106 protein-coding genes (2 of these 106 running past the window's edge) are annotated in these 112,358 nt (G+C 65.5%); 37 read left to right on the forward strand and 69 right to left on the reverse strand.

The features are described from left to right. The 7 genes from ACQR1L_RS16445 to ACQR1L_RS16475 form a co-directional block, all read left to right on the forward strand. Positions 1-1,395, forward strand: partial view of an autotransporter strand-loop-strand O-heptosyltransferase gene (locus tag ACQR1L_RS16445; RefSeq protein WP_434858979.1) — the 3' portion only. 720 nt of this gene lie to the left of the window's left edge; only the last 1,395 of its 2,115 coding nucleotides appear in the window; the start codon falls outside the window, past its left edge; its stop codon occupies positions 1,393-1,395. 539 nt (positions 1,396-1,934) lie between these two features. After that, the gene (locus ACQR1L_RS16450; RefSeq protein ID WP_434858980.1) at positions 1,935-5,228 is read left to right on the forward strand and encodes a beta strand repeat-containing protein; all 3,294 of its coding nucleotides are present in this window, start codon (positions 1,935-1,937) and stop codon (positions 5,226-5,228) included. Positions 5,229-5,687: 459 nt separating this feature from the next. Then, positions 5,688-7,436 (forward strand): hypothetical protein, encoded by a 1,749-nt coding sequence (locus ACQR1L_RS16455; protein ID WP_434858981.1) that lies wholly within the window; start codon positions 5,688-5,690, stop codon positions 7,434-7,436. A gap of 206 nt (positions 7,437-7,642) precedes the next feature. Next, the gene (locus tag ACQR1L_RS16460) at positions 7,643-11,875 is read left to right on the forward strand and encodes a sulfotransferase (protein WP_434858982.1); all 4,233 of its coding nucleotides are present in this window, start codon (positions 7,643-7,645) and stop codon (positions 11,873-11,875) included. Positions 11,876-12,550: 675 nt separating this feature from the next. Beyond that, entirely contained in the window at positions 12,551-13,144 is a 594-nt protein-coding gene (locus ACQR1L_RS16465) for a formyltransferase family protein (protein WP_434858983.1), read from the forward strand. A 312-nt stretch (positions 13,145-13,456) separates the two neighbouring features. Continuing rightward, a complete protein-coding gene (locus ACQR1L_RS16470) occupies positions 13,457-13,807 on the forward strand; it encodes a hypothetical protein (protein WP_434858984.1) in 351 nt (116 codons plus the stop codon). Positions 13,808-13,829: 22 nt separating this feature from the next. Continuing rightward, positions 13,830-14,297: a hypothetical protein gene (locus ACQR1L_RS16475; RefSeq protein ID WP_434858985.1), complete on the forward strand. Its 468-nt coding sequence runs from the start codon at positions 13,830-13,832 to the stop codon at positions 14,295-14,297. 8 nt (positions 14,298-14,305) lie between these two features. Here ACQR1L_RS16475 and ACQR1L_RS16480 read toward each other — a convergent pair whose 3' ends face one another. After that, on the reverse strand, positions 14,306-14,521 hold the full coding sequence (locus tag ACQR1L_RS16480; RefSeq protein WP_434858986.1) for a hypothetical protein: 216 nt from the start codon (positions 14,519-14,521) through the stop codon (positions 14,306-14,308). 195 nt (positions 14,522-14,716) lie between these two features. Between ACQR1L_RS16480 and ACQR1L_RS16485 the strand changes: the two genes are divergently transcribed. Beyond that, positions 14,717-15,607 (forward strand): DMT family transporter, encoded by an 891-nt coding sequence (locus ACQR1L_RS16485; protein WP_434858987.1) that lies wholly within the window; start codon positions 14,717-14,719, stop codon positions 15,605-15,607. Positions 15,608-15,805: 198 nt separating this feature from the next. Then, positions 15,806-17,266 carry a caspase family protein gene (locus ACQR1L_RS16490; protein WP_434858988.1) on the forward strand — a complete coding sequence of 487 codons (1,461 nt, stop codon included), beginning with the start codon at positions 15,806-15,808 and terminating at the stop codon, positions 17,264-17,266. Between the two features lie 165 nt (positions 17,267-17,431). On the opposite strand, the gene ACQR1L_RS16495 is transcribed toward ACQR1L_RS16490, so the two are convergent. The 4 genes from ACQR1L_RS16495 to ACQR1L_RS16510 all read right to left on the reverse strand — a co-directional run bounded on the left by ACQR1L_RS16495 (position 17,432) and on the right by ACQR1L_RS16510 (position 21,967). Beyond that, a complete protein-coding gene (locus ACQR1L_RS16495; RefSeq protein ID WP_434859247.1) occupies positions 17,432-19,174 on the reverse strand; it encodes an ATP-binding protein in 1,743 nt (580 codons plus the stop codon). Positions 19,175-19,291: 117 nt separating this feature from the next. Continuing rightward, on the reverse strand, positions 19,292-20,821 hold the full coding sequence (gene kaiC, locus ACQR1L_RS16500) for a circadian clock protein KaiC (protein WP_434858989.1): 1,530 nt from the start codon (positions 20,819-20,821) through the stop codon (positions 19,292-19,294). Then, entirely contained in the window at positions 20,808-21,131 is a 324-nt protein-coding gene (locus ACQR1L_RS16505; RefSeq protein ID WP_434858990.1) for a circadian clock KaiB family protein, read from the reverse strand. The genes kaiC and ACQR1L_RS16505 overlap by 14 nt, the downstream gene beginning before the upstream one ends. Continuing rightward, positions 21,128-21,967: a response regulator gene (locus ACQR1L_RS16510; RefSeq protein WP_434858991.1), complete on the reverse strand. Its 840-nt coding sequence runs from the start codon at positions 21,965-21,967 to the stop codon at positions 21,128-21,130. Before ACQR1L_RS16510 ends, ACQR1L_RS16505 begins: the two co-directional genes overlap by 4 nt. A gap of 25 nt (positions 21,968-21,992) precedes the next feature. Between ACQR1L_RS16510 and ACQR1L_RS16515 the strand changes: the two genes are divergently transcribed. After that, on the forward strand, positions 21,993-22,310 hold the full coding sequence (locus ACQR1L_RS16515; protein ID WP_434858992.1) for a hypothetical protein: 318 nt from the start codon (positions 21,993-21,995) through the stop codon (positions 22,308-22,310). A 68-nt stretch (positions 22,311-22,378) separates the two neighbouring features. Here ACQR1L_RS16515 and ACQR1L_RS16520 read toward each other — a convergent pair whose 3' ends face one another. Together ACQR1L_RS16520 and cysK are read right to left on the reverse strand one after the other, a co-directional pair. Further along, the gene (locus ACQR1L_RS16520; RefSeq protein ID WP_434858993.1) at positions 22,379-22,618 is read right to left on the reverse strand and encodes a BrnA antitoxin family protein; all 240 of its coding nucleotides are present in this window, start codon (positions 22,616-22,618) and stop codon (positions 22,379-22,381) included. A gap of 2 nt (positions 22,619-22,620) precedes the next feature. Then, the gene (gene cysK, locus ACQR1L_RS16525) at positions 22,621-23,589 is read right to left on the reverse strand and encodes a cysteine synthase A (protein ID WP_434858994.1); all 969 of its coding nucleotides are present in this window, start codon (positions 23,587-23,589) and stop codon (positions 22,621-22,623) included. 514 nt (positions 23,590-24,103) lie between these two features. On the opposite strand from cysK, the gene ACQR1L_RS16530 reads away from it, so the two are divergent. Further along, complete coding sequence (locus ACQR1L_RS16530; protein ID WP_434858995.1) at positions 24,104-24,322, forward strand: hypothetical protein; 219 nt, start codon at positions 24,104-24,106, stop codon at positions 24,320-24,322. Positions 24,323-24,447: 125 nt separating this feature from the next. Here the strand turns inward: ACQR1L_RS16530 and tgt are convergent, their stop codons facing one another. Next, positions 24,448-25,602 carry a tRNA guanosine(34) transglycosylase Tgt gene (tgt, locus tag ACQR1L_RS16535; protein ID WP_434858996.1) on the reverse strand — a complete coding sequence of 385 codons (1,155 nt, stop codon included), beginning with the start codon at positions 25,600-25,602 and terminating at the stop codon, positions 24,448-24,450. 32 nt (positions 25,603-25,634) lie between these two features. Next, on the reverse strand, positions 25,635-25,799 hold the full coding sequence (locus tag ACQR1L_RS16540; protein ID WP_434858997.1) for a hypothetical protein: 165 nt from the start codon (positions 25,797-25,799) through the stop codon (positions 25,635-25,637). Positions 25,800-25,843: 44 nt separating this feature from the next. Here ACQR1L_RS16540 and ACQR1L_RS16545 point away from each other — a divergent pair, with 44 nt between their 5' ends. Next, positions 25,844-26,899, forward strand: coding sequence for an aspartate-semialdehyde dehydrogenase (locus ACQR1L_RS16545; protein ID WP_434858998.1), 1,056 nt, complete (start codon positions 25,844-25,846; stop codon positions 26,897-26,899). 346 nt (positions 26,900-27,245) lie between these two features. Here ACQR1L_RS16545 and queA read toward each other — a convergent pair whose 3' ends face one another. From queA to coaD, 4 genes are all read right to left on the reverse strand, one after another. After that, the gene (gene queA / locus ACQR1L_RS16550; RefSeq protein ID WP_434858999.1) at positions 27,246-28,340 is read right to left on the reverse strand and encodes a tRNA preQ1(34) S-adenosylmethionine ribosyltransferase-isomerase QueA; all 1,095 of its coding nucleotides are present in this window, start codon (positions 28,338-28,340) and stop codon (positions 27,246-27,248) included. 201 nt (positions 28,341-28,541) lie between these two features. Next, entirely contained in the window at positions 28,542-29,006 is a 465-nt protein-coding gene (locus ACQR1L_RS16555; RefSeq protein ID WP_434859000.1) for a peptidylprolyl isomerase, read from the reverse strand. A 292-nt stretch (positions 29,007-29,298) separates the two neighbouring features. Beyond that, a complete protein-coding gene (locus ACQR1L_RS16560) occupies positions 29,299-29,862 on the reverse strand; it encodes a peptidylprolyl isomerase (protein ID WP_434859001.1) in 564 nt (187 codons plus the stop codon). A 74-nt stretch (positions 29,863-29,936) separates the two neighbouring features. Then, a complete protein-coding gene (gene coaD / locus ACQR1L_RS16565) occupies positions 29,937-30,431 on the reverse strand; it encodes a pantetheine-phosphate adenylyltransferase (RefSeq protein ID WP_434859002.1) in 495 nt (164 codons plus the stop codon). A 280-nt stretch (positions 30,432-30,711) separates the two neighbouring features. Here coaD and ACQR1L_RS16570 point away from each other — a divergent pair, with 280 nt between their 5' ends. Beyond that, positions 30,712-30,969: a hypothetical protein gene (locus ACQR1L_RS16570; RefSeq protein WP_434859003.1), complete on the forward strand. Its 258-nt coding sequence runs from the start codon at positions 30,712-30,714 to the stop codon at positions 30,967-30,969. A gap of 83 nt (positions 30,970-31,052) precedes the next feature. Here the strand turns inward: ACQR1L_RS16570 and gyrA are convergent, their stop codons facing one another. Together gyrA and ACQR1L_RS16580 are read right to left on the reverse strand one after the other, a co-directional pair. Next, positions 31,053-33,797: a DNA gyrase subunit A gene (gene gyrA / locus ACQR1L_RS16575; RefSeq protein WP_434859004.1), complete on the reverse strand. Its 2,745-nt coding sequence runs from the start codon at positions 33,795-33,797 to the stop codon at positions 31,053-31,055. Between the two features lie 209 nt (positions 33,798-34,006). After that, positions 34,007-34,501: a single-stranded DNA-binding protein gene (locus ACQR1L_RS16580; protein ID WP_434859005.1), complete on the reverse strand. Its 495-nt coding sequence runs from the start codon at positions 34,499-34,501 to the stop codon at positions 34,007-34,009. Between the two features lie 474 nt (positions 34,502-34,975). Between ACQR1L_RS16580 and ACQR1L_RS16585 the strand changes: the two genes are divergently transcribed. The 6 genes from ACQR1L_RS16585 to uvrA all read left to right on the forward strand — a co-directional run bounded on the left by ACQR1L_RS16585 (position 34,976) and on the right by uvrA (position 42,872). Beyond that, a complete protein-coding gene (locus ACQR1L_RS16585) occupies positions 34,976-35,734 on the forward strand; it encodes an outer membrane protein (RefSeq protein ID WP_434859006.1) in 759 nt (252 codons plus the stop codon). Positions 35,735-35,927: 193 nt separating this feature from the next. Beyond that, on the forward strand, positions 35,928-36,683 hold the full coding sequence (locus ACQR1L_RS16590; protein ID WP_434859007.1) for an outer membrane protein: 756 nt from the start codon (positions 35,928-35,930) through the stop codon (positions 36,681-36,683). A 250-nt stretch (positions 36,684-36,933) separates the two neighbouring features. Beyond that, the gene (locus ACQR1L_RS16595; protein ID WP_434859008.1) at positions 36,934-37,719 is read left to right on the forward strand and encodes an outer membrane protein; all 786 of its coding nucleotides are present in this window, start codon (positions 36,934-36,936) and stop codon (positions 37,717-37,719) included. 214 nt (positions 37,720-37,933) lie between these two features. Beyond that, the gene (locus tag ACQR1L_RS16600) at positions 37,934-38,662 is read left to right on the forward strand and encodes an outer membrane protein (RefSeq protein WP_434859009.1); all 729 of its coding nucleotides are present in this window, start codon (positions 37,934-37,936) and stop codon (positions 38,660-38,662) included. A 292-nt stretch (positions 38,663-38,954) separates the two neighbouring features. After that, positions 38,955-39,608, forward strand: coding sequence for an outer membrane protein (locus ACQR1L_RS16605; RefSeq protein ID WP_434859010.1), 654 nt, complete (start codon positions 38,955-38,957; stop codon positions 39,606-39,608). Positions 39,609-39,878: 270 nt separating this feature from the next. Next, complete coding sequence (gene uvrA, locus ACQR1L_RS16610; protein ID WP_434859011.1) at positions 39,879-42,872, forward strand: excinuclease ABC subunit UvrA; 2,994 nt, start codon at positions 39,879-39,881, stop codon at positions 42,870-42,872. 186 nt (positions 42,873-43,058) lie between these two features. Here the strand turns inward: uvrA and ACQR1L_RS16615 are convergent, their stop codons facing one another. The 3 genes from ACQR1L_RS16615 to ACQR1L_RS16625 form a co-directional block, all read right to left on the reverse strand. Further along, positions 43,059-43,385: a hypothetical protein gene (locus ACQR1L_RS16615; protein WP_434859012.1), complete on the reverse strand. Its 327-nt coding sequence runs from the start codon at positions 43,383-43,385 to the stop codon at positions 43,059-43,061. A 243-nt stretch (positions 43,386-43,628) separates the two neighbouring features. Then, positions 43,629-43,931 (reverse strand): hypothetical protein, encoded by a 303-nt coding sequence (locus ACQR1L_RS16620; protein WP_434859013.1) that lies wholly within the window; start codon positions 43,929-43,931, stop codon positions 43,629-43,631. 187 nt (positions 43,932-44,118) lie between these two features. Further along, on the reverse strand, positions 44,119-45,117 hold the full coding sequence (locus ACQR1L_RS16625) for a lipase family protein (protein WP_434859014.1): 999 nt from the start codon (positions 45,115-45,117) through the stop codon (positions 44,119-44,121). 265 nt (positions 45,118-45,382) lie between these two features. Here ACQR1L_RS16625 and ACQR1L_RS16630 point away from each other — a divergent pair, with 265 nt between their 5' ends. Beyond that, on the forward strand, positions 45,383-46,030 hold the full coding sequence (locus ACQR1L_RS16630) for an HAD hydrolase-like protein (RefSeq protein ID WP_434859015.1): 648 nt from the start codon (positions 45,383-45,385) through the stop codon (positions 46,028-46,030). A gap of 56 nt (positions 46,031-46,086) precedes the next feature. Here the strand turns inward: ACQR1L_RS16630 and ACQR1L_RS16635 are convergent, their stop codons facing one another. The 3 genes from ACQR1L_RS16635 to ACQR1L_RS16645 form a co-directional block, all read right to left on the reverse strand. Then, complete coding sequence (locus tag ACQR1L_RS16635; RefSeq protein ID WP_434859016.1) at positions 46,087-46,998, reverse strand: cytochrome D1 domain-containing protein; 912 nt, start codon at positions 46,996-46,998, stop codon at positions 46,087-46,089. Between the two features lie 309 nt (positions 46,999-47,307). Continuing rightward, entirely contained in the window at positions 47,308-47,877 is a 570-nt protein-coding gene (locus tag ACQR1L_RS16640; RefSeq protein WP_434859017.1) for an SRPBCC family protein, read from the reverse strand. Between the two features lie 114 nt (positions 47,878-47,991). Then, complete coding sequence (locus ACQR1L_RS16645; protein ID WP_434859018.1) at positions 47,992-48,678, reverse strand: UPF0149 family protein; 687 nt, start codon at positions 48,676-48,678, stop codon at positions 47,992-47,994. A 36-nt stretch (positions 48,679-48,714) separates the two neighbouring features. Here ACQR1L_RS16645 and ACQR1L_RS16650 point away from each other — a divergent pair, with 36 nt between their 5' ends. Then, positions 48,715-49,146: a hypothetical protein gene (locus tag ACQR1L_RS16650; RefSeq protein ID WP_434859019.1), complete on the forward strand. Its 432-nt coding sequence runs from the start codon at positions 48,715-48,717 to the stop codon at positions 49,144-49,146. A 262-nt stretch (positions 49,147-49,408) separates the two neighbouring features. On the opposite strand, the gene ACQR1L_RS16655 is transcribed toward ACQR1L_RS16650, so the two are convergent. The 3 genes from ACQR1L_RS16655 to ACQR1L_RS16665 all read right to left on the reverse strand — a co-directional run bounded on the left by ACQR1L_RS16655 (position 49,409) and on the right by ACQR1L_RS16665 (position 52,714). After that, positions 49,409-50,179 carry an AAA family ATPase gene (locus ACQR1L_RS16655; RefSeq protein WP_434859020.1) on the reverse strand — a complete coding sequence of 257 codons (771 nt, stop codon included), beginning with the start codon at positions 50,177-50,179 and terminating at the stop codon, positions 49,409-49,411. A 75-nt stretch (positions 50,180-50,254) separates the two neighbouring features. Then, a complete protein-coding gene (locus ACQR1L_RS16660) occupies positions 50,255-51,112 on the reverse strand; it encodes a PCC domain-containing protein (RefSeq protein WP_434859021.1) in 858 nt (285 codons plus the stop codon). A gap of 6 nt (positions 51,113-51,118) precedes the next feature. Then, positions 51,119-52,714, reverse strand: a complete 1,596-nt coding sequence (locus ACQR1L_RS16665; RefSeq protein WP_434859022.1) for an acyl-CoA synthetase — start codon at positions 52,712-52,714, stop codon at positions 51,119-51,121. A gap of 268 nt (positions 52,715-52,982) precedes the next feature. Between ACQR1L_RS16665 and ACQR1L_RS16670 the strand changes: the two genes are divergently transcribed. From ACQR1L_RS16670 to ACQR1L_RS16680, 3 genes are all read left to right on the forward strand, one after another. After that, on the forward strand, positions 52,983-53,525 hold the full coding sequence (locus ACQR1L_RS16670) for a DUF3828 domain-containing protein (protein WP_434859023.1): 543 nt from the start codon (positions 52,983-52,985) through the stop codon (positions 53,523-53,525). Positions 53,526-53,531: 6 nt separating this feature from the next. Beyond that, positions 53,532-53,804, forward strand: a complete 273-nt coding sequence (locus tag ACQR1L_RS16675; RefSeq protein WP_434859024.1) for a GNAT family N-acetyltransferase — start codon at positions 53,532-53,534, stop codon at positions 53,802-53,804. A gap of 115 nt (positions 53,805-53,919) precedes the next feature. Further along, positions 53,920-54,084, forward strand: a complete 165-nt coding sequence (locus ACQR1L_RS16680) for a DUF1127 domain-containing protein (RefSeq protein ID WP_434859025.1) — start codon at positions 53,920-53,922, stop codon at positions 54,082-54,084. Positions 54,085-54,178: 94 nt separating this feature from the next. Here ACQR1L_RS16680 and ACQR1L_RS16685 read toward each other — a convergent pair whose 3' ends face one another. After that, on the reverse strand, positions 54,179-54,589 hold the full coding sequence (locus tag ACQR1L_RS16685) for a DUF3597 domain-containing protein (RefSeq protein ID WP_434859026.1): 411 nt from the start codon (positions 54,587-54,589) through the stop codon (positions 54,179-54,181). Positions 54,590-54,989: 400 nt separating this feature from the next. Between ACQR1L_RS16685 and ACQR1L_RS16690 the strand changes: the two genes are divergently transcribed. Both ACQR1L_RS16690 and ACQR1L_RS16695 read left to right on the forward strand, forming a co-directional pair. Then, positions 54,990-55,901, forward strand: coding sequence for a DUF2189 domain-containing protein (locus tag ACQR1L_RS16690; protein ID WP_434859027.1), 912 nt, complete (start codon positions 54,990-54,992; stop codon positions 55,899-55,901). Positions 55,902-56,124: 223 nt separating this feature from the next. Further along, entirely contained in the window at positions 56,125-56,946 is an 822-nt protein-coding gene (locus ACQR1L_RS16695) for a lytic murein transglycosylase (RefSeq protein WP_434859028.1), read from the forward strand. 69 nt (positions 56,947-57,015) lie between these two features. Here the strand turns inward: ACQR1L_RS16695 and ACQR1L_RS16700 are convergent, their stop codons facing one another. Beyond that, positions 57,016-57,282 carry a hypothetical protein gene (locus tag ACQR1L_RS16700; RefSeq protein ID WP_434859248.1) on the reverse strand — a complete coding sequence of 89 codons (267 nt, stop codon included), beginning with the start codon at positions 57,280-57,282 and terminating at the stop codon, positions 57,016-57,018. A gap of 464 nt (positions 57,283-57,746) precedes the next feature. Between ACQR1L_RS16700 and ACQR1L_RS16705 the strand changes: the two genes are divergently transcribed. The 3 genes from ACQR1L_RS16705 to ACQR1L_RS16715 all read left to right on the forward strand — a co-directional run bounded on the left by ACQR1L_RS16705 (position 57,747) and on the right by ACQR1L_RS16715 (position 60,598). Then, positions 57,747-57,899: a DUF1127 domain-containing protein gene (locus ACQR1L_RS16705; protein ID WP_006614327.1), complete on the forward strand. Its 153-nt coding sequence runs from the start codon at positions 57,747-57,749 to the stop codon at positions 57,897-57,899. 157 nt (positions 57,900-58,056) lie between these two features. Continuing rightward, positions 58,057-59,490, forward strand: a complete 1,434-nt coding sequence (gene trmFO, locus ACQR1L_RS16710) for a methylenetetrahydrofolate--tRNA-(uracil(54)-C(5))-methyltransferase (FADH(2)-oxidizing) TrmFO (RefSeq protein ID WP_434859029.1) — start codon at positions 58,057-58,059, stop codon at positions 59,488-59,490. 7 nt (positions 59,491-59,497) lie between these two features. After that, entirely contained in the window at positions 59,498-60,598 is a 1,101-nt protein-coding gene (locus ACQR1L_RS16715; RefSeq protein WP_434859030.1) for an AMP-binding enzyme, read from the forward strand. A 6-nt stretch (positions 60,599-60,604) separates the two neighbouring features. Here ACQR1L_RS16715 and ACQR1L_RS16720 read toward each other — a convergent pair whose 3' ends face one another. After that, positions 60,605-60,808 carry a hypothetical protein gene (locus ACQR1L_RS16720; protein ID WP_434859031.1) on the reverse strand — a complete coding sequence of 68 codons (204 nt, stop codon included), beginning with the start codon at positions 60,806-60,808 and terminating at the stop codon, positions 60,605-60,607. Positions 60,809-60,903: 95 nt separating this feature from the next. Between ACQR1L_RS16720 and ACQR1L_RS16725 the strand changes: the two genes are divergently transcribed. Continuing rightward, the gene (locus ACQR1L_RS16725; RefSeq protein ID WP_434859032.1) at positions 60,904-61,791 is read left to right on the forward strand and encodes a TauD/TfdA dioxygenase family protein; all 888 of its coding nucleotides are present in this window, start codon (positions 60,904-60,906) and stop codon (positions 61,789-61,791) included. A 240-nt stretch (positions 61,792-62,031) separates the two neighbouring features. Next, a complete protein-coding gene (locus ACQR1L_RS16730) occupies positions 62,032-62,724 on the forward strand; it encodes a TauD/TfdA dioxygenase family protein (protein ID WP_434859033.1) in 693 nt (230 codons plus the stop codon). A gap of 12 nt (positions 62,725-62,736) precedes the next feature. On the opposite strand, the gene ACQR1L_RS16735 is transcribed toward ACQR1L_RS16730, so the two are convergent. The 5 genes from ACQR1L_RS16735 to yajC all read right to left on the reverse strand — a co-directional run bounded on the left by ACQR1L_RS16735 (position 62,737) and on the right by yajC (position 67,085). Beyond that, a complete protein-coding gene (locus tag ACQR1L_RS16735) occupies positions 62,737-63,600 on the reverse strand; it encodes a phytoene/squalene synthase family protein (protein WP_434859034.1) in 864 nt (287 codons plus the stop codon). Continuing rightward, a complete protein-coding gene (locus ACQR1L_RS16740; RefSeq protein WP_434859035.1) occupies positions 63,597-63,974 on the reverse strand; it encodes an Mth938-like domain-containing protein in 378 nt (125 codons plus the stop codon). The genes ACQR1L_RS16735 and ACQR1L_RS16740 overlap by 4 nt, the downstream gene beginning before the upstream one ends. Before the next feature lie 48 nt (positions 63,975-64,022). Further along, on the reverse strand, positions 64,023-65,030 hold the full coding sequence (gene secF, locus ACQR1L_RS16745; protein WP_434859036.1) for a protein translocase subunit SecF: 1,008 nt from the start codon (positions 65,028-65,030) through the stop codon (positions 64,023-64,025). 8 nt (positions 65,031-65,038) lie between these two features. Beyond that, a complete protein-coding gene (gene secD / locus ACQR1L_RS16750; RefSeq protein WP_434859037.1) occupies positions 65,039-66,640 on the reverse strand; it encodes a protein translocase subunit SecD in 1,602 nt (533 codons plus the stop codon). An 88-nt stretch (positions 66,641-66,728) separates the two neighbouring features. Next, entirely contained in the window at positions 66,729-67,085 is a 357-nt protein-coding gene (yajC, locus tag ACQR1L_RS16755) for a preprotein translocase subunit YajC (RefSeq protein ID WP_434859038.1), read from the reverse strand. Between the two features lie 203 nt (positions 67,086-67,288). Here yajC and ACQR1L_RS16760 point away from each other — a divergent pair, with 203 nt between their 5' ends. Then, positions 67,289-68,308 (forward strand): ATP-binding protein, encoded by a 1,020-nt coding sequence (locus ACQR1L_RS16760; protein ID WP_434859039.1) that lies wholly within the window; start codon positions 67,289-67,291, stop codon positions 68,306-68,308. 113 nt (positions 68,309-68,421) lie between these two features. Here the strand turns inward: ACQR1L_RS16760 and ACQR1L_RS16765 are convergent, their stop codons facing one another. Together ACQR1L_RS16765 and ACQR1L_RS16770 are read right to left on the reverse strand one after the other, a co-directional pair. Next, entirely contained in the window at positions 68,422-69,876 is a 1,455-nt protein-coding gene (locus ACQR1L_RS16765) for a peptidoglycan DD-metalloendopeptidase family protein (RefSeq protein ID WP_434859040.1), read from the reverse strand. Between the two features lie 107 nt (positions 69,877-69,983). Next, entirely contained in the window at positions 69,984-70,631 is a 648-nt protein-coding gene (locus ACQR1L_RS16770) for a protein-L-isoaspartate(D-aspartate) O-methyltransferase (RefSeq protein WP_434859041.1), read from the reverse strand. A 274-nt stretch (positions 70,632-70,905) separates the two neighbouring features. Between ACQR1L_RS16770 and ACQR1L_RS16775 the strand changes: the two genes are divergently transcribed. Continuing rightward, the gene (locus ACQR1L_RS16775; RefSeq protein ID WP_434859249.1) at positions 70,906-71,289 is read left to right on the forward strand and encodes a response regulator; all 384 of its coding nucleotides are present in this window, start codon (positions 70,906-70,908) and stop codon (positions 71,287-71,289) included. 9 nt (positions 71,290-71,298) lie between these two features. Here ACQR1L_RS16775 and surE read toward each other — a convergent pair whose 3' ends face one another. From surE to ACQR1L_RS16835, 12 genes are all read right to left on the reverse strand, one after another. Then, the gene (surE, locus tag ACQR1L_RS16780; protein ID WP_434859250.1) at positions 71,299-72,066 is read right to left on the reverse strand and encodes a 5'/3'-nucleotidase SurE; all 768 of its coding nucleotides are present in this window, start codon (positions 72,064-72,066) and stop codon (positions 71,299-71,301) included. Positions 72,067-72,161: 95 nt separating this feature from the next. After that, entirely contained in the window at positions 72,162-72,518 is a 357-nt protein-coding gene (locus tag ACQR1L_RS16785; RefSeq protein WP_434859251.1) for a hypothetical protein, read from the reverse strand. 102 nt (positions 72,519-72,620) lie between these two features. Next, a complete protein-coding gene (serS, locus tag ACQR1L_RS16790) occupies positions 72,621-73,952 on the reverse strand; it encodes a serine--tRNA ligase (RefSeq protein WP_434859042.1) in 1,332 nt (443 codons plus the stop codon). Between the two features lie 128 nt (positions 73,953-74,080). Then, positions 74,081-74,914 (reverse strand): twin-arginine translocase subunit TatC, encoded by an 834-nt coding sequence (tatC, locus tag ACQR1L_RS16795; protein WP_434859043.1) that lies wholly within the window; start codon positions 74,912-74,914, stop codon positions 74,081-74,083. Continuing rightward, positions 74,911-75,429 (reverse strand): Sec-independent protein translocase protein TatB, encoded by a 519-nt coding sequence (gene tatB, locus ACQR1L_RS16800; protein ID WP_434859044.1) that lies wholly within the window; start codon positions 75,427-75,429, stop codon positions 74,911-74,913. The genes tatC and tatB overlap by 4 nt, the downstream gene beginning before the upstream one ends. Positions 75,430-75,538: 109 nt before the next feature. Next, positions 75,539-75,772: a twin-arginine translocase TatA/TatE family subunit gene (locus ACQR1L_RS16805; protein ID WP_006614346.1), complete on the reverse strand. Its 234-nt coding sequence runs from the start codon at positions 75,770-75,772 to the stop codon at positions 75,539-75,541. A gap of 281 nt (positions 75,773-76,053) precedes the next feature. Then, positions 76,054-77,208: an SMC-Scp complex subunit ScpB gene (scpB, locus tag ACQR1L_RS16810; RefSeq protein WP_434859045.1), complete on the reverse strand. Its 1,155-nt coding sequence runs from the start codon at positions 77,206-77,208 to the stop codon at positions 76,054-76,056. Between the two features lie 19 nt (positions 77,209-77,227). Beyond that, positions 77,228-78,067: a segregation and condensation protein A gene (locus tag ACQR1L_RS16815; protein WP_434859046.1), complete on the reverse strand. Its 840-nt coding sequence runs from the start codon at positions 78,065-78,067 to the stop codon at positions 77,228-77,230. After that, entirely contained in the window at positions 78,064-79,092 is a 1,029-nt protein-coding gene (gene nagZ / locus ACQR1L_RS16820; protein WP_434859047.1) for a beta-N-acetylhexosaminidase, read from the reverse strand. The genes ACQR1L_RS16815 and nagZ overlap by 4 nt, the downstream gene beginning before the upstream one ends. Before the next feature lie 42 nt (positions 79,093-79,134). Continuing rightward, complete coding sequence (locus tag ACQR1L_RS16825; protein ID WP_434859048.1) at positions 79,135-80,685, reverse strand: SPOR domain-containing protein; 1,551 nt, start codon at positions 80,683-80,685, stop codon at positions 79,135-79,137. Positions 80,686-80,780: 95 nt separating this feature from the next. Then, positions 80,781-82,577: an arginine--tRNA ligase gene (gene argS, locus ACQR1L_RS16830; RefSeq protein WP_434859049.1), complete on the reverse strand. Its 1,797-nt coding sequence runs from the start codon at positions 82,575-82,577 to the stop codon at positions 80,781-80,783. A gap of 8 nt (positions 82,578-82,585) precedes the next feature. Continuing rightward, complete coding sequence (locus tag ACQR1L_RS16835) at positions 82,586-83,752, reverse strand: deoxyguanosinetriphosphate triphosphohydrolase (RefSeq protein WP_434859050.1); 1,167 nt, start codon at positions 83,750-83,752, stop codon at positions 82,586-82,588. Positions 83,753-83,862: 110 nt separating this feature from the next. On the opposite strand from ACQR1L_RS16835, the gene erpA reads away from it, so the two are divergent. Beyond that, on the forward strand, positions 83,863-84,210 hold the full coding sequence (erpA, locus tag ACQR1L_RS16840) for an iron-sulfur cluster insertion protein ErpA (protein WP_434859051.1): 348 nt from the start codon (positions 83,863-83,865) through the stop codon (positions 84,208-84,210). A gap of 18 nt (positions 84,211-84,228) precedes the next feature. On the opposite strand, the gene ACQR1L_RS16845 is transcribed toward erpA, so the two are convergent. From ACQR1L_RS16845 to ACQR1L_RS16855, 3 genes are all read right to left on the reverse strand, one after another. After that, positions 84,229-86,544 carry an ATP-binding protein gene (locus tag ACQR1L_RS16845; RefSeq protein WP_434859052.1) on the reverse strand — a complete coding sequence of 772 codons (2,316 nt, stop codon included), beginning with the start codon at positions 86,542-86,544 and terminating at the stop codon, positions 84,229-84,231. 810 nt (positions 86,545-87,354) lie between these two features. Further along, positions 87,355-88,095: a metallophosphoesterase family protein gene (locus ACQR1L_RS16850; RefSeq protein WP_434859053.1), complete on the reverse strand. Its 741-nt coding sequence runs from the start codon at positions 88,093-88,095 to the stop codon at positions 87,355-87,357. A gap of 356 nt (positions 88,096-88,451) precedes the next feature. Next, the gene (locus ACQR1L_RS16855) at positions 88,452-89,357 is read right to left on the reverse strand and encodes a LysR substrate-binding domain-containing protein (RefSeq protein ID WP_434859054.1); all 906 of its coding nucleotides are present in this window, start codon (positions 89,355-89,357) and stop codon (positions 88,452-88,454) included. A gap of 98 nt (positions 89,358-89,455) precedes the next feature. Between ACQR1L_RS16855 and styA the strand changes: the two genes are divergently transcribed. Further along, positions 89,456-90,703, forward strand: coding sequence for a styrene monooxygenase subunit StyA (gene styA, locus ACQR1L_RS16860; RefSeq protein ID WP_434859055.1), 1,248 nt, complete (start codon positions 89,456-89,458; stop codon positions 90,701-90,703). A 22-nt stretch (positions 90,704-90,725) separates the two neighbouring features. Continuing rightward, positions 90,726-91,253: a flavin reductase family protein gene (locus ACQR1L_RS16865; RefSeq protein ID WP_434859056.1), complete on the forward strand. Its 528-nt coding sequence runs from the start codon at positions 90,726-90,728 to the stop codon at positions 91,251-91,253. Positions 91,254-91,717: 464 nt separating this feature from the next. On the opposite strand, the gene ACQR1L_RS16870 is transcribed toward ACQR1L_RS16865, so the two are convergent. Continuing rightward, the gene (locus tag ACQR1L_RS16870; RefSeq protein ID WP_434859057.1) at positions 91,718-92,740 is read right to left on the reverse strand and encodes an aldo/keto reductase; all 1,023 of its coding nucleotides are present in this window, start codon (positions 92,738-92,740) and stop codon (positions 91,718-91,720) included. A gap of 174 nt (positions 92,741-92,914) precedes the next feature. Here ACQR1L_RS16870 and xth point away from each other — a divergent pair, with 174 nt between their 5' ends. Next, positions 92,915-93,706, forward strand: a complete 792-nt coding sequence (xth, locus tag ACQR1L_RS16875; RefSeq protein WP_434859058.1) for an exodeoxyribonuclease III — start codon at positions 92,915-92,917, stop codon at positions 93,704-93,706. A gap of 7 nt (positions 93,707-93,713) precedes the next feature. On the opposite strand, the gene ACQR1L_RS16880 is transcribed toward xth, so the two are convergent. The 19 genes from ACQR1L_RS16880 to ACQR1L_RS16970 all read right to left on the reverse strand — a co-directional run. After that, entirely contained in the window at positions 93,714-94,559 is an 846-nt protein-coding gene (locus ACQR1L_RS16880) for an urease accessory protein UreD (protein WP_434859059.1), read from the reverse strand. Next, on the reverse strand, positions 94,556-95,200 hold the full coding sequence (ureG, locus tag ACQR1L_RS16885; RefSeq protein WP_434859060.1) for an urease accessory protein UreG: 645 nt from the start codon (positions 95,198-95,200) through the stop codon (positions 94,556-94,558). Before ureG ends, ACQR1L_RS16880 begins: the two co-directional genes overlap by 4 nt. After that, entirely contained in the window at positions 95,197-96,903 is a 1,707-nt protein-coding gene (gene ureC, locus ACQR1L_RS16890; RefSeq protein WP_434859061.1) for an urease subunit alpha, read from the reverse strand. The genes ureG and ureC overlap by 4 nt, the downstream gene beginning before the upstream one ends. 3 nt (positions 96,904-96,906) lie before the next feature. Next, positions 96,907-97,605: an urease subunit beta gene (ureB, locus tag ACQR1L_RS16895; RefSeq protein ID WP_434859062.1), complete on the reverse strand. Its 699-nt coding sequence runs from the start codon at positions 97,603-97,605 to the stop codon at positions 96,907-96,909. 12 nt (positions 97,606-97,617) lie between these two features. After that, positions 97,618-98,295, reverse strand: coding sequence for an urease accessory protein UreF (locus tag ACQR1L_RS16900; RefSeq protein WP_434859063.1), 678 nt, complete (start codon positions 98,293-98,295; stop codon positions 97,618-97,620). Continuing rightward, the gene (gene ureE / locus ACQR1L_RS16905; protein ID WP_434859064.1) at positions 98,288-98,737 is read right to left on the reverse strand and encodes an urease accessory protein UreE; all 450 of its coding nucleotides are present in this window, start codon (positions 98,735-98,737) and stop codon (positions 98,288-98,290) included. The genes ACQR1L_RS16900 and ureE overlap by 8 nt, the downstream gene beginning before the upstream one ends. Before the next feature lie 296 nt (positions 98,738-99,033). Continuing rightward, positions 99,034-99,336: a putative quinol monooxygenase gene (locus ACQR1L_RS16910; protein WP_006614371.1), complete on the reverse strand. Its 303-nt coding sequence runs from the start codon at positions 99,334-99,336 to the stop codon at positions 99,034-99,036. Beyond that, positions 99,336-100,850 (reverse strand): amidase, encoded by a 1,515-nt coding sequence (locus tag ACQR1L_RS16915; RefSeq protein ID WP_434859065.1) that lies wholly within the window; start codon positions 100,848-100,850, stop codon positions 99,336-99,338. Before ACQR1L_RS16915 ends, ACQR1L_RS16910 begins: the two co-directional genes overlap by 1 nt. An 86-nt stretch (positions 100,851-100,936) precedes the next feature. After that, complete coding sequence (locus tag ACQR1L_RS16920) at positions 100,937-101,638, reverse strand: ABC transporter ATP-binding protein (protein WP_315719933.1); 702 nt, start codon at positions 101,636-101,638, stop codon at positions 100,937-100,939. Further along, positions 101,635-102,363 carry an ATP-binding cassette domain-containing protein gene (locus ACQR1L_RS16925; protein ID WP_434859066.1) on the reverse strand — a complete coding sequence of 243 codons (729 nt, stop codon included), beginning with the start codon at positions 102,361-102,363 and terminating at the stop codon, positions 101,635-101,637. Before ACQR1L_RS16925 ends, ACQR1L_RS16920 begins: the two co-directional genes overlap by 4 nt. Before the next feature lies 1 nt (position 102,364). Beyond that, positions 102,365-103,417: a branched-chain amino acid ABC transporter permease gene (locus ACQR1L_RS16930; protein ID WP_434859067.1), complete on the reverse strand. Its 1,053-nt coding sequence runs from the start codon at positions 103,415-103,417 to the stop codon at positions 102,365-102,367. Continuing rightward, positions 103,417-104,283: a branched-chain amino acid ABC transporter permease gene (locus ACQR1L_RS16935; protein WP_434859068.1), complete on the reverse strand. Its 867-nt coding sequence runs from the start codon at positions 104,281-104,283 to the stop codon at positions 103,417-103,419. The genes ACQR1L_RS16930 and ACQR1L_RS16935 overlap by 1 nt, the downstream gene beginning before the upstream one ends. A 64-nt stretch (positions 104,284-104,347) precedes the next feature. Continuing rightward, complete coding sequence (locus ACQR1L_RS16940; protein ID WP_434859069.1) at positions 104,348-105,586, reverse strand: ABC transporter substrate-binding protein; 1,239 nt, start codon at positions 105,584-105,586, stop codon at positions 104,348-104,350. Between the two features lie 112 nt (positions 105,587-105,698). Beyond that, entirely contained in the window at positions 105,699-106,748 is a 1,050-nt protein-coding gene (locus tag ACQR1L_RS16945; RefSeq protein ID WP_434859070.1) for a substrate-binding domain-containing protein, read from the reverse strand. Positions 106,749-106,935: 187 nt separating this feature from the next. Beyond that, on the reverse strand, positions 106,936-107,412 hold the full coding sequence (locus tag ACQR1L_RS16950; protein ID WP_434859071.1) for a GNAT family N-acetyltransferase: 477 nt from the start codon (positions 107,410-107,412) through the stop codon (positions 106,936-106,938). Between the two features lie 49 nt (positions 107,413-107,461). After that, positions 107,462-108,295, reverse strand: a complete 834-nt coding sequence (locus tag ACQR1L_RS16955) for a tetratricopeptide repeat protein (RefSeq protein WP_434859072.1) — start codon at positions 108,293-108,295, stop codon at positions 107,462-107,464. After that, on the reverse strand, positions 108,282-110,006 hold the full coding sequence (gene ilvD / locus ACQR1L_RS16960; RefSeq protein ID WP_434859073.1) for a dihydroxy-acid dehydratase: 1,725 nt from the start codon (positions 110,004-110,006) through the stop codon (positions 108,282-108,284). Before ilvD ends, ACQR1L_RS16955 begins: the two co-directional genes overlap by 14 nt. Before the next feature lie 236 nt (positions 110,007-110,242). Further along, complete coding sequence (locus tag ACQR1L_RS16965; protein WP_434859074.1) at positions 110,243-111,214, reverse strand: tripartite tricarboxylate transporter substrate binding protein BugD; 972 nt, start codon at positions 111,212-111,214, stop codon at positions 110,243-110,245. An 88-nt stretch (positions 111,215-111,302) separates the two neighbouring features. Then, positions 111,303-112,358: the 3' portion of a threonine synthase gene (locus ACQR1L_RS16970; protein ID WP_434859075.1), read on the reverse strand. 186 nt of this gene lie beyond the right edge of the window; the window shows 1,056 of its 1,242 coding nt (coding positions 187-1,242); its start codon lies off the right edge, out of view; it ends in the stop codon at positions 111,303-111,305.

Raw genomic sequence — 112,358 nt, forward strand, 5'->3', positions numbered from 1 at the left:
CTCGACGACGACAGCCGGCCGATCGAAGCGCCCTATGTCTGTATCGCCGTGCAGGCCACGACCGGCTGCAAGCACTGGAACAATCCCGGCGGCTGGGACCGAATCGTCTCCTTCCTCAAACAGACCGGCTATCGCGTGGTTTGCATCGACCAGCACGCCAGCCGCCACCACGGTGCGTTCCGGACACAGATTCCCGCCGAGGCCGAGGATCAGACTGGCGACCGGCCGCTGCCCGAGCGCGCGCGCTGGCTCAAGCATGCCGCCTTCTTCGTCGGCCTCTCCTCCGGCCTGTCGTGGCTCGCCTGGGCGGTCGGCACGCCGGTGGCGCTGATCAGCGGCTTCACCCATCCGATCAACGAATTCGCAACGCCCTACCGCGTCATCAACCATCATGTTTGCAATGGCTGCTGGAATGACGGCCGTCATCGCTTCGACCATCAGGACTTCTTCTGGTGCCCGCGCTGGAAGGGCACGCCCCGACAGTTCGAATGCACCCGCCTGATCACCGCTGACCATGTCGAAGGCGTGCTGCGGCGGATTCCCGGCTTCGGAGAAGGACTGCCGCCCCAAACGGAAGCGTCTTCCCATCCGGCGGCCGCCGAGCCGCATCAGCCCCCTGAGTTTCCAGACGGGCGGCCGGAGCATGACCAGCCGATCGCCTTGTCGTCCCTGCTGGCGCGCCGGACCGGCGACGTGCCAAGCGGCGGCCTCGCCGTCGGCGTGACGGTCGCCGCCGGCCGATTGTTGGATCAGGCGACTGCTCGGATCGCGGCAGGAGACCAGGCAGCCACCGCCGGTGATCTCCCGACGGCGCTGCAGAACTACAAGGACAGCATCGCGATCGTCAGGCATCTGACCACAGCCGATCCTGACAATGCCGGCTTTCAACGCAACCTGTCGATTGCCTTGAACAGGATCGGCGCGGTCCTGTTCGTTCAGCGAAATCTCGAGGCTGCACATGCCGCCTACTCCGCGAGCCTGGCGATCATTCGGAAGCTCACGGCCGCGCATCGCGGCAATCTCATATTTCACCGCGATCTTGCCTGGGGCCATGCTCTGTTGGCCGACGTGCTCGCCGCCCAGGACCGCCATGCCGAGGCCTTCGAGCAGCGACGCGCCAACACCGCGCTGATGACACATCTCTCCAACATCGCAGCCAACGATCCGTCGCTGCCGCAGGCGCTGGCCACGTCCTACCAGAGCCTCGGAGATGCCTTCGTTCCTCTCGGCAATATCGATGGCGCGCTCGCCGTCTACCGCATCAGCCTCGGCCTCACCAAGCGCGGGCTCGACGCCAACACGCAGGATCCTGGCTGGAACCAGTTGTACACCAGCCTGCTCCAGAAGATCCGTGCCGCGCTGATTGCGCAGCGCCAGGCCGCTCCGCAGTCCTGAGCAGTCGGCCGGCGCGTTCTTCCGGGCGACTTCGGCCTTCCGTACCCGGACACGTTTCTTTCGGAGCGTGGGTCTAGTCTCTCGGAGAGCGGGTCGAACCGAACGTCAGCCAAATCTCCTGACGCGTTTTCGAACGCACGCCGCATCCCCTGCAACCCATTCGCAGGAAAGCCCCGGCGCTGGCGGGATCGCGGCGGCATGTTGACGAGAAGATGCAATTCGCGTCAGATGGCCGCACCTGCATTTGTTGCTTGCCACTGAAATTCAATCACTTGGCAGCTCGGATGGCGAAGCGTTCACAGCTTCGCGATGCCCGAACAACAACATAATTGCGGACTCCCCCACGCCAGTTTTGGCCCGATTGCTGCGACCAAATAGCGCAGCTGCGACAAATCAGCGCGCGACAGCTTGGCGCATTCGCGCAAGCGCGAGTCGACCGCGCGGCGTGCTGCGGCGGGGCCGATGCATCCGCATCGCCCGGCCAGTTTCGGTAACGGCCCCTCGGCGGGGCGCCGGATGAACTTGGGGAGAGATGATCGATGGCGAACAACACCTTCAATCCGACGGCGCTGGCCAACGGAACGTCGAACCTGCTGGTGCGCGCATCCGCGCTCAACATGTCGACGGACCTCGTCCAGGCCGGCGTGGTGTTCAACGATGCCGTCCGCGCCTCGCTCGGACTGTTCACCCAGGCGGGCAGCGGCAACTCCAATCCCTTCCTCGGCAGCTACACCACCGATCTGCACGCCGTGCAGAACGACATTGCCGCGATGCTCGCCAATGCCGGGCAGGTGACGCTGGGCGGCCAGACGTTCACGCTGAACGCGACCGACACGGCCGTGCTCACCAACGTGCAGGCGCAGCTCTCGACGCTGATCACGGCCGCCGGGCAGACCACCAACGCGGCGACGATCACGGCCGCGGACCAGACGCTGCACGCCGTGCAGCAGGAGATCCTTCAGGAGATCAATGGCGATGCGCATCTCTCGGGCGCGCTGAACGGAGTCAATTTCCTTGCCAACACCGGCGGCCAGGACGTCGCCTTCCAGAACGCGCCGGCCGGAGCTGATGATGCGGCCACGCTGGCGGCTGCGACGGCCGGCAACACGCTCAAGGACGTCGGCCTCGTCTTCAACAAGGTGGTCGATCTCGCCTCCGGCGGCATCCACACCGGCAATTTGCAGGAGATCACCACGGACCTCACCGCGATCTCGCAGGGGCTGACCAACATCCTGAACAACAAGACCCAGCTTGCGCAGATCGAGAATGGCGAGACCGCGAATGCGGCGGCGCTGACCACGATCCATCTGCAGACGGTGCTCGGACAGGTCAATCTCGAGCTCACCCAATATGCCAAGGCCGAGACCACCGGCAATCAGGCGGCGTTGCGCGGCACCGCGGACAATCTGCTGGACTCCATCGACATCATCCAGGGTGACACCAATCTGAACATGGCCGCGGGCGGCAACGGCACGCCGGGCCATGCCGGCGGCTTCGCCGAGGATCCGGGCGGGCTGACCGGGACGGTCACCAAGTTCCAGGACAACCAGGCGCAAACGAACTTCTGGGCAGCCTTCCTGGCGGAGGCCAACACCATCAATGCGACGCTGCAGAAGATCTCGACCGGCGGCGCGCAAGCCAGCGCGGCACTGGTCTCGCAGATCCAGAACTATCAGCAGTTCGGCGCCAATTTCGATGCGGCGCAGGGGGCCGTGTTCCGCGGCCGCTTCGACAATGAGTTGCTGAGCGGCACGCTCGAGGCCGACTCGGCGGCGGCGGTGAAGGGCCTGCAGGGCATCTTGAACGGCGACACGGGCGCGGCCCTCGCGGCCGACAAGGCGATGCTCGCAGCGGCTGGCCAAGGCTTTGCGGCCGACGCCATGGATGTCTCAGGCAACAACATCGCCATCGGCGGCGCGACCTATGTCGGCTCGGCAACGACGGTGTCGACCGCCACCTCCGTGCACGGCCTCGCCCAGGGTACGATCCCGGTGACGGCGACGCCCAACATCGCCAATGGCACGGGCGGAACCACAACGACGCCACCGAGCACGGGCGGCGGAGGGACGGGCACCGGCGGAATGCACACCACACCGGTGAACTTCAGCCCCACCGCGCTCGCCAACGGCACCTCGAACCTCTTGACCCGCGCGACCGCGATCCAGCATTCGACCGATCTGGTGCAGGCCGGCGTCGTTTTCAACGACGCGGTGCGCGCCTCGCTCGGTCTGTTCAGCCTCGCCAACAGCGGCAACTCACCCGCTTTCCTGACGAGCTATCAGGCCGACATCACGGCGGTGCAGACCGACATCGCGGCGATGCTCGCCAATCCGGGCCAGGTCACCCTCGGCGGCAAGACGTTTGCGCTGAATGCCACCGATACGGCAGTTCTCACCAATGTCGAGGGCCAGCTCGGCACCCTGCTCCAGGCCGCGGGTCAATTCGCCAACGCGACCACGCATTCCGCCGCAAGCCAGACGATCCATGCCCTGCAGCAGGAGATCCTGGGTGAGATCCATAACGACGCGCATCTGGCCAACGCACTCAACAACGTGCCCTTCCTCGCCAATACCGGCGGCCAGGACGTCGCGTTCCAGGCCTCGCCGGCGGGCGCAGACGATCCGGCAAGCCTTGCGGCCGCGACAGCCGGCAACAGCCTGAAGGATGTCGGGCTCGTGTTCAACAAGGCTGTCGAACTCGCGTCCGGCGGCATCAACACCGGAAATGTCCAGGAGGTTCACACCGACCTCACGGCGGTCGCAAGCGGCCTGACGGCCATCCTCAACAACCAGACTCAGCTCGCGCAGATCGAGGCCGGCGAAACCGCGAACGCAGCGGCGCTGACGACGATCCATCTGCAGACGGCGCTCGGACAGATCAACCTGCAGCTCAACAAGTATGATCAGGCGGCGACCACCGGAAATCAGGCCGCTCTCCGCGGCACCGCCGACAATCTGCTCGACATCATCGACATCGTTCAGGGCGACACCAACCTCAACGTGGCCGCAGGCGGCAACGGCAATGCGGGTCATGCCGGCGGTTTCGCCGAGGATCCCGGTGGATTGACCGGCACCGTGACCAGGTTCCAGGACAACCAGGCGCAGACGAACTTCTGGGCGGCCTTCCTGGCGGAGGCCAACACCATCAACGCCACGCTGCAGAAGATCTCGACCGGCGGGGCCCAGGCCAGTGCCGCGCTGATCACGCAGATCCAGAACTACCAGCAGTTCGGCGCCAATTTCGATGCCGCGCAGGGCGCCGTCTTCCAGGGCCGCTTCGACAATGAGCTGCTCAGCGGCACGCTCGAGGCCGACACGGCGGCGGCGGTGAAGGGTCTGCAAGGCATCCTCAACGGCGACACTGGCGCGGCGCTTGCCGCCGACAAGGCGATGATCGCGGCAGCCGGCCAAGGCTTCGCGGCCGACGCGATGGATGTGTCCGGCAACAACATCCCCGTCAATGGCGGCACCTATGTCGGCACCGCAACGACGGTCTCAACGGCGACGTCGATCAAGGGCACCGCGCAAGGCACGATCCCCGTCACGGCCACACCGAACCTCGCAAATGGCACCGGCGGCACCGCGGCAGCAGGCACCAGCACGGCTGGAAGCGCGGGAGGAGGTGCTGCGACCGGACATGGCGGCTCGGCTGCAGGTGGCACGGCTGGCGCGTCGTCGGGCGGCACCACCGCAGCAAACAACGGCAGCGCTGCCGCGCATTCCTGTGAGCATCAGCATCATCATGATCACAGCGCAGGAGCCCATACGAGCCAGGCCGCGGCCGCAGCGCCCGATATGTCGCAGCATCACGCGCTCTATCACATGTGGCACTGAGGGCCGTCACGGATGGCACGCCTCGCCCACATCCGCGGCTTCGGATGCACACATCATTCCGCACGAGCCCGAGTCGGCTCGTGTTGGAATAATTCCAAGGAGCGTCCGCGGAACCCTCGTCACATCGGGGCAACTTCTTGTCCGGACCGTGTGTCGTAACGTCGCGCGCAGCCAATGTTGCGGAGATGCCACGACTAAAATCAACGGGTTAGAACGCTTCTACGCGCTGCCGTGACCTCGGTGCGACAGCGGACGCATGCCCGAACAACATCATATTTGAGGACTCCGCGACGCTTCTTTTGGCCCCATTGGAGCAAATAATTCCCAGGTGCTTTGAGGCTGCGACATTTCGCCCGCTCTGCGAAGGAGTGAACGAGACGTCGCCGCCCGATCAACGCCCGCGTGCTGTGACGACGCCAAGCAGCTGACGCCGGGTTGAAACTTGGGGAGATAGTTCTGATGGCAGCCAATACATTCAACCCGACGGCGCTGGCGAATGGCACGTCCAATCTTCTGGTGCGCGCCTCGGCGCTCAACCTGTCGACCGACCTCGTCCAGGCCGGCGTCGTGTTCAACGACGCGGTTCGTATTTCGACCGGCCTGTGGTCGACGCCGCAGAACAGCGGCAACTCCAACCCGTTCCTCGGCAGCTACACCACCGACCTGCATGCCGTGCAGAACGACATCAACGCGATGTTGGCCAATCCCGGCGACGTCACGATCGGCGGCAAGTCGTTCACCCTGAACGCCACCGACACCGCGGTGCTCACCCAGGTCTCGAACGAGATCACGACGCTGATCAACGCGGCGCCGCTGACGACCAACCCGGCGACGCTGGCCGAGGCCGACCAGACCATTCACAACGTGCAGATGCAGATCCTGGCGCAGATCCAGGGTGATGCGCATCTGGCATCGGCGCTTAACAACGTTCAGTTCCTGGCCAACACCGGTGCCATGGACGTGGCGTTTCAGAGCCTTCCTGCCGGCAACGACAGCGCGACCAGTCTTGCCGCGGCCGCAGCCGGCGACCTGACCGCCATCGGCACGGTGTTCAATGCGGTCGCCGACCTCTCGCTGGGCGGCATGAGCGCCAACAACATCAACCAGGTGCAGGCCGACTTCACGGCGATCACGCAGGGCCTTCAGGCGATCCTGAACGATCCGGCGAAGCTCGCCGCGATCGAAGCCGGCCAGACCTCCGTTGCGGCGCAGACGACGACGCTTCATCTCATGACGCTGCTCAGCCAGGCAAACCTGCAGCTGAACAACTACAACGTCGCCGAGACGATGGCCAATCCGACGGCTCTGCGCGGCTCCGCTGACAATATCGTCGACATGATCGACGTGTTCCAGAACGACGAGGCGCTCAACAAAGCGGCGGGCGGCACCGGCGCACCGGGGCACATCGGCGGCTTCTCGGAAATGCCGGGCGGCCTGACCGGAACCGTCACGCGCTTCCAGGACAATCAGGCGCAGACCAATTTCTGGGCCAACTTCCTCGCCGAGGGTAACACGCTGGGTGCGAAGCTCGTCGCGGTCGCCAATGGAACAGGGACGGCATCGCAGGCCCTGATCGACCAGATCACGAACTACCAGAACTTCGGCGCCGCGTTCGACATGGCGCAGGGGGCGGTGTTCAAGGGCCGGTTCGACGACGAGCTCGTCGCCGGAGCTCTGCAGTCCGACACCATCATGGCCACGAAGGCCCTGATGGGCATCATGAACGGCGACACGGGTGCCGCCCTGGCGACCGATCAGGCGATGCTGAAGGCTGCCGCTGCGAACTACATCGGCAACGCCGGCGACATCGCCGGCAACAACATCGCGATCGGCGGATCGGACTATGTCACCTCGGCAACGAGCTTCGTGACGGCCACTGCGGTGAACGGCATTGCCCAGGGCACCGGTATGCCGGCGGGCGCCAACCCGAACATCGCCAACGGCACCGGCGGTGCGGCCGCTGCTCCGACCACCCCGGCGCCCACGACACCGACGCCGACCACCCCTGCTCCGACGACGCCTGCTCCGACGACTCCGGCCCCCACGACGCCACCGCCGACCACTGGCGGCAACACCAACAACATGCACCACCACCATTGCCATAGCAGCCACCACACGGCAGCGGCCGCAACGGCTAGTACGGCGGCGGCTGCAACGGCGGCGCCCGATATGTCGCATCATCATGCGATGCATCACATGTGGGCCTGACGTCCCAACCACGGCGACCTATCCAAGCCGGCGCAGACCCCCTCGGTCCGCGCCGGCTTCGGTGCGTCCCGCGAGATCCTGCGATTGTCCGCAAGATGCTTTCGCGAACTGCAAGTGACGCGGCCGCGATCGGCTCCGCCGAGCCTCCGTTTCGCTTCATTCCACCACGACAACTCCTTCTGTCGAACACTTCGTAAGTTGTGATCATGAACGAGCCAGCCCTCGCCTTCCGTCCTCGACTCGTGCCGGCATCGACCGACGCCAGCAGGCTACATCCGTCCCCGATCGACGATCGCGCCCTGCAGGTTGCCGAGGAGGCCTACCGCAAGGTGCTCGCGCTTCAGCCGACGCATTTCCGCACCCTGTGCGGTCTTGCCACTGTCCGTCTCCAACTCGGTGACGCCCGGGAGGCCCGAACGCTGCTGGACCGGGCCGCGGACGTGGCGGGCGAGTCGGCAGACCTGCAGTTGACCGTAGGAAAGGCGTTCGCGGCATTGGGCGACCTCGCCAAGGCGACATCGCATTTCGCGCGCGCCGCCGCGCTGGACGACTCGTCGGTCGAACCCCGCCTGCTGCTCGGCGGCGCGCTCTACGGCCTGGGGGATCCCGCGGCGGCCGTCCAGCATCTCGAAGGGGCGCTGTCCATCGACGATGCGAACCCGGATCTGCACCAGGCGCTCGGCCTTGCGCTGCAGCGGCTCGGCCAGTTCGAGAAGGCGGCGTCGCATCACGCCGCGGCGCTTGCGGCAAGGCCGCAATTCGCGGCGGCCGCCAGCAGTCTCGGTGATGCCTGCCGGCAGCTCGGCCGGCATGCGGACGCGATCACTCATTACACTCGCGCTCTCGCGATCGACTCCAACATGCCGACGGTCCTGCTCAATCTCGGCGGCTGTCATCAGGCGCTTGGCGAACGCGATGCCGCCATTCGCCACTTGCAGAGGGCGCTCGCATTGAGCCCGCAACTTGCCGAGGCGCATTACAATCTCGGCAATATTCACCTCGATACTAAGAGCTGGCCGGCGGCGATTTTCCACTACGAGCGCGCGATCGCTCTGCGACCGGACTTTCCCGAAGCGCATAACAATCTCGCCAATGCCCTGGAGTCGTCTGGCCGGCACGAGGGTGCCTTGTCCCACTATGACGAAGCGTTGCGGCTGCGACCGGACTATGCCGTGGCCCACCGCAATCGCGCCGACTCGCTGCGCAACGCGCAGCGGTACGACGAGGCCATCGCCGGATATCAGGCCGCTCTCGCGCACGATCCCCGCGACACCACGACGATGAACCATCTCGCGGGCGTCCTGACGATCGTCGGCCGGATCGAGGACGCAGCGCGTACCTACGAAACCGCCCTCGCCGTCAACCCGCGCAGCATCGGCACGCACCTCAACTACAGCGTGGTCAAGCCGTTCGCCGTCGACGATCCACGCTGGCCGGCGCTGCAGGACCTGGCATCGAGCGCGGAGACGCTCACCGAAGACGCCCGCATCGCGCTACACTTCACCCTTGGCCGCGCCTACGCCGACGTCAGGGACGGCGAACGATCCCTTCTGCACCTCAATGCCGGCAACGGCCTCGAGCGCCGCCGCATCAACTACGATGAGAACCAGGCGCTCCGCCAGATCGAGCGCATTCGGGCGGTGTTCTCCAAGGACGCGATAAGGGCGCGCGCCGGCCACGGCGATGCATCGCAGGCACCGGTCTTCGTGATCGGCATGCCGCGCTCGGGCACCAGCCTGATCGAGCAGATCCTCGCCAGCCATCCGGCGGTCCATGGCGCCGGCGAGATCAATTTCTTCGCGGCCGCCGCGGCGCTCTTTAGCGACCGCACCCGTGGCGACTTCCCGGAGATGCTCGCCAAGCTCGCAGATGCTGACATCTCGACGCTTGCGCGCGCCTATCTCGACCGGTTTCAAAACCTTCCGGCCGAGACGCAGCGCATCGTCGACAAAATGCCGTCGAACTTCCTGTTTGCCGGGCTGATCCATCTCGCGTTGCCGAACGCACGCATCATTCACGTCCGGCGCAATCCGATCGACACCTGCCTGTCCTGCTACACTCAGCTTTTCGCCGAACCGCAGCCCTTCGCCTATGACCTCGCCGAGCTCGGACGCTACTACCGGGCCTACGAGGCGCTGATGAAGCACTGGCGCGATGTCTTGCCGGACGGCGTCATGCTCGAAGTCACGTACGAGGATGTCGTGCGCGACTTCGAGCCGCACGCGCGCAAGATCGTGGCCCATAGCGGGCTCGAATGGAACGAGGCCTGCCTGTCGTTCCATCAGACCAAGCGTCCGGTCAACACCGCGAGCCTCGTCCAGGTCCGCAAACCGCTGTTCACCGGATCGGTGGGCCGCTGGCGGATGTATGGCGATGGACTGCGGCCTTTGCTCGACGCGCTCGGAACCGAGGCTCTGCGGCCAGCAATCGCGGAGGCCATTGCCGGGACGACGCAGTCTCAGCCGGCAAAGGCGGCCCCGCCCGTGGTGACGTCGCCTGCGGAGGCCCCGCCTCTGTCGTTCGAGACAACCGGAACGCAGCAATCGCTCGCAGATGACGCCGCTGTCGTCGCCAAGAAGCTCCAGGGCCGTGGCGACCACAAGGATGCCGAAGCAATCTTCCGGTTGATCCGCGCAGGCCAGCCGAACCATTTCGGCGCGTTGATAGGCCTCGGCATGATCTGCACCACTGCCAATCGCCTGGATGAGGCCAAGGAGCTTTTCGAGCGCGCGGTCGCGGTCAACGACAAGTCCGCCGAGGCCCATGGCAGCATCGGCGCCGTCGAGGCCTCCGCCGGCCGCTATGACGTTGCGGTGCAGCACTACGAGACGGCCCTCGCGCTGTCGCCGAGTCATCCCGGCATTCTCTATGCCTTTGCGATGGTCCGGCAGAGCCAGGGTCTCGTCGATGAAGCGATGGCCCTGCTCCGCCGCGCAATCGACAACAAGCCGCAGCACCTCGATGCGCATTTCGCGCTCGGCAACCTGCTCTACACGGCAGGTAAGGACATCGAGGCCGCGCGGCATTATCTCAAGGTTCTCGACGTCAGCCCCGAGCACGCCGAGACCCACAACAACATCGCCAACGTGCTGCTGCGCCAGGGCCATCGCGAGCGCGCGGTCGAGCACTACCAGCGCGCGATCGCGAGCCGGCCCGACTACGCCGACGCCTATGGCAATCTCGGCAACGCCTTCCTCGAGCTCAACCGGCTGGAGGAGTCGATCGAGCAGAACCTCCTGGCCATCAAGATCAAGCCGGAGCGGTTCGGCTCCTACAACAATCTCGGCGTCGCCTATCAGGCGCTCGGACGCTTCGAGGAGGCGACCGCGGCGTTCGCCAAGGCGCTCGAGCTGGCGCCCGACGACGCCTCGATCCATCTCAACCTGGCGAACATGAACAAGTTCAAGCCCGATGATCCCAGGCTGACCGGCTTGCGGGGACTGATCGAGCGCATCGACCAGCTCGACCAGGAGAAGCAGATTGCGGCGCACTTCGCGATGGGCAAGGCGCTGTCCGATCTGAAGGACTACGACGCCGCCTTTTCGCATCTGCAGCAGGCGAACACGCTCAAGCGCAAGAGCTTCGACTACGACTCCCATCAGCGGCTCGGCATGATGAAGAACGTCGCCGCGCGCTTCACCCCCGAGTTTTTCCGGTCCGTTGCCGGTCAGGGTGACGACTCCTGGGCGCCGATCTTCATCGTCGGCATGCCGCGCTCCGGAACCACGCTGATGGAACAGGTGCTGGCGAGCCATTCCAAGGTTTTCGGCGCGGGCGAGCTCGAGACCTTCAAGGAACTGGTCGGCGAATGCGCCGGCCGGCAGAAGGTGGCTCCGGAGTACCCCGATCTGATCGCACTCCTGCCGCCGGAGGAGATGACGCGACTGGGGCAGCAGTACACCGCCCGCGTGCGTCCGCTGGCGCCCGAGGCCCAGCATATCGTCGACAAGATGCCGCTGAACTTCCTGTTCGTCGGCCTGATCCATGCCGCGTTCCCGCGCGCCAGGATCATCAACACAAGGCGCGACCCGCTGGACAATTGCATCTCATGCTATCAGCTGCTGTTCACCGGCGCCCAGCCCTTCGCCTATGACCTCACCGAGCTCGGTCACTACTTCCGGGGCTATGAGGGCGTGATGGAGCACTGGCACAAGGTGCTGCCGCCGGGAATCCTGATGGACGTCCAGTACGAGGATCTCGTCGATGACCTCGAAGGCGTCTCCCGCCGCGTGCTCGCGCATTGCGGGCTCGACTGGGAGGAGTCCTGCTTGGATTTCCACCGGACCGAGCGGACCGTGCGCACCGCGAGCCTGATGCAGGTCCGTGAGCCGATCTATCGCCGCTCCATCGGCAGCTGGCGGCGATACGAGAAACATCTCGGACCGCTGCGCGAGGCGCTCGGACTCGATGCCTCTACGCCGGCGCCGGAGAGCGCATGACCGCCGGCAAATAACCGGGTGCTGTTGCCCAGGGATCGGTGACAGGCGCGGCACCCGGCTATCCGGCCGCGCGGCGGAGCGGCTCGATCATTGTGCGTCAGGCTCTTTAAGAAATTATCTTCGTCATATGGTCTCGCCTCGGTTTTACTACGCAGACGACAAACTAATTACACAATCATAGGTTGATTATATGGTGGGTCTGGTTTCTTTGGGCGATTCTCGTTCGCAGTTCGCCCAAACGCACATCGCGCTTCGAGCGAACCACCTCGCCTCCTTCTCATCAGGAGATAGTTCGTCCCGTTAGTTCGGCGTGAGCTGTCCGCGACTCCCGCCGACATGGCGCCTCACCGCACTCCATGCGATGCGCGTTCGCCTCCTGACCACCCGGCCAAACGATGCCATACGGAACCCGGGGATTGCGGCGCGCTCGGTCAATCTTCGACAACACCCTGGTTCGGACCGGGCCTTGTGTCGTCGCCCTCTCCATGCCTACCGCAGCGGGAACCGGCGATCGCGCGGCATCGAGGCGTTGCCATCGGGCCGGGAAAGCAGGGCTGTGATGAAGCGTCAGCAGGTGCTTGACCTGGACGCCAAGGCTTGGTTTGACCCGATTGTCGCCGATCTGGTGCCCCCAACCGGCACGACCCTGCCCCAAACCGTGGAAGATCCCTGGCCATGCGCATCACCCTCGTCGGCTCCCGCCATTTCGGTGTCGCCACACTGAACATGCTGCGCGAGAGAGACATCGAGATCGCCCGCGTGGTCGTGCATGACGGCGAGGACCGGCTTGCAGCCGCAGCGCGCGCGGCCGGGATCGAGGTGGTGGTCCAGGCCAATCCGAAGGTCGTCCCGGCCAGCGAGATCGCTCCCGGCACGGACCTGATCGTCACGGCGCACAGCCATGCCCGCGTGACCCAGGAGGCGGTTGCGGCCGCCCGGCTGGGCGGCATCGGCTACCATCCGTCGCTGCTGCCGCGCCACCGCGGCATCGCGGCGGTGGAGTGGACGATCAAGGAAGGCGACGCGATCGCCGGCGGCACGATCTACCATCTGGCCGACCGCATGGACGCCGGCGCCATCGCCGCCCAGGATTGGTGCTTCGTCAAGAAGGGCGAAACCGCGCGTGAGCTGTGGGAGCGCGCGCTGGCGCCGCTCGGCCTCAAGCTGCTCGGCGACGTCGTCGAATCAGCCAAGGCGACCGGGACGATTCCGGCCAAGCCGCAGGACGAGCAGTTCGCCACCAAGGCGCCCAGCCTGACGCCGCACTGAGCGGCCGATCGCGGCCTCGCATCACATCCTCGACGCCGCCGAGGCCCGCTTTTCGAACGGTCTCACAACGTATGCGCGGGCGAAATCGCGCCTGAGCGCTGTCGGCACAAGGCTGTGACAGCGGTATGTTCATGCGGCACGCGAAGGCACAAAACGTCCACACGGCCGCCCGAATGACTCAAGGCCGGGTTCCGCATTAATCCTTAACAAGCTGAAACTCCTCAATAAAAATCCATTGCGGCGACGCGGCAAATTTTCGTCACAATTCGTCCAAATAAGCTTTGCATCACAGACATTGAGGGACAAAGAGACATGGGTCTCGATCGCATTGGAATGGCCTTGGCCGCGTCGATCCTGGTGGGCAGCTCGGCCGCCCCCGCATTCGCTCAGTCACCCTATGACGGCCAGTGGCAAGTCACGATCGTGACGAATAGCGGCAGCTGCGAGCCGACGGCTAGCTCGACCCTGATCGTGGCAGACGGTAAGATCTCCGCGGCGGGGGCCAACGTGTCAGGATCGATCGGGCGCGAGGGCCTCGTGAAGGTCTCGATCAATGGCGCATATGCAAATGGGCAGCTCAACGGCAATTCTGGTTCGGGCAAGTGGAACGGCGCGTCGGCAGGCATCCCCTGCAGCGGCCGCTGGCAGGCGTCCCGGCTCTAAAGACAACTTCATTTCTTCGGGAATGGCGCGGCGGCTGATGGCCGCCGCCTTCGTTTTAACCGGCGTTTTCGCCGCGTCGCCTGGTCGGGCCGATCCCGGCCCGTTCACCGGCCTGGCCGGGACCTGGGGCGGCAGCGGCACCGTGGCGCTCGAGGATGGATCGACCGAGCGAATTCGCTGCCGGGCCACCTACGGCGTATCCGGCGCGCGCATGACCCTGGTCCTGACCTGCGCGAGCGACGCCTACAAGTTCGGGCTGCAGGCCGACGTTCTCGCCGAAGGGTCTGCCATCTCCGGCAGCTGGACCGAGACCAGCCGCGGCGTCAGCGGTGTGCTGCAGGGCCGCGGCGGCGGCGGCAATTTCCAGTTGCTCGCGACCACCGCGGGCTTCAACGCCAACATCGCGCTCAGCACCCGCGGCAACAAGCAGTCGGTCTCGATCCGGGCCGACAGCCAGTTCCGCGCCGCCAATATCTCGTTGTCGCGATAGCGGCCCGCTCAGGCGCGCTTGGCACCGGCGTTGGGCGCCGGCGCCAACTGCGCGGCGGTCCGCTTGATCGTCTTGGCGACCAGAAGCGCCTGTTCCCGGGTCATCGCAAAGTCCTGCACGCCCTTGTGAGTGGTCAGCGACAGCACCATGAGATGCGGTTCTCGCTCCGGCCAGCCGGTGGCGAAAGCGGTGACGAAGTCGGCTGAAGCGGCGCGTTCGGTCATGTCGGAAGCTCTGCCCTGGTTGTTTCGAGGCGGCGGCTTTAGGACGAAACGCGCCCACACTCCACGATTTTCTAAGCTGCGGACGGCCAAGTTCCGCTGCGCGCCTTGATGCAGCGCGGCATTCAATTCGTTTGCAATGTCGGACAGCCGAGGTGATACAGCCCGGCATTACCAGCCCTTCCTGACAGCGAGCTAATGCACCGTCCCGCTTCGAAACTGATGGCCGCGCTGTGGATGACGGGATGGCTCAGCCTCATGCTGGTGATGGCGGTGGCCGGCCGCGAAGCCATGCGCGAGATGAACGTCTTCGAGCTGATGGAGCTGCGCTGCCTCATCGGCCTCGTGATGCTCTCGCCCGTGATCGCGCTGAGCGGCGGTTTTGCGACCTTGCGCACGACCCGGCTGAAGCTGCATGCCGGCCGCAACCTCGTGCACTACGGCGCGCAGCTCGGCTGGTTCTTCGCGCTCACATTGATCCCGATCGGCCAGGTCGTCGCCATCGAGTTCACGATGCCGATCTGGACGGCGCTGCTCGCAGCCGCCTTTCTCGGCGAACGCCTGACGCTATTCAAGCTGCTGGCAATCGTGCTGGGCCTGGTCGGCGTCGTCGTCATCGTTCGTCCCGACACGGGCGCGATCAATCCGGGCCAGCTCATCGCGCTGGCTGCCGCCGTCGGCTTTGGCATCTCGATCGCGCTGGTCAAATACCTCACACGCACCGAGCCGACCGTCTCGATCATCTTCTGGATGCTCGCCGTGCAATCCGTCGCTGGCCTGGTTCCGACGCTGCTGCTGTGGACCTGGCCGTCCGCCACGGCGTGGGGCTGGATCGTCCTGGTCGCCCTGTGCGGCACGTTCTCGCACTTCTGCATGGCGCGCGCGCTGCTCTATGCCGACGCGACGATCGTGATCCCGATGGATTTCCTGCGCGTGCCGTTGACGGCGACCGTGGGCTGGCTGGTGTACTCGGAACGGCTGGACTCATTGACCCTGGTCGGGGCCGCCCTGATTCTGGCGGCAAACCTCGTCAACCTGCGGCCACCGCAGACGAGACCCGTCGCGGTCGGCAGTTCGGCGGGGCGCTGAGCGCCGATAGATACCGTTCGGGCGTGACCGAGGTCACGAACCACGAGGCCCTACACGCGATCGGCGTGGGTGAGGCGCAACACTCGCGAACTCGTTTGTGGCAGAACGGTGATTTTTTCTTTGGGAACAAGACTTTTCGCGCCATTGAGCGACAAATGCTGCAGTGAACGCTTCGCCTGATCGTTGGGGGATCTCCTGATGCGCTACTTCACCATCGCCCTGTCCCTGCTCTGCGTGGTGCTGACCGCCCAAGCCGCCAAGGCTGACCGCCGCGTTGCCTTCGTCGTCGGCAACGGCGCCTATAAGAGCGTGGCCCAGTTGCCGAACCCGCCGGTCGACGCCAAGGCCATGGCGGCAACGCTGCGAAACGTCGGCTTCGACGTCGTCGAAGGCACCAACCTCACGCGCGATAAGATGACCGAGAAGCTGCTGGATTTCGGTCGCAAGGCGCAAGGTGCCGACATCGCGGTGTTTTATTACGCCGGCCATGGCATCGCGATCGCCGGTACCAACTACCTGCTGCCGGTCGACGCCGACCTCAAGTCCGAAATGGACGTCAAGCTCGGCTCGGCGATCAACATCGATGTGACGCTCGACCAGACCATGGGTGATGCGAAGGTCAAGCTGGTGTTCCTCGACGCCTGCCGCGACAACCCGTTTGCCGCCAAGATCAAGTCGAACTCGCCGACGCGCAGCGTCTCCGTGCAGACAGGCCTGGCCGAAATGAAATCCGGCGAAGGCACGTTGATCGCGTTTGCGACCGGTCCCGGACAGACCGCGCTCGACGGCGACGCCGGCGGCAACAGCCCGTTCACCCGCGCGCTGATCTCGCACATCGCCCAGCCCGGCATCGAGATCCAGCAGGCGATGACGGCGGTCCGCGCCCAGGTCAATGAGGAGACCAGCAAGGGCCAGCTGCCCTGGGGTCACACCAACCTGATCGGCGCGGTCTATCTCAATCCAGCGGCCGCGCCTGCCGCGACGGCGGCTACCGCCGGCACCACGCCGGTGGCCGCGGCGGCCGGCCAGAGCTCTGGCGAGGCTGAGCTCGAGTTCTGGCGCTCGGTGAAGGACTCCAACAAGCCGGAGGAGCTCAACGCCTATCTCGCGACCTATCCGAACGGTCAGTTCAAGTCGCTGGCGATGGCCCGCATTGCCTCGATCGAAAGCGGCGCCGTGAACACCGCGACCCGCAATGTCGGCAAGGGCGTCGATCCCGCCACCTTTACCGAGGAAGGCACCCAGGTCAGCGAGGATCAGATCGGCCTCGACAAGACCAAGCGCCGCGACGTGCAGCGCCGCCTGACGGGCCTGGGCTTCGACACCAAGATGACGGGCGTGTTCGACGACGAGACCCGCAGCGTCATGAAGCGCTGGCAGGCCGCTCGCGGCTATCCGTCGACCGGCTTCCTCACCAAGCTGCAGCACAAGGCCCTGCTGGCCGAACCGCAGCCGGCGCCGGCCACCGCGGCCGTGGGCGATGAAGCCAAGCCCCGCCGCCAAAAGCCGGCTGGCAATGTCGCCGCCGGCAGCCCGCCGCCGCAGGGAGCGCCGGTCTATCGCAATCCTCCGCCCCAGGACAACGCCGGCAACGCCGCTGGCGCGGCCTTCATAGGCGGCATGATGGGCGGAGTTCTCGGCAGCGCACTGCGCCGCTGATCGCCCGACCTTGCATGTCAGCCCGTGCCGCGAGGCACGGGCTTTTTGCTGCCTGTGACAAGACACTGGTCGGCCGCGACAGCCGATCTGATCCACGCCGATCGGCGCGTCATCCAGCCGCGACATCATGGCGCCGGATGACACCCTGTTTGCTGAGAGCACCCGCTACGATGGAGCTCCCGCGGTCGGGGGCCCGTTGATCGGCCGGTCGAGGCGGCGGTCCTCGACGCGGCGCTTGCGTTCGATGGCGTCGCCGATGAACGCGAGCAGTTCCTCGCGCTTGAACGGCTTCATGATCGTCGGCCGGCCGCCGATCCGATTCTCGCCGGCATCGGCGATGATCGGATCGTTCGAGTAACCCGTCATGAAAACGACCGGCAGATCAGGATGAGACAGCGAGAGCTGCCGGGCGAGTTCCGGCCCGCTGAGCTGCGGCATGACCACGTCGCTCAGGACCAGGTCAACGGCATCAGCGTGATCGCGAAGAAAACGCAGTGCCTCTTCGCCATTGGCCATGGACTGTACCGAGTATCCGGCGCGCTGCAGCATCGAGGCCGTCGCGCGTTGGGCGAGAGAATTGTCCTCGACCAGCAGGATCCGCTCGCCGCCCCGGGTCTCCCGAACCAAGGGAGCCGGCGCGGCCTCGGTCTGGATCGTTCCGTTCGCGCGTGGCAACAGCACGACGAAGCTGGTCCCCTCGCCGACCACACTCCTGACGGCGATACTGCCGCCCGCCTGCTTGACGATGCCGTAGCAGGTCGCAAGCCCAAGGCCGGTGCCGCCGCCGCGCACCTTGGTCGTGAAGAACGGATCGAAGATGCGCTCGAGATCATCGGCAGGAATGCCGATGCCGGTGTCCCTCACCGTCATCATGACATAGTCACCAGGCTCGACACCCTCGTCGCTGCGCTGGATGGTCGTGTTGGCCACCGCGATCGTCAGTTGGCCGCCCGAGGGCATCGCATCGCGGGCATTGAGGGCAAGGTTCATGATGAGCTGCTCGATCTGCACGCGGTCCGCGATCACCGGCCAGCACTGCTGCTCGACCTCGGTGCTGATGTCGATGTTGCTCGGCAGCAGCCGGCTGAACATCTTCTGCAGATCCCACAGGGTGGCGCCGAGATCGACGAGCGCGAGCGTTGCCGGCTGCTTGCGCGAGAACGCGAGCAGTTGCCGCGTCAGATCGCGCCCGCGATCGACCGCCTTGATCAGCTCCATCACGTCGGGCAGGCGGGGGTCGTCGCCCTGACATTCCTCGCGCAGCATCTCCGCATAGACCATCATCACGACGAGCAGGTTGTTGAAGTCGTGCGCGATCCCCCCGGCCAGCACCCCGACAGCCTCCATCTTTTGAGACTGTCGAAGCTCTTCGTTGAGCCGCTTCTGCTCGGTCACGTCCTGAATGAGATGGAGCTGGGCCGGCGCCCCCTCCCATGTGCAACGCGACGCGCGCAGCTCGCAGCGCCGGACGACCTTGCCGCGATAGACCTCGATCTCCGAGATCTCACCTTCTCGGACCGCAAAGCTCACTCTCTCACCGATGAAGTCGTCACGCGCCTTGCCGAACAGCTCGCGGGCCGCCCGGTTGACGAACGCGACTTCGTTGTCCTGATTGGTGACGATCAGCGCGTCCGGCACGGCCTCCAACAACTGGCCGAAGTGGCGGTAGTCGCGCGGCAAGGCCTGCTTCGCCGACCCGATGAGTGGCAACCCGAGCTCCGCCGGGCCGCCGGCGCGCGCATCCGCGGGCTGATTGTAGAGCAGGACTGGGCTCGCGGAGGCCAGGGCTTGCAGATCGTCCGGGAGAGCATCGATCGCCTGCGCGAAGGCCAGGTTCATCAGGATGGTGTCGTAGGAGGCGGTCTCGAGCCTGCGACGCGCCTCCGCGATCGTCGCCACCCGGCTCATGTCGATCACGGATCCGTTCTCGCCATCACCTCCTGCCGACGGGGGTAAGGCTGGCGCGGACTCGCCACCAATCACCAGCACTCGGTAGTGTGATGCGTGCATGAGGAACGTCCCTGCCTAGGACTCACGTTGCGGGCTGGCAAACATCTCAGCAAGATGGTCGCGCTCCCGCGTGAACATGTAGGTGGGAGCCCCCGTCAGAATGCCATGCACATCGCGGAAGGTCGCGACCAGATGCATGCCGTGGCCGTCGATGACATATTCGCGGATGTCCTTGTCATGCTGCGTGCCGCGCATCTTCAAGATCGCCAGTCCCCTCCGCATCATGCCGTAGAGCTCGACGTAGCGCAGCAGCAAGATCATGTCGGTGATGGTCGAAATATGGGTCTCCGTGATCGACTCGCCGCCCATCAGCATCGATGTCGTGTTGGTGAAGAGACCGGTGATGCCGACCTTCTTGATATGGCTCGTCAGAGCGATGACGAATTCCCTGTAGGACTTCGGCGAGCCTGCACGTTCGAATGCCGACAGGCTGTCGACCGCCAGCCGGCTCGGCTGAAACTCGTTGATCTCCCGCTGGATGTAGAGCTGGTGATCCTCCAGCCCCATGGTCTCGGGATATCTTGCGATGATGCGGAGAAGGCCTTCCTTCTCGGCTGAATCGAAGTCGACGTTCCAGTTGGAGGCATTGCGCGTCAACTGCTCGCGGCTCTCCTCGGCCGCGATCAGCAATGCACGCTCGCCGCGTTCGATGGCGGCCTTGAGGTAGTGCGTGACCATCAATGTCTTGCCGGTGCCGGTGGCACCGCTCACCAGGATGATGGAATCGCGATAGAAGCCGCCGCCGCACATCTGATCCAGCTCGGGCACGCCGGAGGACACCCGGAGGTCGCTCGAACGCTGTTTCAACTCGATCGACGACAGCGGAATGATCGCGACTCCCTCGGCGTGGTCGACCGTGAACGGATATTCGCCCTTCTGATGGGTAGCGCCGCGGAATTTGAGGATCTCGATCGTCCGCCGGCGCTTCTCCTGCTCGAGCCGGTTGCGCAGCAGCAGAACGTTGTCGGCGACGAACTCCTCGACGCCAAAACGCCCCAGCCCGCCGTCCTCGTTGAGACGCTCCATGGTGATGATGGTGGTGACGCCAAGAAGTCGCAGCGCGCTGGCGATCCGGTGCAGTTCTCGACGCACGACGTTGGAGTCCGAGAACTGAGGAAACAGCGCCCCGACGGAATCGAACACGACCCGCTTGGCGTTGACCCTGCGGATCGCATTCTCGATCCGGGCCATCAGCGCCGACAGATCGTAGTTGCCGGCCTCAAGCACCTCCTCGCCCTGCTCCGGGGTGGCATCGACGATCGCGATCTGGCCGTCGCGGTTCATCTTCTCGAAATCCCAGCCGAACGACGCGACGTTGCGCATCAGGTCTTCCGGAGCCTCCTCGAAGGTGACACAGACGCCATGCTCGCCGCAGGTCCTCACGCCCATGACGAGAAACTGCAGCGCAAGCACGGTTTTTCCGCTGCCGGCCGTGCCGGCGATCAATGTGCTTCGATTGAGCGGTAGTCCACCGTTCGAAATCTGGTCGAATCCGGCAATTCCCGTCCGCAACTTCTCGAGTTCGACAGCCTTAACCCCGCTCATTCCTTGTCCCCTCCTCCTTTCCAAGCTGCACCGTCGACGAATTCTGGAGGATCCCGAGTCCCAGCAGGACCTTCCTGGTGTCGCTGAGATCGCCGATGATTTTTCGCACCGGACCCGGATGGCGCTTCACCAGCGTGGGTGTCGCAACGATCTTCTCGTCTTCGGCGATCTGCGGATGTTCCAGCACATCGATGATGTCGATCTCGCAAGGGATGTTCAGCTCCTGCTGAACGATTCTGCGCAGGTTCTCCATCGCCCGCAGCGAATTCGAGGTCTGGCCGGTCACGAACAATCCGAGCTGCAGGGTCATCCCCTATCTCCCGGTGCAATGCGACGTCGGTGTCCGAGCCGGTAGTAGTCGACGAGCAGCCCCATCATCTCGATGGCGAGCAACCGGCCTTCGAACACCAGCGTGCTCGTTCGCTCGACCGTCGTCCCGCCGATCGCCTTCTCGAGTGCGACGACGTGGAGGTCGAGCAGATCGCGCGGACCGCCGCCTTCATCGCCGATCCCTGTCGCAAGCCTCTCCATCGTGGGCAGCGGCCGGACATGGTGGTCGGCACGCGGGTCCAGATACTCCTTGAACAGCGCCAGATATTGCTCGACCAGGCTGTCGAAGGCTCGCGGGTTGCGCTCCCGGATCGAACCGTGTCCGGCGAACTGCGCCGTGACGCTGGTGGCGCGGCCGGCCGATGACATGCCTCGATCGTTGGCAAGCGAGCGCCGGTTGTCGTCGATGCGATCCTGGCGGCGCCGCCCGGTGGCATGGATCACTGCGCGCCGCAACGACGAAGGTCCGGCGTCCGCCGTCGGGAGGTAGTCGCGCGCGCCAGCCTGCACATAGGCTCTCATGGCCTCGATATCGGACGCTCCATTGACGACAATGATCGGGATGTCCTGACCGGCCGCTCTGAGATCCTGGACATCGCGGACGCCGTGCGCGTTGGATTCGCCCAGATCCAGCACGACCACATCGATCGGCTGCTGCGCCATCATGACCTGCGCTTCGGCAATTGTTGCAACGGACAACAATTCACAGCCATCCATCATCAAGTGGCCAGAGATCGCATCCCGCATCATCTGTCCGCTCGCCGGACCACTTTCGACGAGCAGCACACGAACTGGAAGCTCAGCCTCGGGACTCATGAGACGCTCCCGGAGAGGCGTCGAAATGGCTCAGTCGGGACAATTCCAGCATGTCAGACGACGCGCGGCAGAGGCCTGCTCTTCACGACATCGCCGCTTCGCCGGGTGGGAAACGCGAGAGAACTTTGAAAGACGATTTGCAGCGACGATAGATCAGGATGGGGACGATGAGAAGAAGAAGTTCCATCATCACGTGCACTGCGCCAATTTACCACTGCGCAACGGGAAAGGACGGTTCGCAAACACCGTCAGCGGCATCTCGACGTCAATGGTAATCAGGGATGACGACGCACGATTCCGCGCTTACAGCACGGTCGACCGCAACGAAAAATTCAAGCGATGAGTTCGGCAATGCCGAGCCCCGCGGACCGAGACTCGCTCCGCCGTCAGGCCCGGCACATCGTTGTCCAGCTACAGACCCGCCGCCTTGCGCAAAGCCGCGTTGATGCGGTCCTGCCAGCCAGGACCTTCGGATTGGAAATGCTCGAGCACGTCCTGATCGATCCGCAACGTCACCTGCTCCCGCACCCCCGGGACAGCCGCCTTCCTCGGCGGCGCCTCGACCGGCTTGGTGGTGACCTTCTTGAATGCCGCTTCCGCTTCGGTGCGGGCGTCGGCCAGGGTGCGGGGACGCCGCGGCTGATCGGCCATGATCAGATCCCCTCGAACAGCGCCGTGGACAGATAGCGCTCGGAGAATGACGGCACGATCGCCAGGATCGTCTTGCCCGCATTCTCCGGCCGCTTGCCGAGTTCGAGCGCGGCCGCAATCGCCGCGCCGGAGGAAATGCCCCCAGGGATCCCCTCGTTGCGCGCCAGCGCGCGCGAGGTCTCGATCGCCGTCGCGCTGTTGATCTTGACGATCTCGTCGATCACGGCGCGGTCGAGAATATCGGGCACGAAGCCGGCGCCGATGCCCTGGATCTTGTGCGGCGAATGCTGGCCGCCCGACAAGACCGGACTCTCCTCCGGCTCGACCGCAACCACCTTGAGGCCCGGCTTGCGCGACTTGAGCACCTGGCCCACGCCGGTGATGGTACCGCCGGTGCCGACGCCGGCGACAAAGATGTCGATATTGCCGGCCGTGTCGTTCCAGATCTCCTCCGCCGTGGTGCGGCGATGGATGTCGGGGTTGGCGAGGTTCTTGAACTGCTGCGGCATCACCGCGTTCGGCGTTGTCCGCAACAGCTCCTCCGCGGTCGCAATGGCGCCCTTCATGCCCTGCGCGGCCGGCGTCAGCACGATCTCCGCACCGAGGAAGGCGAGCATCTTGCGCCGCTCCACCGACATCGACTCCGGCATCACCAGCTTCAGCTTGTAGCCGCGGGCCGCCGCGACGAAGGCCAGCGCGATGCCGGTGTTGCCCGAGGTGGGCTCGACGAGCACGGAGTCCGGCTTGAGCACGCCGGCCTGCTCCATCGCCAGGATCATGCCGACGCCGATGCGGTCCTTCACGCTCGCTGCCGGATTGAAATATTCCAACTTGGCGAGGATGGTCGCCTTCACGCCATGCTGCTCAGGCAGCTTTCGCAACCGCACAATCGGCGTATTGCCAAAAGCCTCGATAATTGAATCGAAAACACGCCCGCGTCCGGGACGCTGTGTCGCAGCTTGCGAGTCCATGAAATCACTCCTTGCGCGCATCGGGCGCGCGATATCGACAATGACACTGACCATCTTCAGCGAGCCTGCTGCGCTGCGCAAGCACGTTTACGCGACCTCGCCATCGCGGCATTGCACAACAAGTCGTCGCAAAATTGCGCAAAACCAACGCATTTGTGTTGCGACAAGGTCAATGAACGCGGTGTAGGTTAGACTTCAGTAGGACGAAGATTTACGGTACTGATTCGGCGGTGGCAGAGGCTTGAGCGGAATCGGCGCGACGGCATCACAAGACCGCATCGATGGACGGCATCAGCAAGATGTCATCTTTGGAATGATACAAGCAGAACGTTCGCACCGAACGGCGCTGCAGTCATAGACAAAAACAACAGACCACCAGACAAACTCTTTGTGTGACGGACCTGATATCCGCGGACGTTCGACCTGTCGGACCTGACTCGTTCGAAGTTGCCACATGCAAAGCTGACGTCATTCAAACGCAGCTCATAACAAAGAGATCGCCCAGGAGGTCACTATGTCAGCACTCGCTGATCTCGTGTCGACCGCATCGCCCCGCCCAAATCCGCGCGGCTGCGATTTGCCGACATGCCCGGTCTGCGCCGATTCCATGATTGCCGCGGAGGCGTCCGCGTATCTGGCCGACAACGCGATCAGCTATCTCTGGACCTGCGACACCTGCGGCTACGGCTTCGTCACCAAGCATTCCGTCAAGAGCCGCTTCGTCTGCAACTGAGGCGGCGATGGACCGTTCCAGGGCGCGATGCCGCAGCCATCGCGCCGGAGCGCCGTCAGGTGTTTCCGCAAGGCCCACCCCTACCAGTTGTCCCGCGCCGTCATGGCTCCCGAACGACCACGCCATCAATTGACGCGCGGCGCGATGTCACCCCGCGCCCAATCCGCCTTGGTGCGGTCGTAGAACTCCGTGAACCGCCCTTGGGTAATGGCTTCGCGCATTCCGGCCATCAGTTGCTGGAAATAAGCGATGTTGATCTCCGACAGCAGTGTCGCCCCCAACGCCTCGCCGGCCTTGATCAGGTGATGCAGGTAGGCGCGCGCGTAGCCGCGCGCCGGCGGCCATGGGCTTTCCTCGTCCAGCGGACGCGGGTCATCGGCGTGACGGGCGTTGCGCAAATTGACCGGCCCGAAGCGCGTATAGGCGACGCCGTGGCGGCCGTTGCGGGTCGGCAGCACGCAGTCGAACATGTCGACGCCGCGCTTCACCGACTCCAACAGATCGTCGGGCGTTCCGACGCCCATCAGATAGCGCGGCCGGTCGGCCGGCAGCGCCGGCACGGTGGCCTCGATCATCTCCAGCATCACCGCCTGTGGCTCGCCCACCGCAAGTCCGCCGATCGCATAGCCATGGAAGCCGATGTCGACCAGCGCCTGCGCGCTCGCCTGGCGCAAAGCCGGGAGATCGCCGCCCTGGACGATGCCAAACAGCATGTAGCCGGGAGGCGCACTCTCGAAGGCGCGGCGGCAGCGCTCGGCCCAGCGCAGCGACAGCCGCATTGCCCGCTCGATGTCGGCGGGCTCCGCCGGCAGCCGCACGCATTCGTCGAGCTGCATCGCAATGTCGGAGTTGAGCAGGCGCTGCACCTCGATGGCCCGCTCCGGCGACAGCTCGATCTTGGCGCCGTCGATATGCGAGCGGAACGTCACGGCCTGCTCGGTGACCTTGCGCAGGGCCGACAGTGACATCACCTGGAAGCCGCCGGAATCGGTCAGCATCGGCCCGCCCCAGCCGGTGAAGCGCTGCAGGCCGCCCAGCGCCGCGATCCGCTCCGCCGTAGGACGCAGCATCAGATGATAGGTGTTGCCGAGCACGATATCGGCACCGGCCTCGCGCACGTCGCGCCAGTGAATGCCCTTCATCGCGCCGGCCGTGCCCACCGGCATGAAGGCGGGGGTGCGGACCACGCCATGCGGCGTCGTCAGCCGGCCGGTGCGAGCCGCGCCGTCCGTGCCGAGCAGTTCGAAATGGTTGGGGAGTGGATCGCCGGGGGAGCTCATGGCCGGCTTATTGCGTCAGGACGGCCCCCGATTCAACCGCCATCGGCGGCGTTCGGCCGATAACGGCGTTGACGGCGGTTCCGACCGCCCCTATGGTCCCTGATCATGTCGACCTCGACCAAACGCACGACGAAAATCACCAAGCCCTTGCGGGCCTCGGGAGGCGTGCGCGCGTAATCGACCTCGATCGCGATCATCTTCGAACCGAAGCCCCGCCTGATGAAGGTCCGGGGCTTTTTTTATGCCCAAATTTCAACCGGAGACTCCCCACGTGCCTCACGATCCCACCATTGCCATCGTCGGCGTCACCGGCGCCGTCGGCGCCGAGTTCATTGCCACCCTGGACCGCCGCAATGTCCGTGTCGGCAAGCTGAAGGCGCTGGCGAGCGCCCGCTCGGCCGGCCAGACCCTCAGCTTTCGCGGCCAGACGATTGTGATCGAGGAGCTCAACGAGCGCTCGTTCGAGGGCGTCGACATCGCGCTGTTCTCGGCCGGCAGCGGCATCTCCAAGAAGTTCGCGCCGATCGCGGTCCGCTCCGGCGCCGTCGTGGTCGACAATTCCTCGGCGTTCCGCATGGACCCGAACGTGCCGCTGGTGATCCCCGAGATCAACGCCCGCCGCATCCGCGACCACAAGGGCATCATCGCAAATCCGAATTGCGCCGCCATCACCGCCCTGGTGCCGCTGTGGCCGATCCACCAGCAGAACCGCATCAAGCGCGTGATCATCTCGACCTACCAGGCCGCCAGCGGCGCCGGTGCGGCCGCGATGGACGAGCTGGTGCAGTCGACCCGCGCCAACCTCAAAGGCCAGGTCTACGCGCCCAAGGTGATGCCTCACCCGTTCGCCTTCAACCTGTTCAGCCACAACACCGCCATCGATCCCGACACCGGCTACAACGACGAAGAGACCAAGGTCATCAACGAGACCCGCAAGATCTTCGAGGACGAGGGCATCGCCATCGGCGTGACTTGTGTCCGCGTGCCGGTGCTGCGCGCCCATTGCGAAGCCATCACCTTCGAGTGCGAAAAGCCGATCACGGAAGATGAAGTCCGCCGCATCCTCGCCACCGCACCAGGCGTGCGCATCGTCGACGACCGCGCCAAGAACTACTTCCCGATGCCGGTCGACGCCTCAGGCCAGGACGACGTGCTGGTCGGCCGCATCAGAAAGGACCTGTCGGATCCTTCCGGCCACTCCATCGCGATGTTCGTCGCCGCCGACCAGCTCCTGAAGGGCGCCGCGCTCAACGCCGTGCAGATCGCCGAGTTGTTGCCCGAGCGGGCGATGGCGTGAGTTAGCCCGGCCGCATCTCCACCCTCGCTGTCATCACCCGCGAAAGCGGGTGATCCAGTACTCACCGGCACCTGTGATCATCTGATCCGCCACGGCGTACTGGATTCCCCGTCTTCGCGGGGAATGACAGCGGAGGTTGCCGTGACAGGTCGCCTCTCACGAGCATCAATGCGCCTCTTCCCTCGCGTCATTCCGGGGCGCGCGCAGCGCGAGCCCGGAATCCATAGCCACAGGCGGTCATGGGACGGGAGATCGATGTGGCGCTTGTCTTGGCGACAACGCCTGCTCGTGGTTATGGATTCCGGGCTCATCGCTGCGCGATGCCCCGGAATGACGCTGATAGATTTTACGGCTCGACGATGCGTTCGTCCGGCTGCCGGAACAACAAGCACGCATCGCCATACGAATAGAAGCGGTAGCCGCTCTCGATCGCATGTTTGTACGCCGCCTGCATCGTCTCCAGGCCGGCGAAGGCCGAGACCAGCATGAACAGGGTCGAGCGCGGCAGGTGGAAGTTGGTCATCAGGATATCGACGGCGCGGAATCGGTAGCCGGGCGTGATGAAGATCGAGGTCTCCGCCTCGAACGGCGCGAGAGTGCCGTCCGGCAGCGCCGCGCTCTCCAGCAGACGCATCGATGTGGTGCCGACGGCGACGATGCGGCCGCCCTTGGCGCGGGCCTCGTTCAACGCGTGAGCCGTCTCGGCGGTGAGGCTGCCCCACTCCGCATGCATGCGGTGGCCCTCGGTGTCCTCGACCTTCACCGGCAGAAACGTGCCGGCGCCGACATGCAGGGTCACGCGCTGCAGCCCGACGCCGCGGTCGCGCAGGCGCTGTTCCAGAGCCGGCGTGAAATGCAGGCCGGCGGTGGGCGCCGCGACCGCGCCGTCCTTGGCCGCGAACATGGTCTGGTAGTCGGCCGCGTCCTGCTCGTCCGCGGGCCGTTTGCCGGCGATGTAGGGCGGCAACGGCGGCCGGCCGAGATCGGCGATCGCCTGGTCGAGCGCCGGGCCGTGGAAGACGAAGGCCAGCGTCACCTCGCCCTCCTCGCCCTTGGCCTCGACGGTGGCGTCGAGATGGCCGAGCAGGCAGACCTTGCCCTCATTGCCGAAGCGGATCGTATCGCCGGGCGCGAGCTTCTTGGCGGGCCGCACCAGCGCCTGCCAGTGCGAGCCGTCGAGCCGCTTGATCAGGGTGGCCTCGATCTTGGCCTCGGTCTCGCGGCTGATGCGGCGGCCGGAGAGCTGGGCTGCGATCACCTTGGTGTCGTTGACGACGAGCTGGTCGCCCGGCTCGAGCCAATCGGGCAGATCACCAACGGTGCGGTCACGCAGCACGCCGTCGCCCTGCACCACCAGCATGCGCGCGGATTCGCGCGGGCTCGCCGGGCGCAGCGCGATGTTCTCGGGGGGGAGATGGAAATCGAAGAGGTCGGTGCGCATCGTCGTTCTGGGACGACCATCGGCCCTTATCCTGAGGAGCGTGCGTAGCACGCGTCTCGAAGGATAAGGCCCGACTGTTGGCCTCATGGTTCGAGACGCGTGCTGCGCACGCTCCTCACCATGAGGGTCGAGCGCCGCGAGCGACGCTGCACAGAGGAGCATGAACACGCCGTGAGGCGTGTTCATGAACAGGGTCGTTCGTTACGCCGCGTCGGCGGCCATGTACGCCTTCACGATCTTGTCCGGATTCTGCACCGGCTCGCCGCGCTTGATCTTGTCGACGTTCTCCATGCCCTCGGTGACCTTGCCCCAGACGGTGTACTGCTTGTCGAGGAAGCGGGCGTCGTCGAAGCAGATGAAGAACTGGCTGTCGCCGGAATCCGGGCTGGCGGCGCGGGCCATCGAGGCGGTGCCGCGGACATGCGGCTCGGCGTTGAACTCGGCCTTCAGCTTCTTGCCCGAGCCGCCCGTGCCGGTGCCCTGCGGACAGCCGGTCTGCGCCATGAAGCCGTCGATCACGCGGTGGAACACGATGCCGTCATAGAAGCCCTCGCGGACGAGCTCCTTGATGCGCGCGACATGGCCGGGCGCGAGGTCGGGACGCATCTCGATGGTGACGGGGCCCTGGGTGGTTTCGAGGATCAAGGTATTTTCGGTCGCAGCCATTCTGGTCTCTCAGGTTCTGGTTGAATTAATGAGGGGGCAGGACAACGGACAGTCCGGTCCGGGGGTCTGAAATGTCGCGGCGCCTTCTCTTGTGCGGCCGCCACCCCTCCTGACGGCAATCCGAGCACAACGAGGCCCGGGCGATGCGGGTCCAGAATAGACCCAACGCGCTTAAAGCTGAAGCCGCCCCGGCTGTCGACCCGGTGGACGGCGCGTGGCAAAGGGTTCCTTAAGCGGCGGGAACCCGGCCGTGAGCGCCGGGTGCCCTGCTCCGCCCGCGTCTCGAGGGCGGTTACTTGATATCCGAGGCGACCTGGACCTTGACCATCTTGTCCGGATCGGTCACGGCGCCGCCCGCCGAGCCCGGAGGCGCCTTCTTGAGCTTGTCGACCACGTCCATGCCCTGCACGACCTCGCCGATCACCGTGTACTGGCCGTTCAGGAAGGACGCATCGCCGAAGCAGATGAAGAACTGCGAGTTGGCGGAATCGACGCTGTCGCCGCGGCGGGCCATGCCGACGGTGCCGCGCTTGAACGGCGTCTGCGAAAACTCCTGCTTCAGGTTCGGATATTTCGAGCCGCCGGTGCCGTCGAATTTCTGGCCGTCGCCGGTCTGCGCCATGAAGCCTTCCATCACCCGGTGGAACGGCACGTTGTTGTAGTAGCCCTCGCGCGCCAAGGTCTTCAGCCGCTCGGCGTGCTGCGGCGCCAGGTCGGTGCGCAGCTTGATGACGATGCGGCCCTTGGTGGTGTCGATGACCAGCGCATTCTGCTTGTCGAGACCGGCGGGCAGCGATTGCGCCAGCGCCGGCAGCGCGAACACGAGAGCGAAGACGAAAGCGATAGCTCGGATCATGGAAACTCCGAAAGGATGAGAGGGGAACGCGAAAGTCGACGACCCGAGATAGGCGGGCGCCGGCCGACGGATCGTCAGACGAACTTGGCTTTCAGGGGAGCCACCACCGACGGCGGCACGAAGTGCGAGATTTCGCCGCCCATCGCGGCGATCTGACGGACGAGGCTGGCGTTGATCGGGCGAACCGATACCGAGGCCGGCACGAACACCGTCTGGATCGACGGTGCCATGGTCTGGTTCATGCCCGCCAATTGCATCTCATAATCGAAATCTTTGACGTCGCGCAGGCCGCGGATCATCAGGATCGCGCCGGTCTTCTGCGCCGCCGTCACCGTGAGATTGTCGTAGGTCGAGGCCTCGAATTCGCAGCCCGCGGCGGCGGCGACCGGCCCGAACACCTCGTGCGCCATGGTCAGCCGCTCTTCGGTGGAGAACAGCGGCTTCTTGCCGTGGTGCACGCCGACCGCGACGATCAGCTTGTCACAGAGATGGACCGCCTGCCGGACCACGTCGAGATGGCCGTTGGTGACGGGATCGAACGAGCCTGGATAGAGCGCAATGCGTTGCATGCGTCCGTCCTATACCGGCCGGAACAGCCGGGCAAGCTGCGCGGGCCGCCGGCTGGCGCAGCTGTGATGGCCGCGGCAGCGTCTCGCACGGGCCAGCCGGAACTGCAGCCGCTGACCGCGATTGTTTCGTCGGAACTTGGGCCGCGAAACACAGCCGCGGTGTCATGAAATCATTTCGGGCGGCGCGCGAAAGCATCCCGAAACCCGGAATGGTTATCAAATCCTTAACGAACGACGGGCCGCGAACGGCCCGACATCGAGACCAGGACAGGGGACCGTCATGATCAAAGCGCTTTCTGCGATTGCAGCGGCCGGCTCCGTGGCTGCCGCTCTCACCCTCCTGCCGGGCTTTGCCCCGCAGGTCGAAGCGAGCGTGCCGCGTCCGCTGGCCAAGGCTGACCGTCTGGACATCCGCCCGATCGGCCGCGACTGCTCGCAGCAGGCCTGGCCGAATTTCGAGGCCGCCTGCCTGCGCACCGCCGGCACCAAGACCGCGATCCGCGAGGCCCGCGTCGTCGGCGTCGAGCGGGCGCAGTGAAGCGAATAGCGAATAGCGAATAGCGAATAGTTTGGGACTATGATTCGTCCCCTACTCGCTACGCCCTGTTCGCCACTCGCACCTCATTCGCCATTCGCCGGCTCAGCCGCCCCGTTGCCGTTCTCCGTCTCCTCCCCGATGTGCTCGACCGAGACGACGTGCTCATCGTCAGCCGTGTTGAACACGATGACGCCCTGGGTGGAGCGGCCAGCGATGCGGATGCCGTCGACCGGGCAGCGGATGAGCTGGCCCTTGTCGGTGACCAGCATGATCTGGTCGCTGTCCTCGACCGGGAACGAGGCGACCAGCTTGCCGTTGCGGTTGTTGACGGACATCGCGACGATGCCTTTGCCGCCACGACCGGTCGTCCGGTACTCGTAGGACGAAGTGCGCTTGCCATAGCCATTGACCGACACGGTGAGCACCACCTGCTCCTGTGCCGACATCTCGACATAGCGCTCCTGCGACAGCTGGATCGCACCCGCGGCCGCCTCCTCGCTTTCGGTCTCGACCGGCTCCTCGGTCGTCGCGTCGCCCGACATCGCCCGGCGCATCTTCAAATACGCCGTGCGCTCGTCCGAGGTGGTCTCGACATGGCGCAGGATGCACAGCGAGATCACCTTGTCGCCCTCGGCGAGCGCGATGCCGCGCACGCCCATCGAGGTGCGGCCCGTGAAGACGCGCACATCGGTGACGGGGAAGCGGATGCACTGGCCGCCGGCCGCCGTCAGCAGCACGTCGTCGCGCTCGGTACAGATCTGGACGTTGACGATCTCCTCGCCCTCGTCGAGCTTCATCGCGATAATGCCGGAGCGGCGCACGTCGACGAAATCCGACAGCTTATTGCGGCGGACATTGCCGCCGGTCGTGGCGAACATCACGTCGAGATTGGCCCAGGAGGATTCATCCTCCGGCAGCGGCATGATCGTGGTGATGCGCTCGCCCTGCTCGAGCGGCAGGATGTTGATCAGCGCCTTGCCGCGGCCGTTGGGGGCTGCGATCGGCAGCCGCCAGACCTTCTCCTTGTAGACCTGGCCGCGCGACGAGAAGAACAGCACCGGCGTATGCGTGGAGGCCACGAACAGCCGGCTGACGAAATCCTCCTCGCGGGTCTGCATGCCCGTGCGGCCCTTGCCGCCGCGGCGCTGCGCACGATAGGCCGACAGCGGTACGCGCTTGGTGTAGCCGGCGTGCGACACGGTCACGACCATGTCCTCGCGCTGGATCAGGTCCTCGTCCTCCATCTCGCCTTCCTGCTCGGCGATGACGGTGCGGCGCGGGGTGGCAAACTCGGCCTTGATCGCCGACAGCTCGGTCTTGACGATGTCCTGGACGCGGGCGCGCGAGCGCAGGATGTCCAGATAGTCGGCGATCTCCAGCGCGAGCTTGTCGAGCTCGTCGGAGATCTCCTCGCGGCCGAGCGCGGTGAGGCGCTGCAGGCGCAGATCGAGAATGGCCTTGGCCTGCTCGAGCGACAGCCGCGCGGTGCCGTCCGGATTGATGCGGTGGCGCGGATCGTCGATCAGGGTGATCATTGCCGCCACGTCCTGCGCCGGCCAGTCGCGCGACATCAGGGTTTCGCGCGCGGTGTTGGGATCGGGCGAGGTTCTGATAACGCGGATGATCTCGTCGATATTGGCGACCGCAATGGCGAGGCCGACCAGGATGTGGGCGCGGTCGCGCGCCTTGTTGAGCAGGAACTTGGTCCGCCGCGTCACCACCTGTTCGCGGAACGCCACGAACACGGTCAGCAGATCCTTGAGGTTCATCGTCTGCGGACGACCACCATCGAGCGCCACCATGTTGGCGCCGAAATTGGTCTGCAGCGGCGTGAACTTGTAGAGCTGGTTCAGCACCACGTCCGGCACGGCGTCGCGCTTGAGCTCGACGACGACGCGGAAGCCGTCGCGGTCGGATTCGTCGCGCAGATCCGAGATGCCCTCGATCTTCTTCTCGCGCACCAGCTCGGCGATGCGCTCGACCATCGAGGCCTTGTTGACCTGGTACGGGATTTCCGTGATCAGGATCGCCTCGCGATCCTTGCGGATGGTGTCGATCGTCACCTTGCCGCGCATCACGATCGAGCCGCGGCCGGTGTGATAGGCGGAGCGGATGCCGGCGCGGCCGAGAATGATGCCGCCGGTCGGGAAGTCCGGTCCGGGGATGATCTGGTTGAGCTCGTCGATCGACAGCGCCGGATTGTCGGTCAGCGCGATGCAGGCGTCGATGACCTCGCCGAGATTGTGCGGCGGGATGTTGGTCGCCATGCCCACGGCGATGCCGCCGGCGCCGTTGACGAGCAGGTTCGGAAACTTCGCCGGCAGCACCGACGGCTCTCGTTCCGAATTGTCGTAGTTCGGCTGGAAGTCGACGGTGTCCTTGTCGAGATCGTCGAGCAGCGACTGCGCGATCTTGGTCAGGCGCGATTCCGTGTAGCGCATCGCCGCCGGCATGTCGCCGTCGACCGAGCCGAAATTGCCCTGGCCGTCGATCAGCGGCACGCGCATCGAGAAGTCCTGCGCCATGCGCACCAGCGCGTCATAGACCGATTGGTCGCCGTGCGGATGGTATTTACCGATGACGTCGCCGACGGTGCGCGCCGACTTGCGGTACGGCTTGTTCCACTCGAAGCCGTTCTCGTACATGCCGTAGAGGATGCGCCGGTGCACGGGCTTCAGGCCGTCGCGCGCATCGGGCAGCGCCCGCGCCACGATCACGCTCATCGCGTAATCGAGGTAGGAGCGCTTCATCTCATCGAGGATGGAGACGGGACGAATGTCGGAAGGTCCGCCCGGCTCGCCGGGCTTCTCATCTTCTTTATCGGACAAAGGGGATACCGGTCGGTTTTGACACGCGAAAATCGCTTGGAATCATATAGCGCATCGCGTCGCGGCAGGCCACCCCTCCACGTTCCCGCGCGAAGGTTTTTATAGCCGCATTTCCAGCGACTTAACGAGATCTTACGTTGCGGTCGACGGTGGCCGCGGGCGTCGCGCGCGGCCCGGCCGGAGCCGGGTTTCCCGCGCGCGTTTTCACCTCAGAACGGAATGTCGTCGTCCATGTCGCTGTTGCGGCTGGCGGCTGCCATCGGGCGGCGCGGCGCAGGCGCCGAGGACGGGCTGCTCATGCCGAAATCGCCGCCGCCCGTGTCGTCGGCGAAGTTGCCCCCGCCTCCGCCGCCACGGCCACCGAGCATCGTCAAGGTCGAGTTGAAGCCCTGCAGCACCACCTCGGTCGAGTACTTCTCGACGCCGCTCTGGTCGGTCCATTTGCGGGTCTGCAGCGCGCCCTCGATGTACACCGTGGAGCCCTTCTTGAGATACTGCTCGGCGACCTTGCAGAGACCTTCGTTGAAGATCACCACCCGGTGCCACTCGGTCTTTTCCTTGCGCTCGCCGGTGTTCTTGTCGCGCCACGTTTCCGACGTCGCGATGCTCAGATTGGCGATCGGCCGCCCATCCTGCGTCCGCCGGATCTCGGGGTCCTTGCCCAGATTTCCGACCAGAATCACCTTGTTCACACTACCCGCCATCACACTCTCCCGCGGTTTTCAGATCACCGGGCCGGCTGTGGCCCACCGGCCTCTCGGCCCACGGTGGCTCACCCCTTCCTCTCGCGGCGGACCCTATACGGTTGCCGCGCCGGCCACCTGCCTTCTCGTCGCTTATCCACATATAGCAGGCCAGCGCCGATTGTTCCAGTTTTGTTCGCCCGCCTGTGTATGCAACCATGCGTGGAGTTCCATGGAACCCGATGGAACCCGACGGCCGAGAAACGGAACCCTGAAAAGTTCCCGCGAATGGTCAAAAATTCTTTAACTTACATAAACTTAGATCGCCTCACTTCCTCCCCTCCTGTGGCTTTTGGGAGACGGTATCGAGGGTTGAATCGCGTATATTTTCGGATGGATTGAGGCCGCATCCGCGGTCGCACCCACTCACAGAATGTGCGCCTCCGGGGACCCTGTGGAGACGCCAAAAGCGGGAGACTTGGGATGAACCTTGGGATGAAACGAATTTTTCTTGGAGCAGTCAGCTTGATGGTGTTGGGGTCGCTGACCCCCGCGAGCGCCGCTGATCTCGCCGCCCGCCCCTACACGAAGGCGCCGATCGCCGCGCCCGCGCCGCTCCCGACCTGGACCGGCTTCTATCTCGGCGTGCAGGGCGGCGGCGGCTGGGGCCGCAGCGACGAGACCTACTTCGGTGGACCGAACGTCGTCGGCTTCACCCCGACGCAGCGTTACGACTTCAACGGCGGCTTCGTCGGCGGCGTGGTCGGCTACAATTGGCAGGTCGACAACATCGTGTTCGGCCTCGAAGGCGACTACCACTGGGCCGACATCAACGGCCGTTCGGCCGAGATCAACGCCGGCTTCGGCGATTCCTACTTCACGCACCTGCGCGGCTTCGGCGACATCAAGGGCCGTCTCGGCTGGGCTGCAGGCCCCGCTTTGCTCTTCGTCAGCGGCGGTGCCTCGGTCGGAGACTTCCAGCATCGCTACGACCGTGGCCTGCTCGGACCGGCGTTCGGCGGCTCCGTCAATGATTGGCGTTGGGGTTGGACCGTCGGCGCTGGCGCCGAGTACATGTTCGCGGCGAACTGGTCGGCCAAGGTCGAGTACAACTACATCGACTTCGGCCGCAGCACGCTGCAGTACAACAACCCGCCGGTCGCCGCCAACCGCTCGGAGTGGAACGACACCATCCACACCGTCAAGGCTGGCATCTCCTATCACTTCGGCGGCCCGGCCCTGTCGCGCTACTGATCGCAACCTGAACTTGAATTTGTCGAAAGGCCGGCCTCGCGCCGGCCTTTTTTTGTGTGCTGGTCCCGACACTTGCTCGCCGGCTGTGTCGTTTGGGTGACGGCTTTTTCCGGTCAGAGGGGCTATCAAGGCGTCGCGGGTGGGCGTTGGTGAGAGCGTGCGTGCGGGCGTCGGACTAGGTTTGGGGAATGCGATGAGAAGTCTGTTGCTGGGGGCGACAACTTCGCTGGCGCTGGGGCTTGCGCCGGCCATCGCTGCCGACTTGCCCGCGCGCACCTTCACCAAAGCGCCTGCGATGATCGCTGCGATCTATGATTGGAGCGGCTTCTACGTCGGCCTCAATGCCGGCGGCGGCTTCGCCCGCACCTGCTGGACCAACAACGTCACCTTCGGCGGCGTGGCCGCCACCAACGCGGAAGGTTGCCACGACGCGACCGGAGCATTGGCCGGTGGCCAGATCGGCTATCGCTGGCAGGCGGGCGGCTGGGTGTTCGGGGTCGAGGCCCAGGGCAATTGGGCCAACCTCAAGGGCAGCAATGTCAGCCAGCTCGCCCCGGCCGTGACCAACCAGACCAAGATCAACGGCATCGGCGTGTTCACCGGCCAGATCGGCTACACCTGGAATAACGTGCTCTGGTACGTGAAGGGCGGCGCCGCGGTCGCGGGTGAGAAGTACAACGGCCTGGGCACCGCCACCGGTGCGCTGATCGACCAGTCCAGCGCCACGCGCTGGGGCGCGGCCGTCGGCACCGGCGTCGAGGTCGGCTTCGCCAAGAACTGGTCGGTGGCTGCCGAATACGAGCACCTGTTCATGGGCAATCGCACCCTCGGCTTCTCGGGAGTCCCCGGCGGCGCGCCGAGCCGGACCGACCAGGTCGGCCAGGACGTCGACATGGCCACGGTGCGCGTCAACTATCGCTGGGGCGGCCCGGTCGTCTCCAAGCACTGAGCGCCTGAGTACACAGCCTATTGACAAGCCGGGAGACCCGTCTCTGGCGGGCACGGCGGTTGCCGTCGGCGCGAGGGCATGAAGACATTTTTAATCAACTTTTAAGCATCTGCGTCAGATCCGTGGCGCCAACGCCCGCAGTCACAACTTTTAGAAAACAGTCTTCCCTACAACCAGCCCAGGCCACGTCCGCGTGGATCCGGATCGGAGGGATCCGGCGCAAGGGATGATTTGGACTGGGGAGAGACACATGCAAAAGACGACCTTGATCTTGACCGCCAGCGCTGTCGCGCTTGGCGTGGCACCCGCCTCGGCTGCCGACTTCGCGGCCCGCACCTACAACAAGGCCCCGCCGCCGGCCTATGTGACGCCGCTGCCGAGCTGGGCCGGCTTCTATCTCGGCATCAATGGCGGCGCCGATTGGAGCCGCAACTGCTGGACCCTGAACAACGTCGCTGGCGTGCCGGTGGTCCCGACGCAGTCGGAAGGCTGCCACAGCGCGACCAGCGGCCTGATCGGCGGCCAGGTCGGTTACCGCTGGCAGGCGGCGAACTGGGTGTTCGGCGTGGAAGCTCAGGGCGACTGGACCGACCTCAAGAAATCCAACGCCAGCACCGCTGCACTCGCCGCCGGCGTGACCAACACCACCAAGACCGACGCCATCGGCCTGTTCACCGGCCAGGTCGGCTACGCCTGGGGCAACGTGCTCTGGTACGTAAAGGGCGGCGCCGCCGTGGCCCATAACAAATACACCGGCACGGCGAACACGGCCCTGATCGTCCCCGTGGGCACGCAGCTCGACTCCGCCAGCGAGACCCGCTGGGGCGGCACCGTGGGCACCGGCGTCGAGTTCGGCTTCGCGCCGAACTGGTCGGTCGCGGTCGAGTACGATCATCTGTTCATGGGGTCGCGCGACATCAACTTCCCCGCCACGGCGACGGTGGCGGCGCGGACCGATACGATCAAGCAGGACATCGACATGGCCACGGTGCGTGTGAACTATCGATTCGGCGGTCCGGCGAGCACCCGCTACTGAGGCAAACTCGCCGCTCGATACCGCTTCGAGAAGGCCGGCCCCAGCGCCGGCCTTTTTCGTGTCAGGAGCCCGGCGTCGGAGCGGCCATTTCGTGATAAATATATGATTTATAACGCTTTTTCGGCCTTGTGGCTGAAGCGTTACAGCCTCACCGGAGGCCCGCGTGTATGACTTCCCCATCGCTAGTCAATCCAACTCCTTGGGGGAGAATTTGATGAAGAAGTTGCTTGTGATCACGACGGCCCTCGTTGGTATCGCAACCGCCACCTCCGCTTCGGCGGCCGACATGGCGGCCCGTCCGTACACCAAGGCGCCGCCGATGATCGTCGCCATCAACGATTGGAGCGGTTTCTACCTGGGCATCAACGGTGGCTATGGCACGAGCCGCAATTGCTGGACGCTGGCGGATGGCCGTGCCGAGGGCTGCCACAACGCGACCGGCGGCACCGTGGGCGGTCAGTTCGGCTATCGCTGGCAGATGGGCCAGGTCGTGTTCGGTCTGGAGGCGCAAGGCAATTGGGCCGATCTGACCGGCAACAATGCCACGCCGCTGTTCGTTCCCGACCGCAACCGCACCAAGCTCACAGCCTTCGGCCTGTTCACCGGCCAGATCGGCTACTCCTTCGGCGACGCCCTGCTCTACGCCAAGGGCGGCGCGGCCGTGACCGACACCAAGTACGAGATCTTTTCCGGCGTGGTCAACACGGTGCTGGCCACCACGACCGTGCACAAATGGGGCGCCTCCGTCGGCGCCGGCGTCGAATACGCCTTCGCGCCGAACTGGTCGGTCGGCTTCGAATACGACCACCTCTTCATGGGCACCACGAACGTTCCGTTCCGCGGCGCGGTCTTCACCCAGAACGACAACATCAAGCAGGACGTCGACCTGTTCACGGCGCGCTTGAACTATCGCTTCGGCGGGCCAGTCGTCGCGAAGTATTGATCGGCCGTTACTCAGTTGTGTTTTTGGGAAAGGCCGGCGCTCAGCCGGCCTTTTTTGTTGCCCGCACGCCACCTCTGCAGCCCGGTCACACAGGGAACCAAGCCATTGTGTGGCAAAGGCTTTCGGGAACCCACCCGTAAAAACGCGGTTTCGTCCCGAGTGTGGCTTCAGGGTGACGGCAATCCGCTCGGAACCGGGCTATAGGACCCCCGTCAACTTGAACGGGTGAGTCTGTTTCGTGCGTAAGGTTTTCGGTGCGACGCGGACTTCAAGGACTAAACTGGAGACAAGAATGAAGAAGATCCTGCTCGCGACCGTGGCCCTGGCCGCCCTGGCCGCTCCCGCTGCCGCTGCTGATCTCGCTGCGCGCCCGACCTACACCAAGGCCCCGGTTCTCGCGCCGGTGGAGCTCTGGACCGGCTTCTACATCGGTGCCATGGGCGGTTACGCCACCACGGACAACGGCGGCCTCCTCAGCCCGAAGGGCGGATTGGTCGGCGGTACCGTTGGCTACAACTGGCAGAGCGCGAACTGGGTATTCGGCCTTGAGGCCGACGCTGCCTGGGCCGACATCAAGGACTCGGTTGGTGGTGTGGTCCCGGGCTTCGGGGCCGTCAGCGTCGCAAGCAAGATGGACGCTACCGGTACTGTCCGCGGCCGCATCGGCTACGCTTTCGGTCCGACTCTGCTGTATGCCACCGGCGGTTACGCCTGGGCCGACAACAAGATCACGCTTTCGGCGCTCGGCGTGGGCGTCTCGGACAGCCAGTTCCTGAGCGGCTGGACGGTCGGCGCGGGTGGCGAGTGGATGTTCGCTCCGAAGTGGTCGGTGAAGGCCGAGTACCTCTACAAGAGCTTCGGCAGCAAGTCCTACTTCGGCGGCGCGCTTCCGAGCGGCGACCTCAACCTGCACACCGTGCAGGTCGGTGTGAATTACCACTTCTAAGAACGACGCCTCCGGGCCAACGCACACAGCCTCCGCTCGCAAGGGCGGAGGCTTTTTCTTTGGCCTGGAAGTCGCGAGCGGAACCGCCCGCTCCTGCCAGTCGCTGCCATTCGCCAAGCGCATTGTTGATGATTCGCCTGCGGCACTGGAAATCCGCCCTCGTTCTTCCTACGTTCCGACGATACCTTTTCCCCTCTGGCGTCCGATGGCCGGCTTCCGGCGTAACGCGCCTGCAACGATGGCGCAGCCTTGCGCCGTGGGACAATCGTCATGGATGAAGTGCTCAAGGCCAAGCAGCGCGCGCAAGCCAACTCGTCGAGCCTGCGGGCGATCACCATCCGCGGCGCCCGCGAGCACAATCTGAAAAACATCGACGTCGAGATCCCGCGCGACAAGCTCGTGGTGTTCACCGGCCTCTCCGGTTCCGGCAAGTCGTCGCTCGCCTTCGACACGATCTATGCCGAGGGCCAGCGCCGCTACGTCGAATCGCTGTCGGCCTATGCGCGCCAGTTCCTCGAGATGATGCAGAAGCCGGATGTCGACCAGATCGACGGCCTGTCGCCGGCGATCTCGATCGAGCAGAAGACGACGTCGAAGAATCCGCGCTCGACCGTCGGCACCGTTACCGAGATCTACGACTACATGCGCCTGCTCTGGGCGCGCGTCGGCGTGCCCTACTCGCCCGCGACCGGCCTGCCGATCGAGAGCCAGACGGTGTCGCAGATGGTCGACCGCGTGCTGGCGCTGCCCGAGGGCACGCGCCTGTATCTGCTGGCGCCGGTCGTGCGCGGACGCAAGGGCGAGTACAAGAAGGAGCTCGCCGAATACCTCAAGAAGGGTTTTCAGCGCGTCAAGATCGACGGCACCTTCCACGAGCTCGCCGAGGCGCCTGTTCTCGACAAGAAATTCCCGCACGACATCGACGTCGTCGTCGACCGCATCGTCGTGCGCCCCGACATCGGCCAGCGCCTCGCCGAAAGTTTCGAGACCGCACTGAAGCTCGCCGAGGGCTTGGCCGTCGTCGAATTCGCCGACGCCCCCGCCTCCGCTGCGCCGGCGGAGGAGAAGGAAAAGAAGAAGACGGCAAAAATTCACGACAAGAGCGGGCCCGAGCGCATCCTGTTCTCGGAGAAGTTTGCCTGCCCGGTCTCCGGCTTCACCATCCCCGAGATCGAGCCGCGGCTGTTCTCGTTCAACAATCCCTATGGCGCCTGCCCGGAATGCGGCGGCCTGGGCGTCGAGCAGCATGTCGATGCCGACCTCGTCATTCCCGACAAGGATGTGACCCTGCGCAAGGGCGCGATCGCGCCCTGGGCCAAGTCGTCCTCGCCCTATTATTTGCAGACGCTGACCGCGCTCGGCAAGTTCTACAAGTTCACGCTCGACACCAAGTGGAAGGACCTGCCGAAGAAGACGCAGAACGCGCTGCTGCACGGCTCCGGCGATGACGAGATCAAGTTCACCTATGAGGACGGCGTCCGCTCTTACGACACCAAGAAGCCGTTCGAAGGTGTCATCACCAACATCGAGCGCCGCTTCCGCGAGACCGAGAGCGAATGGGCGCGCGAGGAGCTCGGCAAATATTTCAACGACGTGCCCTGCGCCGGCTGCAAGGGGTTCCGGCTGAAGCCCGAGGCGCTGTGCGTCAAGGTCGGCGGCAAGCATATCGGCGAGATCTCCAACCTCAGCGTCAAGGCCGCAGGCGAATGGTTCGCCGAGGTGCCGGCCCAGCTCAACGCGCAGCAGACCGAGATCGCCACGCGCATCCTCAAGGAGATCCGCGACCGCCTGACCTTCCTGCTCGATGTCGGCCTGAACTATTTGACCCTCGCCCGCTCCTCCGGCACCCTCTCCGGCGGCGAGAGCCAGCGTATCCGCCTGGCCTCGCAGATCGGCTCGGGCCTGACGGGCGTGCTCTACGTGCTCGACGAGCCCTCGATCGGCCTGCACCAACGCGACAATTCCCGGCTGCTCGACACCCTGAAGCGGCTGCGCGACCTCGGCAACACCGTGATCGTCGTCGAGCATGACGAAGACGCGATTCGTCTCGCCGACTACGTGCTCGACATCGGCCCCGGCGCCGGCACCCATGGCGGCCACATCGTCGCCGAGGGCACGCCCGCCGAGATCATGCGCAACCCGAAGTCGCTGACCGGCAAGTATCTCACCGGCGAGCTAGAGGTCGAGGTGCCCGAGCGGCGGCCGCCGAACCATCGCCGCACCATCAAGGTCGTCAACGCGCGCGGCAACAATCTCAAGAACGTCTCGGCCGAGATTCCGCTCGGCCTGTTCACGGCCATCACCGGCGTGTCCGGCGGCGGCAAGTCGACCTTGCTGATCGACACGCTGTACAAGGCGATCGCGCGCAAGCTCAACGGCGCCAATGAGGCGGCCGCGCCGCACGACCGCATCGAGGGCCTGGAGCACATCGACAAGATCATCGACATCGACCAGTCGCCGATCGGCCGCACGCCGCGCTCCAACCCCGCGACCTACACCGGCGCGTTCACCCCGATCCGCGAATGGTTCGCGGGCCTGCCGGAGGCGAAGGCGCGCGGCTACGAGCCCGGCCGCTTCTCCTTCAACGTCAAGGGCGGCCGCTGCGAGGCCTGCCAGGGCGACGGCGTCATCAAGATCGAGATGCACTTCCTGCCCGACGTCTACGTCACCTGCGACGTCTGCAAGGGCAAGCGCTACAACCGCGAGACGCTCGACGTTCTCTTCAAGGGCAAGTCGATCGCCGATGTGCTCGACATGACCGTGGAAGAAGCCGCCGAGTTCTTCAAGGCGGTGCCGCGCGTGCGCGACACGTTCGAGACCCTGCGCCGCGTCGGCCTCGACTACATCCATGTCGGACAGCAGGCCACCACGCTGTCCGGCGGCGAGGCCCAGCGGGTCAAGCTCGCCAAGGAGCTGTCCAAGCGCGCCACCGGACGCACGCTCTACATCTTGGATGAGCCAACGACGGGCCTGCACTTCCACGACGTCAAGAAGCTCCTGGAGGTGCTGCACGAGCTGGTGGCGCAGGGCAACACGGTCGTCGTCATCGAGCACAATCTCGAGGTCATCAAGACCGCCGACTGGGTGATCGACTTGGGCCCCGAAGGCGGCGACGGCGGCGGCGAGATCGTCGCCTGGGGCCCGCCGGAAGACATCGTGAAAGCGCCGCGCAGCTACACGGGACAGTTTTTGAAGCCGGTGCTGGAGAAGTCAGCCAAGCCGAAGAAGCGCAGCCGCGGCGCGGCGAGCGAGGCGGCGGAGTAATTATTGTTTGATCGTCCTTGCGAGCGAAGCGACGCGATCCAGAGCCGAAGGCGGGACTCTGGATCGCTTCGTCGCTGCGCTCCTCGCGATGACGGCTGAGTCGGCGGTGCCGTCCACCAAGAAGAAGCCCGCCGCTCAATTAAGAGCAGCGGGCTTGGTCGTCCTATCTCTCACTCAGAACTCAACTCACCAGCGGTAATACCCGCTCCGCGTGCCGTTGTTATTGCCGCCCGGGCCGACGTCGCCCTGGGTCGAGCTCGGGGTCGGGTGGTTGGTGCCGTTGTAGCCGGCGCCCCAGCCCGGGCCGTAATACGGGCCCGGCGCGACGGCGACGTAGCCTTCCTCGTAGACCGGGGCCGGTGCCCAGGCGTAGGAGTCGCGATAGGCGTAGTTGCTGGTGACCTGGCCGCCATAGCCGTAGCCGCCGGGGCCGTACTCGCCGGCCGAGGCCGCCGCGGTGCCGGCAATGACCGTGACAGCGGTCAACGCCGCCAAACTAAACATGCGCATCATGAACTTGCTCCTTCGTTCCTAATTATCGCGGAGCAAACAACGTATGTACCTCGTGGGTTCCGCGCGAGGCCGCAACAATTGCTGCGACACAGCGCATCGTTCACGTTGACGCGATCGGGTGATCCGGGCTGAGACAAGCTCGGCCTGCACAGAGGCGGACGCGACAAGCCCGCCGCTCGTGTCCGAGCGACGGGCTTCACCTCACGCGTACTCACTCACGCGCGCTGACTCACGCGATGGCGATTACCACTGGCGATAGACGCCGGTCAGCGTGCCGTTGTTGTTGCCGGACGGACCCACGTCGCCCTGGGTCGAGCCGGGGGTCGGATGGTTGGTGCCGTTGTAGCCGCGGCCCCAGGCCGCCGGACCCGGCGCGTAGACCGGCGCGGCCGCGGCGCCATAGACCGGCTCGGAATCGTAGCTCTGCGCCGGTGGCACGAAGGCCATAGAATCATTGTATCGGGCATAGCCCTGTGCCGATGCGGCGGCGGTGCCGATAACGAGGGTGGCAGCGGCCAGCGCGGCCATCTTGATCGTGCGTTGCATGTGAATCTCCTTGCTTGCGTGCGAGGTCAACGGCCGCGGTGCGGCAGACGTTCCCGCAGTGCACGCTCACAAAAGCCGTGAGGCAATCGTGATCGGACACGCGACGATCGCCTCTTGCAGATCCGAAGATTCGGGTCTGGAAGAGTCACGTCGCATGCCGGAGAATGCAGCGTCGCGCCGGCGTCGATCACGCCGCGACGGCGACCGCGCGCGGACGCGCGATGCCCGTCGTGGTCGTGCCCGGAAGGTTCGGCCCGACCGTGCCGATCACATGCTTGAAGTAGACGTTCTGCATCGAGTGCATCAGCCCGGCTTCATCGGTCCACGCCGCGGCTGACTGCAGCGGCTCGGCCCACACGTCCGGATTGCTCGCCGCGATCTGGGTGTAGCCGAGCTTGGCCACGACGGCCTCCACCGCCAGGACGGCGAGATAGATGCTGAAGTCAGTGTGCTCCAGGCTTGGGTACGGCGCCGGATAGGTGTTCTGCAGCGTCTGAAGATTGGCCCAGCCCATCGGCACGGCGTCGTTGCTGTTGACCGCGGAATAGTAGGTGAATTGCTGGGCGAAGCGCGTGGCGAACGCCGCATTCCACATCGTCGGCGCAGCGAATGTGTGCGGCCACAGCTTGAACGAGACCGGCCCGGCCTTCGGCAGTTGATCCTGCAGCCACGCGGTGGCCGCGACGGCGAGCGCGCCGCCGAGACTGTGGCCCGTCACCGTCAGGTCGAGCGGGCCGGACTTCGCAAGGCCGCGCAGATAGTCCAGCAGCGAGATGTCGGTGACCGGATCGGTCAGGCCGATCGCCAGAGCCAGCGCGCCGTTCAGCCCGGACGAGATCTGCGCCTGCGCGGCACCGGCCGCGAGCGGCTGTTGCGGATACAGGAACGGCACCGTGAAGAACGCCTCGAGATCGGCGCCGATGTTCTCGAAGGTGCCGGAGACGGAGCCATCGACATCGGTGCCGCGGAAGGCGAGCCCATAGCTGCCGTCATTGCCCTTCGCGACATAGGCGAGCACGCCGTCATTCACCGCCGGGCCCCAGCACAGCGACCACGGGCCATTGGCCGGTCCGGACGGAATGGCCTGCAGATATTGCGCGAAATCGTTGGCCTGCACCGTCGCCAGCGCGTCGTCGATATAGGCGTAGTAGGACAGGTACGCGGCTGCGTTTTTGTTGAAGGGCATCTGAAATCTCTCTGATTTGAAATAAGGGAGCGACGAGACTGAAAACAGTTTGCGACAAAGGGCGTGAGCCCCTCGGCGCACGCTCATCATACGCCAACAACCAGCGCAGACTCATCACAACACGTTCAACTCCAGGTTATCGACGATGCTCCCGGCAGCCCATGCCGCAGGCACCTGCGGCGTGGACGCGCATGCTGGCGCGCAACGGCCCTCATCGGGTACCTTCGACCCCGATCGTCCTCAGCACGGCAGTGTCTCACCCGCGATGTCCTACGCTCTCGTCATCTTCGATCTCGACGGCACGCTTGCCGACAGCTTTCCGTGGTTTCGGCTGCACGTGAACACAGTCGCGAGGCGCTACGGCTTTCGCGAGGTCAGGGACGAGGACATCGACGGCCTCCGCCACGCCTCGACCCGCGAGATCCTCGACTTCCTCGAAGTGCCCGGCTGGAAGCTGCCGTTCATCGCGCGGCACGTGCGTCAGTTGAAGACCAAGCACGCCGCGAGCATCCCGCTGTTTGCGGGCGTGGACATCATGCTCGACCGGCTGGCCGCCAACGGCACGCGCCTCGCGCTGGTCTCCTCCGACAGCGAGGCCAATGCGCGCCAGAAGCTCGGCGCGCGTGCGCGGCTGTTCGCCGATTTCGACTGCTCGGCCTCGGTGTTCGGCAAGGCGCGCAAATTCCGCCGCGTCGTGAAGCGCGCGCGCGTCGCTCCCCAGGCGGCGATCGCGATCGGCGACGAGACGCGCGACATCGAAGCCGCCCACGCCGCCGGCATCGCCTGCGGCGCGGTGACCTGGGGCTATGCCGCGGAGAAGGCGCTGCGCGATCGCAGCCCGGACTACGTGTTCACGCGGATGGAGGAGATCGCGGAGCGGCTGGTGGTGTCGCCTGCGACGCCGAACGGCTGAACGCCAGACCATCGGCTTGGCTCGCAATGACGGACATCGGCTGGAAGACCACAAGCCTACCGCCGCAGGAACGCGCCGAAGGCGCGCGGGCCGTTGCCGACCTTGATCTCGCCGGTCACCTTCAGCGTTGCGACATCGATGACGCTGAGGATGTTGCTTTCCCAATTGGCGACGATGATGCGGCGGCCGTCGGCGGTGGCTTCGATGCCTTCGGGATAGTCGCCGACAGTGATCCGCTCGAGCGGCTGGAGGCTGACGACGTCGAACACGCTCACCGTGCCGTCATACTGATCGGTGACGAAGCCCCTGCCCTGCGCCAGCGCGACCGCATAGGGCCGCAGGCCGGTCTTGACGCGCGCGACCTCGCGCCCCTCGGCGAGATCGATCACGGAGACGTCGTTGGAGCCGACATTGGCGGTGTAGGCGCGCTTGCCCAGGGCATCGATTGTGACGCCGAACGGCCGCGTGCCGACCTTGATGGTCTTGAGCTGCTGGCGCGTGGCCGTGTCGATCACCGAGAGCTGATCGTCGTCGCGGTCGGCCGACAGCAGCAGCTTGCCGTCCGCCGACACCGCGAGCCCCGATGGCGAGGCGCCGACGGCGATGCTGCCAGTGACCTTCAGCGTCGTCGCATCGATGATCCGAATCGCCGCATTGTACCAGTCGGCAACATAGACCGTAGCGCCGTCAGGCGCCACCGCGATCCCGAGCGGGCCGCCGCCGACGTCGATCCGGCCGACGACCTGACGCGCCGTCGCATCGATCACGCTGACCGTCTTGTCATCCGGACTGGCGACATAGGCAAAGCGGCCGTCGGCAGCGACCGCGACACCGGCCGGCTTACCACCGATCGAAATCGTCGCGACGGGTGTCGAGGTCGCGAGGTCGACGATGGTGAGATCGTCGCTGAGCTGATTGGTGACGAAGGCCTCCTCGGCGTGGAGCGGCAGCGCGCTGGATAAAAACACTCCGATGGCTGCTACGGCAATACTGCGCGCTCCCCGACAGGCACGAGGTGTTACGTCTCGGGCGGTGAGCTCCCTCGCCCCGCTTGCGGGGAGAGGGTCGGGGTGAGGGGGACTCTCCGCGAGTCTGGTGTTTGAATAGTCCTCTTCACCAGCCTCGCATCTTCGACGCGATCTGAACGAGGGACTACGAGGCCGATCGCGAATACTTCCCGTGCAGCTGCCCCTCACCCCAGCCCTCTCCCCGTAAGGACGGGGAGAGGGAGCGCAGCGCTTCCTGAGCGACATATCTGCTCTCTAGCTGGCAAGCTGTCAGCTTCCACTCTCCACCTTCTTCTTCAGCCCCTCGAGCCCGCCCTTGTACAGCCCGCTCACCGCATTCACGGCGGCTTCGTCGTTCAGCTCCGGCGGCGGGTCGTTGTTGGGGAAGCCGCGATAGAACGCGCCGGTCCATTCGACGACGCTGCCCTTGCCGTCGGCGCTCGGGGTCACCGCGATGGTCGACGAGTAGTTCGTCACCGGCAGGACCTTCACGTCGACCGATGTGATGCGGTACGAATAGCTCATCTTCTCGGCGTCGTATTTATAGAGCTCCTCGTCGACGGTCGCGCCGCCCTTCAGGGTCAGCTTGCGCGTCGCGCCGATCTCGTTGCCCTTGTCGCCCTCGGTCTTGTCGACCGGGCCGAGCCAGCTCATGTCCTGGAAGTTGCCGATGACGGCCCACACCTTGGCCGGCACGGCGTTGATCTCGACATGCTCCTGCACCTTGCGCCGGGTCGGGCCATGCGCGTCCGCACTGGTCAGGGCCGACATCGTCAGGGCCGTCGTTGCGATCGCGAGCGCCGCCATTGCGGCCAGCGACTTGCCGAACACCATCCTCATTGCATTTCCTCGGTCGTTCTCATTGGCCACGTCATCGGCGCGCGGCAGCCTCATCTTTGCACCGCTCCGGATTGTTGCAACAAAAAAGACCGTGTCGTGGCGGCCGGCGCCCGATCAATTCGCGCCGCAGCAGCGCTTGTATTTCCGGCCGGAACCGCACGGACAGGGATCGTTGCGGCCAGGCTTGCCGCGTGAAGCAAACGGATTGGGGATATCGACAAAGGCAGGCGTACCTGGCAATGCCGCTCCGCTATGCCGGTATTGATAAAGCGTGATCACCGCGTCGCGGATGTTTCTCGGCGCGTTGCGGCTGAGATTGCGATATTCAGCGGGGTCGGGGTTCTCGTCCAGGGTTGCACCGATCATCATCATCAGGCCCATCGCGGCGATGGCGACTTCGCCGCCCACCCGCTCATAGGCATCGAACCTTTCGCGACGCAGGTCCGTGGCCGCGGCAAAGCCGTCGATCCACAACTCCCAGACGATGTCGCCAGTCTCGGGATCGACCGGCAAACGCGGCTGGTACAGCTCCGGCGTGCGCGCCAGCGTTTGCGCGATATCGCCGTGATAGGCTCTCACGAGGTCCAGCACCGCATTGGCATGGTCGATGCTCGCGAACACCGTGCGCTGTCCCTTGCCGAACCCGAACGCGGCTGCAAACCATTCACCGGGCGGCACGTGTTCGGGTAGGATCAGAAGGCCGGCGATGAACCCATCGAGTTCCTCCAGCACCATGGCGCGATCATCGAGCGCGAGGAGCGCCTGCTCCAGCGCGTGATGAGAGTTGGTCTGCTCCGTCATCTGCACCCGACCTGATTTGCCCGACGGCCAACCGCGATGCCGTTCAGTGGTGGGTTTGACACCAAAACAGCGCTGCGCGCAAAATTTAAATTTCAACGCGCGATCAACCGCATCACCCCTGTCCAGTCGCCTGGTGAAAAATATTCCGCTTTCGCCTTTACAGAATTTCGGTTTTCATGTCGCCGTCCTGCTCTCACGAGAGGGGCGCTTCGCGGTCGTCACGGGCGTGGAGGGCGGGATGCGATGGACGTCACGGGCCCGGTGCTTTTGCGCAAGACGACGGGTTGCGGGGCGGACGGCGAAATCGTGTGGTCCTGGCCTCCCGACGCTGAGGTCAAGCCAGCGCTGATGCTCACGCATCGCGCCGGTGACGGTGGCCAGAAAGCCCGGCGCACCGAGGAGAGCGCGTATAAGCCGGTCAAAACCGTCGCGCAGGGAAGGCCGGTTGCTCGGCCAATCCTGTGGTGACTGCCGCCTGCTTTTTTTGCTGCAGGCGGGCCATGGGTGCGGCCTGCACCCGGCCTTCCCTGCGCCCTCTCACTTGAGGAGGGCGGAATGAACAGCAAAGCTCGGATGCGGATGCATCGCGAGAACGAGGATTCATGTGTCTCCGTCAGCGCGAGGAGCAACGCGACGAAGCGATCCAGAGCCACGGCGCAGCCCTGGATTGCTTCGCTTCGCTCGCAATGACGGCGGAGCAAGCAATCGGATCTTCACTGTTCAGCATACGTCACTCCGCGAGCACCCCCTGCACGAACCCGTCCGGGTCGCTGCAGAACTCGCGCATCGCCTTGAAATGATCGGTGTCCTGCACCCGCACCGGCTCCAAGCCGTGTTTTGTCAGCCGCAGCAGCGTGGCGCCCGGATAGGCCATCAACACCGGCGAATGCGTCGCCATCAGCACCTGGCAATGCCCGGCCTCGTCCATCCGCCGCATCAGCTTCAGAAACTCGATCTGCCGCGCCGGCGACAGCGCCGATTCCGGCTCGTCGAAGATGTAGAGGCCCTGGCGCTGGCAGCGCTCCTCGAAGAAGCGCAGGAAGCCTTCGCCATGCGAGTGAGACAGGAAATCGGGCGGCGGCCCGCCCAGCGGATCCTCCAGCGCGGCCTCGTCAAGATAACGGGCGACCGAGAAGAAGCTCTCGGCGCGAAAGAACCAGCCCTGCGTGATCTTGGGCAGCCACGCCGCGCGAAAGGCCTTGCCCAGCGCGCCACCCATGCGCTCGACCGCGCGGGCGTGATCGACCGGCCTGTAGCCCTTGCCCCCGCCGGCCTCGTCGTAGCCGGCGAGCGCGGCGATGCCCTCCAGCAAGGTCGACTTGCCGGTGCCGTTCTCACCGACGATGATGGTGATGGCGCTGGTGAAGCTCAGCTCGAAATCGTCCTGCAGGAACGGCAGGCAAAACGGATAAGCGACCCGATCGCCAATCTTCGCCGGATCGAGCCACAGCCTCTTCAGATAGGGTGCGCGCAGCCGGATCTCACGCTGCTTTCTCGCCATGCCGTCTTCGCAACCTCAGTGACACCATCGGCAATTTCGCACATCGAGGCGCGGTCCGCTAGCACGGCCATCGAGCTAAGCCACGACCTCCAGCACCAGCTCCATGGTCATCAGCACCGGATTGTCGCCGCGGATCAAACGGCCTTGCGCCAGCGCGCCGGTGTAGTCGACCAAAGCGATGTCGAGCGTGGCTTCGAGACCGTCAGCGCCAGGCGCGATGGCGCCGGACGTGACGGTCAGCTCGGTGGCGAACGGCTCGACGATAGGCCCATCTGCGAAGCGTGCGCCGATGGTCGAACCGACGCCGCCCCGTATCCTTGCTTCACGGATCCCCTGCGAGCGACAGAACTGTTCCAGACAGCCCGCAAAATCCTGGTTGGGCCGCAGCCGCAGCGCGAAGGCGCGTCGCTCTGCTTTCGTCTCGCGCGGCGCAGCCGCCACCGGTCCGAACAGCTTGAAGCCCGTCTCGGGATCAGGCTCGGCTGCGAAGATCGCGCCATCGAGCCCGAACGCCTCGACCTCGAACGGCTCGGCGACGATCGTCTCCTCCGGCAGAATGTGCCCGCCCCCATGGCGCCCGCCCTCTTCCGTCCACAGCGCGTGGCAGTGGAAGAACGGCGCGCCGTCGCGGATGCCGAGCGTCATCGTCCCGGTCGTCAGATGCGTGGCACCGGACGGTCGATGGGTCTCGCTGTAGAACGCGGCGTAGTCCGGCGTTTTCGACAGCGCTGGCATCACATAGGCGAACGGCCCGAGCGCGCCGCGCTTGAACTCGAGCACGCCGCCGGCAAAGCCTTGGGCCGCGAAGCCGCGATGCGCAGCCTGCAGCAGGGGCCGTCCCGGCTCCATGGTGAAGGTGAAGGCGCGGCCGCGCGCCTCGACGAATTGAATTCGCTCGGCGACCGGCGCGCCCGGCTGGGTGATCGATCGCATCAATGCTCAGCCTTGCTTCGTGAGATCGAGCAGCCCGCGCGCCTCGAGCTCGTCGCGCACCAGGCGCTTGGGGATCTTGCCGTAGCCGGACTTCGGCAGCGCATCCCAGAAGAAGAATCGCTTCGGCATCTTGTAGCGCGGCAGCTTGGTCGCGAGATAGCCGGCGATATCGCTCTCGCTCGGCGCTGTCGCGCCCTCGCGGACAACGCAGACGGCGACACCGACCTCGCCCCATACAGGATCGGGCACGCCGAGCACCGCGACCTCGCCGATATCTGGATGCGTCAGGATCTTTTCCTCGACCTCTCGCGGATAGATGTTGGAGCCGCCGGAGATGTACATGTCGGACGCGCGGCCGGTGATGTAGACGAAGCCATTCGCGTCCATGTGGCCGAGATCGCCGGTGCGGAACCAGCCGTCGCGAAACGCCTTCGCGTTCGCTTCAGGATTGTCGTAATAGCCAGCGAACACCGCCGGGCCGATGACGCAGATCTCGCCGGTCTCGCCGGGCTTCCGCTCGCGGCCCTGATCGTCCTGGATCGAGACCTGCATGCCCGTACGCTCATAACCACAGGTGCCGATCCGCGCGTCCGGTCCATCCTCTTCCTCATGCGCCGCGGCCGGCAGCACGGTGATGTTGCCGGTGACCTCGCCGAGGCCGAAATATTGCACGATGACCTTGCCGAGCCGCGCCAGCGCGCGCTTCTGGTCCTCCCGATACATCGGCGCGCCGGCATAGATCACGTGGCGCAGCGAGGAATGGTCGAACTGATCGACGGCGGGATGCTCGACCATCATCTTCAGGATGGTCGGCACGGTGAACAAATTGCTGACGCGATGCGTCTCGATCAGGCGGAAGGCCTCCGTGATGTCGAACTTCTCGCTCGGCAGCAGTACTGTCTTGGCGCCGCGCGCGCTCTGCATCAGCTGATGCACGCCGGCGCCATGCGACAACGGCGCAACGACCAGCGAAGCGTCGTGCTCGGTGGTGCCGGGCGTCAGATCGGCGAGATGATTGGTGATAACGAACGCCATCTGGCCGTGGGTCAGCACGGCCGCCTTGGAGCGGCCGGTGGTGCCGGAGGTGAAGAAGAACCAGCAGGGATCGTCGTGCTCGACCGCGGCGTTGGCCATCTCGGCACCCGCATGCGCGGCCATGGCCTCGGCGACGGCGCGCGTGCCGAAATGGCCGCTCTGGCCGATGCACCAGGTGAACGACGTGGTCGTCACCGCCGCGGCGTGCTCCGGAAAATCGCCGTGGCAGAGGAACGCCTTTGCACCCGACGCCGTGGCGAGATACGCGACTTCGTCCGGCATCAGACGGAAATTGGTGGGCACCCAGACCGCGCCGAGCCGGAACGCGGCGAACATCGAGACGAACATCTCCTCGCAGTTTTTCGAGTGCACGAGGATGCGATCGCCCTTGGCGATCCCCTGCTCCGCCAGCGCCGACGCCAGCGCCGAGACCATCGCGTCGATCTCGCGCCAGGTCCAGGACCGCTCGCCCCAGACGAAGCCGGCGCGGTCGCCGAGCCGGCGGCCGTTCTGGGTGACGATATGCGCGAGGTTCATGACCCGGCGGGACATCCGCAGATGCGTCATCGACGAACCCTCGTGCTGACGGCCCGGATGAAAAGACCCGTGAACAGGCTCATATGGACGCGTCCCCTCGGTCGATTTGTTGGGCGATCTCAGCCGCCCGGTCCCTTGAAGCCTGTTTATCCCGGTCCCGCGCGCCCTCGCAAGGCCGCGCGCCCCATCGCACCCATGCGGCCGCGCCATTCGAACGAATGCGGATGCCGTGCGACAAATCCGTGCCGGCCGCGCATTCCCGATTTCACCGCGCGCCGAATCTGATTTGAGGACATCCATGATCGATCGTCGTTTCCTGCTTCTCGGCTTCGCCAGCATGCTCGCCGCGTCCCCGCTCTCCGCGCAGACGCAAGCGGCCAATGATCCCGCTGCAATCATGACCGCGATCTACACCCGCGTCGCCAAGGGCAAGGGCGAGGACGGCGGCAACTTCGTCATTGAGGACAGGAAGGCGCGGACGAAATATCTGTCGAAGGCGCTGGCCGCCGAATGGGCCAAGATGGATGCCCGCACGCCGAAGGGCGAGGTCGGCGCGGTCGATTTCGATCCGATCACCAATTCGCAGGATCCGGACGTCGCCTCGTTCAAGGTGACGCCCGAGAAACAGGAGGCGGACAAGGCGACGATCGCGGTGACGATCGCCGGTCATCGCGACGACCGCAAGGAACAGGCCGACAACGTCATCCGTTACGACTTCGTGCGCGACGCCGGGCAGTGGAAGATCGACGACATCCGCGGCGCCATCGACGGCAAGCCATGGTCGATCCGCGCGATGCTGGCCGATTTCATCAAGCTCACCGACAAACCGAAACGAAAGTAGCTCCCCATGACCGCCGTCCGCGACAACAAGGCTGAAAGCCGCTTCGAGCTCGACATCGACGGCAACATTGCCTTTGCCAATTACCGCGCGACGCCACAGGCGGTCATCATCACCCACACCGAGACGCCGCGTCCGCTGCGCGGGCGCGGCATCGGCTCCGAACTGGTCAAGGGCGCGCTGGAGCTGATCCGCGCTGACGGCCGCAAGGTCGCCGCCGGCTGCAGTTTCGTCGCCGATTACCTCCGCGACCACCCGGAGAACCAGGACATCATGGCCTGAGAGCCCCGTAGAACTACCGAACGTGGCGTTTGCACCGCGCCTTTAACTTCATGGCTACCCGGATGGATCAGCAATCCCCCGCCGAACAGACAACCAGACCAATGGGGAGAGGCTCATGTTCATCACTGCCATTTTCGACGTTGTTAAGCGCTACATGCACTATCGCGCCCAGCTCGCCTGCCTCGAGCGGCTCGACGACCGCACGCTGCGCGACATCGGCGTCAACCGCGACCAGATGTATGCCCAGGCCTGGGCACGCGCGGCCGTCGTGCACGCCTGAGGCGTTCGCACGCAACCCCGCATCATTCGATCAAAGACGACAAAGGCCCGCACGATGGCGGGCCTTTCGCTTTTTTGCAGCTGAGCCGAGCTGCTCAGTGCTTGATCTCCGGCGGCAGCTTGCCGCCATTGGCCGCGAGCTTGCTCATCACCTGCTTGTGCAGCCAGACATTCATGCTGGCGGAGTCGTTGGTGTCGCCGCTGTAGCCGAGTTCCTTGGCGAGTTCCTTGCGCGCGGCAAGGCTCGAATCGATGTCCAGCGCCTTCATCAGGTCGACGATCGAGGTCCGCCACTCCAGTTTCTCATGCTTGGCGGCCGCGGCCTTGTCGACGATCGCAGCCACGTCGATGTTTTGCGGCGCAGCGGCGGGTGCCGCTGCCGGGGCTGCAGCCGCGCCACCGGCCGCCGGCGCGCTGCCGCCTGCGGCCGGCGCACTGCCGCCGGCCGGAGCAGCCTCGGCATGATGGCCGAAAATCGCGCTCATGATCTTTCCGAAAACGCTCATCAATGGCTCCCAAAAGATAGTGATCGAATGAAGAACTCGGCCGGCGGTGTTCCGTTGCGGAGCGGTCCGACGAAGCCTCTTCGTGCCCCGATCGCCTCCCAACCCGGACAAGGCGACGATTGTGAAGCTTACCGAAGGCGGAATGACGGCGGAATGACTTTGTCCGGGGAATGCGCAGCTTCGTGGCCTTCCCGCGCCGCATCAATGCACTGCGACAGACACAGCTGTCACCGAGCCGTGAGTAGGCGCGGCCACAATCGCCATTATGCTCTTCGCTTCCGTTCGCGAATGGCCGTCACCCTGGGTTCGTCGCGTCTGGCCATCCGCGAATCCTCCAACGAGAAGCGCAGCCCGCCTGCGTGGTTGGGAAGCGCCCTGTGCAAATGAGGGAGCAAACGAGATGGCCACCACCCACAGCAATGTCGACTCTCACGTTCGGCCGGCCGGCGATGTCGCCGCCGAGATCACGATTCGCACGATCGATGTGTCGAGCTTGATGCGCGCGCTGCGGCTCGGCTGGGACGACTTCAAGGCCGTTCCGAGTCACGCCGTGATGCTGTGCGCGATCTATCCCGTGCTCGGCCTCGTGCTGGCGCGGGCCGTCTTCGGCTATGCGGTGTTGCCGCTGCTGTTTCCGCTAGCCGCCGGCTTCGCCCTGCTCGGCCCGTTTGCCGCGCTCGGCCTCTACGAACTCTCGAGCCGTCGCGATCGCGGTGAAGAACCGAGCGCCTGGGATGCGCTGGACGTGCTGCGCTCGCCGTCGTTCGGATCGATGCTCGGATTGGGCACTCTGCTCCTGGCCCTGTTCGTGACCTGGGTCGCGACAGCGCAGGCGATCTACGTCTCGGTGTTCGGCTATGGCGGCGCGGCGGGTGTCGGCGATTTCCTGCACCGCGTGCTCACGACACCGCAGGGATGGTGGCTGATCGCGGTCGGCTGTGGCGCGGGCTTCGCGTTCGCGCTGCTCGCGCTGTGCCTCAGCATCGTCTCCTTCCCGTTGATGCTCGACCGTCACGCCGGCGCACTGGACGCCATGACGACCTCGCTGCGCGTCGTGGCGCAGAACCCGGTTCCCGTCGCCATCTGGGGTCTGATCGTCGCAGTGCTGCTGGTCGTCGGCACGATCCCGTTCTTCCTGGGGCTCACCGTGGTGATCCCGGTGCTCGGCCACGCCACCTGGCATCTCTATCGCGAGGCCATTGCCGTCCACCCGGACGCGGTCACGATCGTGCCGCTACCCGCGCGTCCGTCGAAGCCGGCGGCGGATTTTCCGGCCAACCTCTTCCCGTGGCGGTCGCGTGACGGGATGTGAACTGGCCGATGCAACGATGCCTGCCGCCGGCCTCCAGGCCGGCGGTCGTGCTTAGGACGGGAGCGGCGATGCGGAATGGTGGTTCGCGGCGGGGCGAATCTCACGAAAAGCAGACGCCAACGTGATCGAGAGGCCTTGTTGCTGCCGCGGTTGCGCCTGACATGGAGCGCGCCCAAATTCATTCGAGCGATTGCCGCCCAACCATTACCGTCCAGGTGTTTCGATGATTGTCCGCGTCCTCTCCGCAGCCGCCTCCGCCTGCCTCGCCGTCCTGATCACGTCCTCCGCACCCGCGCTGGCGGCGGTTCCCTGTGGCAGCGGTAATTTCGATGCCTGGCTCGCCGAGTTCAAGACCGAGGCCGCGGGCAAGGGAATCTCGCAGAACACGATCAACGCCGCTTTGACCGGCGTCACGCCTGACCAGAGCGTGCTCAACCGCGACAAGGGCCAGAAGGTTTTCACCCAGACCTTTGAAGAGTTCTCCGGCCGCATGGTACCGCCGCGGATCACCCGCGGCTCCAACATGCTCAAGCAATACGGCTCGGTGCTGTCGCGCATCGAGCAGAGCTACGGCGTTCCCGGCGAGGTGCTGGTGGCGATCTGGGGATTGGAGACCGACTTCGGCGTCAACAGCGGCAAGTTCCAGACGATCCGGGCGCTGGCGACATTGGCCTATGATTGCCGCCGCGCCGAGCAGTTCCGCGGCGAGTTGCTGGATGCGTTGCGCATCGTCGATCGCGGCGACCTGCAGCCGGCCGAGATGCGCGGCGCCTGGGCCGGCGAAATCGGGCAGACGCAGTTCATGCCCTCGTCCTGGATCAAATACGCGGTCGATTTCGACGGTAACGGCAAGCGCGACCTGATCCGCAGCGCGCCGGACGTACTCGCCTCCACCGCGAATTATCTGAAAGGCTATGGCTGGCAGAAGGGCAAGGACTGGGAGCCGGGCAGCCCGAACTTCGCGGTCATCCAGCAGTGGAACAAGAGCGAGGTCTATGCCCGGACGATCGCGACCTTCGCCACCCAGTTGGCGCGGGCCCCGTAGCCCCAAACCGGCAACGGCCGATCGCGCGGGGACGCGACCGGCCTGACGGCAATGAAGCGGATGCAGCCGTTACTTGATCATTCCCGCCTGCATCGCCTTTGTCAGATGCACGCTGCAGGCACCCATCTTGCCGCTGAGCAACGCATCCTGCGCCGCCGCGATCTCCTTCTGCGCCGTGAAGCGGGCGTCGCCATCGGCCATGGCCTCGATGGCCGTCTCGGTCTTTTCCAGATTGGCCCCGCTGCAGCCGGCACCATGGTGCCTCGCCGCCTGAACCGGTCCAACCGCAACAACTGCCGCAGTCATGAGCGCGGCCCCCAACAGTTTGCTGATCATTGTTATTCCTCGCTGGTGCGACGGCATCAGCATCATTGCCTGATGCCGCGACAGTTTGTCGCACCTAGCGACCGTTCGCGCGAAATGAAATCCTTGCGAGCGCGGCGTGAGGAACATGCTCGTCCAAAGGCAACAGAAGAAGTTTTGAATTATAATTCATTGACACTTCGAGGGGACGCCAAGCGGAAATATATCGCATCGCACAATTCATCGAACGGGCCGAGATTCGATAGCCCCGCTTTGAACGGCCGATTAAAAATCCATATGAATACCGGGCATTTCCGGGCCGCCTCTGCGCTGGGCGATCCCTGCCCGATTCTTACCCAAGAGTTACTCAAGCTATGCGCCGACGTTTTAGCTGCATCGCAACATCAGCGCTTCCGCATCGCAACAACCTCTTCTATGTTCATTTCAACGATGAGGTTCACCCGAAGAACTGAATCGCGAACTAAAGGAGATTTTCCATGTTGCTCTCGCTCATTCGCATGGTCCAGGCGTTCCGTGAGTATCAGCGCAACGTTGCCGAGCTGTCGCAGCTCAGCGATCGCGAACTCGCCGACATCGGCCTCGACCGTTCGGACATTCCGCGCGTTGCTGCTGGTCACTACAACGGCTGATCAGCCCTCTTCCGATATCGACCGGACATCGCCCGCCTCGCTGCGGGCGTTGCCGTTTCTGGGCCTCTCCGCGGCGTCTGCCACACGTGCCCGGTTTCTCGCGCCGAGGCTCACTCGCGCATTTGCACCGCCCGGGAAAAGCGCTACCTGTCCCGCGATGACAGGGACCAAATCACCTCACCAGACCGTCCACGTGATCGGCGCGGGCCTCGCCGGATCCGAAGCCGCTTGGCAGCTCGCGGAAGCGGGCGTGCACGTCGTGCTGCACGAAATGCGGCCGGACCGCATGACCGAAGCCCACCGGACGTCCACGCCGGCCGAGCTGGTCTGCTCCAACTCCTTCCGCTCCGACGATGCCGCCAACAACGCCGTGGGGCTGCTGCATGCCGAGATGCGCCGGCTCGGCTCGCTGATCATGCGCGCGGCTGACGCCAACCAGGTCCCCGCCGGTGGTGCACTGGCCGTCGATCGCGACGGCTTCGCCGCGGCCGTCGCCCATGCGCTGGAAGCCCATCCCCGCATCGAGCTGCGCCGAGGCGAGGTCACCGGCCTGCCGCCGGTGGAATGGGAGAACGTCATCGTCGCCACCGGTCCGCTCACCTCGCAGCCGCTGGCCGAGGCGATCCGCGGGCTGACGGACGAGAGCGCCCTCGCCTTTTTCGACGCCATTGCGCCGATCGTGCACAAGGACACGATCGACATGTCGAAGGCCTGGTTCCAGTCGCGCTACGACAAGGTCGGTCCCGGCGGCACCGGCGCCGACTACATCAACTGCCCGATGACCCGGGAGCAGTATGACGCCTTCGTCGCCGCGCTGCTCGCCGGCGAGAAGACCGACTTCAAGGAGTGGGAGACCAACACGCCCTATTTCGACGGCTGCCTGCCGATCGAGGTGATGGCGGAACGCGGCCACGAGACCTTGCGCCACGGTCCGATGAAGCCGGTCGGCCTGACCAATCCGCACAACCCGACGGTCAAGCCCTACGCGATCGTGCAGCTTCGTCAGGATAACAAGCTCGGCACGCTCTACAACATGGTCGGCTTCCAGACGAAGCTGAAATACGGCCCGCAGCAGCAGATCTTCCGCACCATTCCGGGCCTGGAGAATGCAGAGTTCGCCCGGCTTGGCGGTCTGCACCGCAACACCTTCCTGAATTCGCCGAAACTGCTCGACCAGCAGCTGCGCCTGCGCGCGCAGCCGCGACTGCGTTTTGCCGGCCAGATGACGGGCTGCGAGGGCTATGTGGAGTCGGCGAGCATCGGACTGATCGCCGGCCTCTATGCCGCGGCCGAGACCCGCGGCGCCAGTCTGTCGCCGCCGCCGCCGACCACTGCGCTCGGCGCGCTGCTCGGCCACATCACGGGCGGCCATATCGAGACCATCGACGGCGCAACGCGCTCGTTCCAGCCGATGAACATCAATTTCGGCCTGTTCCCGCCGCTGGCCGTGGCGCCGACCAAGAAACCCGACGGCACGCGGTTGAAGGGCAATGAAAAGACGGTCGCCAAGAAGCAGGCGATGAGCGCACGCGCGCTGGCGGATCTCGACCGCTGGATCGCCGAGCATCTGCGCGTCGCAGCGGCCGCGTGAGAATCCGATGAGCCTGCCGAAGACCGACTCCGCTGTGTTGGCGGCGCGCTGGAGCGAAGGCGTGCTGCTCAAGCGCGACGTGTTCTCGACCGTCGAGCGCGGCCGCTTCAAGAGCGACACGGGCGAAGTCGATGCCGTGCTGCGCCGGCTCGACGAGGTGCCATGGTGGTCGTTCGTGCTGGCGCGGCATCTGTTCGCGCGGGAGCGCAAGGCGCTCGCGCGCGCGAAAGGGCTCAATGCCGGTCCCGATCTGGTGTGGGCCGGAGATCGCGCCCTGGTCCGCGGCTTCATCAACGGCGTCGCGCTGCACCTCGCCAAGCCCCACGGCAACGTCGCCTATTTCCGCTCCGCCAAGCAGATGATGCGCCGGCTGCATCGCTCCGGGATCACGCACAACGATCTCGCCAAGGAGCAGAACTGGCTGGTCGGCCATGACGGCCATTGCTACGTGACCGATTTCCAGCTCGCCGCGTGCTTCTCACGCCGCAGCCGGCTGTTCCGGATCGCGGCCTATGAGGATCTGCGCCATCTCCTGAAGCACAAGCGCAGCTATGCGCCGGAGGCGCTGACGGCGAAGGAGCGCAAGATCCTGGCGCGCAAGTCGCTGTTCGCGCGGATCTGGCTGATGACCGGCAAGAAGGTCTATCGCGCGATCACCCGCGGCATCTTCAACTTCACGGATCGCGAGGGCGGCGGCCGGCGTCTCGTCAACGATGCGCCTGTCCTGATGGACATGATCCGCAAGAACCCGGCGGTGCGCGACGCCGCGATCGTCGCTTTCGCCGATCGTCGGTCGGGCGTGGGCCTTTACGCCTTCGTCGAGGCGGAGCAGCCTGCACTCGAAGCACAGTTGCAAGGCGAACTGGCCTCGGCAAAGGGACCTAAGCCGCCCGAGCACATTCAGGTGGTTCACGCCCTGCCGCGCGACGCCAGCGGCCGGGCGCGCACGGAGCTGCTGCAACTCGTCGCCATGAACCAGATCGACCTGATCGAGCCGATGATCACGAGTGACAGCGACCGTGCCTTCCTCAAGGACATCCTGGATTCACGCAAGAACCTGCGCGACCGTTTCAATTTCGAGGCGGATTTGAAACTGCCGTCGCATTGACCACGGCTATGGCTTCCCTACCTTCTTGATGCAGGTCGAGTCGCCCTTGCCATGCGAGACGCAGTCCCACTCCGGCCCAAAGCCATTGGGAACATTCGTCCGGACCGGAATGCCGAAGGCAGCGAGCCAGCCGAACACAGCCGCGAACAGGATCGCCAACAAGACGGCAATTGCATTGCCCTCGAGGTGCCAACAGAACCATCTCCACATGCGCGTCTCCCGCGATCGGCGACGAGCAATCCTGCGGGGGATCTGGTACCCTGTCCTACCCCACCGACGGACGCCCGCAACGGGAGGATCGAACCATGGATATCGAGACGAGTACTGTGCGCGAGATCACCTCGGCGACCGACGTCGTCCCGACCGGAGGTGCCCTTGGCGCCGAAGTCCGGAATATTGATCTGAAGAGCCTCGATGACACATCATTCGCCGCCCTCCTCGAGGCCTTCCACCGCCATTCGGTACTGCTCATCCGCGAACAGCATCTGACCGACCAGGACCTGATCGCGTTCAGTCGTCGCTTCGGCGATCTCGATTTCGCGCCGATCCAGGAGAACGGCCGGCGCTTCGTCGAGGGACTGCCAGAGATCTACATCGTCTCGAATGTGAAGGTGAATGGCGAGGCGATCGGCAGCCTCGGCGCGGGCGAAGCGGTCTGGCACACGGACATGTCGTATCTCGACACGCCGCCGATCGCGAGCGCGCTCTATGCGCTGGAGATTCCGCCGGTGGGCGGCAACACCTCGTTCTGCAGCATGTACGCGGTCTACGACGCGCTCCCATCGGAGCTGAAGCGACGCATCGCCGATCTCAAGATCAAGCACGACGGCACCTACAACAGCGGCGGCTTCGTGCGCCAGGGCGTGACGCCGACCGATGATCCGCGGACATCACCCGGCGCGATCCATCCGCTGGTCTGCACGCATCCCGCGTCCGGCCGGCAGATGCTCTATCTCGGCCGGCGGCGGAATGCCTATCTGGTCGGACTCGAGCTCGCGGACTCTGAAGCGCTGCTCGATGAGCTCTGGAGCCATGTCGCGCGCCCGGAGTTCGCGTGGGAGCACGTCTGGAAGGTCGGCGATCTCGTCATCTGGGACAATCGCAGCACGATGCATCGGCGTGATCCGTTCGACGATCATGCCAGGCGAATCATGCATCGGACCCAGATCAAGGGAACTGAACGCCCGCGCTGATTCGCTGACCTGCAAGCTACGCCTGAACGCAGCAAATTGCCTGCGAATGAGTTGCAGCTTGCTCCAATTTTCCGCGCACGCCGCCTTGAAGCGTCCAATTTCCGACTCAGAGCGGCAGACTGTGCCGACAATGAGCAGATGTTGGCGCGAACGTCCTGCGAATTGCCTCCGAGCCGAAACACCCCCGACAAATTGCCGTGGTTGATTTGAAGCACTGGTGAAACGCGGGAGATGACGCACGTGAGTCTCAGAAGCAACGTGGCACGACACGCCGAAAGCAGCCTCATCCAGGTCATCCCGACGGGAAAAGCGCTCGGCGCCGAAGTGTGCAACGTCGATCTCAGATCCTTCGACGATTGGGCGTTCGCCTCCTTCATGCGCGCCCTGCTCAAGCACCAGGTTCTGCTCGTGCGCAACCAGCGTCTCGGCGATCGCGACATCGCCGCGTTCAGCCGACGTTTCGGACATGCCGACCTGATGTACACGTCGCACGGAACCATGCTCGGCGACAGGCTCGCCTTCTGCAGCCTCTATGCCGCGTATGACGCCCTCTCGCCGGCGTTGCGCAGCCGCGTTGCGCATCTGAAGGTTCGGCACACGACGACCGAAACATCGGATGACGGACGCCGCACCACGATCGCGGGGCCGGTTCATCCGCTGGTCGGCAACCACGCCGATACCGGCCGCCCGATGTTGGCGCTCGGGCAGCGCCGTCATTCCTATGTCGTCGGGCTCGAGCACGACGAATCCGATGCCCTGCTCGACGATCTCTGGCAACTCGCCGAGCGGCCCGAGTTCACCTGGGCCCACACCTGCCGCGGCGGTGATCTGGTCGTCTGGGACACCCGCTGCACTATTCACCGGCAGGAAGCGCTCGGCATTCCCAGGCTGGCGCACAGCCCGCCGCTCTGGAATGCGATACCGACGGCGTAGAGGTGGGTGGACTCAGCGGCCGCGAAAGATGGAAGTCCTGGCCGCGCGCCACAACGTCCACAGCGTGGCCAGCCGTGAGCGGGGCTGCGGCTGGAACGGATCGCCGGGGCGCCGCTTGGCCACGGCGAGGTCACGGCGCACCAAAGCAAGTGTCAGCAGAGCGGGCCGCACGGCCGGCGGCGCCTCGCGCGCAAGCTCCAGCGTATGATCGAGATGCTGGCCGGCCTGCTCGCGCAATTCGGCGACAACAACGTCGATCGCCGGCGTCGGCTTGGCGGCAAACATCTCCTCCTGCCCCACGCCGTGGCGCTCGAGGAGCTCGAGCGGGACATACAGCTGCCGGTGCGCGGCATCCCTTGGCAGCGACGAGATGACCTGCAGCAGGCCGAGCGCGACGCCGGCATGGTGCGCCAGATGATCGATACCCTCGAATCCGCCGCCGACGAGCCGCGCGGCCAGAGCAAACAGCGCCCCATTTGTGTCGCTGAGATACCCGTCCAGCGCGGCCATGGTCGGCATCGGATCGTTGTAGAGATCGAATTGATGCTCGTCGATCAGGCGCGTGAGCCGCTCGGCCGGCAGGCCGAAGCGCTGCACGGTCAGCAGCAGTTCGGCGGCGACGGGATTGCCTTCGACGCCACCATGTTCGTGCCCGGTCAGCGTATCGCGCCACCATTGCAGGCGAACCTCGCCCGGCAAGGGCTGGGTGACAAGATCACGGATGCGCGTGACCTCGACGTTGAAGGCGTACAGCGACAGCAAGGCGCGGCGGATCTCCGGCGCGACGAACAGTGTCGATGCGTAGCGGTCGAAATCATGTTCGCGGACGAGCCCCGCGCAGAACGCGGCGTCGCCGGCCTCGTCCCTCTCGCTCATGGCACCGCGATGAGCGCAGCCGCCACGCGCCTCCGCTCGCCGATCATGACGTTGTAGGTGCGAATGGCGGGCCCCGTCTGCATCGAGTCGAGCACGACGTTGACACTGCGGAGCGCCGCGCGCAGCGGCGCCGGCGCGATCCAGACTTCTGTGCCGGTGCCGATGATCAGCGTATCGATCCTGTTCGCGGCATCGAACACGCGCTGCAGAGAATAGCGGTCGATCTGCCCTGGCTGCGTGACATCCCAGGCCCAGATCGAATCCGGCAGGCACAGCAGCGAGCCGCGATGCGACATGTCGGCGAAGGCAAAGCCGCCCTTGCCATAGCCGTCGATCGGCGCCGACCGCGGGAAATGCGGGGTATCAGCTGACATGCGAAATCAACCTCTCAGCCCCGATCCGGGTCCAATGGCTGATCCCGATCAAGGCTTCTTCTTCGACTCGTCGACCTGATCACCCCGAACGGTTCCGACGCCGAGATAGATCAGGATCGGCGCGGCGATGAAGATCGAGGTATAGGTGCCGACCAGCACGACGCCGAACATCATCACGGCGGTGAAGCTGTGGATCGCCGTGCCGCCGAACAGCAACAGCGCGAGCAGCGCCAGCGTCACCGTGACGTGGGTGATGATCGAGCGCGACAGCGTCGAGTTGATCGACTCGTTCAGCAGTTGCGGCATCGGCATCTTCTTGTAGCGCCGCAGCATCTCGCGGATGCGGTCGTAGATGACGACGGTGTCGTTCAGCGAATAGCCGAGAATCGTCAGCAGCGCCGCGATGCTGGTGAGGTCGAAATCGACCTGGCTGATCGACATGAAGCCGATCGTCAGCACGATGTCGTGGACGTTGGCGATCATGGCGCCGAGCGCGAACTGCCACTCGAAGCGGAACCAGAGATAGATCAGGATCGAGACGATCGCGAGCATCAGGCCAAGCATGCCCATCGCCAGCAGTTCGCCCGACACGCGCGCGCCGAGCACCTCGACGCGGCGATAGTCCACCGTATCGCCCAGCGCGCCGCGCACCTTGTTGACGGCCTCCTGCTGCGCGCTGTCACCGCCCGGCTGCGCGGCGAAGCGGATCAGGACGTCGGCAGGGCCGCCGAACTGCTGCAGCTGGACTTCGCCGAGATTGAGCTTCGACAGCTCGTTGCGCATGCTGGCGATGTCGGCGGTGCCGGATTTCGCGCGGACTTCGAGCAGCGTGCCGCCCTTGAAGTCGATGCCGAAGTTCAGGCCGTGCGTGAAGAACAGCACGATGGCGATGATCGACAGCGTCGCCGAGATCGGGAAGCTGATGCGGCGGAACTGCGTGAAGTCGAAATGCGTGTCGTCGGGGACGATGCGCAGCGACGGCAGCAGGCCGAGCGCGCTGACCACCGTCAGCACCGCGATCAGGATGCCAAGCCCGATGAGAACCCAGTGTGTCACAGTAGCTCCTAGATTGGCACGCTTTGCGGCCGCTTCCAGCGCACCCACGCCGCGACGATCAGGCGGGTCAGCGTGAAGGCGGTGAAGACCGTGGTGAGGATGCCGACGCCCAGGGTCACGGCGAAGCCGCGGACCGGGCCGGTGCCGATGTAGAACAGCACGGCGGCGGCGATGAAGGTGGTGATGTTGGAGTCGAGAATGGTCGCGAGCGCGCGCTTGAAGCCGGCATCGATCGCCGAGATCGCGTTGCGGCCGCCGCGCAGCTCCTCGCGGATGCGCTCATAGATCAGCACGTTGGAGTCGACGGCGATGCCGACCGTCAGCACGATGCCGGCGATGCCCGGCAGCGTGAGCGTGGCATTCAGCAGCGACAGCACGCCGAAGATCATGGCGACGTTGACGATCACGGCGATGTTGGCGAACACGCCGAACAGGCGGTAGGTCACCAGCATGAACACGATGACCAGGATCGAGCCGACATAGGAGGCGAGCTCGCCCTTGGCGATCGAGTCGGCGCCGAGGCCGGGACCGACGGTGCGCTCCTCGATAACAGTCAAAGGCGCCGGCAGCGCGCCGGCACGAAGCAGGATCGCGAGCTCGTTGGCGGACTGCACGGTGAAATTGCCGGAAATCTGGCCCGAACCGCCGGTGATCGGCTCGCGGATGACGGGCGCCGAGATCACCTTGTTGTCGAGGATGATCGCAAACGGCTGGCCGACATTCTCGGTCGTGGCCTGCGCGAATTTGCGCGAGCCGGACGAATTGAAGCGGAAGCTGACGATCGGCTCGTTGGTGCGCTGGTCGAATCCGGTCTGCGCGTCCGAGAGATCACCGCCGGAGACCAGCACCTGCTTCTTCACGACATAAGGCTGGTTCGGCGGCGTGGCGCTTTGCAGCACTTCGGAATCCGGCGGCACCCGCCCCTGCAGCGCCTGCTCGGGCGACACCGTGGTGTCGACCATCCGGAACTCCATCTTCGCCGTCCGGCCGAGCAGGTTCTTCAGCTGCGTCGGATCCTGCAGACCCGGGACCTGCACCAAAATGCGGTCGGTGCCCTGGCGCTGGATCACCGGCTCGACGGTGCCGAGCTCGTTGACGCGGCGCTCGACGATCTGGATCGACTGCTCGATCGTCTGGCGGACGCGCTCGGTGATCGCGGCCTGCGGAATCGTCAGCCGGATCAGGCCGCCGCCGGCATCGCTGACCTCGAGGCTGCGCTGTCCACTGGAGCCGAGCAGGCCCCCGAGCGGCTGGGACAGATCGCGCAGCTTGGACAGCGCGGTCCCGGCATCGGTGTCCTTGGTGATGCGAACCTCGACGCTGTCGCCACGGCTGCTCAGCCCGGTATAGCCGATCTTGGCGTCGCGCAGCGTCCGGCGGACGTCATCGCGAACCGAATCGAGCCGCTCCTTCTTGACGTAATTGGAGTCGACTTCGAGCAGCAGATAGGAGCCGCCCTGCAGGTCGAGGCCGAGAACGATATGGCGCTGCGCCCAGGCGGGCCAGGTCTTGACCGTCGCTTCGGAGAAGAAGTTGGGCACCGCGCACAGGCACACCACGAGCGCCGTGAGAATGATGCCCAGCGCCTTCCACCGCGTGAAATACAACATGGAGGTTGTCCGTAGGGGCCGCGCGCAGCCCGGAAAATCACAACATCAGATCAGACGAAAGCCGGGATTGGTCCCGGCCGGACAGCGATCAGCTCGCCGCCTTCTCGTCCTTGGCGTCCGCCTTCGCCGGCTCGCCCTTGGCGCGGACGCCCGCGATCATCTGGCGCATCTGGCGCACGCGCACGCCATCGGAGATTTCGAACTCGACCTGGTCGTCGTCGACGACCTTGGTAACCTTGCCGACCAGACCGCCCTGGGTCACGATCGTGTCGCCGCGGCGGACATTCTTGACCAGATCGGCGTGCTCCTTGACCTTCTTCTGCTGCGGCCGGAGGATCAGGAAGTACATGATCACGAAGATCAGCGCGAACGGCAGCAGCGACATCAGCATGCTGTTGGTATCGCCAGCGCCGGCGGCCTGGGCATAGGCAGGGGTAATCAGCATGCGGTCGATCCTCGTGGGCCAATGCCCGGTGAGACGGGAATAGCCGGCGATCCACGCTGCTCTCGGCGCGGGCCGGCCTCTTGCGAATTTGGCGCGGAATATAGCGGCCGCGGTCCCAATAGCAAGGCGCACCGCCCCCTCATTTCGCCCGCTTGCGGCCGCCGGCAAGCCCCGATATGGCTGCCCCATCAGGAACTTGCAGCATGTCGAAAAAGCCAGCCAAAGCCCCGGCCCGCGCCGCCGCCAAGAGCGTGTTCAGACCCGTCGCCAAAAGTCCCAAGACTACGGTAAAGCCCGCAGCGCGAGAGCCGTCCAAGGTCGCGGCAAAACGTCCCGCTGGCCCGTCTGGGGACGATGACACGGCGGGCCGGATCGCCCGCGCGCTCGAAGCCATTGCGGCGCATCTGGCAGCAACCGGTGCGGGTGCAGCCCCCACGCCGGACTTCGACGCGGCCGATGCGTTCGTGTGGCATCCGAACGGGCGGCTCGCGACGGTGCCGCGCGTCAGCCGCGTCGAGATCGACCTGCTCAAGGGCATCGACCGGATGCGCGACATCCTGATCGAGAATACCGAGCGCTTCGCCAACGGGCTGCCGGCCAACAACGCGCTGCTGTGGGGCGCGCGCGGCATGGGCAAGTCGTCGCTGGTGAAGGCCGCCCACGCCAGCATCAACGTCGCGCGCAAGCCGGCCGACCGGCTGAAGCTGATCGAGATTCACCGCGAGGACATCGAGAGCCTGCCGGCGCTGATGGACATCCTGCGCGCGGCGCCCTTCCACTTCATCGTGTTCTGCGACGACCTCTCCTTCGACGGCAATGACGCGTCCTATAAGTCGCTCAAGGCCGTGCTCGAAGGCGGCATCGAGGGCCGCCCCGAGAACGTCATCCTCTACGCCACCTCGAATCGTCGTCACCTGCTCGCCCGCGACATGATTGAGAACGAACGCTCGACTGCGATCAACCCGGGTGAGGCGGTCGAGGAGAAGGTCTCTTTGTCCGACCGTTTCGGCCTGTGGCTCGGCTTCCATCGCTGCAGCCAGGACGAGTACCTCGCGATGGTCCGGGGCTATTGCAGCCATTTCGACATCGCGGTGGCAGATGACGAACTGGAGCGCGAGGCGCTCGAATGGTCCACCACGCGCGGCTCGCGCTCGGGCCGTGTCGCCTGGCAGTTCACGCAGGATCTCGCCGGCCGCCTCGGCGTGCGGCTCAGCGCGAAGTAAGGCGCGCTTCGCCAGCCCCAGTTTCCGTCATTGCGGCAAACATCGCTGCCCAAAACGAAAAAGGGCCCACCGAAAGGCGGGCCCTTGCTTGTAGGGTCAAAAGTGTCGGCGGCTCACGCCCCGTTGAGGAATTGCAGCGGGTCAACCGGCGATGATCCCTTGCGGATCTCGAAGTGGAGCTGCGGCGATCCGACTTCTCCCGATTGACCCGACTTGGCAATGACCTGGCCGCGCTTGATCGGATCTCCGCGCTTCACCATCAGCTCACTCGCATGGGCATATGCGGTGACGTAGCCGTTGGAATGCCGCACCAGAACCAGATTGCCATAACCCTTCAATTCGTTGCCCGCGTAGGCGACGACGCCATCCTCGGCGGCCTTCACCGGCGTGCCCTCGGGCACCGCGATGTTGATGCCGTCGTTGGACTTGCCGTTGGTCTTGGCGCCGTAGCTCGTGATCACCTTGCCGCGCGCCGGCCAGCGGAACGTCGGCAGCGAGCTGGTGGTCTCGGCCGGACGCGCCGGCTCCTCTTCCTTCTCGGGCGCCGGATTGGCCTGCGCGAGACGCGCGGTCTGCACGGGCCCGGCGGCCGTGGCCACGCGCGTGGTCGGCGCTGGCGCCGGCACGGTCGCAACCGCCTGGGGAACGGTTGCAACCGGAGCCACCGGCGCAGCGGCCGCCACGGCTTTGCCAGGGACGGTCAGCCTGGCACCGAGCTTCAACGGCGACGCCTGGTCGAGATTGTTGGCGCGGGCGAGTTCGGCCGGCGAGACGTGGTTCTGCCGCGCGATGCTGGCGAGCGTGTCGCCGCGGTTGACGAAATGCACCGTGGACGGCGCCGCCGCAACGGCCACCGGCTTCGGCGCGACCATCGGGGCCGCGGCGACCGGAGCCGCCGCCGGCTGCACCGCAGGCGCGGCAGCGACGGCTCCCGGATGCGGGATGATCAGTTGCTGGCCGGGAGACAGCGCGCGCGGTCCCTTGTAGCCGTTGGCAGCGAGGATCTCGGCGGGCGTCACCCGATAGCGCTTGGCGAGAATGTCCAGCGTGTCGCTGGTGCCGACGATGATCTTGGTGCCTCCGGCAGGGCGCGCGGCAGCGACCGAGCGCGGCGGCACGGCGCCGGTGGTCTCGAGCTGCGGCTGCGCCGGGGGCGCATAGGCGTGAGGCGCTGGCGTGTAGGTCTGGGCCTGCGGCGCCGGCACGGCGGCCGGCGGAGCGTAGGACGCAACGCCGCGTCCGCCCCCTGAGATGCCTCCAGCGCCGCCACCCGACGGGTAGGTTTGCGGAGCGCCGACAGCCGGCGGAGGCAGCGCCGACGACGAATAGGCCGGAGCCGGCGCGGCCGGCGGCGTATAAGACTGGCTGTACTGCTGATGCTGCCGCGCCGGAGGCGCCTGCACCGAACCGGTGGAATCGGAAGCAAAGGGGTTCGAGAAAGGACTTTGCGTCTGGGACAGCCGCGTCGACATGTCGGCGCTGCAGCCGGCGACGCCGAATGACATCAGCGCCAGCGCCGCAACCTGCGGCAGGCGGCGCGAGCGAAGCAACTCGACGGTGGCGGGCATGGTTACTCACTCGTACGCAACAAACAACGAATTCGAGTAAACACAGCCGCGGTAAATAAGCGCTTAAGCCGCGAATAAAGCGTTGTCGGACTTGCTGATCCGCTGCTTTAGAGTTCGCGCGCAATGCCCGGAATTGCAGGCACAAATCGGACGTCGACGAGCTCTTTTCGCTCGAAATGATCGCCCGCCCTGACGACCTTGACCAGTGTCTGCACGCCATGCGGCGGCCCGACCGGCGCGATCAGGATACCGTCGTCCTCCAGGCGATCGAGCAGGCTCTGGGGAATCTCGTCCATCGCCGCCGTCACGATGATGCGGTCGAACTGGCCGCCGCCCGCGGGCAAGGCGTAGCCATCCCCCAGCATCACCTCGACATTAAAGCAATTGAGCTTCTCGAGGCGGTCGCGCGCCTTGTCGGCGAGGGTCCGGAATCGCTCCACCGTCAGGACGCTGGCGCACAGCTTGGAGAGGACAGCGGCCTGGTACCCCGATCCGGTCCCGATTTCGAGCACGCGGTGGGTCTTCTGCAGCTTCAGCTGCTCCGTCATATAGGCCACCACGAAGGGTTGGCTGATGGTCTGCCCGCAGGCAATGGCCATGGCGCTGTCGCGGTAGGCATCGGGCCGATCGGCCGGCAACACGAACTCCTCGCGCGGCACCTCCTCCATCGCGCGCAGCACCGCCTGGTCGCTGATCCCGCGGCGACGCAGGGTCAGCTGAAACATCATCTTCTCGGGCGGAGGGATCGGGGGCATCACGCCATTCGGGTTTGTTCGGCTGCGATCAATCTAGAGCATCATCCGCAGCTTGCGCAGCGGATTTCGGAAGGGCTCGGAGGGATACGGGGTGGTCGCGCCGCCAGAAGGGCTCAACTTCGTTCCACGTGCGGAACCAACCGGCGTCAGGTTCGTTCAGCTTCGGGGCAGTTCTGCCCGCGCCGCGGCGGCACCGCAGCCGGACGACGTTGACGTTGCGCCGCGCGCCGTTATTTGCGAGCGTCATATCAGAGTATGGGCAAGGACCGACAACATGACTGCACCGCGGCCGCCGCGCGGATCTGTGTTTCTCGTTGAAGACGAAGTCATGATCAGGATGATGGTCGCCGACATGCTCGAAGAGCTCGGCTACACCGTCGCCGCCGAAGCCGGCGAAATCAGCGAGGCGATGCGGCTCGCGGACAGCACCTATTTCGATGTCGCGATCCTCGACGTCAACGTCAACGGCAAGGTCATCTCGCCGGTGGCCGATCTCATCAAGGCGCGCAACCGCCCCTTCATCTTTGCAACCGGCTATGGGTCGTCGGGCTTGCCCGAGGAGTATCGCGACCGCCCGGCGCTGCAGAAGCCCTTTCAGCTCGAAACGCTCAGCAAGGCGATCGAGCACGCGTTGCGCAGCGCGGAGCCTCAGAGCTAGCGCCCTGCTTCAGCCGAGAATCTCGCCAAGCTTGCCCGAAAACGCCTCGTCGGTGCGATCGAGGCGCAGCGGCGTGACCGAGACGTAATGCGCAGCCAGTGCGGCGAGGTCCGTGCCCTCATCGGGCACGTCGAGCGACGCCGCGCGGTCGAATCCGATCCAGAAGTAGGGATTGCCGCGTCCGTCGCGACGCTCGTCGACCTTGAGGAAGCCGAGGTTGCGCTTGCCTTGCCGGGTCACCACGATGCCCCTGACCGCGTCGGGCGCGCAAGACGGGAAGTTGACGTTGATGACGGTGTTCTTCGGCACGCCGGCATCGAGCACCTTGCGCACGATCTGCGGTCCGAATTTCAGCGCGGTGTCCCATGACGGCTTGTCGCGGGTGGCGATACTGAACTCCTGAGACAGCGCAAACGAAGGAATGCCGAGAATCGTGCCTTCGAGCGCGCCCGCGATCGTGCCGGAATAGACCACGTCCTCGGCAACGTTGCGGCCCTTGTTCACGCCGGACAGCACGACGTCCGGCAGCTTGCTCCCGAGAATGTGGCGAGCGCCCATGATGACGCAGTCGGTCGGCGTGCCGCGCACGGCGAAGTGGCGCGGGCCAACCTCGCGCAGCCGCAGCGGATCGTTGAGCGAGAGCGAATGCGAGACGCCGCTCTGGTCCAGTTCGGGCGCCACGATCCAGACGTCGTCGGACAACGCGCGCGCGATTTCCTCGATCACCTTCAGACCCGGTGCGTGGATTCCGTCGTCATTGGTGCAGAGAATCCGCATCGTCACTCATCCATCCCGTTCGAGCCATTGCCGGGGGTGTCTTATCCGCTACGCCCCATCGAGGCAAACCTCGGGAGATCCGGTCCCGGCCGGTGTCAGGACCGGATCCGCCACTGCGGCACGAAGCGGGCCAAGCGTCCGTTTGAGCTGACCTGAAGCGGCTCGCTCGGCGCGCCGGATGCGGCAGGCGGTGGCGGACAGGCCGGCGCGGACGATTCGGGCTCACCCCGCGGCGGTCGCGCGAAGCGGGTCCGCGCGATGCTCAGCGCCTTCTCGAAGTCGGCCGGGTTGAACCAGGATTGCGCGCGGAGCGCATCGGGCAGCCCCTCGTTCCAGACCGTGCCTCGATCGATGTCGAATGCGCCCTTCAGGCGCTGATCGATCGCCTGAATGCCGGCGGCGGTGACTGCCCATTGCCGTCCAATCCAGAAGATGTCCCGATGCAGGGCCATGGTGCCGGTGTCCGACGAGCGATTGCTGAACGGACCCCGAGGATACGACCCGGCAGCCGCCACGCAAGGTGGCGACCGCCCCGGATGCAATTTGCCGCGGCCTTATGGCTCGGCGGCCACGACCTTGAGGCCGCCCATATAGGGCTGCAGCACGTCGGGCACGGCGATCGAGCCGTCCGCCTGCTGATAGGTCTCCATGACCGCGATCAGCGCACGGCCGACGGCGGTGCCGGAGCCGTTCAGTGTGTGCACGAAGCGCGGCTTGCCGTCGCTGCCGCGGGAACGCGCATCCATGCGCCGCGCCTGGAAGTCGCCGCAGACCGAACAGCTCGAGATCTCGCGGAAGGCGCCGCCGTCGCCCTGCCCGGGCATCCAGACCTCGATGTCATAGGTCTTCTGCGACGAGAATCCCATGTCGCCGGTGCACAGCGTGATGACGCGGTAGTGCAGATCGAGCCGGCGCAGCACCTCCTCGGCGCAGGCCAGCATGCGCTCGTGCTCGTCCTTGCTGGTTTCGGGTGTCGTGATCGACACCAGCTCGACTTTGGTGAACTGGTGCTGGCGGATCATGCCGCGGGTGTCGCGCCCCGCAGCGCCGGCCTCAGCGCGGAAGCACGGCGTCAGCGCGGTGAGCCGCATCGGCAGCTCCTTCTCGTCGACGATCGATTCGCGAACCAGATTGGTCAGTGCGACCTCGGCAGTGGGAATGAGACCGAGACGATCGGTCTTGAGACGCTCATCGGGCGCGATCAGCAGCTCACCCCTCACCGCCCAGAACTGATCGTCTTCGAATTTCGGCAGTTGCCCGGTGCCGAACATGACGTCGTTGCGCACCAGGAGCGGCGGATTGACTTCGGTATAGCCGTGCTCGGTCGTGTGCAGGTCGAGCATGAACTGCCCGAGCGCGCGCTCGAGCCGCGCCAGACCCTTCTTCAGCACCACGAACCGCGCCCCCGACAGCTTGGCCGCCGATTCGAAATCCATGGTGCCGAGACCGGCGCCGATCTCGTCATGCGGCTTCGGCGCGAAAGCGTAGTTGCGCTTGGCCCCGAACACATGGCGCTCGACATTGTCGTGCTCGTCCTTGCCGTCCGGGACCTCGTCGAGCGGCAGATTGGGGATGGCGGCGAGCTCGCGCGCCAGTTCCTCGTCGGCCTGCTTCGCGGCGGACTCGAGCTCCGGCATCGTGGTCTTGAGCTTGGCGACCTCCTCCATCAGCGCCGATGCCCGGGCATCGTCCTTGGCCTTCTTGGCCTCGCCGATCTCCTTGGACGCCGCGTTGCGCCGCGCCTGGGCCTGCTCGGACGCCAGGATCGCCGCGCGCCGCCGCTCGTCGATGGCGAGCAGATGCGACGACAGCGGCGACAGTCCCCGGCGCGTCAGCGCTGCATCGAAACCTTGCGGATTGTCGCGGATCGATTTGATGTCGTGCATGGTCGTTCGGTCCTGGGAACGAAGAGACAGGGGGCGAGTCGCCGCGGCTGTCGCGGGCGCGCTTGCACTACCCCGAATGGCTGCCAATGGGAACAGGCGCCCGGACGAACCCGGGCAGCCTCATGGGCCTATTCGGACGGATTGGCCGGCAGATTGCCCGAGTCCGACGACGAGCCCGAACCGGACGAGGAACCAGTCTTGGCCGCAGCCGCCTGCTTCTCGACGATGCCGACTGCGATGATCGCGCCCTCGTAGAGCGCCATCAGCGGCAGCGCCAGCGACGCCTGGCTCAGCACGTCCGGCGGCGTCAGCACCGCGGCAATGATGAAGGCGATGACGATGAAGTAACGCCGCTTTTCCTTCAGCATCTTCGACGTCACGATGCCGATCCGCCCGAGCAGGGTGAGGATGACCGGCAGTTGGAACGCGATGCCGAAGGCGAAGATCAGCGACATCATCAGCGACAGATACTCGCCGACCTTGGGCATCAGCGCGATCTGCGCCGTCTCGGGGCCGCCGAGCTGCTGCATCCCGAGCGAGAAGCGCACGATCATCGGCCACACCGCAAAATAGACCAGCATGGCGCCGAGGACGAAGAAGACGGGGGTCGCGATCAGATAGGGCAGGAATGCATTGCGCTCGTGCCTATACAGGCCCGGCGCGACGAACTTATAGATCTGGGTCGCCACGATCGGAAACGAGATGAAGCCGGCGCCGAACATCGCGAGCTTGAGCTGCGTGATGAAGTATTCGAGCAGCTGCGTGTAGATGAACTTGCTGTTCTCCGCGCCTGCGACCCACACGAACGGCAGCACCAGGATGTTGTAGATCTGCTTGGCGAAGAAGAAGCAGAAGATGAAGGCGACGCCGAAGCCGAGCAGCGCCTTGATCAGCCGCGAGCGCAGCTCGATCAGGTGGTCCATCAAGGGGGCCTTGCTGGCCTCGATGTCTTCGACGGTCATGACGCTTTGGCGTCCTTCAGACGTTCGGCCTCGGCCGACAATTCGGACAGCGGCTCGGCCTTGATCTCGCGCACGATCGCCAGCGGCTCATTCGCCGCCTGATGCGCTTCCGCCTCGACGAAGGTCTCGGGGCGCGGAGGCTCGGGTGTGGTCGGGGTGACCGGCGTCTCGGCCGCGGCAACCGGCTCCGACGGGATTGCAGCCGGCTCCGCGGGCTTGTCCACGCCCTCGATGTCCAACGCCTTGTCGACGTCGCGCTGCAGTGACGACATCATGCCGCTGGGGGAAAACCCGCTCGCCGCTTCCTTGACCTCGTCGAAGCTCTTCTTGAGGTCGGCCATCTCGGCCTCGCGCATGGCTTCCTGGAACTGGCCCTGGAACTCCGACGCCATCCGGCGGGCCTTGCCCATCCACTGCCCGACCATGCGCAAAACGCCGGGAAGCTCCTTGGGACCGATCGCAATCAGCGCGACGACCCCAATGACGAGCAATTCACTCCAGCCGATATCGAACATGAAACAATCCGCCTACGCGACGACGCCCCTGATCCCGCCCTGCCCGGTCCTGCCGGAGCAGGCCCCGTTCGTGCGGAGCGCGCGCCGCCCGCGCCTCATCAACAGCAGATCAAACGGCCTTGCTGCCGACATCCGTGCGGGTGGCCGAAGGCGTCGCGCCATGGTCGATCGACTTGACCGGCTCGGTCTTCTCCGGCGCCTTGTCGTCGTCCTGCATGCCCTTCTTGAAGGCCTTGATGCCCTGCGCGACGTCGCCCATGAGATCGGAGATCTTGCCGCGCCCGAACAGGAGCAGGACGACCGCGATCACCACGATCCAGTGCCAAATGCTAAGCGAACCCATCCTGCAACCCTCCAAACACCGGCGCAGCCTTCACCCGACTGCCCGTCGACGCTACCGCCGAAACCGCGCCAAATCCATGGACTTGCCCGCGACACTTCGCTTCTAGCATTCGATTGCGAAACGGCAATACGAACACATCTCGGCGGAGCCAAAAACGGGGCGCGGGCCGCCCGATCTGGGCGGAAGGTAGGCGTCGGCGCTCGCAAAAACAAGCACTTCGGCTCCGCCAAATCGCGGGCGGAGCTACGTAATAACGCGAGTGTTAACAGCCGCGCAGGCCGTCACCCTTCCCGGTGCTCGGAGCCGTCCTCGTCGGTATCGCGGTCGGACTCGTCAGACTCGGCCGCGTCGGATTCGGCAGCATCATCGGCGTCAGCCACCGCCTCATCCTCAGCCGCAACATCGGCCAGCTCCGCGACGGTCTCCTCTTCCGACTCGCCCGCGAGCTCCTGCTCCTCGACCTCCTCGACGTCGAGTTCCTCGTCCTCGAGCTCCTCGACCTCGAGGTCAGCTTCGTCGGTTGCGGCGTCCGGCTCGGTCGTCGAGATCGTCAGATCGCCGACGGCGAGCTGCGACGACGTCTCGTCATCGACAACGTCAGCCTCAGCTTCCGCGGCTCCCAGCTCTGCGGTCTCGGCGAGCGTTTCGACCGCACCGGTTTCGACAAGGCCGGTTTCGGCCGTGGCCGTCTCGGCCTCGGATGCCTCCGCCTCGGAGGCTTCCGCTTCGCCAGGCTCGGCCTCGACTGCCGGCGCCAGCGCCAGATCGAGATCGCCCGGATCCAACGGCTCCTCATCCTCGCGCAGCGTCGGATCGTCCGACGGCGTCGGCACGGTAAAGCCGGTGGGCAGCCGCGAATCCAGCAGGCCGGTGCCCTTCAGCTCTTCGAGGCCAGGCAGATCGCCCAGCGTCTCCAGGGTGAACTGGGTGAGAAATGCGTCGGTGGTGCCGAAGGTCAGCGGCCGGCCCGGCGTCTTGCGACGTCCGCGCGGCTTGATCCAGCCGGTCTCCAGCAGAACGTCGAGCGTGCCCTTGGACGTCACCACGCCGCGAATCTCTTCGATCTCGGCGCGCGTCACCGGCTGATGATAGGCCACGATCGCGAGCACCTCGATGGCGGCGCGCGAAAGCTTGCGGGTCTCGGTGCTCTCGCGCGTCATCAGCCAAGCGAGATCGCCTGCGGTGCGGAAGGTCCATTTGCTGGCGACGCGAACGAGATTCACGCCGCGATTGGCGTAATCCGCCTGCAGTTGCGCCAGCGCGGCCTTGATGTCGACACCTTCAGGCATACGCTTGGCAAGCGTGGCCTGCTCCAACGGCTCGGCCGAGGCAAACAGCAGCGCCTCGAGGATGCGCAACGCTTCGGGGCGCACCTCGGGTTCGCTCGTCGCGATCTCGTCGGGCTCTTCCATGCGCAGTTCCGCCAAGCTAGCCATGGCAGGGTCTCCTTCTTCGTTACTCAACCGTCAAGTCCGGCGCAGCCATGGCGCCAGGCTGGTTCGGTGGACGCTTACGAAAATACAGCGGCGCGAACGCCTGCTTCTGGTTCAGTTCGAGCTTGCCTTCGCGGACCAGTTCCAGCACGGCGGCAAAACTCGAGGCGAAGACGGTGGCCTTCTGCGTCGGCTCGGGGACGTAGGTCAGCAGGTAGTCATCGAGACATCCCCAATCGTCCGAGACCTCGGTCATGCCGACCAGCCGCTCCAGCGTGGCGCGCGCCTCGGCGAGCGACCAGACATTGCGCTTGGCCATGTGCACCGAGGTCACCACCCGCGCCTGACGCTGGATGGCGTAGGCCGACAGCAGGTCGAACAGCGTTGCCGTGAACTTCGGCTTACGCACCTCGGCGATCGCCTCCGGATTGCCGCGTGGGAACACGTCGCGCTGGAACTGCGGCCGGTTCATCAGGCGGTTGGCGGCCTCGCGGATCGCCTCCAGCCGGCGCAACCGGTTGGCCAGCGCGGTCGCCATCTCCTCGGCGCTCGGGCCCTCCTGCGCCGGCGGCTCGGGCAGCAGCAGGCGCGACTTCAGGAAGGCGAGCCACGCTGCCATCACCAGATAGTCCGCAGCGAGCTCCAGCCGGATCTTTCGGGCGGCCTCGATGAATTGGAGGTACTGATCGGCCAGCGCCAGGATCGAGATCTTGGCGAGGTCGACCTTCTGCTGCCGCGCCAGGGCCAGCAGCAGGTCGAGCGGGCCCTCATAGCCCTCGACGTCGACGACCAACGCCGGTTCGGCCTCGGCCAGCTCCGTCGTGGGACGGCCGGTTTCAAACGACAGAATTTCAGCGGTCATGCGCTCGCGGGTCCCAGCCGGTTGATCAGGGCATCGAGCTCGGCGCGCGCGGCGATCCGATCGAAGCCCGTGGGTGCTTTGCGCGCCGCCAGCGCGCGATCGGCACGGGTCAGAGCCTCGCCTGCAAGCTCCGGCGTCTCGGCCGCGACGGCCTGCATCTCGTCGAGCTTGCCGTTGCAATGCAGAACCATGTCGCAGCCGGCGGCGACGATCGCGCGGGTGCGCTCGGCGATCGATCCGGCCAAGGCGTTCATGGAAACGTCATCACTCATCAACAAACCCTGGAACCCGATCCGTTCGCGAATCACCCGCTGGATCATTGTCGCAGAAGTCGTGGCCGGATGGGCGGCGTCGATCGCGCTAAACACAACATGTGCAGTCATAGCCATCGGCAGGTCGGCGAGCGGCCGGAAGGCGGCGAAATCGGTCGCGTCGAGATCCGCCTCCGGCGTGTCGACCGTCGGCAGCAGGTGGTGGCTGTCGGCGGTGGCGCGGCCGTGCCCCGGGATGTGCTTGAGCACCGGCAGCACACCGCCCTCTTCCAGCCCCTTCGTCACGGCGCGAGCGATCGCCGCCACCTTGGCCGGCGTTGTGCCATAGGCACGGTCCCCGATCACGGCGTCGGCGCCGGCGATGGGGACATCGGCGAGCGGCAGGCAGTCGACGGTGATTCCGAGCTGAATCAGATCGTCGGCGATCAGGCGGGCGCTGAGCCAGGCGGCGCGGAGGCCGAGGGCCGAATCAAGGTCGTAGAGGCGGTCGAACACGATGCCGGCGGGATAGGCCGGCCAGTGCGGCGGACCGAGCCGCTGCACCCGCCCGCCCTCCTGGTCGATCAGGACGGGGGCGTCGGCGCGGCCGGCGCAATTCCGTAATTCCTGAACCAATGCAGTCACTTGGGATGGTGACTGGACATTGCGTTTGAACAGGATGAAGCCCCAGGGCTTCGCATCGCGGATGAACGCGCGCTCGGCGTCGGTGAGGTCCAGCCCGGCGACGCCGGTAATGAAAGCCCGCATGGTCATGCGGGCCGCATAGACCCCGCTTCGGGGGCGGTCAAGCAAGCCTTAATTGTTGCTAAACGGGAAACACTGTCCACCGGCAGTTTTCAACGATCCGCACATCTTGTTGGCCTCTTCCTTCGTCGCGAAGGGGCCGACAGCCGCGCGGTACTTGACACCACCCTTGTCACCCAGATCCATCCGCTTGATGATCGGCTCGTACTTGCCGAGCACCGCCGGGTACTTGTCCTGCACGGCCTTGTACGACGTGGTCGCCTCGGCCTCGCTGGCCTGCGACGAGATCGACACCAGGTAGCCGCCGGTGCGCTCGGTCTGGGTCTGCTCGGTCACCGGCACGGCCGCCGCGATCCGGGCGGGCGCCGTAGCTGGCGCCGCCGGCTGCGGCGTCAGCGGCATCGGGCTCTCCGTCGCCGAGGCATTGGCGTTGGCCGGAGACTTCTTCGCCTTGGCTGCCTGCTTGGCCGCCGGCGCGGCCGGCATTGGCGCACCGCCTGCATCGGCCGGAGGCTGGTTGCCGCCAGTCACCGACAGCGTCTTGATCGGACGAGGATCGCTGTTCGGCAAGGTGCCGTTGGCATTGGCCATCTGCGACAGCGGCGCGGCGCCGGCGCTCACCGGCGGCGGAGCCCCGTTCTGGCTCATCTGCGGAAACACCACGCGCGGATTGCCGCCGCCACGGGTGTTGAGATCCATCGGCGCCTCCTCGCGGGACACCAGCTTTTCGCCACCGTCATTGCCGAGCAGGCGATCCGGCACCTTCGGTGTCGTATCCTGCTGCGCCATGATCTTGGTCGGGCTGTTGTCGGCGCGAATGATCGGCGGTTCGCCGGTCCGCCCGGATGAAATGTAGGTCTTGTAGCCGTAGGCGCCGCCGGTCCCGACAACGGCGAGAGTCAGCACGGCAAGCACCGTGCTCATGCCGCCACGTCGCCGCGGCCGCTCCTCTTCCTCGCCCTCGTCGTAGCCGTCCTGATAGCCGTACTGGCTGTCCTGGAAGTCGTTGTCGCCCTGGAATCCCTGCTGACCGCCCATCTGGCCGAACAGCGCATCGTCGTAGCGCGACGAGTCGGGCTCGTTGTCGTCGAAACCATTGCCGCGATCGAAGTCGCGGTCGTTCTCGGCAAAGCCATGGCGCGACTCGCCGACGCTGTAGTCGAGCTTGGAGAGCTGATCGGCAAATTCGGCGTTCGGGAAACCCGGCTGAGGACGGGGCTGCGCCGGAGCAAAGTCCTGCTCCGGGAAACTCGGCTGAGCGCGCGGATCCTGATAGCCGGCCGGGAAGGACGGCGCAGGCTGCTGCGGCTCACGTCCCATGTCGGCAAACGGATTGGCCGCGGCCTGCGGCTGGGCACGCTGCATCCAGGCAGGGGCGCCGGCCGGCGGCATGCCGGCGGCGGGCTGCTCCGGAGCCGGTGCGGCGGGGCGCGCCATCGGACGCTGTTGAGCTTGCGGGGTCGCACGGCCCGGGGCCGCGAAAGGATCGTTCTGCCCGATCAGGCGCGCGAGTTCGGCGAGCGGATCGGCATCGGCCTGCTGGTTTCCACCGCGACCGAAACCATCGGCGGGAAAGGGTCTGTCCTGGTAACGATCAGCCATCGTTTTGAAGCGTCCCTGCGGGTGAGCCGCACATGCGTCCTAAGGCGGACCCTGCCAGATTGAGGCCCCCAACTGAAGTCGTGTGTTTCCCCCAATCAGCGCATTGCATCAGGAGCATTAACGCCCAAGATCGCAAGTCCCGACGCCAGAACCGAGACGACGCCCTGAACCATGGCCAAACGTGCCTTGGTCAATTCTGCATCATCATCGATAATGAAGCGTAAATAGGGCAAATCCCGCCCCCGCGTCCAGTGGGCGTGAAATTCGCTTGCAAGTTCATAGAGGTAGAAGGCGACCCGGTGCGGCTCATGCGCCAGCGCCGCGCTCTCGACCGTACGTGGGTACAGCGCGAGCTGTTTCAAGAGGCCGTGTTCGGTCGGATCCGACAGTTTTTCGAGGTTCGCGCTGCTCAGGAACGCGATTCGAGCTCCCTCCTCTTCCGGCAGGTCCGGGAACATCTCCCGGGCATTGCGGAAAACCGAGTAGCCCCGAGCGTGGCCGTACTGGACGTAGAACACCGGGTTGTCGCGCGACTGCTCGATCACCTTGGCGAGGTCGAAATCGAGCACGGCGTCGTTCTTGCGATAAAGCATCATGAAACGGACCGCATCGCGCCCCACTTCATCAACAACTTCCCGCAAGGTGACGAAGTCGCCGGAGCGCTTCGACATCTTCACCGGCTCGCCATTGCGCAACAGCTTGACCAGCTGCACGACCTTGACGTCGAGGGTTGCCTGCGCCGCGGTCACCGCCTTCACCGCGGCCTGCATGCGCTTGATGTAGCCGCCATGATCGGCGCCGAACACGTCGATGAGATCGGCGAAGCCGCGCTCGAACTTGTGACGATGATTGGCGATGTCGGAGGCGAAATAGGTGTAGCTGCCGTCCGACTTGATCAGCGGCCGGTCCACGTCATCACCGAACGCGGTGGCGCGGAACAGGAGCTGCTCGCGATCCTCCCAATCCTCGACCGGAGCGCCCTTCGGCGGCGGCAGACGGCCTTCATAGACATCGCCGCGCTCGCGCAGGAAATCGATGGTCTCGGCAACCTTGTTGTTGCCGCGGGTGATTAGCGAGCGCTCCGAGAAGAACACGTCGTGACGGATGTTGAGCGCGGCGAGATCATCCTTGATCTCGTCCATCATCATCGCGATCGCCTTGTCGCGCACGACCGGCAGCCATTCGGCTTCCGACATTGCCTTCAGCTTGTCGCCATGCTCCGCGACGAGCGCCTGCCCGACGGGCTTCAGGTAGTCGCCAGGATAGAGCCCGTCCGGAATCGCGCCAATGTCCTCGCCGAGCGCCTCGCGATAACGGAGGAACGCAGAGCGCGCGAGCACGTCGACCTGCGCGCCGGCATCGTTGATGTAGTACTCGCGGGTGACGTCACGGCCGGCGAACTGCAGCAGGCTGCACAGCGCATCGCCGAACACGGCGCCGCGGCAGTGGCCGACATGCATCGGGCCAGTTGGATTGGCGGAGACATATTCGACGTTCACCTTCGGCGCACCTGGCACCGGCGCGACACGGCCGTAGGTGGCGCCTTCGCGCAGGATGGTCGCGAGCGCCCTCGCCCACACCCCCGGCTGCAAAGTGAGGTTGATGAAGCCCGGACCGGCGACGTCGACCTTGGCGACGAACTCATCGGCGCGTAGCCGTTCGGCGATCTTTTCAGCGAGATCACGCGGCTTGGCCTTTGCCTCCTTGGCGAGCACCATCGCGGCGTTGGTGGCCATGTCGCCATGGCTCGGGTCGCGCGGCGGCTCGACGACCACGCGCGAAAAATCGATGCCTTCCGGCCAGCCGCCATCCGTGGCGAGCGCGGCGCAGATGGCGTGCACGCGGGCCAGCATGTCGGCAAAAAGATAGGGTGTAGACGCTTGTTCGACCATGCCGCCGCCTAACGCAAATCCGGAGTCGAGTCAAAAAGCCGGTGGTGTTCGGTTAAGGCAAAACGGTCCGTCATTCCGGCGATAAAGTGGCCGATCCGGCGCGCGCGATCGCCGTCGCCCTCGCAGCCATCCAGCCAGCCGGCTGGCAGTGATCCGGCATCGTCCTGGTAGCGGCCGAACAGGTCGGCCACGATACGCTCGGCATCACGCATCACGCGCATCACCCGCTCATGCCGATACATCCGCTTCCAGAGGAACGCCTTGACCGTCGCCTCGTGCTCGGCCACGTCGGGCGGAAAGGCCACCAGCGCGCCGGCATGGCGGCGGACGTCATGGGGCGAGACCGGCTGCGCCCGCTCGATTCGCCGCTGCGCCTCGGCGGCCACGGCGCCGATCAGATAGGAGATCAGCTCGCGGACCAGCTCGGCCCCCCGCCGGATATCGTCCAGACCGGGATAGTGCCGGTCGATCTCGGCGATCATCGCCGCGAGCAGCGGGACCTCATCGAGGTCGTCGAGCGTGAACAGGCCCGCGCGCAAACCATCGTCGATGTCATGCGCATCATAGGCGATGTCGTCGGACAGCGCCGCAACCTGGGCCTCGAGCGAAGCGTAGCTCCACAGCTCCAGGTCGAACCGGGCATTGAACTCGACGATTCCCGCCGGGATCTGCCCCTGCAACGGCCCGTTGTGCTTGACGATGCCTTCAAGCGACTCCCAGGTCAGATTTAGGCCGTCGAAATCCGGGTAGCGCTGCTCGAACGACGTCACGATGCGCAAGGTCTGGGCATTGTGGTCGAAGCCACCATGGTCGGCCATGCAGCGGTTCAGCGCCCGTTCGCCGGCATGGCCGAACGGCGGATGGCCGAGATCATGCGCCAAGGCCAGCGTCTCCGTCAGGTCCTCGTCGAGCCCGAGCTGGCGCGCCAGCGCGCGGGCGATCTGGGCAACCTCCAGAGAGTGGGTCAGACGGGTGCGGTAATGGTCGCCTTCGTGGAAGACGAACACCTGGGTCTTGTGCTTCAGCCTGCGAAAGGCGGTGGAATGGATCACCCGGTCGCAATCCCTGCGAAAGGCGCTCCGGGTGCGCGAGGGCGGCTCGGCGAACAACCGGCCCCGGCTGCGATCGGGGTCGCAGGAATAGGGAGCGCGGGAAGCAGCCATTCCGACCGACACGGGCGATTGTTCCTTTTGAGGTTTGATTCCAGGCCGGAGCCCACTTAACTATGGGGAGTGCCCGATGCCAAATGAAGTGGGCATGACGCGCCTTCCGGAGACCCTTCGCCATGACTGATGCCATGACTGATGCCACCCCCGTCACCATCAGCGAACGTGCCGCCCGCCGCATCGGCGAGATTCTCGGCAAGGAGACGGCTGGCGCGATGCTGCGCATCTCGGTCGAGGGCGGCGGCTGCTCGGGCTTCCAGTACAAGTTCGACATCGACCGCGCCAAGGCCGATGACGACCTCGTCATCGAACGCGACCGCGCCGTGGTGCTGGTCGATCCGGCCTCGGTGCCGTTCCTGGCCGGCTCGGAGGTCGACTTCGTCGACGACCTGATGGGCGCCTCGTTCCGGATCAACAATCCCAACGCCACCGCCTCCTGCGGCTGCGGCACCAGCTTCTCGGTCTGATCCCTCCCCGGCCCGCCTCTAGGCCTCCGCGGTCACGGCCGGATCTTCCGACGGCGCGAGCGCGGGCGCGTCCACGCTTGGGGTAGCCGTTCCCAACGCCTTCAGCATGGCCGCCACCATCGCGGGCTTTCGCAGCGGCTTCGCCAGGAAGTCACTCATGCCCGCCTCGCGGCATTGCTTGATGTCATCCGGGAAGGCATTGGCCGTCAGCGCGATGATCGGCAGCTCGGCCAGCCGGCCGCCCTTGGCGCGAATGGTGCGCGTCGCCGTGATGCCGTCCATCTCGGGCATGCGCACGTCCATCAGCACCAGGTCGAACGCCTGCTCGGAGGCGGCGTTCACCGCCTGCAGGCCATCCGGCACGATGCATTTGTCGACCGCGAACTCCTGCAGCATCTTCGACACGACCATGCGGTTGGTGGCATCGTCCTCCGCGATCAGCACGCGCAGCGGACGGCCGAGCGCCTCGATGCGCGTCTTCAGATCGCCGGCACCGACGCGGTCGCCGCGCTGATCGGAGATCTGCTTGTCGCTCCACGGCAAGGTCAGGCTGAAGCGGAAGGTCGAGCCCTCGCCCTGCACCGAGGACACCGCGATCGATCCGCCCATCTGCTCGATGATGCGCCGGGAGATCGCAAGCCCGAGCCCGGTGCCGCCGAACCGGCGGTTGATCGAGGCGTCGGCCTGCGCGAATTCGCTGAACAGCCTGCCGACGCGATCGGCGGGAATGCCGATGCCGGTGTCGGAGACGCGCCACTCGATCGTGGCCTTGTGATCGTCGCGCGTGCGGCAGGCCACCGCGATGGTGACGCCGCCCTGCTCGGTGAACTTCACCGCGTTGGACGCGAGGTTGATCAGCACCTGGCGGATGCGCGCGACATCGCCCTTGAGTGACGGCGGCAATTGCGGATCGATGTCGGCATTGACCAGCAGGCTCTTCGATTTGGCGTTGACGCCGATGATCGAGGTGACCGCCTCGACCAGCGCCGCCGGCGAGAAGTCGACCGTCTCGAATTCGAGCTTGCCGGCGTTGAGCTTCGATAGATCGAGAATGTCGTTGAGGATGCGTTGCAGATTGTCGCCGGATTCGCGGATCGTCATCACGGCGTGACGCTGATCCTCGTCGAGCTTGGTCTCCAGCAAGGTCGAGGCGAGGCCGAGCACGCCGTTCATGGGCGTGCGGATCTCGTGGCTCATCATCGCCAGGAAATCCGACTTGGCCCTGCTCTCGGCCTCCGCCTGCTCGGCGCGCCAGCGCTCTGTGACGTCGCGGCCGAAGCCGCGATACCCCGCGAACTTGCCGTCATAGTCGCGCGCGGGACGTGCGGTGATCGCCCAACGGCGGCGTTCGCCGCCAGCGACCACGACATGGATCAGGCTCTCCGGGATCGACAGCCGCTGCGCCATCCGGTCGGCGAGCGTCTTCAGGGTCGCCGTGTCGGTCGGACAAAGATATTTCAGCGTGTCGATCAGCCGTTCACCCTTGAGCTGATCGAGCGGCAGTTGCGCGACGTCGGCAAAGCGCTGCGGCGCGTCGATCAGCCGGCCCTCGGCATCGGTCTGCCACAGCCAGCTCGAGGCGTTCTCCTGGAATTCCTTCAGGAGCAGCGAGATCGTCTCGTTCTGCCGCTCATGCCGGATCTGCGCCTTCAGGTTCTCCAGGAACACGTTGCCGTGCGACACCAGGTGCCGCACCATAAACGACGTGTAGAGCAGCAGGAAGACGACGAGCACGAGATAGGTCGCCCCGCCGCACAGGAACAGCGACGCGACCGAGCACAGCATCAGGCTCCAGGTGTAGGCCAGACCCGCCCGCGGCACGCTCGACATCGCAAACGCGCCGCCGGAGATCATGCCCGTCATCAGCGAGCCGACGATGATCTGCAGATGCGGCTCGACCTGAGGCATCACGATGAGCGGCAACGAACCCCACACGACAGATAGGAAGAACGCCTGCAGCGTCATGCGGTTGATGGCGCGCTCCGAAGCCTCCTGCGGCCGCGCCTTGCGCGCGCGCCACCAGCCCCGCAGCGCCAGGCCGCCGGCAATGGCGATGGCCGCGCCCCAGGCGACGAGGAAAGCGTTCGAGACGATGTTCCAGAAGACGCCGAGGACGATCGCCGCGTTCGCGAAATTGATGCCGATCGTCACAGGCACGAGGCGCGCCACGGCATCGACCTGCCGGGCCCGAATGCGCCGGCGATCACGCTCCATCAGCGCTTCGTCGTCGAGCGTCTCGATCGCCCCGAAACCGCTGATCCAAAGGAAGAAGGCACTGAGCGGGCTTTGGCCGTCCGCTTGCTTCGCGCGCGAGGGATCCCCAGACCAGATCATGTGGGCGTCGAACCTTCCTGATGATCCCCAGCCATGCCTGATCGGCTGCTTCAGCCGCGTTAATTGCCCCGCCCGTAGAATTACGGATCGCTCTTCCCTGGCCGCACGCATCGCGCGTCGGGCCGTTGGCCGGCAGGGTCGGATGGGTACGATCAGGCGTTCTCGCGGCATCTTCTGCCCGAGTCATGATGATCAGTTTCACCCTCGTTGAGGTCGAGGGCGCAGGGAATGCCGGGTGCTGGCCGCAACCCATGGCCCGCCTGCAGAAAAAGTAGCAGGCGGCAGTCACCACAGGTCCAGCCGGTCAACCGGCATTCCCTGCGCGATGGCGTTACGCCTTATACGTCCTCTCCCCGGGGACCGGCTGTCTTGCCCCCGTCACCAGCGGATCATCGTCACCACCGGCTTGACCTCAGCATCGGGAGGTCAGGACCCTACGATTTCGGCGTGCGCCGGAGCCGTTCGTCCGCACGGCACGAGGCCATGCTGCGGCTCACGACGCCCATCGCATCCCACCCCGCGTGTCGTGACGATCGCGATACGCCCCTCGTGCCGGGACGGGACAGCTCATAGAAACATGATTTCCGAAATTTCGAAACAACGAAATTTCTCGTTTCAGGACTGGACAGGCCAAATCAGCTTGATGCGGCTCGTGAAATCCGTTTTGCGCGCAGGCGGTTGCGATGCCGCCGGCGCGCCCCCGCGCGAACAAACAAGCGCGATGGTGCAGACCGATTTGCCCGACGGCCATCGGGACATGCGGTCGAGCGCCTTCGCTCTCCTTGGCTCTCCTTGGCTCGCGTGCGCGTGTCAGATCACGGCGCCGGAGGCGTAGGCGCCCGCCCAGTGCGGAAAGCCGGTCTCGACGGCGCGCGCGGCGGCGTGGTCCCAGTCATAGGTCAGCGCCAGCAGCTCGGCCTGCCAGTGTCCACGCCGCTCGGTCAGCACAGCGTAACGGGCGTGCGGCGAGCGATGTTCGAGCTGAGCCGCGATCGGAATGTCGGCGAACACCGGACAGCCGACGCTGCCGGGATTGACCACCATGGGACCGCGCGGCACCTGCACCACCGCCTGCCGATGGCTGTGACCGCACAGCACGAGCGTCGCGCCGCCGAGATCAACGAGACGCGAAGCCAGCACGTCGCGGCGCGCCGGGACATAGCGGCCGTCGTCCGTCATCTCTTCCAGCAACATCGCGCAGTCGTCGTTCGGCGTGCCGTGAACGGCGAGGATGCCCTGCTCCAGCGCAATCCGCGGCGGCAGCGCATGCAACGCGCGGCGCTGCTCGGCGCTCAGCGCAGCGCGCGCAAACCGGCCGGCCGGCGAAAGCTTCTCCTCCGGAAACTCCTCGATCCACCGGTCATGATTGCCGCGCACCGTGGGCAGCGCCAGGGATTGCAGCAGCTCGAGGGTTTCCAACGGCCACAACGGGCTGGTCACGCAGTCGCCGAGATTCACAGTCGCATCGACGCCGCGCGCCTTGATGTCGTCGAGCACCGCCTCCAGTGCCGGCAGATTGCCATGCACATCGGAAATCACAGCCAGCCTCATCGGTCGTTCCCTCGCAGTCCTGTCTCAGCGAACATTCACTTGTGGCAGACTGTACCATCCTCGTCATTGCGAGCGAAGCGACGTGTCCGCCTTAGCCCGCAGAGCGACGGCGGAAGCAATCCAGGGTCGCGCGCTGCCCAATACAGCGCCCTCGCCCCTTGTGGGAGAGGGCATGTAGGACAGCGCCTCGAACTCGGTTGGGTGAGGGGTTCTCTCCACGAGCAACGTCTGTCGAAAGGGCCCCCTCACCCAACCGAGTGCGCCGATAGGCCGTACATGCCCTCTCCCACAAGGGGCGAGGGCGCAGTCATGCACACCGATAGTGCTGCGCGTCTTCTCCTTGTTGCTACGGATCATCACTGCGGCGCACCGATCGCAAACACATCAGCGCGCTCGATGATGAGGTCGCGGAACAGGCGGGCGCGGTGGGACATCCATTGCGGGTCGGGATAGACGACGTGGAGCGGCAGCGAGGGGACGTCGTAGTCGGGCAGCAGGTGGACGAGCTTGCGGGATGCGATATGAGCCACCGCGCACCAGTCCGGCAGCACGGCGGCGCCCAGCCCCTCCAGCGCGGCCAGCGTCATGATGTCGGCGTCGTCACAGGTCAGCGACGGCGTGATGCCGACGACGTGGCGGCCGGTCTCGGATTCGAAGCTCCATTCGTTCTTCGGCGACAGCCGCGAATAGGTCACGCAGGGCAGCTGGCGCAGATCGTTGGGCAGGCGCGGCGCACGGTGCCTGGTCAGCAGCGCCGGCGATGCGACCAGCAGCCGCTTCACGGTACCGACGCGGCGCGCGACCAGCGAGCTCGACGAGAGCACGCCGATGCGGATGGCGAGCTCGGTGCCGGTCTCGACGAGGTCGACGAACTGCTCGGTGAAGCGGATGTCGAGCCGCACCTCGGGATAGCGGCGGCCATACTCCGCAAAAATGTCGGCGAAGAAGAAGCGGCCGAACGAGGTCGGCACCGTCATCCGCAACGTGCCTGAGGGCGCGCCGACGCGGCGCGGCGACGGCACGCCGGCGCTCTCGAACAAGGTCACGATGTCCTTGGCGAGCTTGAGCACCCGGTCGGCATCGGGCGTGGGACGCAGCTTGCGCGTGGTGCGGACGAACAGCCGGCAGCCGAACTGTTCCTCCAGGAGCGCGATGCGCTTGGTGATCGCCGGCTGGCCCAGGCCGAGATCGGCCGCCGCCTGGGTGAAGCTGCCGGCCTCCATGACCCGGATGAAGGTCTGCAACGCGTCGATCCGGTCCATCCATTCCTCCCCGGAATGAGTTTTATTCTTGCCATTCCGTATACGTGATCGGGAGGACTGGTCTAGCCTCTCAAAAAAATCACGAGGGAGGGAGACCCATGGACAAGTCGATTGGCATCGTCGGCGCCGGCATCGGCGGACTGCATCTCGCGCTCTATCTGCAGAAGCACGGCATCCAGGCCACCGTCCTGACCGACCGCGAGCCCGAGCAGTATGCTGCAACGCGGCTGATGAATACCGTGGCGCACCACGGCATCACGGTGGCGCGCGAGAACGAGCTCGGCGTCAACCATTGGGACGATCCCGAATTCGTCTATCACCACCATGATCACTTCTTCAATTTCCCTGGCAGTCCCCTGCTCTTCCGCGGCGCGTTCAAGCAGCCGAGCCGCGCGGTCGACTACCGGATCTATCTGCCGGCGCTGATGAAGGACTTTGAGGATCGCGGCGGGACCATCGAATACGCCAGCATCCAGGACGACGACATCCCGGCGCTGGTGGCGCGGTTCGATCTGCTGGTGGTGTCGACCGGCAAGGGCGCGCTGGGGCGGATGTTCAACCACCGGCCGGAGCTGTCGCCCTACAGCCAGCCGCAGCGCCTGCTCTGTGTCGGGCTGTATGACGGCGTCGATCACGGCAGCCCTGGCGGCGACGATCCGCGCGGCGTGACGCTGTCGGTGTCGCCCGGGCATGGCGAGATGATCGTGATCCCGACGCTCACCTTCGGCGGCATGAAGACGGCGCTGCTGATGGAGAACATCCCGGGCGGCGACATGGCCGATCTCGTCTCGCTCAACTACGACGCGGACCCGGCGGGCTTCCGCCAGACCATGCTCGACAAGCTCGAGAAACATCATCCGCACACCTACAACAAGATCGATACGCACCGCTTCGACCTGCAGCCGCTGGACCTGCTGCAGGGCGCGGTCGTGCCGACGGTGCGGCGCTCCTCGGTCAGCTTCGACGACGGCAAGATCGCCATCGCACTCGGCGACGTGCATTCGGTGGTCGATCCGATGATGGGCCAGGGCGCCAACATGGCCTCCTATGCCGCGTTCGAGCTCGGCAAGGCGATCGTCGAGGCCGTGGCGTTCGACGACCGCTTTGTCGAGACGGTGGATCGCGCGCGAGAGAACCGCGTGATCGCGGCGGCGCGCTGGACCAACCTGATGCTGCAGCCGCCGTCGGAGGCGATGGGCCGGCTGATCTTCACGATGGCGCAGAACCGCGCGCTATGCGACGAGTTCACCGACAATTTCAACTATCCGGAACGGCAGTGGGACCGGCTCGCCAGCGACCGGCGAATCCATGCCTGGATCGACGAGCGGACGCCGCTGGCGGCCTGAGGCGGAGGAAGCTGAGGAGATCATGAGCCATCATGCCGATCCCGCGAGTTTTCGCGCAGCCGCCTCGCGGTTCTCAACCGGCGTGACGGTCGTCACCAGCAGCGATGCCGGCGGAGCGGCCGTCGGCATGACCGCCAACAGCTTCACCACGGTGTCGATGCAGCCGCCGACGGTGCTGGTCTCGCTGAAGCGCGGCCGCACGTGGCAGGCGGTGAGCGAGACACGGCGCTACGCGGTGAACGTGCTCGCGGCCGATGACGTCGCGATCGGCCGGCACTTTGCGGGGACGCCGCTGGCGCAAGGCGCGCCGATGCTGGATGCGCGTGACGGCTTCTTCCTGCTGCCGCAGGCGATCGCGCAATTCGGCTGCGATGTGGTGAGTTCGGTCGAGATTGCCGACCACACGCTGTTCATCGGCGAGGTCCGCTGGTGCCGCCACCGCGACGGCCTGCCGCTGGCGTTCTATGCGAGCCGGTTTCGGAACGGATTGGGAACGGAGATCCTGCCGGGCGATGCGCTGGCGTATCCGGCGGAGGGGTGGAGTATTTGATCGCGCGGCGCGGCACCAATTCGCCAGTCGCTGCTGCGGCTGCTCACCCTCATGGTGAGGAGGCGCGTAGCGCCGTCTCGAACCATGAGGCCCGATTAGCGGGCCTCGCCCTTCGAGACGCCCGCCTCCGGCGGGCTCCTCAGGGTGAGGGGCGAGAGTTCTCTCTTGAACAAAAACCCGATGCGGTTAGCCGGAACAAAAACCCGATGCGGTTCGCCGGGACGACTTAGTGAGCCAAACATCGTCACATTGAAGACTGCGGGTCCGGCACAGTCGTGAGGCTCAACCGCCGATCGGTCCGGGGTCGACGCCCCCCGTTGTGGCGGCTCCAGAATGACCGAAGCGCGGCCACGTGACGATCGAAGCCGGATGTTACTGCCCAGCCGCCTCCGCCGTCAAATGCATCAGCGCCGCAGGCGCGCGGCCAGCGGCTGAAGATCCACAGCCGTTCCGCCGGAGCGAGATCAGCGCCGCTCGTTCAGCATCGGGAAGCCGCGCTGGTGCCAGACCGGATAGGCCGCCGGAATGTCGCTCGCGGCATCGAGCGTGGCCACCTGCTCGGCCGTCAGGTTCCAGCCGACCGCGCCGATGTTCTCGACCAGCTGGTTCTCGTCGCGGGCGCCGACGATGATCGTCGACACGGTCGGGCGCTGCAGCAGCCAGTTCAACGCCACCTGCGGAATGGTCTTGCCGGTCTCCTTGGCGACGCCGTCGAGCGCGTCGACGACGCGATACAGCCGCTCCTCCTCGAAATGCGGACCCGTACCGGCGATGTCGTGGGCGCGCGTGCCGGGCTTGGCCGGCTGTCCGCGGCGGATCTTGCCGGTCAGCTTGCCCCAGCCGAGCGGGCTCCAGATCACGGCGCCGACCCCCTGGTCGATGCCGAGCGGCATCAGCTCCCACTCATAATCGCGGTTGAGCAGCGAGTAATAGGCCTGGTGCGCGACGTAACGCGGATAACCGTAACGGTCAGCGGCCGACAGCGACTTCATCAGGTGCCAGCCCGAGAAGTTCGAGCCGCCGATGTAGCGGATCTTGCCGTCGCGCACGAGCTGGCCGAGCGTCGCAAGCGTCTCCTCGACCGGCGTGTTGTAGTCCTGGCCGTGCAGTTGATAGAGGTCGATGTGATCGACGCCGAGCCGCTTGAGCGAGCCGTCGACCGCTTCGATCAAATGCTGGCGCGACGAGCCATAATCGTTGGGACCGTCGCCCTTCGGGAACGTGCCCTTGGTCGAGATCAGGAGCCGGTTGCGCTTGCCCTTGATGGCCTGGCCGAGAATGGTCTCGGCGAGGCCGCTCGAATAGACGTCGGCGCTGTCGAACATCGACACGCCATGATCGAGGCAGACGTCGATCAGCCGGCTCGCGCCATCGGCGTCGGTCGCGCCCCAGGCCTTGAAGAAGTCGTTGCCGCCGCCGAAGGTAGCGGTGCCGAAGCTGAGCGCGGGCACCCGCAGGCCGGAATGGCCGAGACGTCGATGATCCATGATGGTCTCCCTGTTGAAAGCATGAATACGCGGACACGCGGCCGGCCGCCATGGGGCACCTCTGCATGGCCCGGCTGCGCCGGCCTGTGAGTCTGCCGGCCAATCGCCTTGACCCGGGGCCCTGCCGCTTGGTCTAACCGGGACCGATCGTTTGAGCCTGCTGGGAACCCGCCGATGCGCATCGCCACCTGGAACGTCAATTCCGTCCGGCAACGGATCGAGCACCTCGTGACCTGGCTCAAGGAGTGCTCGCCGGATATCGTCTGCCTGCAGGAGATCAAGTGCACCGACGATGCCTTCCCCAGGCTGGAGATCGAGGCGCTCGGCTACAACGTCGTCACCCACGGCCAGAAGACCTTCAATGGCGTCGCTCTGCTGTCGAAGCTGCCGTTCGACGAGACCAAGTCCGGGCTCGACGGCGATGCCGAGGACGTGCATGCGCGGTTCCTGGAAGGCGTGGTCAGCTTGAAGACCGGCGTGGTCCGCATCGCATGCCTCTATCTGCCCAATGGCAATCCCGCGAACACGGATAAATATCCCTACAAGCTCAAATGGATGTCGCGGCTTCGTGACTATGCGCGTGAACGGCTGAAGACCGAGGAGCCGCTGATCCTCGCAGGCGACTTCAACGTGATCCCGGCCGCCGCTGATGTCTCCAATCCCGAAGCCTGGGTCGACGATGCGCTGTTCCGGCCTGAAACGCGCGAGAGCTTTCAGTCGCTGCTCGGCCTCGGCCTGACCGATGCGCTGCGCGCCGTCAACGACGCGCCGGGACAGTACACGTTCTGGGACTACCAGGCCGGCGCCTGGCAGAAGAACATGGGGATCCGGATCGACCATCTGCTGCTGTCGCCGCAGGCCAGCGACCGGCTGGTCGAGGTCGGCATCGACAGCTACGTCCGCGCCTGGGAGAAGCCGTCGGATCACGTGCCGGTGTGGGCGGATTTCGATCTGGAAACGGCGTAGGCCGGGTTCAAGCGGCGCCGGCGACGGGGCCGCTCCGCAACGTCGCTCGCGCGTTGATCTCGATTTCGCGATAGACCCCGGCGATGGCGTCGAAGCCGGCGCGCAGCGCGCGCATCTCGCGTCCGGCCAGCCGCACGCCGATGCCGACGCGCCCGGGCAGCACGCTCGCGGCCGCGTAGAGGCCCTCAACCGGCGCGATCGCATGCGACAGCAGCTGGCCGATCGCCCCGGGATCGTGCGACGGCAGCAGCAGCGTGGCCGAGCCGAAGGCGCGGTGCCCGTTGAAGCGGGCGATATCCGGCTCGCGCAGATGAATGTGGTCGATCAGCACGGGCTCCGCACCCGGCCGCCGGACGACCAGCGTGGAGTCGAGTTCGCGGAACAGCCGGCCGTGCCCGTCCGGATCGTGCATCGTGAACGCGTCGGTGACGAGTGCAGACGCATCGCCGGCGCAGTCGAGCTCGAGCACTTGGCGCAGTGCGGCGTCGGGAAACAGGATGCGGGGCTCCGGCCGGTAGTCGAGCGACGCGCCCGCCGCGACGCGCAGCAGCACGTGTTCCACGGCGCGCGTGCCTGGCTCGGCCCGATGCACCGCGGTCGCGCCCTGCGTGGTGATGCAGACTGCCGCCGCTTCCGCCAGCGTGAAGCGCTGCGTCAGCCGGTCCTCGCCATGCACGGCGCCGCTGCCGGTCTGGAGGATCACGCTGAGCTGGTCCGGCCGCGCCGCGTCGGTGTGGAAGCTGCGGGTCAGCACGAACGGCCAAGCGAACAGCCGGCGGTCGATGACGGTGCGGCCGCCGCGGCGGACGAACGACAGATCGAGCCGCGGCTTCTCTGGGCCAAGATCGCTCACGAGCGGAACAGCACCTCGCGCTCCAGCAGATCGACGATCGCGTCGATCCCCTCGCCACGCCGGCAGTTGGTCAGCAGCACCGGACGGCCGCCGCGCACCTCCGTGGCCTCACGCTGCATGCGCACGAGATCGACGCCGACATGTGGCGCGAGATCGACCTTGTTGATGACCAGCAGATCGGCGCGGATCACGCCGGGGCCGCGCTTGCGCGGGATGTCGTCGCCGCCGGCGACGTCGATCACGAACATCCAGAAATCGGTGAGGTCGCGCGAGAAGGTCGAGGCGAGATTGTCGCCGCCGCTCTCCAGCAGGATCAGCTCGACGCCGGGAAAGCGCCGCTCCAACTCATCGGCGGCCTCGATGTTCAGCGTCGGGTCCTCGCGGATCACAGTGTGCGGACAGGCGCCCGCCTCCACCGCCGACACGCGTTCGGGATCGATCAGGCCGGAGCGGCGCACACGCTCGGCGTCTTCAGCGGTGACGAGATCGTTGGTGATGACCGCGATGTCGATGCCGCGCGCCTGCAGCGCGGGGATCAATTGCTCGACCAGAGCGGTCTTGCCGGAGCCGACAGGGCCGCCGATGCCGACGCGCGCGGCGGTCATCGGAGCATCGGTGCGCGTGAGAGCGAGACGGCTCATCGCAGCATGAACCTCCTGGCGAGCGGCACGGTCGTGGCCGGCGGACACATCAACAGCTTGCCGTCGGCGCGGACCTCGAAAGTCTGCGGATCGACCTCGACATGCGGCATCGCGGCGTTGCGGACCATATCGGTCTTGCGCAGGCGGCGGACATTCTTGATCTGCACGGTCTCGCGTCCCAACCCCAGCCTGTCGCGGACGCCGGCGTCGACCGCAAGCTTGGACATGAAGTTGACGCCGAGCCGCTGCGGCGCTGCGCCGAGCGCGCCCCACATCCGCTTCTGGATCATCGGCTCGGACAGCCCGAGGCTGCCATTGCCGTCGCCCATCGCGGCCCAGACCGGAAAGCCGTTCTTGATCACCATGTAGGGCTTGAGCCCGAACGAGGCGCGCGGCCACAGCACGAGATCGGCCATCTTGCCGACCTCGATCGAGCCGACGACATGGTCGATGCCGACCGCGATGGCTGGGTTGATCGTGAGCTTGGCGACGTAGCGCTTGATGCGTTCATTGTCGGCACGCGCCGTCGTCTCCTCCGGCAGCCGGCCGATACGGTCCTTCATCACGCTGGCGAGCTGCCAGCATTTGGCGACGTTCTCGGCGAGCCGGCCCATGCCCTGGGTGTCCGTGCCGAAGATCGAGATCGCGCCCATGTCGTGGAGAAAGTCCTCCGCCGCCATCGACTGCGCGCGCACCCTGGACTCGCCAAACATGACATCCTCGGGCGAATTGTAGTTGAGCTGATGACAGATCATCGTCATCGGCACGCCCTCCTCCATGCCATAGGAGGTGTAGGGATTGGTCGGATTGGTCGAGGACGGAATGACGTTGGGCCAGGACACGACCTTGAGCAGGTCCGGCGCATGGCCGCCGCCGGCGCCCTCGACGTGGTACATGTGGATGGTGCGGCCATCGACCGCTGCCATCGTGTCCTCGCAGAAGCCGTATTCGTTGATCGAGTCGGTGTGGAGATGAACCGCGAAGTCGTTGCGGTCGGCCGCAATCAGCGTCTTGTCGATGACGTCGGGCGACGCGCCAAAGTCCTCGTGGATCTTGACCGACATACCGCCCGCGGCGACCGCCTCCTCGACGGCTGCCGGATCGGAGCCGCCGCGGCCGAACAGGGCGTAGTTCAGTGGCGAGAACTCGATCGACTTCAGGAAGTGGCCGAAGTTCGGGCCTGCGCCGGAGCCCACATCGAACACCGGCCCCGAGCCGTTGCCGACCATCGTGGTGGTGCCGCCGGCGAGCGCATGATCCGACTGCTCGGGCGAGATCAGATGCGCGTGGCTTTCGATCGCACCGGCGGTGACGATGAACGGGCCGCCGGCGATCGGCGCGGTGGTATGGCCGACCACCATGTCCGGATGCACGTCAGGCATGATGTCGGGATTGCCGGCCTTGCCGATGCCGACGATGCGGCCGTCGCGGATGCCGATATCGGCCTTCACGATGCCGATGACGGCATCGACGATGGTCGCGTTCTTGATGACGACGTCGAGGGCCTTGTGAGTGGACGTCCGGTGCGCGGCAACGGCCTCGCCGTCGCGGATGTTCTTGCCGGCGCCGACCAGCAGCTCATGGCCATAAGTCGTGTAGTCGTGCTCGATCTCGGCCAGCAGGCTGGTGTCGGCGAGCCGGACGAGGTCCCCTTTCGTGGGACCGTATAGCTCGGCATACGCTTGCCGTGTCAGTGTTGCCATGGCTCAGGCTCCGAGATAGCCGCGCGACTGGGCGAGCTTCAGCGCGGCATCGCGCGCGCCGGGCGCGTCGAGCGGGCCGTTGACCAGCCCGGCCTGGCCGCGCACGATCCGGTCGCCCGTGATCGGCACGAGGCGAACTGATTTGAAGACACCGGGCTCGAAGCGCAGGCCTAAGCCCGCGGGCCGGTCGATCTTCATGCCCCAGGCGGCGGCGCGGTCGAAGCGCAGCGCGCGGTTGACCTCGAAGAAGTGGGTGTGGCTGCGCACCTGGATGTCGCGGTCTCCGGTGTTGACGACGTCGATCGTGACCGCCGGCAGATCCGTGAACATCGCGATGTCGTCGCCGCCGGCGATGATCTCGCCAGGGACGATGTCGTCAGTTGCAGCGCCCTCGGCGGGCTGGATCGGCTCGAACAGCGCCATCACCTTGGTGCCCTCGGCGAACATCAGCTCGACATAGAGCATCGGAATCATCTGGGCGACGCCGGGCTCGACGTCATCGGTGGTGAGCAGCCGTCCCGCCATGTCGCGGATCTCGGCGTAAGGCAGATTGCGGCGCGCGGCGGTCATTACCTCATCGGTGATGTAGGCGACGGCCTCGGGATGGCTGAGCTTGATGCCCAGCTGGCGATTGCGCCGCGCCATCTGCGCGGCGTTGAAGATGACGAGACGATCGAGCTCCGTCGGCGACAGGTTCATCATGGCCAGGGCACCTCAGGTCGTGAACATCCGCACGTGCCGCAACGGCCCGCGCGACACGGCGATATCGATGAAGGGCGTGAAGCTCGACGGCATCGCGTCGTCGTCGGGCGCATCAGTGAGCAGATCAGCAAGCAGCGCGCGGGCGCGTACCAAGCTTTGCTGCGACTCGATATGGCCGATCAGGCCGAGCCGGACGGCGGCGCCGACGAGGCCAGTGATCAAGGTCCAGCCCGAGACCAGCTCGGCGGCATCAAGGCTCAGGCGGGCGTCACGGCCGGCGATCGCCTGCACGACGGCAAGATGGCCAAGCCGCGCATCCGCCGAGACACGCGCGCGATAGGACACCGACAGCGGACCCGCGAGCTTGACCCAGACGCCGAGCAGCGCCCTGCCCGCGCGCCGCGATCCCTCGCGCATCTCGGCCGACGGCGTGGTGGCCTCCGCGAGGCGGTCGACGGAAGCAATCGCGTCGCTGTCGCTCGCGTACCACGCGCGGCGCAGCAGAATGCGATCCATGCTGGCCCAGCGCTGCGCGAGATGGTCTGCGATGACGCCGTCGAGATCGCTGCGATCGGACAGCAGCCCATCGGCCGCAAGGCCCTCGATGCCCCAGGAAAACGCGAAGCCGCCGGCGGGAAAGGCGCTGTCGCCAAGCTGCAGCAGCGCGAGCGCCTCGCCGCGGTCAAACATGCGCGCGCTCCACCACCTCGCCGGAGTCGAGCAGCGGCTGGATGCGGGCGCGATAGGTGGCGAGCGGTGCATCGAGCAGCACGACGAGGTGATCGCCCTCGAACCTGACGCGCCAGTGCAGATTGCCGGCGTGCCAGCCGAGCTTGAGCGCGCTCGCATCGTCGCGGGCCTTCAGGCGCAGCACCTGCTGCTCGCCGAAGCGGGCGATGATGGCGCGGTCGGAATCGAGATGCAGCAGCGCGCCGTCGATCAGCTCCTCGTCGCGGTCGAGGCTGACCGCGCAGTCAGTGCCGCGATCGGTGGTCAGGCGGAAGCGCTTGCGGCCGGCGTCCTCCGGCGGCACGAACAACAGCTCGATGCCGCCACGATGCTCCAACGTATGCAGTTGCCGCGCATAGATCTTGTCGTCGGCGCGTCCCATGATGCCGTGCAGACGGAGCATCGGCGGTGGTCCTCTTTGTTGTTCAGCGCTCGTGGTTCGATTGGGGCCTCGTGGTTCGAGACGCCCGCCAAGCGGCGGGCTCCTCACCATGAGGGTTGAGATCGTGTGCGGGACTTCCATGCGATGTGGCTGCAAGCTCATAGGAGTTCTTGCGGAGCTCGCTCTTGCAAATTCTTGCAGAGCAAGCCCTGGCAACAGACGCTCATCTCGCCACACCCACCGCCCTCGTCCTGAGGAGCCCGCCGCTTGGCGGGCGTCTCGAAGGACGATTGGCGAACTCGCCTCTCTCGCCCCCCCTACCGCATCGTCGCCGACACCTCCTGCGAGGTCACCAGAATGACCTCGCCATCCAGGATCGGCTTGGCGATGCCGAAGAAGGTCGCCACCGCGGCGGAGCCGTTGTGGCGGTCCATCGCGGCCTTGTCGGCGAAGCGCTCGTAGGTGGTGAACAGACCGGGCTCGGTCTCGCTCTGCGAGATGAAGAACCCGATCGTCTCCGGCTCGTTGGCCGCGACATGGGCCGCGACGGCGACGAGGGCGTCGCGCATCGTGGCCTCGTGTCCCGCCTTGGCCCTGATGACCGCGGTGATGGTGATCATCAGAAGGTCTTCCAGTTGCCGTCGGCCTCGAACGCCGCCGCCGCCTGGTAGATGGTGGACTCGGCGTAGTCCTTGCCGATCAGCATCAGGCCGACCGGCAGGCCATCAGAGAGGCCGCACGGCACGGTCATCGCGGGATGACCGGTGACGTCGAACGGGCTCGTCGTCGCGGTCATCTCGAAGGCGCGCTGCACGACTTCGGCGAGCGGCGCATCCTTGGCCGGGATCGGCGTTGCGACGCAGGGCAAGGTCGGCATCAGCAAGAGGTCGTAGGAGCCGAACATCGCGTCATAGGCCGCCTTGGCCTGGATCGCGATGTTGCGCGACTTGGCGTAATAGCGACCGCGATAGTGCTCGAGACCCCACTGGCCGACCAGCATGGTCAGCTTCAAGGTCACCGACAGATCGTCGGCGCGGTTGCGCCAGCCGGAATGCGCGTCGAGCAGGCCAACGTCATAGAGCCCCTTCCAGTTGAAGCCCATGCCGTTGCCGAGCATCATCTGCACCAGGAAGCCTTCCAGCGTGATCGGATTCCACGCCGCCAGCGCATGCATGTGCTCGGGGATCGAGACCTCCGACACGGAGGCGCCCATCTTGGCGAAACGCTCGGCGCCGGCCTTGACCTTGCTGACCACGCCCTCCTGCATGTTCGGCGCGCTGAAGCCTTCCTTGAGCACGCCGATCTTGAGGCCCTTGACGCCCTTGCCGAGCGCCTCGGTGTAGGCCGAGACCTTCGGCGCGTATTGCCGCGGATCGAGGCCGTCGGCGCCGGCCAGCACTTCGAGCAGCAGCGCGTTGTCTTTGACGTTGGCCGTCATCGGTCCGGTGTGGTCGATCGTCGACTCGATCGGCATCACGCCGGTGTAGGGCACGAGGCCGTGGGTCGCCTTCATGCCGTAGATGCCGCAATAGGATGCGGGGATACGGATCGAGCCGCCCTGGTCGCCGCCAATGGACATATCGACCTCGCCGGCCGCCACCAGCGCGGCGCTGCCCGACGACGAGCCGCCGGCCGAATAACCCATCTTCCAGGGGTTGTGCACCGGCGCCGGATCGGAGGTGTGGCTGCCGCCGGACAGGCAGAAGTGCTCGCACACGGCCTTGCCGACGATGGTGCCGCCGGCATCGAGGATGCGCGAGACGATGGTGGCGTCCGCGGCGGGAATGAAGCCTTCGAGCGTGGTCGAGCCGTTCATCATGGGAACGCCGGCGAGCGCGACGTTGTCCTTCAGCACGACGGTACGGCCGGCGAGCTTGCCGGAGCCAGCGCCCTTCACCTCGGTCTTGATCGCCCAGGCGTTATACTTGTTCTCCTTCGCCGGCGGCTTGGCGCCCGGCGTGCGCGGATATTTCACCGGCGGCAGCGGGTTCGGCAGCTCATCGATGATGTCGTACTGATCGAACATGCCGCCCATCAGCGCGAGATATTCGGCGGCCTCCTCGACCGTCATGTTCATGTGCAGGCTGGCGGCGAGATCGGCGACTTCCTCGGCATTCGGGCGTTTGATTGACATGAGTCATCCTTTCTTGTGAGGACAAGCTGGAGCAGAGACTAAGAGTGTACAGTTCAGTTGCGCCGGCGCAGCCGCGCCGGAATTCGCTAGCTCGGGATCATCTGACCTTCCCGGGCCAACAAAGTCTCACGGTCGAGTTCCTCGGTGATGCGTCCCTTCTGGATGTGCAGGATGCGGTCCGATAACGACGTGATGAATTCGAGGTTCTGCTCGACGACGATCAGCGACATCTTCCAGCGCGTCTTCAGCGCCAGCAAGGTCTCGATGATCTCCTCGATGATCGAGGGCTGGATGCCTTCGGTCGGCTCGTCCAGCAGGATCAGCTTCGGCTTGGTGCACAGGCAGCGCGCCAGCGCCAGCAATTGCTGCTCGCCGCCGGACAGCGCGCCGCCGCGGCGGTCGAGCAGCCGCACCAGGCGCGGGAAATCCTGCAGCACGGCGTCGATGACGCCGCGGTCCTCTTTCGGAGCCGCGGCGAGGCCCATGCGGAGGTTCTCCATCACCGAGAGATCGGGGAAGATCTCGCGGCCCTGCGGCACCAGGCCGATTCCGAGCCGCGAGCGCTCGTGCGGCTTGAGATGGGTGATGGTCTTGCCGGCGAACACGACGGAGCCGTCGGTGGTCGGCAAATGCCCCATCAGGGTGCGCAGCGCGGTGGTCTTGCCCATGCCGTTATGGCCGAGGATGCCGAGATACTCGCCGTCGGCCACCGTGAGGTCCACGCCGAACAGAATCGGGATTCGGCCATAGCCGGACTTGAGGCCCTTGACCTCGAGAAGCGCGCTCATGCCGCCACCTTCTTGCCGAGATAGACGTCGCGCACGCGCTGATCGGCGAGCACCTTGTCGACGGTGTCCTCGACCAGCACGCGGCCCTGGTGGAACACGGTGACGCGCTTGGCGATCTGCTTGATGAACTCCATGTCGTGCTCGACGACGACGATGGCGCGGGTCTGGTTGATCTCGCGAATGATCGCGGCCGTATGGAAGGTTTCCTCGTCGGTCATCCCCGCGGCGGGCTCGTCGAGCAGGATCAGTTCAGGTTCGGCGGCGAGCACCATGCCGATCTCGACCCACTGCCGCTGGCCGTGCGAGAGCGTCGCGACGATGCTTTCGGCATAGTCGGTCAACCGGATCATCTCCAGCACCGCGTCGACGGCAGGTCCCTGCTGCCGCGGCGTCGCCTTGCGGCGCACGGCCATCCAGATGTTCTCGCGCACCGAGAGACCGTTGAACACGTTCGGCACCTGGGTCTTGATGCCGATGCCCATGCGCGCGATCTCGTGCGAAGCCTTGCCCGCAATCGGCATGCCGCGGAACGCGATGGAGCCGGAGGTCGGCACCAGCTGTCCCGTGAGGGTCTTGAAGAACGTGCTCTTGCCGGCACCGTTCGGGCCGATCAGGCAGCGCAGCTCCATCTCCTGCAGCGTGAAGGTGATGTCGTCATTGGCGACCACGCCGCCGAAGCGCATCGTCAGGTGCTCGGCCTTGAGCAGAGGGACGAGTTCCGCCATGTCATTCGGCTCCTGCGGGATGCGGCGCTGCCGCTGACGGCACGGGGCCATTGGTCTTCGGCTTCTTATCCGGGATCAGCCGCATCACCAGATCACGCGCGGTCGGGAAGATGCCTTTCGGCAGCAGCAGCACGAACACGACCAGCACGCCGCCGAGCACGAGGTTGGAGTTCAGAAGCTGCTGCGAGCCGATATAGGCGACGATGTATTCGATCACGACGCAGCCGATGATCGGTCCGAGCAAGGTGCCGAGGCCGCCGACCGTGATCCAGATGATGATCTCCGCCGAGAGCGACAGGCTGAAGATGGTCGGGCTGACGAAGGCGCCCCAGTTGACGTAGAGCGCGCCGGCAAGGCCGGCGATGGCGCCGCCGAGAATGAAGGTCAGGCACTTCACCAGGCGCGGATCATAGCCGAGCAGCGACGCCCGCACTTCGTTCTCGCGCACGGCGACGATGATGCGACCGGCCGGCAGCGCCAGCAACAGCCGCAGCAGCAGGAACACGCCGAGCAGCACATAGGCGGTCGTCCACCATGACTGCTCCGGCGACAGCACCGTCGACGGATCGAACGGCATGTTGAAGGTCGGCACCGCCGGCATGCCGTTGAAGCCGCCGAGCAGCGCCTTGCCGATCTTGTAGGCGTCGCCCGAGGTCGAGTTGACCGAGTTGAACAGGATCAGGGTGACGGTCAGCGTGATGACGCCGAGATAGACGTCGGAGATGCGGCCGAAGAAGATGAAGTAGCCGAGGATCGCCGCGAACAGCGCGGGCACCACGATCGCCAGCAGGATTGCCGGGGTGGAGTCCTGGAAGTTCACGGCCGCGATTGCATAGGCGTAGCCGCCGAGGCCGAAGAAGGCGGTCTGGCCGAACGACAGGATGCCGCCATAGCCCCAGATGAAGGCGAGGCTCAGCGCCAGCACCGACATCGCGGCAAACAACGTCAGCTGCATCAGGCCGAACAGCTCGATCACGCTCGGCACGATCGCGATCACGCCGATGGCGACAACAGTGCCCGCGGCCTGGAGAGCGAAGCGAAGGCGCTTGTCCATCACAGGTTCCCCTTGAAGAAGCGCCCGGAGATACCCTGCGGCAGCAGTCGGATGAGCACGATCGCGGTGGTGAAGACGATGACCTCGCCATAGACCGGCGTGGTGAAGTAGGCGCCGACCTGGTTGACCGAGCCGAACAGGCTGGCTGCCGAGAGCGTGCCGGAGAGGATCGCGGCGCCGCCGCCGACCACGGTCATGAACGCCTTGGCGACGTACGCTCCGCCCATCACCGGCGTGATGCCGGAGACCGGCGCGAGCAGGCCGCCGGCAAGGCCGGTGACGGCCGCACCAAGCGCGAAGGTGCTCATATAGACCCGGGCCGGGTTGACGCCGAGCGTGGCGGCCATGGCGGGGTTCTGCATCGTGGCGCGCGCGACCAGGCCGAAGCGGGTGTAGCGCATCACGCCGTAGATGATCGCCATCATCACCGCCGCCATAAGTGCGAGGAACAGCGTGTAGTAGCTCGACTGGTAGGAGCCGATCGAGAAGCCGCCGAGCGGCGTCGGCACGCCCTGCTGGGTGTTGCCGTAGATGGTGGTGATGATGCCGATGATGAGAAGACTGAGGCCCCAGGTCGCGAGCATCGAATCCACCAGCCGCCCGTACAGGAAGCGGATCAGGCAGCGTTCGATGACCAGGCCGACCAGGCCGACAAAGACGGGCGCGACGACCAGCATCGCAATCCAGATGTTCACCCCGGCATTGGCCGAGATCACGGTCGCATAGGCTCCCAGCATGATGAACTCGCCATGGGCGAGATTGATGATCTTCATCATGCCGAAGATGATCGCCAGCCCCAGGCACAGCAGGAACAGCGAGGAGATTCCGTTGAGAACGTCGAGCGCGAGGATGACGTAGATCGCCATGCGGGGTCTTTCCGGGCAGTCCAGGGAAACCGGGCCCCGCCGGACGGCGGGACCCGGAAGCGCGTCAGAGATTGATGATGTACTGCTTGACGTCGTTCGGGTTCTTGACGAGGTCGCAGACGCTCGCGGTGTCCGCCGGCTTGGCGTCGGTGTAGGTCTCCAGCACCGACCATTTGCGATCCTTCACCTCGGCGAGGAACGCGTTGCGGACGGTGTGGTGGGTCTGCTTGTCGAGCGAGACCTTGCCGCTCGGACCATCGAACACGAGACCGCTCTCGAGCGCCTCGATCACCTTCATGCGGTCGATGCTGCCGGCCTTCTTGACGCCGGCGGCCCACAACATCACGCCTTCATAGGTGCACGAGGCGAGCTCGCTGATGTAGGGCGAGTCCGGATGCGCCTTCTTGATCTTCTCGACGAAGCTCTTGGAGGCCGGCGTGGTCAGCTCCTCGAAATAGCCGTAGGCGCCGATGACCCCATCGCTCTCCGCCGCGTCCAGGGTCGAAGGCTCATTGACGAGACCGAAGGTGGTGGAGGCGATCGGGATCTTCCCCTTCATGCCGGCCGCGGTCCACTGCCGGTAGAACGCGGTGTGGTTGCCGCCGACCAGCGCCGACAGGATCAGGTCGGGCTTGGCCGCCTGGATCTTCGAGATGGTGGAGCCGAAATTGGTGACGTCGAGCGGGAAGAAGTCGGTCGAGAGGATCTCGCCGCCATTGTCCTTGCAGTATTTGGTCATCCACTTCGCGGTGATCTGACCGTAATTATAGTCGGCGGCGATGATGTAGGCCTTCTTGCCGGCCTTCTTCATCGCGCTCGGCACCAGCTTCTCGACCGTCTGGGCCGGCGTGGTGCCGGTGCAGAAGGTGTTGCGGTCGCAGACGCCGCCTTCGTACAGCGTATTGTAGAAGTACAGCACCTTGAAGCGGTCGAAGGTCGGGCGGATCGCCTCGCGCGAGGCCGAAGTGATGCCGCCATGGACGACGTCGACCTTGTCCTTCACCGCCAGCTGCTGGGCGTATTGCGAGTACAGCTGGATGTTGGACTGGGTGTCGTAGTGCATGACCTTCAGCGGCCGCCCGAGCAGGCCGCCGGCGGCGTTGATCTCATCGACGGCCAGCTGCAGCGCGTAGACCATCGGCGTGCCGGAGGTGCCGATCGGACCGGACTGGTCGTGCAGGCTGCCGACCGTGATCGGGTTCTCCGCCGCGAGCGCTCCCGAACGGAACACCGCAGGTGCTGCGATCAAGGTCGACGTCGCAATGGCCGAGCGTTGCAGGAAACGACGGCGAGAAAGAGTCATCAGAGGTCCCCATGGGTTGGTGATGCGGTTTCACGAGTTGGCCAAAGTTTAAAATTACAATATTTGAAATGGCAAGTTATTTTTTGCCGCGCCGTGTTGCTTTGGCGCGATCCTATCGCGACGCGACGACGGCAAAGTCGTAACCGTCCAGCTCGGCGAGGTGGATCGGATGGCGGCCACCAACCACGGGCTGCGCCTCGTTGCCGCGGGCCGTTCGCCGCTGCAGGGTGCGACCGAAGACGCGCCGCAGATCGCGCGCATCGAAGCTCTCGGCGCGCTCGATCAGCGCGGCGAGCGCATGGATGCCTTCGTAGCAGGACTCGCCATAGCCGTTGGCCGGCGGCGGATTGTCGCCATAGGCCGTGTAGTAGCGCTCCAGGAATGCTCCGTTGTTGCGCGAGCGCAGCGAGGCGAAATAGCTCGAGGCGACGAAGACGTTTTCGGTCTCGCTGCTGTCGAGACCGTAGATGATGGTCTCGTCGAAGGCGGAGGAGAAGCGCAGCACGTGGCGGCTGAGTCCGGCTTCGCAGAACGCGCGGTTGAAGGCGATGCAGTCGAAGCCGAGGAAGACCGGCAGCACGACGTCGCTACGCGTCGCCTTGATGCGGTCGAGCATCGCGTCGAAATCGTGCACGCCGACCGGCACGTAGTGCTCGCCGGTGACGATGCCGCCGTAGCGCGCGATCAGCCGCTTGGCGATGGCGAGCGAGGAGCGCGGCCAGATGTAGTCGTTGCCGCACAGGAAGAAGCGGCGCGCATGTTTGCTTTCGGAGAGCCATTGGATGGCCGGGGCGAGCAGTTCGCCGGCGGTCTCGCCCGTGGTCATGACGTCGCTGTCCGGGGCGAGCCCCTCGAACTGCGGGGTGTAGAGGAACGGCACGCGGCCGCGGGCCGCCTCGGCGACCGGATCGCGGGCGTAGCTCGGCAGCATGCCGACCAGGCCGTCGACCGCGAGCTCCTCCACCGCCTCGGCCGCCGCCCGTCCCGCGCTGACGCCGTTGGTCCCGGCGTCGATCACGACCAGTTCCACCGGCCGGCGGCGGATTCCGGCCGCCTGGTTCAGCTCGTTCACGGCCAGCCGACCGCAGGCTTCGGCGGAGGGTGCCCACAACCCTGCCGAGCCGCATTGAGGAATGATCAGGCCGATCCGAACGCTGCGCAAACGTGCCGCCTCTGCTGTCGCAGAGCATTTGCACTCACAAATCGTGCCAAGCGCGATTCGCGGTCTTCAGGGTCGTTTATGGAGCAGAGATCGACTATTTTGATCAGGGATCGCAGCGCTGATCAAAAGACCGGCGATACGCCGCTCAATCCATAGGCAGTCGCCGCGGAGGGCCTGTGGGTCCGACTCAGGGCCCACGGACCAGCGTCTTGCGCATCGAGTAGGACGCCGCGGTGCCGAACTTGCCGACGGGCACGCCGACATCGACATAGCCGCGGGCGAGATAGAATCTGTGCGCGGTCTCGGTGCTGAGCAGCGCGATGTCATGCGCTCCATGCGCGATCGCCCGCCGCTCGAGCTCAGCCACCAGCGCCGAGCTCACGCCGCGGAAGCGCGCCTGCGGCGAGACGTAGTTCAGCGTGATCTCGTTGGGATGAGCGAGCCCGCCCGCGCCGAGAATCGTCCCCTCCCCGACGGCGACCAGCAGCGACCGGCCCTGCCCGTCGGCCCAGCCAGCAACGGTCTCGGGCGTCTTGTTGGCGAGCCAGCGAGCGAGGATGTCCGGATTGCCGCGGTGATCGGCGGCGCATAGATCGATGATCGAGGCGCGCAGCACGGCGCAGATCGCCGCGGCGTCATCAGGGGTGGCATCGCGGATCATCATCCTTCGTCCCTCCGTCACGCGGAGGGAACGCGATGCATTCCGCTGCCGCCTACTCGCGCTTGCCCTGCACCCAGCTCTCGAGCATCTGCAGCGCCGTGGCGCGGTCGTCGTCCGAGGCCTTGGCGAAGGCGCGGTTGTAGCTCTCCTTGATCCAGGCTTCGTCCGGACCGGCGCTGTCACGCGCCAGAGTGAGCCACATCAGGCCGCGCGCCGGCTGGCGCGGCAGCCGGTCGCCGTTGAACAGCATCTGGCCAAGCAAGGCCTGGGCCTGATGCTGGCCCTTCTGCGCCGCGAGGCCGAGCCAGCGGGCACCATAGCGGAAGTCCTCGCGCGAGGCGTCGGCGGTCTTCAGATACAGCCGCGCCAGATCGTACTGGGCGTCGGCATTGCCGAAATAAGACGCCGCATACGAGAACATCTCGCGGGCGCGGTCCGGATCGGCCTTCACCTTCGAGTTCGGAATACCGCTCAGATAGTACCGCCCCAGCGCCACGAAGGCATTGGCGACAATCTGCGCCTGCGGCGCCGACGGGCTGTCCTCCGCATGCGCATTGGCGATGCGGCTGAAATAGTCGAACGCGCGCATGTCGTCACGCGCCACGCCGTCGCCGGCGGCATACATCCGCCCGAGCTTGAACTGCGCGACCGGGTGACCTTCTTCCGCGGCATATTGCAACGCAGTCAGGGACTGCGTCGGATTGGTCGTGGCGGTGGTCGCGGGCATCGACTTGCGCAGCGCACCGGTGCCGGCCTGCGGCCCTGCCACGGGAATCGCCGGCTCCTGGTTGACCGGAGCGCCGTCGAACGCGAGCGACGGCGTCGGCAACGCGAGCGGGGCAATCCCCAGCATCAATGCAAAGATGATCCGATCAGATGTCCGCATAGCAATACTTCTCTTGCGCACCACCTGGGTGGGTGACGGCACCCGCCACGGCCGGCCCGACCTGCTGGGCATATTTCCAAAGTGCGCCCGACGTGTGATGTGTCTCACGCGGCGTCCACTTGGTTCTGCGTGACGCGAGTTCGGCATCGCTCAACTTGACGTTAAGGATGCCAGCCTCGGCGTCGATCTCGATGATGTCGCCATCCTGGACCAGGGCGATCGGCCCGCCGATGGCCGCCTCCGGTCCGATATGGCCGATACAGAAGCCACGGGTCGCGCCCGAGAACCGGCCGTCGGTGATGAGCGCGATCTTGCCGCCCATGCCCTGCCCGGTCAGCGCCGCCGTGGTCTGCAGCATTTCCCGCATGCCCGGACCGCCACGCGGCCCCTCATAGCGAATGACGATGACCTCGCCTTCGCGATAGGTCCGCTTCTGGACGGCCTCAAAGGCATCCTCTTCCCGATCGAAGCAGCGGGCCGGCCCGGTAAATTTCAAGTTCGACATGCCCGCGACTTTCACGATCGCGCCCTCTGGCGCGAGATTGCCTTTCAGACCGACCACACCTCCGGTTGCGGTGATCGGCTTGTCAGCCGGCATCACCACGTCCTGGTGCGGGTTCCACTTCACGCCTTTGAGGTTTTCGGCGATCGTCCGGCCGGTGACTGTGAGGCAGTCGCCGTTCAAATAGCCATGGTCGAGCAACGTCTTCATCAACAGCGGAATGCCACCAGCCTCGAACATGTCTTTGGCGACATAGCGGCCACCTGGCTTCAAATCCGCGATATAAGGTGTCTTTTTGAAGATTTCGGCGACGTCGAACAGGTCGAACTTGATACCTGCTTCGTGTGCAATCGCAGGTAGATGCAGGGCCGCGTTGGTCGAGCCGCCGGAGGCCGCCACCACCGCAGCGGCATTCTCCAGCGCAGCGCGCGTCACGATGTCACGCGGCCGGATGTTGGCTTCGATCAGCTCCATGACCTTCTCGCCGGCGGTCATGCAGAACGAGTCGCGGATCTCGTAAGGCGCCGGCGCGCCCGCCGAGTACGGCAGCGCCAGCCCGATCGCTTCCGAGACCGTCGCCATCGTGTTCGCCGTAAACTGCGCGCCGCAGGCACCGGCCGACGGACAGGCGACGCGCTCAAGCTCGTCGAGGTCCTCGTCGGACATCGCGCCCACCGAGTGCTTGCCGACCGCCTCGAACATGTCCTGCACGGTGACCTGCTGGCCGCGGAAATTGCCCGGCAGAATCGAGCCGCCATAGATGAAAATCGAGGGCACGTTGAGCCGCACCATCGCCATCATCATGCCCGGCAGCGATTTGTCGCAGCCCGCCAGGCCCACCAGCGCGTCGTAGGAATGGCCGCGGATCGTCAGTTCGACGGTATCGGCGATCGCTTCGCGCGACGGCAGCGACGAGCGCATGCCGTCATGGCCCATGGCGATGCCGTCGGTGACGGTGATGGTGCAGAACTCGCGCGGCGTGCCCCCGGCATGCGCGACGCCCTTCTTCACCGCCTGGGCCTGCCGCATCAGCGCGATGTTGCAAGGCGCGGCCTCGTTCCAGCACGAGGCGACGCCGACGAAGGGCTGATGGATCTGGGCCGTGGTGAGGCCCATCGCGTAGAGATAGGACCGATGCGGCGCACGCTCAGGCCCTTCCGTCACGTGACGGCTGGGCAGCCTGCGCTTGATGTCGGTCTTCGCGTCCATCGCTGTTCTGGCCTCCCGGTGCTGAGGAGAACGCTCAAAATCCTAAAGGTGGATTTCCCGCAGCCTCACACGCACTGGTTATGTTCTCATCAAAGTATTTCACGACCAGGTGTGGCCAAAAAGCGGCGCGTTTGCGGAGCGCCAGAGATCGTTACCAAAACTTGGTAAACTGTGGCGAGGCCGCAACATTCGTGGCCGCGGCGCCACCATTTCTTACGGAATTCAATACCGTCCGCTTACTCGGGCACCACCCCAGCCGACCTGATCATCGGCCACCACTTCTCGATTTCGGCGTGCTGCACGGTTCCGAGCGCCTGGGGCGTGCGCTGATCCGCCGCTGGCATCTGCAACCCCAGGTTCTTCATCTGATTCTGTACGTCGGGCTCCTCCAGCGCCGCGACGGCGGCGGCGTTCAGCGTCTCGACGATTGCCCTGGCGGTGCCCTTGGGCAGCCAGAGACCGGACCACAACGTCATGTGGAAACCGGGCAGCCCCGCTTCGTCAGCGGTCGGAATCTCCGGCGCCGATTCGAGACGCTTGCTGTCGGTGACGGCGTAGGCCCGGATCGTGCCCGCGCGAACCTGGGTGATGGCATTCGACGTCTGGTCGACGATGAGATCGATCTGGCCGGCGACCAGATCATTCATCGCAGGGCCCGTGCCGCGATAAGGCACGTATTGCAGCTTGATGCCGGTGACCTGCTGGAAATACAGCCCGGCGATGTGGCTGCCGGAGCCGTTGCCCGCGGTGCCGGCGGAGGCCGGGTTCGGCTGCGCCTTCAGCCAGGCGAGAAACTCCGGCAGCGACTTCGCCGGAATGTTGTTGCGGCTGACGATGATCATCGGATTGCTCGGCAGCAGCACGACCGGCTCGAGATCGGCTTCGAGGTCGTAGCCGAGCCGGTACACCGCGCCATTCGCGACATGCGTGCCGAGATGGCCGAAACTGACCGTGTAGCCGTCGGCCTTCGAGCGCACGGCACGTCCGACGCCGATCGAGCCGCCCGCGCCGGTGACGTTCTCGATCAGGATGGGCTGCCCCAGCGTCCGCCGCATGTGCTCGGCGAGGATGCGCATCATCGCATCCGACGGACCGCCGGCGGCGAACGGCACGATCACGGTGATCGCACGCGAGGGATAGGTCTCCGCGCATGCCGGCACAGCCAGCATGACGCACGCAAACAGCACGGCGAAAACAGCTCGTCGCATCACGTCCTCCCTGGTGTCGCACGCGCCGTCCGCAGACGCTGATGCGCCTGCGCCGGAACGTGCCCGAGGCCGCGGTGCTGCTTGTTAGTTAGAACTGCCCGAAGTCGATCGGCTGGTGGCGATCGAGCGTCCGGGTGACCGGCGGCAGCGGATATTTAAGTCCTGTCGCGCAATTGAACAGCATGACGCGATCGTTTTTCGTCACGCGGCCGTCGGCGAGGCTCTGTTTGTAGGCGGCGTAGGTCGCAGCGCCCTCGGGACACAGCAGGAAGCCCTCCTCGCGCGCGACCTCGTTGAGTGCAGATGAAATCTTCTCGTCGTCGACAGCGATCGCGAAACCTTTGCTTTCACGGACCGCGCGCAGAATGAGGAAGTCGCCAACCGCCTGCGGCACGCGGATGCCGGAAGCGATCGTATGCGCATCCTCCCAGCGCGTCGCATGCTCAACGCCTGCTTCATAAGCACGCACCATCGGCGCACAGCCGGAGGCCTGCACCGCGACCATGCGCGGGCGCTTGGCGCCGATGAAGCCGATCTTTTCCAGCTCGTCGAATGCCTTCCACATCCCGATCAGGCCGGTGCCGCCGCCGGTCGGATAGAAGATCACGTCGGGCACGTCCCAGCCGAGCTGCTCGGCAAGCTCCAAGCCCATCGTCTTCTTGCCCTCGATCCGGTACGGCTCCTTCAGGGTCGAGGTGTCGAACCAGTCGACCTTGGCCTTGCCCTCGCCGACGATCTTGCCGCAATCGTCGATCAGCCCGTTGACGCGGTAGACGGTCGCGCCCTGCAGCTCGATTTCGCTGACGTTCACCTCCGGCGTGTCGGCCGGGCAGAAGATCGTGGTCTTGATGCCGCAGGAGGTCGCATAGGCGGCGAGCGCAGCACCCGCGTTGCCGTTGGTCGGCATCGCCATGTGTTTGATGCCGAGCGCCTTGCCCATCGACACGGCCATGACCAGGCCGCGCGCCTTGAACGAGCCGGTCGGCAGCCGCCCCTCGTCCTTGACGATGATCTCGCCGCCCCCAAGCTTCTTCGACAGCTTCGGCAGATTGATCAGCGGCGTCATGACCTCGCCGAGGCTGACGATGTCCTGGCACTTGCGCACCGGCAGCAGCTCGCGATACCGCCACATGTCGGCGGGCCG

Origin of the sequence: Bradyrhizobium sp. HKCCYLR20261 (assembly GCF_051168435.1) — a bacterium.
In the GTDB taxonomy this organism is placed as follows: Bacteria; Pseudomonadota; Alphaproteobacteria; order Rhizobiales; family Xanthobacteraceae; genus Bradyrhizobium.

What these genes read in the sequence shown, in the direction of transcription:
- ACQR1L_RS16465 (WP_434858983.1), top strand. Translation starts at nt 12,551, where the DNA reads ATGCGCATCACCCTCGTCGGCTCCCGCCATTTCGGTGTCGCCACACTG.
- secD (WP_434859037.1), bottom strand. Translation starts at nt 66,640, where the DNA reads ATGTTGTATTTCACGCGGTGGAAGGCGCTGGGCATCATTCTCACGGCG.
- ACQR1L_RS16595 (WP_434859008.1), top strand. Translation starts at nt 36,934, where the DNA reads ATGCAAAAGACGACCTTGATCTTGACCGCCAGCGCTGTCGCGCTTGGC.
- ACQR1L_RS16655 (WP_434859020.1), bottom strand. Translation starts at nt 50,179, where the DNA reads ATGGCGAGAAAGCAGCGTGAGATCCGGCTGCGCGCACCCTATCTGAAG.
- xth (WP_434859058.1), top strand. Translation starts at nt 92,915, where the DNA reads ATGCGCATCGCCACCTGGAACGTCAATTCCGTCCGGCAACGGATCGAG.
- ACQR1L_RS16560 (WP_434859001.1), bottom strand. Translation starts at nt 29,862, where the DNA reads ATGATCCGAGCTATCGCTTTCGTCTTCGCTCTCGTGTTCGCGCTGCCG.
- coaD (WP_434859002.1), bottom strand. Translation starts at nt 30,431, where the DNA reads ATGCAACGCATTGCGCTCTATCCAGGCTCGTTCGATCCCGTCACCAAC.
- queA (WP_434858999.1), bottom strand. Translation starts at nt 28,340, where the DNA reads ATGCGCACCGACCTCTTCGATTTCCATCTCCCCCCCGAGAACATCGCG.
- kaiC (WP_434858989.1), bottom strand. Translation starts at nt 20,821, where the DNA reads ATGAGCGGGGTTAAGGCTGTCGAACTCGAGAAGTTGCGGACGGGAATT.
- scpB (WP_434859045.1), bottom strand. Translation starts at nt 77,208, where the DNA reads ATGGCTAGCTTGGCGGAACTGCGCATGGAAGAGCCCGACGAGATCGCG.
- ACQR1L_RS16455 (WP_434858981.1), top strand. Translation starts at nt 5,688, where the DNA reads ATGGCAGCCAATACATTCAACCCGACGGCGCTGGCGAATGGCACGTCC.
- ACQR1L_RS16590 (WP_434859007.1), top strand. Translation starts at nt 35,928, where the DNA reads ATGAGAAGTCTGTTGCTGGGGGCGACAACTTCGCTGGCGCTGGGGCTT.
- ACQR1L_RS16740 (WP_434859035.1), bottom strand. Translation starts at nt 63,974, where the DNA reads ATGTCAGCTGATACCCCGCATTTCCCGCGGTCGGCGCCGATCGACGGC.
- ACQR1L_RS16920 (WP_315719933.1), bottom strand. Translation starts at nt 101,638, where the DNA reads ATGAGCGCGCTTCTCGAGGTCAAGGGCCTCAAGTCCGGCTATGGCCGA.
- ACQR1L_RS16480 (WP_434858986.1), bottom strand. Translation starts at nt 14,521, where the DNA reads ATGACCGAACGCGCCGCTTCAGCCGACTTCGTCACCGCTTTCGCCACC.
- ACQR1L_RS16625 (WP_434859014.1), bottom strand. Translation starts at nt 45,117, where the DNA reads ATGCCCTTCAACAAAAACGCAGCCGCGTACCTGTCCTACTACGCCTAT.
- ACQR1L_RS16935 (WP_434859068.1), bottom strand. Translation starts at nt 104,283, where the DNA reads ATGGCGATCTACGTCATCCTCGCGCTCGACGTTCTCAACGGAATCTCC.
- ACQR1L_RS16695 (WP_434859028.1), top strand. Translation starts at nt 56,125, where the DNA reads ATGATTGTCCGCGTCCTCTCCGCAGCCGCCTCCGCCTGCCTCGCCGTC.
- ACQR1L_RS16870 (WP_434859057.1), bottom strand. Translation starts at nt 92,740, where the DNA reads ATGGATCATCGACGTCTCGGCCATTCCGGCCTGCGGGTGCCCGCGCTC.
- trmFO (WP_434859029.1), top strand. Translation starts at nt 58,057, where the DNA reads ATGACAGGGACCAAATCACCTCACCAGACCGTCCACGTGATCGGCGCG.
- tatC (WP_434859043.1), bottom strand. Translation starts at nt 74,914, where the DNA reads ATGACCGTCGAAGACATCGAGGCCAGCAAGGCCCCCTTGATGGACCAC.
- ACQR1L_RS16825 (WP_434859048.1), bottom strand. Translation starts at nt 80,685, where the DNA reads ATGGCTGATCGTTACCAGGACAGACCCTTTCCCGCCGATGGTTTCGGT.
- ACQR1L_RS16510 (WP_434858991.1), bottom strand. Translation starts at nt 21,967, where the DNA reads ATGAGTCCCGAGGCTGAGCTTCCAGTTCGTGTGCTGCTCGTCGAAAGT.
- ACQR1L_RS16915 (WP_434859065.1), bottom strand. Translation starts at nt 100,850, where the DNA reads ATGTCAATCAAACGCCCGAATGCCGAGGAAGTCGCCGATCTCGCCGCC.
- ACQR1L_RS16940 (WP_434859069.1), bottom strand. Translation starts at nt 105,586, where the DNA reads ATGACTCTTTCTCGCCGTCGTTTCCTGCAACGCTCGGCCATTGCGACG.
- ACQR1L_RS16665 (WP_434859022.1), bottom strand. Translation starts at nt 52,714, where the DNA reads ATGACGCATCTGCGGATGTCCCGCCGGGTCATGAACCTCGCGCATATC.
- ACQR1L_RS16805 (WP_006614346.1), bottom strand. Translation starts at nt 75,772, where the DNA reads ATGGGTTCGCTTAGCATTTGGCACTGGATCGTGGTGATCGCGGTCGTC.
- ACQR1L_RS16950 (WP_434859071.1), bottom strand. Translation starts at nt 107,412, where the DNA reads ATGATGATCCGCGATGCCACCCCTGATGACGCCGCGGCGATCTGCGCC.
- ilvD (WP_434859073.1), bottom strand. Translation starts at nt 110,006, where the DNA reads ATGGACGCGAAGACCGACATCAAGCGCAGGCTGCCCAGCCGTCACGTG.
- surE (WP_434859250.1), bottom strand. Translation starts at nt 72,066, where the DNA reads ATGCGGATTCTCTGCACCAATGACGACGGAATCCACGCACCGGGTCTG.
- ACQR1L_RS16570 (WP_434859003.1), top strand. Translation starts at nt 30,712, where the DNA reads ATGATCAAAGCGCTTTCTGCGATTGCAGCGGCCGGCTCCGTGGCTGCC.
- ACQR1L_RS16450 (WP_434858980.1), top strand. Translation starts at nt 1,935, where the DNA reads ATGGCGAACAACACCTTCAATCCGACGGCGCTGGCCAACGGAACGTCG.
- argS (WP_434859049.1), bottom strand. Translation starts at nt 82,577, where the DNA reads ATGGTCGAACAAGCGTCTACACCCTATCTTTTTGCCGACATGCTGGCC.
- tgt (WP_434858996.1), bottom strand. Translation starts at nt 25,602, where the DNA reads ATGAGCTCCCCCGGCGATCCACTCCCCAACCATTTCGAACTGCTCGGC.
- ACQR1L_RS16600 (WP_434859009.1), top strand. Translation starts at nt 37,934, where the DNA reads ATGAAGAAGTTGCTTGTGATCACGACGGCCCTCGTTGGTATCGCAACC.
- ACQR1L_RS16855 (WP_434859054.1), bottom strand. Translation starts at nt 89,357, where the DNA reads ATGGACCGGATCGACGCGTTGCAGACCTTCATCCGGGTCATGGAGGCC.
- ACQR1L_RS16530 (WP_434858995.1), top strand. Translation starts at nt 24,104, where the DNA reads ATGTCAGCACTCGCTGATCTCGTGTCGACCGCATCGCCCCGCCCAAAT.
- ureE (WP_434859064.1), bottom strand. Translation starts at nt 98,737, where the DNA reads ATGCTCCGTCTGCACGGCATCATGGGACGCGCCGACGACAAGATCTAT.
- ACQR1L_RS16675 (WP_434859024.1), top strand. Translation starts at nt 53,532, where the DNA reads ATGACCGCCGTCCGCGACAACAAGGCTGAAAGCCGCTTCGAGCTCGAC.
- ACQR1L_RS16680 (WP_434859025.1), top strand. Translation starts at nt 53,920, where the DNA reads ATGTTCATCACTGCCATTTTCGACGTTGTTAAGCGCTACATGCACTAT.
- ACQR1L_RS16515 (WP_434858992.1), top strand. Translation starts at nt 21,993, where the DNA reads ATGGCTCAGTCGGGACAATTCCAGCATGTCAGACGACGCGCGGCAGAG.
- ACQR1L_RS16925 (WP_434859066.1), bottom strand. Translation starts at nt 102,363, where the DNA reads ATGGCGGAACTCGTCCCTCTGCTCAAGGCCGAGCACCTGACGATGCGC.
- ACQR1L_RS16620 (WP_434859013.1), bottom strand. Translation starts at nt 43,931, where the DNA reads ATGCAACGCACGATCAAGATGGCCGCGCTGGCCGCTGCCACCCTCGTT.
- ACQR1L_RS16760 (WP_434859039.1), top strand. Translation starts at nt 67,289, where the DNA reads ATGTCGAAAAAGCCAGCCAAAGCCCCGGCCCGCGCCGCCGCCAAGAGC.
- ACQR1L_RS16585 (WP_434859006.1), top strand. Translation starts at nt 34,976, where the DNA reads ATGAAACGAATTTTTCTTGGAGCAGTCAGCTTGATGGTGTTGGGGTCG.
- ACQR1L_RS16770 (WP_434859041.1), bottom strand. Translation starts at nt 70,631, where the DNA reads ATGCCCCCGATCCCTCCGCCCGAGAAGATGATGTTTCAGCTGACCCTG.
- tatB (WP_434859044.1), bottom strand. Translation starts at nt 75,429, where the DNA reads ATGTTCGATATCGGCTGGAGTGAATTGCTCGTCATTGGGGTCGTCGCG.
- ACQR1L_RS16705 (WP_006614327.1), top strand. Translation starts at nt 57,747, where the DNA reads ATGTTGCTCTCGCTCATTCGCATGGTCCAGGCGTTCCGTGAGTATCAG.
- ACQR1L_RS16910 (WP_006614371.1), bottom strand. Translation starts at nt 99,336, where the DNA reads ATGATCACCATCACCGCGGTCATCAGGGCCAAGGCGGGACACGAGGCC.
- ACQR1L_RS16490 (WP_434858988.1), top strand. Translation starts at nt 15,806, where the DNA reads ATGCGCTACTTCACCATCGCCCTGTCCCTGCTCTGCGTGGTGCTGACC.
- ACQR1L_RS16605 (WP_434859010.1), top strand. Translation starts at nt 38,955, where the DNA reads ATGAAGAAGATCCTGCTCGCGACCGTGGCCCTGGCCGCCCTGGCCGCT.
- ACQR1L_RS16725 (WP_434859032.1), top strand. Translation starts at nt 60,904, where the DNA reads ATGGATATCGAGACGAGTACTGTGCGCGAGATCACCTCGGCGACCGAC.
- ACQR1L_RS16520 (WP_434858993.1), bottom strand. Translation starts at nt 22,618, where the DNA reads ATGGCCGATCAGCCGCGGCGTCCCCGCACCCTGGCCGACGCCCGCACC.
- ACQR1L_RS16540 (WP_434858997.1), bottom strand. Translation starts at nt 25,799, where the DNA reads ATGATCGCGATCGAGGTCGATTACGCGCGCACGCCTCCCGAGGCCCGC.
- ACQR1L_RS16715 (WP_434859030.1), top strand. Translation starts at nt 59,498, where the DNA reads ATGAGCCTGCCGAAGACCGACTCCGCTGTGTTGGCGGCGCGCTGGAGC.
- ACQR1L_RS16845 (WP_434859052.1), bottom strand. Translation starts at nt 86,544, where the DNA reads ATGATCTGGTCTGGGGATCCCTCGCGCGCGAAGCAAGCGGACGGCCAA.
- ACQR1L_RS16735 (WP_434859034.1), bottom strand. Translation starts at nt 63,600, where the DNA reads ATGAGCGAGAGGGACGAGGCCGGCGACGCCGCGTTCTGCGCGGGGCTC.
- ACQR1L_RS16850 (WP_434859053.1), bottom strand. Translation starts at nt 88,095, where the DNA reads ATGAGGCTGGCTGTGATTTCCGATGTGCATGGCAATCTGCCGGCACTG.
- ACQR1L_RS16765 (WP_434859040.1), bottom strand. Translation starts at nt 69,876, where the DNA reads ATGCCCGCCACCGTCGAGTTGCTTCGCTCGCGCCGCCTGCCGCAGGTT.
- ACQR1L_RS16775 (WP_434859249.1), top strand. Translation starts at nt 70,906, where the DNA reads ATGACTGCACCGCGGCCGCCGCGCGGATCTGTGTTTCTCGTTGAAGAC.
- serS (WP_434859042.1), bottom strand. Translation starts at nt 73,952, where the DNA reads ATGCACGACATCAAATCGATCCGCGACAATCCGCAAGGTTTCGATGCA.
- ACQR1L_RS16545 (WP_434858998.1), top strand. Translation starts at nt 25,844, where the DNA reads ATGCCCAAATTTCAACCGGAGACTCCCCACGTGCCTCACGATCCCACC.
- ACQR1L_RS16645 (WP_434859018.1), bottom strand. Translation starts at nt 48,678, where the DNA reads ATGACGGAGCAGACCAACTCTCATCACGCGCTGGAGCAGGCGCTCCTC.
- ACQR1L_RS16475 (WP_434858985.1), top strand. Translation starts at nt 13,830, where the DNA reads ATGGCGCGGCGGCTGATGGCCGCCGCCTTCGTTTTAACCGGCGTTTTC.
- ACQR1L_RS16640 (WP_434859017.1), bottom strand. Translation starts at nt 47,877, where the DNA reads ATGAGGATGGTGTTCGGCAAGTCGCTGGCCGCAATGGCGGCGCTCGCG.
- ACQR1L_RS16470 (WP_434858984.1), top strand. Translation starts at nt 13,457, where the DNA reads ATGGGTCTCGATCGCATTGGAATGGCCTTGGCCGCGTCGATCCTGGTG.
- cysK (WP_434858994.1), bottom strand. Translation starts at nt 23,589, where the DNA reads ATGGACTCGCAAGCTGCGACACAGCGTCCCGGACGCGGGCGTGTTTTC.
- ACQR1L_RS16700 (WP_434859248.1), bottom strand. Translation starts at nt 57,282, where the DNA reads ATGATCAGCAAACTGTTGGGGGCCGCGCTCATGACTGCGGCAGTTGTT.
- ACQR1L_RS16485 (WP_434858987.1), top strand. Translation starts at nt 14,717, where the DNA reads ATGCACCGTCCCGCTTCGAAACTGATGGCCGCGCTGTGGATGACGGGA.
- ureG (WP_434859060.1), bottom strand. Translation starts at nt 95,200, where the DNA reads ATGAGCCGTCTCGCTCTCACGCGCACCGATGCTCCGATGACCGCCGCG.
- ACQR1L_RS16930 (WP_434859067.1), bottom strand. Translation starts at nt 103,417, where the DNA reads ATGGACAAGCGCCTTCGCTTCGCTCTCCAGGCCGCGGGCACTGTTGTC.
- styA (WP_434859055.1), top strand. Translation starts at nt 89,456, where the DNA reads ATGGACAAGTCGATTGGCATCGTCGGCGCCGGCATCGGCGGACTGCAT.
- ACQR1L_RS16580 (WP_434859005.1), bottom strand. Translation starts at nt 34,501, where the DNA reads ATGGCGGGTAGTGTGAACAAGGTGATTCTGGTCGGAAATCTGGGCAAG.
- ACQR1L_RS16650 (WP_434859019.1), top strand. Translation starts at nt 48,715, where the DNA reads ATGCCGTTCAGTGGTGGGTTTGACACCAAAACAGCGCTGCGCGCAAAA.
- ACQR1L_RS16630 (WP_434859015.1), top strand. Translation starts at nt 45,383, where the DNA reads ATGTCCTACGCTCTCGTCATCTTCGATCTCGACGGCACGCTTGCCGAC.
- ACQR1L_RS16615 (WP_434859012.1), bottom strand. Translation starts at nt 43,385, where the DNA reads ATGATGCGCATGTTTAGTTTGGCGGCGTTGACCGCTGTCACGGTCATT.
- ACQR1L_RS16660 (WP_434859021.1), bottom strand. Translation starts at nt 51,112, where the DNA reads ATGCGATCGATCACCCAGCCGGGCGCGCCGGTCGCCGAGCGAATTCAA.
- ACQR1L_RS16495 (WP_434859247.1), bottom strand. Translation starts at nt 19,174, where the DNA reads ATGAGCCGGGTGGCGACGATCGCGGAGGCGCGTCGCAGGCTCGAGACC.
- erpA (WP_434859051.1), top strand. Translation starts at nt 83,863, where the DNA reads ATGACTGATGCCATGACTGATGCCACCCCCGTCACCATCAGCGAACGT.
- ACQR1L_RS16955 (WP_434859072.1), bottom strand. Translation starts at nt 108,295, where the DNA reads ATGCGGACATCTGATCGGATCATCTTTGCATTGATGCTGGGGATTGCC.
- ACQR1L_RS16815 (WP_434859046.1), bottom strand. Translation starts at nt 78,067, where the DNA reads ATGACCGCTGAAATTCTGTCGTTTGAAACCGGCCGTCCCACGACGGAG.
- ACQR1L_RS16965 (WP_434859074.1), bottom strand. Translation starts at nt 111,214, where the DNA reads ATGCGACGAGCTGTTTTCGCCGTGCTGTTTGCGTGCGTCATGCTGGCT.
- ACQR1L_RS16690 (WP_434859027.1), top strand. Translation starts at nt 54,990, where the DNA reads ATGGCCACCACCCACAGCAATGTCGACTCTCACGTTCGGCCGGCCGGC.
- ACQR1L_RS16670 (WP_434859023.1), top strand. Translation starts at nt 52,983, where the DNA reads ATGATCGATCGTCGTTTCCTGCTTCTCGGCTTCGCCAGCATGCTCGCC.
- nagZ (WP_434859047.1), bottom strand. Translation starts at nt 79,092, where the DNA reads ATGACCATGCGGGCTTTCATTACCGGCGTCGCCGGGCTGGACCTCACC.
- ACQR1L_RS16720 (WP_434859031.1), bottom strand. Translation starts at nt 60,808, where the DNA reads ATGTGGAGATGGTTCTGTTGGCACCTCGAGGGCAATGCAATTGCCGTC.
- ACQR1L_RS16460 (WP_434858982.1), top strand. Translation starts at nt 7,643, where the DNA reads ATGAACGAGCCAGCCCTCGCCTTCCGTCCTCGACTCGTGCCGGCATCG.
- uvrA (WP_434859011.1), top strand. Translation starts at nt 39,879, where the DNA reads ATGGATGAAGTGCTCAAGGCCAAGCAGCGCGCGCAAGCCAACTCGTCG.
- ACQR1L_RS16685 (WP_434859026.1), bottom strand. Translation starts at nt 54,589, where the DNA reads ATGAGCGTTTTCGGAAAGATCATGAGCGCGATTTTCGGCCATCATGCC.
- yajC (WP_434859038.1), bottom strand. Translation starts at nt 67,085, where the DNA reads ATGCTGATTACCCCTGCCTATGCCCAGGCCGCCGGCGCTGGCGATACC.
- ACQR1L_RS16865 (WP_434859056.1), top strand. Translation starts at nt 90,726, where the DNA reads ATGAGCCATCATGCCGATCCCGCGAGTTTTCGCGCAGCCGCCTCGCGG.
- ACQR1L_RS16555 (WP_434859000.1), bottom strand. Translation starts at nt 29,006, where the DNA reads ATGGCTGCGACCGAAAATACCTTGATCCTCGAAACCACCCAGGGCCCC.
- ACQR1L_RS16505 (WP_434858990.1), bottom strand. Translation starts at nt 21,131, where the DNA reads ATGACCCTGCAGCTCGGATTGTTCGTGACCGGCCAGACCTCGAATTCG.
- ureB (WP_434859062.1), bottom strand. Translation starts at nt 97,605, where the DNA reads ATGATGAACCTGTCGCCGACGGAGCTCGATCGTCTCGTCATCTTCAAC.
- ACQR1L_RS16785 (WP_434859251.1), bottom strand. Translation starts at nt 72,518, where the DNA reads ATGGCCCTGCATCGGGACATCTTCTGGATTGGACGGCAATGGGCAGTC.
- ureC (WP_434859061.1), bottom strand. Translation starts at nt 96,903, where the DNA reads ATGGCAACACTGACACGGCAAGCGTATGCCGAGCTATACGGTCCCACG.
- ACQR1L_RS16900 (WP_434859063.1), bottom strand. Translation starts at nt 98,295, where the DNA reads ATGTTTGACCGCGGCGAGGCGCTCGCGCTGCTGCAGCTTGGCGACAGC.